Origin of the sequence: Paenibacillus uliginis N3/975 (assembly GCF_900177425.1) — a bacterium.
Taxonomy (GTDB): Bacteria; Bacillota; Bacilli; order Paenibacillales; family Paenibacillaceae; genus Paenibacillus_AQ; species Paenibacillus_AQ uliginis.
Window position 1 is genome coordinate 1,059,147 of sequence record NZ_LT840184.1, and the last position, 115,343, is coordinate 1,174,489.

The 115,343-nt window shown below is 46.5% G+C and carries 106 protein-coding genes, 2 tRNA genes, 3 pseudogenes and 1 riboswitch (2 of these 112 cut by a window edge); of the genes and pseudogenes, 84 read left to right on the forward strand and 27 right to left on the reverse strand.

Annotation, left to right across the window (positions count from 1 at the left end):
* The 6 genes from B9N86_RS04975 to B9N86_RS05000 form a co-directional block, all read left to right on the forward strand.
* A protein-coding gene (locus tag B9N86_RS04975; RefSeq protein ID WP_244562952.1) for a TadE/TadG family type IV pilus assembly protein crosses the window boundary here: on the forward strand, nucleotides 1-3 show its final stretch. The gene continues 981 nt to the left of window position 1, outside the view; 3 of the gene's 984 nt are visible here — the last part of the coding sequence; the start codon falls outside the window, past its left edge; its stop codon occupies nucleotides 1-3.
* 35 nt (nucleotides 4-38) lie between these two features.
* On the forward strand, nucleotides 39-551 hold the full coding sequence (locus B9N86_RS04980; RefSeq protein WP_208920098.1) for an A24 family peptidase: 513 nt from the start codon (nucleotides 39-41) through the stop codon (nucleotides 549-551).
* Between the two features lie 12 nt (nucleotides 552-563).
* The gene (locus tag B9N86_RS04985; RefSeq protein WP_208918033.1) at nucleotides 564-2,483 is read left to right on the forward strand and encodes a DUF6382 and FHA domain-containing protein; all 1,920 of its coding nucleotides are present in this window, start codon (nucleotides 564-566) and stop codon (nucleotides 2,481-2,483) included.
* 54 nt (nucleotides 2,484-2,537) lie between these two features.
* The gene (locus tag B9N86_RS04990) at nucleotides 2,538-2,765 is read left to right on the forward strand and encodes a hypothetical protein (RefSeq protein WP_208918034.1); all 228 of its coding nucleotides are present in this window, start codon (nucleotides 2,538-2,540) and stop codon (nucleotides 2,763-2,765) included.
* A 337-nt stretch (nucleotides 2,766-3,102) separates the two neighbouring features.
* Nucleotides 3,103-3,279: a hypothetical protein gene (locus B9N86_RS04995; protein ID WP_208918035.1), complete on the forward strand. Its 177-nt coding sequence runs from the start codon at nucleotides 3,103-3,105 to the stop codon at nucleotides 3,277-3,279.
* A gap of 1 nt (nucleotide 3,280) precedes the next feature.
* Nucleotides 3,281-3,979 carry a type II toxin-antitoxin system VapC family toxin gene (locus B9N86_RS05000; RefSeq protein ID WP_208918036.1) on the forward strand — a complete coding sequence of 233 codons (699 nt, stop codon included), beginning with the start codon at nucleotides 3,281-3,283 and terminating at the stop codon, nucleotides 3,977-3,979.
* A 568-nt stretch (nucleotides 3,980-4,547) separates the two neighbouring features.
* Here the strand turns inward: B9N86_RS05000 and B9N86_RS05005 are convergent.
* Nucleotides 4,548-5,021: a DUF2621 domain-containing protein gene (locus tag B9N86_RS05005; protein ID WP_208918037.1), complete on the reverse strand. Its 474-nt coding sequence runs from the start codon at nucleotides 5,019-5,021 to the stop codon at nucleotides 4,548-4,550.
* Between the two features lie 248 nt (nucleotides 5,022-5,269).
* Between B9N86_RS05005 and mscL the strand changes: the two genes are divergently transcribed.
* The 13 genes from mscL to tkt all read left to right on the forward strand — a co-directional run bounded on the left by mscL (nucleotide 5,270) and on the right by tkt (nucleotide 25,425).
* Nucleotides 5,270-5,767, forward strand: a complete 498-nt coding sequence (gene mscL, locus B9N86_RS05010; protein ID WP_425298573.1) for a large-conductance mechanosensitive channel protein MscL — start codon at nucleotides 5,270-5,272, stop codon at nucleotides 5,765-5,767.
* A gap of 237 nt (nucleotides 5,768-6,004) precedes the next feature.
* Nucleotides 6,005-7,126: a deoxyribonuclease IV gene (locus tag B9N86_RS05015; RefSeq protein ID WP_208918038.1), complete on the forward strand. Its 1,122-nt coding sequence runs from the start codon at nucleotides 6,005-6,007 to the stop codon at nucleotides 7,124-7,126.
* A 41-nt stretch (nucleotides 7,127-7,167) separates the two neighbouring features.
* Complete coding sequence (gene purU / locus B9N86_RS05020; protein WP_208918039.1) at nucleotides 7,168-8,064, forward strand: formyltetrahydrofolate deformylase; 897 nt, start codon at nucleotides 7,168-7,170, stop codon at nucleotides 8,062-8,064.
* Nucleotides 8,065-8,314: 250 nt separating this feature from the next.
* On the forward strand, nucleotides 8,315-10,711 hold the full coding sequence (locus B9N86_RS05025; protein WP_208918040.1) for a DUF7408 domain-containing protein: 2,397 nt from the start codon (nucleotides 8,315-8,317) through the stop codon (nucleotides 10,709-10,711).
* Nucleotides 10,708-11,637 (forward strand): ABC transporter ATP-binding protein, encoded by a 930-nt coding sequence (locus B9N86_RS05030; RefSeq protein ID WP_208918041.1) that lies wholly within the window; start codon nucleotides 10,708-10,710, stop codon nucleotides 11,635-11,637. The genes B9N86_RS05025 and B9N86_RS05030 overlap by 4 nt, the downstream gene beginning before the upstream one ends.
* Nucleotides 11,634-12,578, forward strand: coding sequence for an ABC transporter permease (locus tag B9N86_RS05035; RefSeq protein WP_208918042.1), 945 nt, complete (start codon nucleotides 11,634-11,636; stop codon nucleotides 12,576-12,578). The genes B9N86_RS05030 and B9N86_RS05035 overlap by 4 nt, the downstream gene beginning before the upstream one ends.
* Before the next feature lie 28 nt (nucleotides 12,579-12,606).
* Nucleotides 12,607-14,292 (forward strand): phage tail tape measure protein, encoded by a 1,686-nt coding sequence (locus tag B9N86_RS05040; RefSeq protein WP_208918043.1) that lies wholly within the window; start codon nucleotides 12,607-12,609, stop codon nucleotides 14,290-14,292.
* Between the two features lie 35 nt (nucleotides 14,293-14,327).
* Complete coding sequence (locus B9N86_RS05045; protein WP_208918044.1) at nucleotides 14,328-15,317, forward strand: AAA family ATPase; 990 nt, start codon at nucleotides 14,328-14,330, stop codon at nucleotides 15,315-15,317.
* A complete protein-coding gene (locus B9N86_RS05050; protein WP_208918045.1) occupies nucleotides 15,314-16,279 on the forward strand; it encodes a DUF58 domain-containing protein in 966 nt (321 codons plus the stop codon). Before B9N86_RS05045 ends, B9N86_RS05050 begins: the two co-directional genes overlap by 4 nt.
* Nucleotides 16,280-16,358: 79 nt before the next feature.
* Nucleotides 16,359-18,368, forward strand: a complete 2,010-nt coding sequence (locus B9N86_RS05055; RefSeq protein ID WP_208918046.1) for a vWA domain-containing protein — start codon at nucleotides 16,359-16,361, stop codon at nucleotides 18,366-18,368.
* Nucleotides 18,352-21,375, forward strand: coding sequence for a VWA domain-containing protein (locus tag B9N86_RS05060; RefSeq protein ID WP_208918047.1), 3,024 nt, complete (start codon nucleotides 18,352-18,354; stop codon nucleotides 21,373-21,375). Before B9N86_RS05055 ends, B9N86_RS05060 begins: the two co-directional genes overlap by 17 nt.
* Nucleotides 21,376-21,612: 237 nt before the next feature.
* Nucleotides 21,613-22,659, forward strand: coding sequence for a 2,3-butanediol dehydrogenase (locus B9N86_RS05065; protein ID WP_208918048.1), 1,047 nt, complete (start codon nucleotides 21,613-21,615; stop codon nucleotides 22,657-22,659).
* 750 nt (nucleotides 22,660-23,409) lie between these two features.
* Nucleotides 23,410-25,425 (forward strand): transketolase, encoded by a 2,016-nt coding sequence (gene tkt, locus B9N86_RS05070; RefSeq protein ID WP_208918049.1) that lies wholly within the window; start codon nucleotides 23,410-23,412, stop codon nucleotides 25,423-25,425.
* Nucleotides 25,426-25,513: 88 nt separating this feature from the next.
* Here the strand turns inward: tkt and B9N86_RS05075 are convergent, their stop codons facing one another.
* Together B9N86_RS05075 and B9N86_RS05080 are read right to left on the reverse strand one after the other, a co-directional pair.
* On the reverse strand, nucleotides 25,514-26,344 hold the full coding sequence (locus tag B9N86_RS05075) for a copper amine oxidase N-terminal domain-containing protein (protein ID WP_244562953.1): 831 nt from the start codon (nucleotides 26,342-26,344) through the stop codon (nucleotides 25,514-25,516).
* A 275-nt stretch (nucleotides 26,345-26,619) separates the two neighbouring features.
* Entirely contained in the window at nucleotides 26,620-27,519 is a 900-nt protein-coding gene (locus B9N86_RS05080; RefSeq protein WP_208918050.1) for an NAD(P)-dependent oxidoreductase, read from the reverse strand.
* A 217-nt stretch (nucleotides 27,520-27,736) separates the two neighbouring features.
* Between B9N86_RS05080 and B9N86_RS05085 the strand changes: the two genes are divergently transcribed.
* The 7 genes from B9N86_RS05085 to B9N86_RS05115 all read left to right on the forward strand — a co-directional run bounded on the left by B9N86_RS05085 (nucleotide 27,737) and on the right by B9N86_RS05115 (nucleotide 34,484).
* Entirely contained in the window at nucleotides 27,737-29,092 is a 1,356-nt protein-coding gene (locus B9N86_RS05085) for a glucose-6-phosphate isomerase (protein WP_208918051.1), read from the forward strand.
* Between the two features lie 100 nt (nucleotides 29,093-29,192).
* Complete coding sequence (locus B9N86_RS05090; RefSeq protein ID WP_208918052.1) at nucleotides 29,193-29,825, forward strand: YigZ family protein; 633 nt, start codon at nucleotides 29,193-29,195, stop codon at nucleotides 29,823-29,825.
* Nucleotides 29,826-29,830: 5 nt separating this feature from the next.
* On the forward strand, nucleotides 29,831-30,424 hold the full coding sequence (locus tag B9N86_RS05095) for a TetR/AcrR family transcriptional regulator (RefSeq protein WP_208918053.1): 594 nt from the start codon (nucleotides 29,831-29,833) through the stop codon (nucleotides 30,422-30,424).
* A gap of 297 nt (nucleotides 30,425-30,721) precedes the next feature.
* On the forward strand, nucleotides 30,722-31,537 hold the full coding sequence (gene cysT / locus B9N86_RS05100) for a sulfate ABC transporter permease subunit CysT (RefSeq protein ID WP_208918054.1): 816 nt from the start codon (nucleotides 30,722-30,724) through the stop codon (nucleotides 31,535-31,537).
* The gene (locus tag B9N86_RS05105) at nucleotides 31,534-32,331 is read left to right on the forward strand and encodes a sulfate ABC transporter permease subunit (RefSeq protein WP_208918055.1); all 798 of its coding nucleotides are present in this window, start codon (nucleotides 31,534-31,536) and stop codon (nucleotides 32,329-32,331) included. Before cysT ends, B9N86_RS05105 begins: the two co-directional genes overlap by 4 nt.
* A 1-nt stretch (nucleotide 32,332) precedes the next feature.
* Nucleotides 32,333-33,397 (forward strand): sulfate/molybdate ABC transporter ATP-binding protein, encoded by a 1,065-nt coding sequence (locus B9N86_RS05110; protein ID WP_208918056.1) that lies wholly within the window; start codon nucleotides 32,333-32,335, stop codon nucleotides 33,395-33,397.
* 22 nt (nucleotides 33,398-33,419) lie between these two features.
* The gene (locus B9N86_RS05115) at nucleotides 33,420-34,484 is read left to right on the forward strand and encodes a sulfate ABC transporter substrate-binding protein (RefSeq protein WP_208918057.1); all 1,065 of its coding nucleotides are present in this window, start codon (nucleotides 33,420-33,422) and stop codon (nucleotides 34,482-34,484) included.
* A 121-nt stretch (nucleotides 34,485-34,605) separates the two neighbouring features.
* Here B9N86_RS05115 and B9N86_RS05120 read toward each other — a convergent pair whose 3' ends face one another.
* The gene (locus tag B9N86_RS05120; RefSeq protein WP_208918058.1) at nucleotides 34,606-35,193 is read right to left on the reverse strand and encodes a GNAT family N-acetyltransferase; all 588 of its coding nucleotides are present in this window, start codon (nucleotides 35,191-35,193) and stop codon (nucleotides 34,606-34,608) included.
* A gap of 208 nt (nucleotides 35,194-35,401) precedes the next feature.
* Between B9N86_RS05120 and B9N86_RS05125 the strand changes: the two genes are divergently transcribed.
* From B9N86_RS05125 to B9N86_RS05140, 4 genes are all read left to right on the forward strand, one after another.
* Nucleotides 35,402-36,658, forward strand: a complete 1,257-nt coding sequence (locus tag B9N86_RS05125; RefSeq protein WP_208918059.1) for a serpin family protein — start codon at nucleotides 35,402-35,404, stop codon at nucleotides 36,656-36,658.
* A 100-nt stretch (nucleotides 36,659-36,758) separates the two neighbouring features.
* A complete protein-coding gene (locus B9N86_RS05130; protein WP_208920101.1) occupies nucleotides 36,759-37,790 on the forward strand; it encodes a TIR domain-containing protein in 1,032 nt (343 codons plus the stop codon).
* The gene (locus B9N86_RS05135) at nucleotides 37,787-38,017 is read left to right on the forward strand and encodes a hypothetical protein (RefSeq protein WP_208918060.1); all 231 of its coding nucleotides are present in this window, start codon (nucleotides 37,787-37,789) and stop codon (nucleotides 38,015-38,017) included. The genes B9N86_RS05130 and B9N86_RS05135 overlap by 4 nt, the downstream gene beginning before the upstream one ends.
* A 135-nt stretch (nucleotides 38,018-38,152) precedes the next feature.
* Nucleotides 38,153-38,926, forward strand: a complete 774-nt coding sequence (locus B9N86_RS05140; RefSeq protein ID WP_208918061.1) for an MBL fold metallo-hydrolase — start codon at nucleotides 38,153-38,155, stop codon at nucleotides 38,924-38,926.
* A gap of 89 nt (nucleotides 38,927-39,015) precedes the next feature.
* On the opposite strand, the gene B9N86_RS05145 is transcribed toward B9N86_RS05140, so the two are convergent.
* The gene (locus B9N86_RS05145; RefSeq protein ID WP_208918062.1) at nucleotides 39,016-39,822 is read right to left on the reverse strand and encodes a Cof-type HAD-IIB family hydrolase; all 807 of its coding nucleotides are present in this window, start codon (nucleotides 39,820-39,822) and stop codon (nucleotides 39,016-39,018) included.
* A 224-nt stretch (nucleotides 39,823-40,046) separates the two neighbouring features.
* Here B9N86_RS05145 and B9N86_RS05150 point away from each other — a divergent pair, with 224 nt between their 5' ends.
* The 3 genes from B9N86_RS05150 (at nucleotide 40,047) to B9N86_RS05160 (ending at nucleotide 42,538) form a co-directional block, all read left to right on the forward strand.
* A complete protein-coding gene (locus B9N86_RS05150) occupies nucleotides 40,047-40,760 on the forward strand; it encodes a metal-dependent hydrolase (RefSeq protein ID WP_208918063.1) in 714 nt (237 codons plus the stop codon).
* Nucleotides 40,761-40,955: 195 nt separating this feature from the next.
* A complete protein-coding gene (locus B9N86_RS05155; protein WP_208918064.1) occupies nucleotides 40,956-41,663 on the forward strand; it encodes a helix-turn-helix domain-containing protein in 708 nt (235 codons plus the stop codon).
* Between the two features lie 14 nt (nucleotides 41,664-41,677).
* On the forward strand, nucleotides 41,678-42,538 hold the full coding sequence (locus tag B9N86_RS05160; RefSeq protein WP_210190641.1) for an IS3 family transposase: 861 nt from the start codon (nucleotides 41,678-41,680) through the stop codon (nucleotides 42,536-42,538).
* Between the two features lie 172 nt (nucleotides 42,539-42,710).
* On the opposite strand, the gene lplA is transcribed toward B9N86_RS05160, so the two are convergent.
* On the reverse strand, nucleotides 42,711-43,712 hold the full coding sequence (lplA, locus tag B9N86_RS05165; RefSeq protein WP_208918066.1) for a lipoate--protein ligase: 1,002 nt from the start codon (nucleotides 43,710-43,712) through the stop codon (nucleotides 42,711-42,713).
* A 265-nt stretch (nucleotides 43,713-43,977) separates the two neighbouring features.
* Nucleotides 43,978-44,188, forward strand: a riboswitch (cobalamin riboswitch).
* 237 nt (nucleotides 44,189-44,425) lie between these two features.
* On the opposite strand from lplA, the gene B9N86_RS05170 reads away from it, so the two are divergent.
* The 5 genes from B9N86_RS05170 to B9N86_RS05190 all read left to right on the forward strand — a co-directional run bounded on the left by B9N86_RS05170 (nucleotide 44,426) and on the right by B9N86_RS05190 (nucleotide 49,839).
* The gene (locus B9N86_RS05170; protein WP_208918067.1) at nucleotides 44,426-45,430 is read left to right on the forward strand and encodes an ABC transporter substrate-binding protein; all 1,005 of its coding nucleotides are present in this window, start codon (nucleotides 44,426-44,428) and stop codon (nucleotides 45,428-45,430) included.
* Nucleotides 45,427-46,473 carry a FecCD family ABC transporter permease gene (locus tag B9N86_RS05175; RefSeq protein ID WP_208918068.1) on the forward strand — a complete coding sequence of 349 codons (1,047 nt, stop codon included), beginning with the start codon at nucleotides 45,427-45,429 and terminating at the stop codon, nucleotides 46,471-46,473. The genes B9N86_RS05170 and B9N86_RS05175 overlap by 4 nt, the downstream gene beginning before the upstream one ends.
* Nucleotides 46,470-47,252, forward strand: coding sequence for an ABC transporter ATP-binding protein (locus B9N86_RS05180; protein ID WP_208918069.1), 783 nt, complete (start codon nucleotides 46,470-46,472; stop codon nucleotides 47,250-47,252). Before B9N86_RS05175 ends, B9N86_RS05180 begins: the two co-directional genes overlap by 4 nt.
* A 247-nt stretch (nucleotides 47,253-47,499) precedes the next feature.
* Entirely contained in the window at nucleotides 47,500-48,894 is a 1,395-nt protein-coding gene (locus B9N86_RS05185; protein ID WP_208918070.1) for an L-cystine transporter, read from the forward strand.
* 192 nt (nucleotides 48,895-49,086) lie between these two features.
* Entirely contained in the window at nucleotides 49,087-49,839 is a 753-nt protein-coding gene (locus B9N86_RS05190; RefSeq protein ID WP_208918071.1) for a DUF4184 family protein, read from the forward strand.
* A 135-nt stretch (nucleotides 49,840-49,974) separates the two neighbouring features.
* Here B9N86_RS05190 and B9N86_RS05195 read toward each other — a convergent pair whose 3' ends face one another.
* Nucleotides 49,975-51,063: a M24 family metallopeptidase gene (locus B9N86_RS05195; RefSeq protein ID WP_208918072.1), complete on the reverse strand. Its 1,089-nt coding sequence runs from the start codon at nucleotides 51,061-51,063 to the stop codon at nucleotides 49,975-49,977.
* 194 nt (nucleotides 51,064-51,257) lie between these two features.
* Nucleotides 51,258-52,021 (reverse strand): annotated as a pseudogene (locus B9N86_RS05205) (IS5 family transposase).
* Between the two features lie 161 nt (nucleotides 52,022-52,182).
* On the opposite strand from B9N86_RS05205, the gene B9N86_RS05210 reads away from it, so the two are divergent.
* Nucleotides 52,183-52,686, forward strand: coding sequence for a GNAT family N-acetyltransferase (locus B9N86_RS05210; protein ID WP_208918073.1), 504 nt, complete (start codon nucleotides 52,183-52,185; stop codon nucleotides 52,684-52,686).
* A gap of 108 nt (nucleotides 52,687-52,794) precedes the next feature.
* Here B9N86_RS05210 and pdxR read toward each other — a convergent pair whose 3' ends face one another.
* Nucleotides 52,795-54,231: a MocR-like pyridoxine biosynthesis transcription factor PdxR gene (gene pdxR, locus B9N86_RS05215; protein WP_342193613.1), complete on the reverse strand. Its 1,437-nt coding sequence runs from the start codon at nucleotides 54,229-54,231 to the stop codon at nucleotides 52,795-52,797.
* Between the two features lie 113 nt (nucleotides 54,232-54,344).
* Here pdxR and B9N86_RS05220 point away from each other — a divergent pair, with 113 nt between their 5' ends.
* On the forward strand, nucleotides 54,345-54,920 hold the full coding sequence (locus B9N86_RS05220; RefSeq protein WP_208918074.1) for a GNAT family N-acetyltransferase: 576 nt from the start codon (nucleotides 54,345-54,347) through the stop codon (nucleotides 54,918-54,920).
* Between the two features lie 374 nt (nucleotides 54,921-55,294).
* Nucleotides 55,295-56,020, forward strand: coding sequence for a DUF421 domain-containing protein (locus tag B9N86_RS05225; RefSeq protein ID WP_208918075.1), 726 nt, complete (start codon nucleotides 55,295-55,297; stop codon nucleotides 56,018-56,020).
* 81 nt (nucleotides 56,021-56,101) lie between these two features.
* Here the strand turns inward: B9N86_RS05225 and B9N86_RS05230 are convergent, their stop codons facing one another.
* Complete coding sequence (locus B9N86_RS05230; RefSeq protein WP_208918076.1) at nucleotides 56,102-57,760, reverse strand: GMC family oxidoreductase; 1,659 nt, start codon at nucleotides 57,758-57,760, stop codon at nucleotides 56,102-56,104.
* Nucleotides 57,761-57,950: 190 nt separating this feature from the next.
* Between B9N86_RS05230 and B9N86_RS05235 the strand changes: the two genes are divergently transcribed.
* From B9N86_RS05235 to B9N86_RS30915, 5 genes are all read left to right on the forward strand, one after another.
* Nucleotides 57,951-58,874, forward strand: a complete 924-nt coding sequence (locus B9N86_RS05235) for an AEC family transporter (RefSeq protein WP_208918077.1) — start codon at nucleotides 57,951-57,953, stop codon at nucleotides 58,872-58,874.
* 95 nt (nucleotides 58,875-58,969) lie between these two features.
* On the forward strand, nucleotides 58,970-59,431 hold the full coding sequence (locus B9N86_RS05240) for an Rrf2 family transcriptional regulator (protein WP_208918078.1): 462 nt from the start codon (nucleotides 58,970-58,972) through the stop codon (nucleotides 59,429-59,431).
* Between the two features lie 220 nt (nucleotides 59,432-59,651).
* Nucleotides 59,652-60,524, forward strand: coding sequence for a VOC family protein (locus tag B9N86_RS05245; RefSeq protein WP_208918079.1), 873 nt, complete (start codon nucleotides 59,652-59,654; stop codon nucleotides 60,522-60,524).
* A gap of 220 nt (nucleotides 60,525-60,744) precedes the next feature.
* A complete protein-coding gene (locus B9N86_RS05250) occupies nucleotides 60,745-61,023 on the forward strand; it encodes a hypothetical protein (protein ID WP_208918080.1) in 279 nt (92 codons plus the stop codon).
* Nucleotides 61,024-61,501: 478 nt separating this feature from the next.
* The gene (locus B9N86_RS30915; RefSeq protein ID WP_208918081.1) at nucleotides 61,502-61,801 is read left to right on the forward strand and encodes a TIGR04104 family putative zinc finger protein; all 300 of its coding nucleotides are present in this window, start codon (nucleotides 61,502-61,504) and stop codon (nucleotides 61,799-61,801) included.
* An 11-nt stretch (nucleotides 61,802-61,812) separates the two neighbouring features.
* Here the strand turns inward: B9N86_RS30915 and B9N86_RS05260 are convergent, their stop codons facing one another.
* Nucleotides 61,813-62,313 carry a hypothetical protein gene (locus B9N86_RS05260; protein ID WP_342193622.1) on the reverse strand — a complete coding sequence of 167 codons (501 nt, stop codon included), beginning with the start codon at nucleotides 62,311-62,313 and terminating at the stop codon, nucleotides 61,813-61,815.
* A 214-nt stretch (nucleotides 62,314-62,527) separates the two neighbouring features.
* Between B9N86_RS05260 and B9N86_RS05265 the strand changes: the two genes are divergently transcribed.
* On the forward strand, nucleotides 62,528-63,133 hold the full coding sequence (locus B9N86_RS05265) for an ArsR/SmtB family transcription factor (protein WP_244562954.1): 606 nt from the start codon (nucleotides 62,528-62,530) through the stop codon (nucleotides 63,131-63,133).
* A gap of 20 nt (nucleotides 63,134-63,153) precedes the next feature.
* Nucleotides 63,154-63,951, forward strand: a complete 798-nt coding sequence (locus tag B9N86_RS05270; protein ID WP_208918083.1) for an MBL fold metallo-hydrolase — start codon at nucleotides 63,154-63,156, stop codon at nucleotides 63,949-63,951.
* 16 nt (nucleotides 63,952-63,967) lie between these two features.
* Here B9N86_RS05270 and B9N86_RS30565 read toward each other — a convergent pair whose 3' ends face one another.
* Nucleotides 63,968-64,090: a hypothetical protein gene (locus B9N86_RS30565; RefSeq protein WP_280174968.1), complete on the reverse strand. Its 123-nt coding sequence runs from the start codon at nucleotides 64,088-64,090 to the stop codon at nucleotides 63,968-63,970.
* A gap of 82 nt (nucleotides 64,091-64,172) precedes the next feature.
* Here B9N86_RS30565 and B9N86_RS30130 point away from each other — a divergent pair.
* Nucleotides 64,173-64,292 (forward strand): annotated as a pseudogene (locus B9N86_RS30130) (LuxR C-terminal-related transcriptional regulator); the annotation flags it as partial.
* Between the two features lie 41 nt (nucleotides 64,293-64,333).
* Here the strand turns inward: B9N86_RS30130 and speD are convergent.
* From speD to B9N86_RS05300, 6 genes are all read right to left on the reverse strand, one after another.
* The gene (gene speD, locus B9N86_RS05275; RefSeq protein WP_208918084.1) at nucleotides 64,334-65,146 is read right to left on the reverse strand and encodes an adenosylmethionine decarboxylase; all 813 of its coding nucleotides are present in this window, start codon (nucleotides 65,144-65,146) and stop codon (nucleotides 64,334-64,336) included.
* 219 nt (nucleotides 65,147-65,365) lie between these two features.
* Complete coding sequence (locus tag B9N86_RS05280) at nucleotides 65,366-66,826, reverse strand: serine hydrolase domain-containing protein (protein ID WP_208918085.1); 1,461 nt, start codon at nucleotides 66,824-66,826, stop codon at nucleotides 65,366-65,368.
* 285 nt (nucleotides 66,827-67,111) lie between these two features.
* Nucleotides 67,112-67,516 carry a VOC family protein gene (locus tag B9N86_RS05285; RefSeq protein ID WP_208920105.1) on the reverse strand — a complete coding sequence of 135 codons (405 nt, stop codon included), beginning with the start codon at nucleotides 67,514-67,516 and terminating at the stop codon, nucleotides 67,112-67,114.
* A 4-nt stretch (nucleotides 67,517-67,520) separates the two neighbouring features.
* Nucleotides 67,521-67,889 carry a VOC family protein gene (locus B9N86_RS05290; RefSeq protein WP_208918086.1) on the reverse strand — a complete coding sequence of 123 codons (369 nt, stop codon included), beginning with the start codon at nucleotides 67,887-67,889 and terminating at the stop codon, nucleotides 67,521-67,523.
* Nucleotides 67,890-68,033: 144 nt separating this feature from the next.
* On the reverse strand, nucleotides 68,034-68,816 hold the full coding sequence (locus B9N86_RS05295) for a helix-turn-helix domain-containing protein (RefSeq protein ID WP_208918087.1): 783 nt from the start codon (nucleotides 68,814-68,816) through the stop codon (nucleotides 68,034-68,036).
* Entirely contained in the window at nucleotides 68,813-69,886 is a 1,074-nt protein-coding gene (locus B9N86_RS05300) for an RluA family pseudouridine synthase (protein WP_208918088.1), read from the reverse strand. The genes B9N86_RS05295 and B9N86_RS05300 overlap by 4 nt, the downstream gene beginning before the upstream one ends.
* Nucleotides 69,887-70,066: 180 nt before the next feature.
* On the opposite strand from B9N86_RS05300, the gene recQ reads away from it, so the two are divergent.
* From recQ to B9N86_RS05355, 11 genes are all read left to right on the forward strand, one after another.
* On the forward strand, nucleotides 70,067-71,950 hold the full coding sequence (gene recQ / locus B9N86_RS05305; protein ID WP_208918089.1) for a DNA helicase RecQ: 1,884 nt from the start codon (nucleotides 70,067-70,069) through the stop codon (nucleotides 71,948-71,950).
* Nucleotides 71,951-72,035: 85 nt separating this feature from the next.
* Nucleotides 72,036-73,808, forward strand: a complete 1,773-nt coding sequence (locus tag B9N86_RS05310; RefSeq protein ID WP_208918090.1) for a B12-binding domain-containing radical SAM protein — start codon at nucleotides 72,036-72,038, stop codon at nucleotides 73,806-73,808.
* Between the two features lie 45 nt (nucleotides 73,809-73,853).
* Nucleotides 73,854-74,018, forward strand: coding sequence for a hypothetical protein (locus B9N86_RS05315; protein WP_208918091.1), 165 nt, complete (start codon nucleotides 73,854-73,856; stop codon nucleotides 74,016-74,018).
* 542 nt (nucleotides 74,019-74,560) lie between these two features.
* Nucleotides 74,561-76,030, forward strand: coding sequence for a chitinase (locus B9N86_RS05320; protein WP_208918092.1), 1,470 nt, complete (start codon nucleotides 74,561-74,563; stop codon nucleotides 76,028-76,030).
* A 426-nt stretch (nucleotides 76,031-76,456) separates the two neighbouring features.
* Nucleotides 76,457-76,627 carry a hypothetical protein gene (locus B9N86_RS05325; RefSeq protein WP_208918093.1) on the forward strand — a complete coding sequence of 57 codons (171 nt, stop codon included), beginning with the start codon at nucleotides 76,457-76,459 and terminating at the stop codon, nucleotides 76,625-76,627.
* A 155-nt stretch (nucleotides 76,628-76,782) separates the two neighbouring features.
* Complete coding sequence (locus B9N86_RS05330; RefSeq protein ID WP_280174969.1) at nucleotides 76,783-77,448, forward strand: response regulator; 666 nt, start codon at nucleotides 76,783-76,785, stop codon at nucleotides 77,446-77,448.
* Nucleotides 77,449-78,585: a sensor histidine kinase gene (locus B9N86_RS05335; RefSeq protein WP_244562955.1), complete on the forward strand. Its 1,137-nt coding sequence runs from the start codon at nucleotides 77,449-77,451 to the stop codon at nucleotides 78,583-78,585.
* Between the two features lie 113 nt (nucleotides 78,586-78,698).
* Nucleotides 78,699-79,055, forward strand: a complete 357-nt coding sequence (locus B9N86_RS05340) for a DoxX family protein (RefSeq protein WP_208918094.1) — start codon at nucleotides 78,699-78,701, stop codon at nucleotides 79,053-79,055.
* 1 nt (nucleotide 79,056) lies between these two features.
* Nucleotides 79,057-79,992 carry an ABC transporter ATP-binding protein gene (locus tag B9N86_RS05345; protein ID WP_208918095.1) on the forward strand — a complete coding sequence of 312 codons (936 nt, stop codon included), beginning with the start codon at nucleotides 79,057-79,059 and terminating at the stop codon, nucleotides 79,990-79,992.
* Nucleotides 79,993-80,022: 30 nt separating this feature from the next.
* Complete coding sequence (locus tag B9N86_RS05350) at nucleotides 80,023-81,144, forward strand: ABC transporter permease (protein ID WP_208918096.1); 1,122 nt, start codon at nucleotides 80,023-80,025, stop codon at nucleotides 81,142-81,144.
* Between the two features lie 5 nt (nucleotides 81,145-81,149).
* Complete coding sequence (locus tag B9N86_RS05355; protein ID WP_244563119.1) at nucleotides 81,150-82,286, forward strand: ABC transporter permease; 1,137 nt, start codon at nucleotides 81,150-81,152, stop codon at nucleotides 82,284-82,286.
* Nucleotides 82,287-82,446: 160 nt separating this feature from the next.
* On the opposite strand, the gene B9N86_RS05360 is transcribed toward B9N86_RS05355, so the two are convergent.
* From B9N86_RS05360 to mnmL, 6 genes are all read right to left on the reverse strand, one after another.
* Nucleotides 82,447-84,186 (reverse strand): SulP family inorganic anion transporter, encoded by a 1,740-nt coding sequence (locus tag B9N86_RS05360; RefSeq protein WP_208918098.1) that lies wholly within the window; start codon nucleotides 84,184-84,186, stop codon nucleotides 82,447-82,449.
* Between the two features lie 138 nt (nucleotides 84,187-84,324).
* A complete protein-coding gene (locus B9N86_RS05365) occupies nucleotides 84,325-84,651 on the reverse strand; it encodes an ArsR/SmtB family transcription factor (protein ID WP_208918099.1) in 327 nt (108 codons plus the stop codon).
* Nucleotides 84,652-84,921: 270 nt separating this feature from the next.
* Entirely contained in the window at nucleotides 84,922-85,887 is a 966-nt protein-coding gene (locus B9N86_RS05370; RefSeq protein WP_208918100.1) for an alpha/beta hydrolase, read from the reverse strand.
* A 58-nt stretch (nucleotides 85,888-85,945) separates the two neighbouring features.
* On the reverse strand, nucleotides 85,946-86,914 hold the full coding sequence (locus tag B9N86_RS05375) for a type I phosphomannose isomerase catalytic subunit (RefSeq protein ID WP_208918101.1): 969 nt from the start codon (nucleotides 86,912-86,914) through the stop codon (nucleotides 85,946-85,948).
* A gap of 98 nt (nucleotides 86,915-87,012) precedes the next feature.
* Nucleotides 87,013-87,603: a tRNA 5-(aminomethyl)-2-thiouridylate-methyltransferase MnmM gene (gene mnmM / locus B9N86_RS05380; RefSeq protein ID WP_208918102.1), complete on the reverse strand. Its 591-nt coding sequence runs from the start codon at nucleotides 87,601-87,603 to the stop codon at nucleotides 87,013-87,015.
* Nucleotides 87,603-88,556 carry a tRNA modification radical SAM protein MnmL/YtqA gene (gene mnmL, locus B9N86_RS05385; RefSeq protein ID WP_208918103.1) on the reverse strand — a complete coding sequence of 318 codons (954 nt, stop codon included), beginning with the start codon at nucleotides 88,554-88,556 and terminating at the stop codon, nucleotides 87,603-87,605. Before mnmL ends, mnmM begins: the two co-directional genes overlap by 1 nt.
* A gap of 259 nt (nucleotides 88,557-88,815) precedes the next feature.
* On the opposite strand from mnmL, the gene B9N86_RS05390 reads away from it, so the two are divergent.
* Together B9N86_RS05390 and trmB are read left to right on the forward strand one after the other, a co-directional pair.
* Entirely contained in the window at nucleotides 88,816-88,998 is a 183-nt protein-coding gene (locus B9N86_RS05390) for a hypothetical protein (RefSeq protein ID WP_208918104.1), read from the forward strand.
* Nucleotides 88,999-89,278: 280 nt separating this feature from the next.
* Entirely contained in the window at nucleotides 89,279-89,992 is a 714-nt protein-coding gene (gene trmB / locus B9N86_RS05395; protein WP_208918105.1) for a tRNA (guanosine(46)-N7)-methyltransferase TrmB, read from the forward strand.
* Nucleotides 89,993-90,097: 105 nt separating this feature from the next.
* Here trmB and B9N86_RS05400 read toward each other — a convergent pair whose 3' ends face one another.
* Nucleotides 90,098-91,225 carry an MGDG synthase family glycosyltransferase gene (locus B9N86_RS05400; RefSeq protein WP_208918106.1) on the reverse strand — a complete coding sequence of 376 codons (1,128 nt, stop codon included), beginning with the start codon at nucleotides 91,223-91,225 and terminating at the stop codon, nucleotides 90,098-90,100.
* A 778-nt stretch (nucleotides 91,226-92,003) separates the two neighbouring features.
* On the opposite strand from B9N86_RS05400, the gene B9N86_RS05405 reads away from it, so the two are divergent.
* From B9N86_RS05405 to B9N86_RS05425, 5 genes are all read left to right on the forward strand, one after another.
* The gene (locus tag B9N86_RS05405; RefSeq protein WP_208918107.1) at nucleotides 92,004-93,242 is read left to right on the forward strand and encodes a glycosyltransferase family 2 protein; all 1,239 of its coding nucleotides are present in this window, start codon (nucleotides 92,004-92,006) and stop codon (nucleotides 93,240-93,242) included.
* A 287-nt stretch (nucleotides 93,243-93,529) separates the two neighbouring features.
* Nucleotides 93,530-94,024 (forward strand): translation initiation factor IF-3, encoded by a 495-nt coding sequence (gene infC, locus B9N86_RS05410; RefSeq protein ID WP_208918108.1) that lies wholly within the window; start codon nucleotides 93,530-93,532, stop codon nucleotides 94,022-94,024.
* Between the two features lie 27 nt (nucleotides 94,025-94,051).
* The gene (gene rpmI, locus B9N86_RS05415; RefSeq protein WP_046678638.1) at nucleotides 94,052-94,252 is read left to right on the forward strand and encodes a 50S ribosomal protein L35; all 201 of its coding nucleotides are present in this window, start codon (nucleotides 94,052-94,054) and stop codon (nucleotides 94,250-94,252) included.
* Between the two features lie 30 nt (nucleotides 94,253-94,282).
* Nucleotides 94,283-94,642 carry a 50S ribosomal protein L20 gene (rplT, locus tag B9N86_RS05420; RefSeq protein WP_208918109.1) on the forward strand — a complete coding sequence of 120 codons (360 nt, stop codon included), beginning with the start codon at nucleotides 94,283-94,285 and terminating at the stop codon, nucleotides 94,640-94,642.
* A gap of 247 nt (nucleotides 94,643-94,889) precedes the next feature.
* A complete protein-coding gene (locus tag B9N86_RS05425) occupies nucleotides 94,890-95,198 on the forward strand; it encodes a hypothetical protein (protein ID WP_208918110.1) in 309 nt (102 codons plus the stop codon).
* Nucleotides 95,199-95,205: 7 nt separating this feature from the next.
* On the opposite strand, the gene B9N86_RS05430 is transcribed toward B9N86_RS05425, so the two are convergent.
* A complete protein-coding gene (locus B9N86_RS05430) occupies nucleotides 95,206-95,649 on the reverse strand; it encodes a GNAT family N-acetyltransferase (protein WP_208918111.1) in 444 nt (147 codons plus the stop codon).
* 597 nt (nucleotides 95,650-96,246) lie between these two features.
* Here B9N86_RS05430 and ilvB point away from each other — a divergent pair.
* From ilvB to B9N86_RS05495, 14 genes are all read left to right on the forward strand, one after another.
* Nucleotides 96,247-97,989, forward strand: coding sequence for a biosynthetic-type acetolactate synthase large subunit (gene ilvB / locus B9N86_RS05435; RefSeq protein WP_208918112.1), 1,743 nt, complete (start codon nucleotides 96,247-96,249; stop codon nucleotides 97,987-97,989).
* 4 nt (nucleotides 97,990-97,993) lie between these two features.
* Nucleotides 97,994-98,479 (forward strand): acetolactate synthase small subunit, encoded by a 486-nt coding sequence (gene ilvN / locus B9N86_RS05440; RefSeq protein ID WP_208920108.1) that lies wholly within the window; start codon nucleotides 97,994-97,996, stop codon nucleotides 98,477-98,479.
* 147 nt (nucleotides 98,480-98,626) lie between these two features.
* Nucleotides 98,627-99,619 carry a ketol-acid reductoisomerase gene (ilvC, locus tag B9N86_RS05445; RefSeq protein WP_208918113.1) on the forward strand — a complete coding sequence of 331 codons (993 nt, stop codon included), beginning with the start codon at nucleotides 98,627-98,629 and terminating at the stop codon, nucleotides 99,617-99,619.
* A 99-nt stretch (nucleotides 99,620-99,718) separates the two neighbouring features.
* A complete protein-coding gene (locus B9N86_RS05450) occupies nucleotides 99,719-101,257 on the forward strand; it encodes a 2-isopropylmalate synthase (RefSeq protein WP_208918114.1) in 1,539 nt (512 codons plus the stop codon).
* Between the two features lie 237 nt (nucleotides 101,258-101,494).
* Complete coding sequence (gene leuB / locus B9N86_RS05455) at nucleotides 101,495-102,577, forward strand: 3-isopropylmalate dehydrogenase (protein WP_208918115.1); 1,083 nt, start codon at nucleotides 101,495-101,497, stop codon at nucleotides 102,575-102,577.
* Nucleotides 102,578-102,755: 178 nt separating this feature from the next.
* The gene (locus B9N86_RS05460; protein WP_208918116.1) at nucleotides 102,756-103,295 is read left to right on the forward strand and encodes a peroxiredoxin; all 540 of its coding nucleotides are present in this window, start codon (nucleotides 102,756-102,758) and stop codon (nucleotides 103,293-103,295) included.
* A gap of 269 nt (nucleotides 103,296-103,564) precedes the next feature.
* Complete coding sequence (locus tag B9N86_RS05465; RefSeq protein ID WP_208920109.1) at nucleotides 103,565-103,972, forward strand: hypothetical protein; 408 nt, start codon at nucleotides 103,565-103,567, stop codon at nucleotides 103,970-103,972.
* Between the two features lie 473 nt (nucleotides 103,973-104,445).
* Complete coding sequence (locus B9N86_RS05470) at nucleotides 104,446-105,534, forward strand: ATP-binding protein (protein ID WP_425298600.1); 1,089 nt, start codon at nucleotides 104,446-104,448, stop codon at nucleotides 105,532-105,534.
* A gap of 152 nt (nucleotides 105,535-105,686) precedes the next feature.
* Nucleotides 105,687-106,358: a M17 family peptidase N-terminal domain-containing protein gene (locus tag B9N86_RS30135; RefSeq protein WP_244562956.1), complete on the forward strand. Its 672-nt coding sequence runs from the start codon at nucleotides 105,687-105,689 to the stop codon at nucleotides 106,356-106,358.
* Nucleotides 106,316-107,200, forward strand: a complete 885-nt coding sequence (locus B9N86_RS30140) for a M17 family metallopeptidase (RefSeq protein WP_244562957.1) — start codon at nucleotides 106,316-106,318, stop codon at nucleotides 107,198-107,200. The genes B9N86_RS30135 and B9N86_RS30140 overlap by 43 nt, the downstream gene beginning before the upstream one ends.
* A gap of 106 nt (nucleotides 107,201-107,306) precedes the next feature.
* On the forward strand, nucleotides 107,307-108,263 hold the full coding sequence (locus B9N86_RS05480) for an aldolase catalytic domain-containing protein (RefSeq protein ID WP_208918118.1): 957 nt from the start codon (nucleotides 107,307-107,309) through the stop codon (nucleotides 108,261-108,263).
* Nucleotides 108,264-108,577: 314 nt separating this feature from the next.
* On the forward strand, nucleotides 108,578-110,674 hold the full coding sequence (locus B9N86_RS05485; RefSeq protein WP_208918119.1) for a putative bifunctional diguanylate cyclase/phosphodiesterase: 2,097 nt from the start codon (nucleotides 108,578-108,580) through the stop codon (nucleotides 110,672-110,674).
* Nucleotides 110,675-110,788: 114 nt separating this feature from the next.
* Nucleotides 110,789-110,862: transfer RNA gene (locus B9N86_RS05490), tRNA-Pro, on the forward strand.
* An 11-nt stretch (nucleotides 110,863-110,873) separates the two neighbouring features.
* Nucleotides 110,874-110,947, forward strand: a tRNA-Gly gene (locus tag B9N86_RS05495).
* A 235-nt stretch (nucleotides 110,948-111,182) separates the two neighbouring features.
* Here the strand turns inward: B9N86_RS05495 and B9N86_RS05500 are convergent.
* Nucleotides 111,183-111,962, reverse strand: coding sequence for a YheC/YheD family protein (locus B9N86_RS05500; protein ID WP_208918120.1), 780 nt, complete (start codon nucleotides 111,960-111,962; stop codon nucleotides 111,183-111,185).
* A 233-nt stretch (nucleotides 111,963-112,195) separates the two neighbouring features.
* On the opposite strand from B9N86_RS05500, the gene B9N86_RS05505 reads away from it, so the two are divergent.
* The 3 genes and pseudogenes from B9N86_RS05505 to B9N86_RS05515 all read left to right on the forward strand — a co-directional run.
* Nucleotides 112,196-113,506 (forward strand): AMP-binding protein, encoded by a 1,311-nt coding sequence (locus B9N86_RS05505; RefSeq protein ID WP_244562958.1) that lies wholly within the window; start codon nucleotides 112,196-112,198, stop codon nucleotides 113,504-113,506.
* Nucleotides 113,503-114,480: a 2,3-diaminopropionate biosynthesis protein SbnA gene (sbnA, locus tag B9N86_RS05510; protein WP_208918121.1), complete on the forward strand. Its 978-nt coding sequence runs from the start codon at nucleotides 113,503-113,505 to the stop codon at nucleotides 114,478-114,480. The genes B9N86_RS05505 and sbnA overlap by 4 nt, the downstream gene beginning before the upstream one ends.
* Before the next feature lie 3 nt (nucleotides 114,481-114,483).
* Nucleotides 114,484-115,343, forward strand: a pseudogene (locus tag B9N86_RS05515) (2,3-diaminopropionate biosynthesis protein SbnB) (it continues 114 nt past the right edge of the window).

The following is a 115,343-nucleotide window of genomic DNA, read 5'->3' on the forward strand; positions in this document are numbered from 1 at the left end:
TAAGAACTGTATACGTGTTAATGAGGGAGACAGGTCTGATGGACTTTGCCTATGCAGTATGTGCGGTCTTTTTGGCTGCAGCATTTTATACCGATATTCGCTCCATGAAAATATCGAACTTGCTTACAATGCCGGCGATGGTGATCGGCTTGGTTTATTACGGAATGACGAGCGGATGGGAAGGAATTCTTTTTTCAGTTAAAGGGTTGGTCGGCGGATTCCTTATTGTGCTGGTTATGTATTTTATCGGAGCAGTGGGCGCGGGAGACGTCAAATTATTTGGAGGCATAGGAGCTTGGTGCGGGCTCGGCTTTACACTCCAGGCAGTGGTTTACTCGGTATTATTCGCCGGATTGATCGGCTTGTTCATTCTGATCTGGCGCAGGGAAACATTCAAAAGACTGAGAAAAATGGCAGGTAACGCTGCAGGTGTATTCATACTTAGAAGTCTTTCACCATGGAGCAATAGTAAAGAGGAACACTTGAGATTTCCTTTTATGATCGCTGTTCTGCCCGGTGTAATCTGTACTTATATTTATTATCACCTGTAGGAGGGATGGAGTTTGTACGGCCTGATACGAGATTTTGTTCAAAATGGGGGAACCTTTATGATTCTGGATCGGCCGGAGGGTTTGATGTCGGGCCATCTCAGCCAGGTTCAGCTGGGGATGATCCGCTCCTCCCGGATACCCCATTTTTTACCGCTCCATACGAAGGAAGTGGATTTTCGCATTACGTTGGAATACAACATTACAGGCAAGAAAATGCTGTCCCAGGCACTGAAAAGTGAAAAGCTGTCTCTTACGGAGTTTTATGGTCTGCTGCTGCAAATCGTCACAACTTTGAATGATAGCTTCATGTATATGCTTCGGCCAGAGCAGTATATTTTGGATGAAAGCTATATGTTCATCGAAGGCCCTCTTCATCTGGGAAAGCTGCATCTAACTTATGTACCACTCGATAAGGTCGAAGCTGTGCCTGAACAAATAAGGACGTCAGTCAAGGATCTGATTACCCGTCTAATGTCCGCCGTCTCTGAGCTGAGAGGCGGCGGTGTACAGGCTATGATGCATTACTGCAATGATGAGGGCTTTAGTCTGGGCGGGCTCAAACGGCTGCTCATTGATTTGTTAGCGGGTGAGGAGGACGATGGTCACCGGGAGCAAGGAGCAGCAGGTCAGTTGAACGGCGGCTATCAGACAGGTTCTGTTTCTATGGTCTCAAAAGCTGGCGAAGCCAAGATGAACCCTGTAGGCAGGAGTGACGATAGAGCCCAAGAAACTCGCTCAAGTACATCAAGTACTCCGGCAGGACATGGGGCAATGGAATCTGTAAATCGGTTGAGCCACCGTGTGATTGGCATAGGAAATAATAATGCAAAAGCGGATTCAAGCCCTTCCTTACAGAGAGGGCTTGCGGAAGCAGGCGGTGTACAACTTAACGCTGGGTTTGGCGTACACAGCAGGCGAGGAGGGATTGCCAATAGCGCCGAGTCATTGGAAGGAAAGTCTTTAAAGCCGCTGTTTCCTTCAAGAAGCCAGCCGGAATGGGATATGCCGCCGGATTCGGAATTAGAGGAAGGGAGAGAAAATTCCTCGTTAAGAACCTATTGGCTGTTGGGAGGGCTTCTTGCAGCGGCCGTCGTATGGAGATTCCTTTATTTGAACAACCCGAGCGGAGTAATGCTGGCAGCTTCAATTGTATGTACAGTAGCACTCGGCGCATTATCACTGATGGGCTGGAAGGGGAAGATTGGGAAATCGGCTGATCGGTCAGAGGATTATTCAGATTCTTTGCCTATGTTTGATTCGGTTGAGCTAGAACATAGAAAGCCGCGAAATCCTAAATTATTCGGGTTTCAAGCGGACAAATTAACCGGATGGTTTGCAGGCAGGGGCAAAGATGAAACACATGAAGAGGAGTCTGCCTCCAATGAGGATTGGCGATGGGCGAAACCTTCAACTTCAACCCGTGAGAGACAACAATCTCCAAGAGAGCATACCATAAGTCGACATATCCAGGAGGACGAAGAGGAGATACCGTCTGTTGGAGATTATTACAATCAATTGCCAAGCCGGACCGAAGTATTATCTTCAACTGGAGACGGAGGAACCGTACTTCTTCAACCTAAGACGGATACAGTAAAGGATGGAGCCAATAGAGCTGCTTCCGTTCCGAGTGCTTTCTTGGAAGTGATTGGGGTGAACAATGACGGAGTGCCGGAACGGGTGGAACTGAATCAATCGCATTTTATTATAGGACGGTCGGCTGAGGTATCCCAGTACGTAGCCCAGGTCGTTGGCACCTCACGTGCACATGTGGAACTGTCCCGTGGACCGAAGGGGTATATTATCAAAGATCTGGGATCCAAAAACGGAACCATTTTGAAAGGCGAACCCATGGTTCCTTATAAGGAATATCCGCTGCAGGAAGGTGACACCTTCCTGATCGCAGGCGGAAGGTATACGTTTCGCGCCTCATGATCTGTGGGCATGGTATCCAATCGTTAGATCTCTGGATCAATTGAATTCCCATTGATGATGGAGAGAATCGAGAAAAGAACTTCAGGCTACAAGCGCTGTCAAGAAGTATTGTTCACCTCACAGCAAATCAAAGTAGCTATGTTAGATTGTGCGATTGCTGCGGGGATGCCAGTTTCCTATGTCCTAATAGATAGCTGGTTTACCCGTGCACCACTCTTTCAAAAAGTAGTGAATCGCGGTCTGCTTTATTTGCTTTGTATTGAAGTTGGTACTATTGATTAGGCTTTCGCTTACAACAATTGGTCGATTTGATTATAGAAAGGGAAAAATATGCTCGTATTCAATCTGTCAACACCAACAATGGATTTCCGGTTTGCTTAGCTACATTAAGGCCTATCTACCAATTTCAATATGCAAAAGTTGAGCGAGTAACAAAAATGTACTTTTACCAACTAGTAGTTATTGTGTTATTAACTATTTTTATATTTTAGTGTTATGTGGCAAGTGTTATGTGATACAATACGGGGAAGGAAAATATAACCAACGGTTAGGCTTTCTAAGTATAAAGTAATTTTCACTGGACATAACTTTTACCAAGTATAACTTGGAGGTGATCGTCTTGAGTGAAAATAAGGAGGAGAAAGCGATGTCCCCAACTACACTTGCTAAAATAGCCGAAAAGAAAAAACAACTTACACCTGAGAGAAAAAGTCAAATGATTAAAGCGGGTGGATCAATAAAAACAAGAAATTATATTGATGCTCAAGAAATTTGTAGAGAAGTAAGAGGTAAATAAGATGCCTTTGTCCGATATAGATTTTGGGAAAAGCACTGTACCTTTAACTGGTACGGATGCTTTTTTTCTTGATACGAATATCTTAGTAGCATATATGTATGAGAAACATGAGAAGCATGTTCCCTGTTTTATGCTCCTTTCCTATTTAGTTAAAAATGAAGTTGTACTATGTACATCAGAAATTGTTATTGCAGAATTAATAAATTCTTTAGCAAGGGTCTTATACATTGACAATAAGGTAACTGAACATCTTCATGCCAATCCCACTGAAACTCGAAGCGTTAAACGACTCGAAAACCAATATAAGAGCACTTGGGGGAATGTAATAAAACAGCAACCAGAAGTTCTTATGAAATATAGTGAATTGGCTATCATTAAAGCTGAACCACTAATTAAGCAAATGTTGTTAATTGAATGTAATGATTCAATCATTGAAGAAGTTTTAATCACGATGACTAAAATCCCGTTAGCTTCTGCGGATGCAATGATTCTAAATGTAGCAACTAACTTTGGATGTCAATTTATTTTTTCTATCGATGGCGATTTGGGGATTTGCAGTAATATTGATATTATATCAAGTACTACCACAAATAACGATTACGATATTAATGAGATGATGTCTTTGTTCGATGTAAAAGATTATTTGATTATTGAATTAGGCCTTGATGATTTTAATGTCAAATTCCCTTGTGTAATATAATGGGCTTTTTGAGAAGTCACTTCTTATGAAGTGGCTTTTTTATTTGTTCTTTCCCTATATTATCCCTTAAGGAAAATCTTTGTGAAACGACAAGGACTATTTATCCTATATAATCGATATGAGTTTTAGGAAACAGAATCAAAATTCAAACGAATACTGTCTCGGCCTGATGGGATGAAATTGACGGTTTAATTCGGTCAGGATGCAACTTATAATTCAAGTTTATAACTCGCTGATCCCACAATTATAAGAATTGACCGTCTTCTTTTTAAAACCTTCTGTACATTTGATACACTGTCTCTTTTTAGTCTTTCTGATCGCCGGCGGAAGATATACGTTTCGTGCTTCCTGATATGGAGGCCGGGTATATCGAGTCATTTGATCTCTGGATCAACGGTTGCCCAGATGCCTTTTGTGTCATGAACATGGATAACAGTATTTATACAATCATCGTAGAGATAAACACCCCTTGCCAAGAATCCAGCGGACAATCCCGCTAGAAGGCAAGGGGCTATTTTTATTACACGAAGAAGCTAGATTTATTATGTAGAGTCCGAATGATGTGTTATTACTTATTGAGCAGATGTTCGTAAGGCGTATAATCGATGCCTTTTTTATGAAGAAAGGTCATCAGGAACTGATAATCGCGTTTAGGAGTTGCTATGATATAACCCTTGATGCAGTGATCTCGGGTTACCTCGCTGGATCCGGTTTCCACTGCAATCTTACCGATTTCGGCTGCGATCGAGTGTTTGGCGATGTCCCGGAATGGACCGGGTACCGGCATAACAAGCTCACCCAGAAACTGCTTGGAGTCTTCTGTCCAGAGCGGTCGGCTCTTCTCCACCCAATAATTCTGCCAGTCCAGCTTGGACTTACCGTCAGCCTTAGGCAGTACCTTTAGAAACTTGCGGAACATGAAAAATCCGCCGATGCACATCAGCCCAAGCATGACCCATCCCCAAAAAGCAATGGAGTTCATGAACCATGACGGTGGCGCACTGGATGTCAAAGTCCTAAGGACGACCACAGTGTTCAGCATCTTTATATCACCTCAATGATTTTTATCACAGGATACGTTCATGAGAATTATAACGCAATTCCAGATTTATTTCGAGAGTGCAGCAAATATAAAACCTATGAAATATACTATGGATATTTGAAAGTTTATGAATATTTCCAAGCTTTTTCACCAGAAATGACTTGTAGCTGTATATTTAGTACGGATATAATGTGTAAGAAATAATTATAGGACTCTCTAATATGGGTATGTAGAATGAATGAGTCCATATGAGGAGGATTTTATTGAAAGGTTTTATTAAAGAGTTTAAGGAATTTGCGATGCGAGGTAACGTCATCGATCTGGCCATCGGGGTTGTTATTGGCGGAGCATTTGGAAAGATTGTCACTTCCATCGTGAACGATATCATCATGCCTCCGATTGGGGTATTACTTGGTGGCGTTAACTTTAAAGATCTCATCATTAAGATAAAGCCGGATATGCGGATGCCGGACGGAAGTGAGATCACCACTTTAGCAGACGCTAATGCGGTAGGCGCTCCTGTCCTTGCCATTGGACAATTCATTAACACAATGATTGATTTTCTGATCATTGCTTTCTGTATCTTCCTGCTTGTTAAGGGGATCAACTGGATGAAAAGAGAGAAAAAAGAGCCTGAACCAGAAAAGACTACCAAGGAATGTCCTTACTGTCTCTCTGAAATTCCGAAAGCTGCTACCCGCTGTTCTCAATGTACATCGGTTTTGCCTGAGCCCGAAGCGGTATAACCCTAAACGTCAGACCGTTGTGGATATTAAAGAGGGAACTGGGCTGACTTGCGTTTAGCGGGTAAAGACCATGTTACTGTTAAAGATACTAAGACCCTATCAGCACACATCGGTAGGGTCTTTGTCATATTATTTCTCTCTTTTCTCTAAAATGACCCTCCGCTTTCCATCCCGCTAGATTTATTTCGATATACACGCTAAAATAAGTGATAATTGTGTGAAAAAGGGGGATGCCACATGCTGAAAATCGGTTCCCATGTGTCCTTTTCAGGACAGGGGCTGCTGAGTGCAGCGACGGAAGCCAAATCCTATGGCTCCAGTTCGTTTATGATATATACCGGCGCACCGCAAAATACGCGCCGCAAGCCAATTGACACGATGTTTTTGGAAGAAGGCAAAGTCATGATGCAAGAGTGTGGGATCGACGAAATTGTCGTTCATGCACCATATATTATTAACTTGGGATCGTACAAGCCCAATACCTATGAGCTTGCGGTAAGCTTTCTTCAGGAGGAGATCCGCCGTACCCATGCTGTAGGTGTGAAGAATATCGTGCTGCATCCGGGTGCATATACAGATAAGGATGCGGTGTACGGAATCGACCGGATTGCGGAAGGACTGAATGAGGTTCTTGGTGGTACGGACGAAACGGATGTCAAAATTGCTCTGGAGACAATGGCAGGCAAAGGCACAGAAATGGGCCGCAGCTTTGAGGAAATTGCCCAGATCATCGACAAGGTAAAATACAACGATCGTCTCGCAATCTGCCTGGATACCTGTCACATTCACGATGCGGGCTATGATATTGTTAGTGATCTCGATGGCGTACTGGACGAGTTTGACAAGCTGATCGGGTTGGATCGTCTTTCCGTTGTTCATATTAACGACAGTAAAAATCCTCGCGGTGCGGCGAAAGACCGTCACACCCCGCTTGGAACAGGCTGGATCGGATTTGAAACGATCAATAACATCGTTCATAATGACCGCCTGCAGGGCCGTCCGTTCATTTTGGAGACGCCTTGGATCGGTAAGGATGCAAAAACCCAGCGGCCTATGTACGAGATCGAAATTGCACTGCTGCGTGATGAGGTGGAGGCGCGTTTTGGTTCCGAGTTTATAGCTCAGGTTGAAGAACTGGGACAGTTTTTTGCAAAAGAGGAAATTGAAGGGCGGTCATTCGTGCTGGACACATGGGCTGTATTGAAGAATGATGCCAAAGCGAAAAAGGCAGATCCTCGCGAGCCTATGGAGCGCCTTTACGACATGGTCGTAGCTGCAGGCCTGCTGCAGGATTGCACTGAAGAACAAATCAACCAGCGTATTATCGCCTGGCTGGCCGGCAAAGGGCAGAAGGCTTAGACGCAAGAATAAGCAGTTAATGAGGGGGAGTTAGTACGCGTATGGATATTCACACGAAAAAAAACCTGCCTTCCGCGGCAGATCAACATCTAAATCGGGCTCGTATGCTCATTTCCTGTCCAGATGGACCAGGGATTGTAGCAGCGGTATCGCAATTTCTGCATCAGCATGGTGCAAATATCGTTCAATCGGATCAGTATACGATGAATCCGGCAGGCGGTATGTTTTTCATGCGGGTCGAATTCGATTTGCCTGAGCTTGCTAGCAAACTTCCTGAGCTGCAGAAGTCTTTCCGCGATATAGCCGATAAATTCCAGATGGAATGGAACATACATCATGTCGCTCGTAAGAAGCGGCTTGCTATTTTCGTATCGAAGGAGGATCACTGCCTGGTAGAATTGCTCTGGCAGTGGCAGGCTGGAGATCTGGATGCAGATATCGCCCTTGTGGTCAGCAACCATCTCGATATGAAGGAATATGTCGAATCTTTTGGTATTCCGTACCATCATATTCCGGTCACGGCTGATACGAAACCGGAAGCCGAACAGCGTCAGCTTGAGGTGATCGGCGATGACATCGATGTCATCATATTGGCCCGTTATATGCAGATCATATCGCCAACCTTCATCAAGCATTATCGGAACCGGATTATCAATATCCATCATTCCTTCCTCCCGGCGTTTGTCGGAGGTAAGCCTTATGCCCAGGCTTATAATCGCGGTGTGAAGATCATCGGCGCTACAGCGCATTACGTGACAGAGGAGCTGGACGGCGGACCAATCATTGAGCAGGACGTGCAGCGGGTCAGCCATCGTGATGACGTTAATGAGCTGAAACGCATTGGACGCACCATTGAACGGGTTGTTCTTACAAGAGCAGTCAAATGGCATATCGAGGACCGTATTCTTGTCCATAACAACAAAACCGTAGTTTTTTAAAAATATAAGTATTTCTCGCAGAAACGGCCGTCGTTTTTAAGGACGGCAAAGCCGTTTCATATGTGATGTTCATATGTGTTTACTGGAGCAGCCGAGTTTTGCTGCAATTAGGATTATACATCCCGCTCCACTTTTGGAGTGGGGTTTTTTTTGTCAAAAAAGGTCTTCTCGGCAAACTTTTAATTCCTAATGCTCGTCATTAATAGGAGATTGTTAAAGAAACGGTAAACAAGCCAAAGGGAAAAACGTTATGTTTAGATGGCTATCATTTGAGGGAGAGGGGAATCATCATTTGTCGTTTTATAAAAAGCTAACGGGGATTATGGTGTTATCTATGGTGCTGCTATTTACAGCAGTACTTCCGTATCCGTTCCAGGGTGGTACGGCTTATGCCGATGGTCCGGAAATCGGAATTAAGACAGAGCTGGGTTACAAAGGAAATATCAAGCAGGATAAGTGGAACCCGCTGAAGCTGATACTCACAAGCGACCGCGACATTTCAGGAGATATCGTGTTGCGGGTAAACAACACGAACGGAATGGGGCAGGAGGCAGCTTATGTACAGCATGTGGAGCTGCCCAAGGATACGCCAAAAGAAATTACCATAGGCATTCCCGGATTTTCCTACAGTAAAGACAATAACGAAATTACGTTCTATGAAGGCTCGTACAAGAATGGAAAACCGATATCTTTTTCCACAGGGAAGAACTATATACAGAAGTCAGCAATGATGGGTGGCTTGGTCGGGGTTCTGTCCGATGATCAGGACACGATGAATTTCCTCAGTGCTTTGAACGGTAAGGGAAGCAGTTTAATCGTTATCCCTTTGAAAGAAGAGGACATTTCGAATGATTCCATGCTTTTGAACGGGCTGGATGTGTTGGTTATTAACAATTTTGCATCCGATACCCTCTCCCAGCAGAAACAGGAATCGATTACGAATTGGGTTAAGTCCGGTGGAACGTTAGTATTATCTGGCGGAGCAGGATACGCCAAGACAGCAGCTCCATTTGAAAATATTGCTCCGGTTAAGCTGAACGGGACCACAACTGTAGAGTCATTGCCTGAGCTACAAAAGCTTGGAGGAAAGCCGCTGAAGCTGGAAGAAGAATTCACTATTTCTACGGCTGAACCAGTGAAAGGCGCTGTTGTTGACAGCCAGACTTCAGGAGTTCCGCTCTTCGCTTCACGTAATGTGGAACAGGGGAAAGTGTGGTATGCGGCTTATGATGTAGCAATGGAGCCCGTTAGTTCCTGGGGGGGGCACAGCGATGTCTGGGCTTCGATTTTACGTAGTGATCTCCCGCTGTCTAACAACGTGTATTACGGATCCATGATCGATAATTTGAGCTATGTATTGGATTATTTTCCATCACTGAAAATGCCTTCATTTCAAGTGCTGATGTGGCTGCTCATTATTTATGCGCTGATTGTGGCGCCGATTCTCTATTACATTTTGAAAAAGACTGATAAACGCGAATGGGCCTGGTTCCTGATCCCTCTTATTGCAATTATCGCCAGCGGTACCGTATATATGATCGGTTCATCCGATAAGACCGAAGAAATGGCACATACGATAAATATTATGGAACTGGACGGAAAGGGAAGTGCGGTTAAATCAACAGCTTCTGCTTTCTTCACACCAAGAAGCGGTGATTATGAGCTTGAATTTCCTAAGAACACTTATTTGAAGACCCAAAACTCCAACGGTGCTTTTGGCAGGGGAGCGGCAGAGAATAAAAGCTATATCCGTGTTGGAGAGGAACAAACCAAGCTGGAGCTAAAAAATATGCCGCAGTGGTCACTAGCTAAAATGTGGGCTGAGAATACGGTAAATGAAGAGACGGGTCAATTAAAAGTGGATCTGAAGCTGGATGACAAGGGGCAGTTGGCAGGTAAAGTGATCAATGAAACGACGAATGACCTTAAAGAAGTTGTACTCGTCATCGGTGGTAAGGCTCACAAGATGGGGGATATTGCCCGCAAGAGCTCGGCAGATGTTCCGGTCTCTGGAAAATCGGTTGTGAAGGTTATGGCTGGGGATTTGAGCAATATTCTGTATCCTTTTAGCTCAAATGATCAGTATAGTCGCCAGCGGGAAATATTATCCACCTACAGCTACAGAAGGAGTAACACGGTCAAAGATGCTTTTATATTCGGCTGGAGCGATGACACCATGACGAATTATAAGCTAAAGGGCAAGGAAGTGCAGAGTGACCAGCTGAATTTCTGGACACAACCTGTGAGTATCGATTGGAACCAGAATGGTACGGTAAACATTCCATACGGTTTCCTGGTTCCTCAGGTAACGCAGTCGAACGCTCCGACGTTCTATGTGAGTCCGCACGGAGTGGAGATTGCACAGGGAACGATGATTGCCGAGTTTCCACTGATGTCAGAGACGGATGCAAAATATTCCGAGTTCTCTATTAAAGGGACCAAGCTGAGCGGAGGAATGACCATGGAAATATGGAATGCTGCCGACAATGCATGGGAACCGATACCTGATAATAACAATGTCTTTACAGTGAAGGGCAATACTGAAAAATATATTGTGGATAAGCGGATCCGGTTCTCCGTTACCGCTAAGGATCAGGTCATGTTCCAGATGCCGGAACTGTCGCTGAAGGGGGAAGTTATAGAATGATCGAAATCAGAGATTTAAGCAAGCATTACGGAACCTTTGAAGCGCTGAAAGGCATCAGCCTTGATATCGATAAAGGAACCGTGTTTGGATTTGTAGGACCGAATGGCGCTGGGAAATCCACAACGATGTCTATATTGGCAACACTTGCGCTTCCGAGCTCAGGTACAGCTAAGGTGGGCGGATATGAAGTGACGGAGTACCCGAAAGAAGTACGAAAACGGATCGGCTATATGCCGGACTTCTTCGGTGTCTACGATCAGCTGAAGGCGACAGAGTATCTCCATTTCTATGGAGCAAGTTACGGTATCCCTCGGCAGGAGCGGGAAAAGTTGATTCCCCAGCTGCTGGAGCTGGTGAATTTAAGCGATAAAGCGGATGCGTATGTCGACAGCCTTTCTCGGGGAATGAAGCAGCGTCTCTGTCTTGCACGGTCCCTGGTCCATGACCCGGATGTGCTAATTCTGGATGAACCGGCCTCTGGTCTTGACCCGAGAGCACGTATTGAAATGCGTGAAATCTTGAAGGAATTGAAGCTGATGGGCAAAACGATTATCATCTCATCACACATCCTGCCGGAGCTCGCAGAGATGGTGGATGAGATCGGGGTTATCGAACACGGCGAGATGATTGCCCAAGGAAAAGTATCCGATATCCAAAACCGGCTGCGGGTTAAAAAGGTCATTCATATTCGTACTCTGGAGCATGAGGAACAGCTTGCCCAGAAACTGCGAGACGAGCCGTTTGTCACGTCCGTCTTGACGGATAATACAGGCGTTCACGTCCATTTCAGCGGTGATGATATCCAGCAGAGTGCTCTGCTGCGTCAGGTTATCTCTTGGGATGTGCCCGTTGTATCCTTCCAGGAAGCGCAAAGCAATCTTGAAGATGTGTTCCTGGAAATAACCAAAGGGGGGCCAAGAGCATGAATTGGAGCAGAAAATGGATCAATCCTGTAATGGATAAGGAATTCCGATTGCGTATGCGGTCGCCCCGCTCCATGCTGTCAGTCCTGTTTTATGTACTGGCACTCGGTGCTGTGGCAATGGGTTTTATTTATATCTTTTTGTATTTGGGCCAGAATGGCTCCCAGCGTTTCGATCCCACGAGAAGCCAAATGATGTTTTATGTGCTTAGCTTTGCCCAGTTGATACTGATTGCATTTATGGCGCCGGCACTGACTGCGGGAGTCATCAGCAGTGAACGTGAAAAACAGACGCTCAGCATGCTGCTTACAACTCAGCAGAGCTCGTCAACCATCGTTCTCAGCAAGCTGGTATCGTCTCTCAGTTTCATGACACTGATCGTGCTTGCTACGCTTCCGATTTATAGTATTGTGTTTCTTTATGGAGGTATTTCGCCTAAACAGCTCATATCGGTTTTTTTATTCTATCTATTTGTTATGCTGCTGCTCGGATCGCTAGGGGTATTGTTCTCTACCTTGTTTAAACGGACGATCATAGCAATTATCGTAACGTATGGAGTGGGATTGGTCATTTTCCTGGTTACGGGTCTATTGTATATATTCTTTGTAGGAATTGAAGTGCGGAATATGTATTCGACAGGCACGCCCGTAACTCAAAGTTATTCCTGGATAGGCTATTTGCTGGGTCTGAATCCGGCGGGCGCGATGATCAGTCTGTTCGAGCCTTCATTCTCCAAGGAAATGTTCATGGTGCAGGGAGGGACGTTAAACAGCAAGGCTCCGATTGAGCTGTGGCAAGAGTTCGTTATCGTTTATTCGGTCGTCATTGTCGTCTCGTTATGGATAGCCATCCGCCGAATCCGTCCTGTGCGCAGAGGGAAGCTGTTCGGCAAGCCGAAGGCATCGAAGCCTAGGGAGGTCATGTCGGAGGATTCAGGCGTTTAAGCCGTAAAAGACCGGAGGGTAGTACTAGATGGAAAATATTATGCGCTTCATTGAAACGGCCCGTCGCAGACTGCAGCGGTTCCGCATGGTCGCCTTTATGCTGTATGGGCTCGCTGTCGGTTTCACAGCTGCTGTGCTGCTGCTAATTATAGGAAGGTTTGTGCCTATCCCGTGGCTTGATATCGCAGCCGCATCCCTTCCAGTAGCTAGTGCTGCAGCTGGGCTACTGTGGGGACTGCTTCGCCGTGTACCGGTTAAAGACGCCGCTTCCGTTATGGATAGTGTTCCCGAAGGGGCAGAGCGTAGCGATATGATGGTTACCGCTCTTTCCTTCAAGGAGGATAAATCACCTGCTGCACAATTTCAGCGGGCACAAGCGGAAAGTTACGGTGGTCGTTTCATAGCAGCGCTTAAACAGCGGCTGCCTGCACCTAAGCGCAAAAAGCAGCTGCTGATATGTTTGGCCGGCCTCGCTGCCGTACTGATTATGGTATTCATTCCTAATCCGATGGATAAGAAGGTCGAAGCTGCCAAGGAGCAGCGGAGCTGGGTTAAGGAACAGGTAAAACAAACGGAGAAGCTGGCTGAGGAGCTGAAGAAAGATCTCCTTAAGCCGGAGGATAAGCAGAAACTTCAGGAACAGATCGATGCATTGAAGAAGCAACTGGAGAATGAGAAGAATCCAGAGAAGGCTTTGGAAAAGTTGGAAGAGGTTATGAAGCAGCTGGAGAAAACGGTAAAGAAACAAGAAGAACAGGCAAAAGCCATCTCTGAGCTTGCGAAGCAGATGAAGAATAATAAGTCGTTATCGAATGCAGGGAAAAGTCTTCAGGAAGGCAATTCCGAGCAACTGAAGCAGGAAATGAAGAAGCTGACGGAGCAGGTTAAGAAGATGTCTGAGGATGAAAAGAAAAAACTTTCCGACGCATTAAAGAAAATGGCCGATGAAGTAGCGAAAAACATAGACGCAGATAAATTGAAGGAAGCTCTTCAAAAAGCAGCGGATTCTTTAAAGAATGGCAAGCTGACGAAAGAGCAGGAAGAAGCGCTTCAAAAACTTGCCGAGGAGCTAGCTAAAGCGGCGGAAGCCAAAAATATGGCGGACGGAGCCTCAAAGGCAGCATCTGATCTGGCGGCGGCATTAGCTTCGCAAGGTTTGAACCTTGCTGAACAAATGGCCGCTGCAGGCATGTCTGTGTCGGACACATGGAGTGCGGGAGGAAGTGCGGAAGCGCTGGCTCAGGCCGGGCTTGGCGAAGGATCGGATGATGGGGAAGACAGTGATGGAGAAGATTCTTCCGGAGAAGGGGAAGGCCAAGGCGGTCAAGGTGCAGGTAAAGGGAAAGGCTCGGGACAAGGAGCCGGAGGTCAGGGAGATGGTAGCGGCCAGGGGGCCGGATCAGGAATTGGTTCTGGATCGGGTCAAGGTGCTGGTGCTGGATTAGGCTCTGGAGGCCGTGAGTTGGTAACGACCCCACGTGAATATGAGGGCAGCGGAAACGTGAAAAATGATTCCGGTGCACTTAACGGTAAGGGGGGCGAAATTCAGAAGGGCGGTGTTTCACCAACCGTACCGGGAACCTCCCGGCCCTATGAAGAGGTATATAAGGATTATGCCGCTGAAGCCCGGAAATCCCTCGGTCGGAATCAGTTGCCGGAACAGATGCAGGGACTGGTGGAGGATTACTTCACTCAGATCAATCCCAATCCGTAACTTCATTAATTCATATAAGAGAGGTAGGACGGTTCATGTCTGAAATCACAGTTAAACCGCAGGAATGGGTAGAGAAAATATCAAAGCTGAGAGAGCAGATCGGTGAAGTGATTGTCGGCCAACAGGAAGTTGTTGAACAGATGCTCTGGTGTATTTTTGCCGGAGGTCATGCTTTGCTGGAAGGTATCCCTGGACTGGGTAAAACGATGCTCGTGCGGACGGTGTCTGAGGCGCTCGATCTGTCATTCTCGCGTATTCAATTTACACCGGACCTGATGCCGAGCGATATTACAGGGACGAATATTCTCTCTTTCGGCCAACAGGGAAGCACAGGGATGTCATTCCAAAAAGGACCTTTATTCGCAAGCATCGTGCTTGCTGACGAGATTAACCGTGCCACACCAAAGACACAGAGTGCGCTTCTTGAGGCGATGCAGGAAAAGACGGTTACCGTAGGAAGTGAGACGCATCGGCTGCCTAAGCCATTCTTCGTATTGGCAACCCAGAACCCTCTTGAGAACGAGGGAACTTATCCGCTACCGGAAGCACAGCTCGACCGGTTCTTGTTAAAAATTGAAGTTTCCTATCCAAGTGCAGATGAGTTGAAGGAAATCGTCAAACGAACAACGTCTTCGCACGAGACAGAAGTTCAGAAACAGATGTCCGCCGAAGAGCTTCTGGAAATTCAGCACGGCGCCAAAGAGGTGCTGGTGGCTGAGGAAATTCTCGATTATGCAGTCAGACTGTTAATGATGACTCATCCGGAAGAAACATCCGCACCTGAGGAGGTGCGTAAATATGTCCGCTTCGGATCTGGTCCGCGGGGAGTTCAATCCATTATATCCGTTGGCAAGGTACGTGCACTGCTCAGCGGAAGAATGCATCTATCTACAGGCGATATTCGCGCTGCCGCGCTGCCTGCGCTTCGCCATCGGTTGTTTTTAAATTTTGAAGGGCAAGCGATGGGCGTTACAACAGACAGTGTTATTCAAGCCGTGCTGGATAAATTGGAGGGATCAGCGTGAGCGGGGCCGGACATCTGCTTCCGCCCGAGTGGCTGACTCGCCTAGAGCGGCTCAGCCTGGGGGCAAGAACCAGAGTGGCCGGCACGCTGCAAGGAAAGCGGCGTTCCCGCCGTCTCGGTTCATCGCTTGAGTTCGCAGATTATCGTCTTTATGCACCCGGTGATGATGTGCGCAGGTTTGATTGGGGTGTCTATTCCAGAACAGGCAAAGCATTTGTACGACAATTCATGGATGAGCAGGAGCTGATGGTCAGCATCTATGTGGATTGTTCTGCATCCATGAACGCAAGAACTTCAACATCTTTATTGGATTCTTCTACATCCTCAGGTACGCCTGTATCCGGGGGAATGGATTCAGAGGGAGCCAAATGGATGTTGGCTAGGCAATTAGCGGCGAGTATTGGTTATATGGCACTCTCGTCTTATGACAGACTGCAGGTAGCCTGTTACAGCCGTACCCTGGATTCACGTCTGCCAATTCTTCGTGGAAAGGGTGCAGCACACCGATTGTTTGCGCACTTGCAGCAGGCTCCTACCGGTGGTGACGGAAGTTTGGCAGCGGCACTGTCGGTACCAGGAGCACTGCCAAGGCTGCCAGGCATGACTTGGATCTTCTCGGACTTCTGGCTGGAAGGCGGAGAAGAGGAACTGTCAAGATCGTTGTCACTATTGTCAGGAGCCGGTCAGGAAACCGTACTTGTGCATGTGCTGTCGAGAGAGGAACTAGAGCCGCGTCTCTCCGGGGATTTACGTCTGGTGGATAGCGAAAGCTTGACCGGTAAAGAGGTGGCTGTGACCGGCCGTGTGCTGGATGCTTACCGGGAGGAATTGGAGAACTATCGCCAAATGCTAGCCAGGGTATGCGCGGAGCGCGGTATGACCTATGTGCTCATTCCAGCGGATATGCCATTGCAGGAAGCGGTGTTCGGTATTCTTGCTGGTGCGGGACTGGTTAAAGGGTAGGTGCCTGCGAGCTTGTTGTTCACATTTGTAGGGGTTCGCAGGCTTTACCGGGAGCAGTGGGTTTAAGGAGGAGGACTTTTTGGGGATTCAATCATGGCTCAGTCTATGGTTCGGGCTTGCTTTGCCGGCTATCGTACTGATGTATATGTTCAAGCGGAAATATGTAGATACGACAGTGCCGAGCCATCTGTTGTGGGACCGGGTACTCCGCAACCTGGAGGCAAACCGGCCTTGGCAGAAGCTGCAAAACCGGCTTTTGTTGTGGCTTCAGCTGCTGGCAGCGGCTCTACTCATCTTCGCACTGATGCAGCCCTTCTTGCGGGTGTCCGGAAGCGGCAGCCAGCATATCGTTATCGTCGCGGATACCTCGGGCAGCATGAGCGCGAAGGTAAAGCCTCTGGGCGGTGTAACGAATCAGAAAGAGGAGCAGAACGGCTCTTCTAGAATGGATTTGCTTAAGGATCGGATGAAGGAATACGTGAAAGATCAAGGTAAGAGCAAAGATATTACCCTGTTGACCGTAGGGGCAAGGCCGGTCACCCTTTTGTCCCGTGAAGGGGATAAGGATAAATTTCTGAAGGCCGTAGATGAAATGCAGCCTTATTATGGACAGGCTTCCTATCGGGAGACACTTTCGCTGGCTTCGGCGCTGACCCGAGAAGAAAGTGACGTCGAAGTCGTCGTGTTCACGGATGGACAGTGGAAGGAAGATACGACTCAAACGGTGTTCAATGTTCCGGTCTCGGTTGAGAAAATTACCGGGGGAACTCCTCTTAATTTCGCAATAGAACAGTTCGGTATTTCAAACAAAGATACAGCAGGGGTGTCCAATACAGCTGTAGCTGTTATCAGCAGCAATTCGGCACAGCCGATGCCGGTGGAAGTGGGCTTGTACGGCGATGACAAGCTCCTGACAAGCAGGGAGATTGAAGTACAATCAGGGGCTAAGGCAACCATATCTTTTGCGGATGTTCCTTTTGCCGAGGTGTATCGTCTGGAGCTGGCGGGAGAAGACGGCTATACCGCTGATAATGAGACGTATGCATTTGGGATGAAGCATGGAACCTCAAGGGTGCTGCTCCTTACACCAGGCAATTTGTTTCTGGAAAAGGCCCTGCAGTTGAGCGGTGCTGAAGTTACCCGGGTTACCGTGAACAATAGCGGTGATTCCGATTCTACGAATAGTAAAGAGAAGGGTGCTGAAGATCAGAGCAATGCGGTACCCGTACCGGAAGGCAATTACAATCTGATCGTGATGGATGGTCCGATGCCGGAAGCTTACCGTCAGGGGGAATGGGCAACGCTAATAGCCAAAACTCCGCTGTGGACAATCGGCACGCAAGGGAAGAAAATGGCGAGTCCCGGAGGCCGGCCGGTAATGGTCAGCCACCCGGTAACGTCCTATGTTTCCTTGTCGGGTGTATACATCGGTACCCTGCTGGATGAAAATCCGGCATGGGGCGAGCCAGTCATCAAGTTTGGGGATACACCGCTCGTTTATGCGGGCAAGGAGGGAGGACATCCACGGCTATCCTTTGGATTTCTGCTGCAGGACAGTGATCTCCCGTTATCATCTGAATTTCCGGTGCTCGTCAATAACGCTCTGAAGTGGATGACATCAGGCAAGGGAAGCGGATTGGGACGGTACATGGCCGGCGCTACGGCCGATATTCCGGTTGCGGCGGATACCGTGAAGGCAGCCTGGGTTCCAAAGGGCGGACTGGCGCTCAAGTCCGGCTTCGAGCCATCTGAGGCTATACGTACCGAGAAGGGATATTCCCCAGCCCAAACCGTGCCTGAAATACCTGGATTATACGAATTTGAACAGGAGAATAAATCAGGGGAGAAGGTGAGCCACTGGTTGGCAGTGACATCTGATCCTTTTGAAGGAGATTGGTCAGCAGATAAAGGTCCTGACGTAAGCCGTACCGCTGCAGGACAGCCAGATGGGGAGAAAGACAGTGAAGCAGCAAGCGCTACAGAAGATGCAGGTGCTTCTGCAGCTCAGCTTATGCCTTGGCTTGCAGCGTTGGCACTTGCCGTGATTGCGGCAGAATGGGGGGTGTACCAGCGTGGGCGTTCAATTTAGTAGTCCGTGGTTTCTTCTGCTGTTGATTCCAGCTGGAGCATTTCTCTACTATGCTTATAAATCGGATTTCCGGCTGGGTGGTTTTCGCAAGAAGCTGGCACTATTTCTACGGGCTTGTGTCATCATATTACTTATTTTTGTGCTATCGGGACTTCACGGATTTACGATCCTACGGGATAAACAGGTTGTATATTTGGCCGACCGGTCTGACAGTATGGGAGACACGGCCAGACTCAGTGAATGGATTGGAAAGTCTATGGATGCCAAAGGGGAGAAAGACGGTACGGCTATTGTTTCTACTGGTCTTGAAGGTGCGGTAGAACGGAAGCTTTCCCTTTCCGGGGAAGCAGGAGCATCCCTTAATGCGGCACTCGAGGGGAAATTCACGGGCCTTGAATCAGGTCTTCAGCTGGCAGGGAATCTGTTTGAAGGTACGGCTGATTCCCGAATTGTTCTTCTCTCCGATGGAGAAGAGAATGTCGGGAGTATGGCGGCAACAGGAAGGCTGCTAAAGGACCGTGGTATAGCAGTGGACGTTCTCCCGGTTCCCCAAAGAGAAATACGGGATGCGGCAGTTGAGGAGTTGCGTGTACCGGATAAGCTGTATCAGGCAGAATCTTTTTATGTTGAAGTTATGATCAAGAGCACGTTCAAGACAGCCGGTGAACTCCGTATCTATGAGGACAATCGGGAAATTGGTCGGGAAGTGGTTGAAGTATCGCCTGGTGAGAATCGCTTTGCTGTGAAGGGATTAGCTAAGTCACCGGGGCTTCACAGGTATAGGGCTGAAATTTTCATGGATGGTGATGAATCCTCTGCTAACAACGCAGGGTTTGACTTCACACGCGTGGACGGACCGCCGAAGGTGTTGATTGTTGAGGGGACACCGGGAACTTCAGGCAACATTACAGCAGCCCTTGAGTCCGGCATGATCGGGACTGAAGTGATTTCGCCCCATATGTTGCCACTGGAAGCAGCCAAATATGCTCTTTATGACAGTATTATATTTAATAACGTGTCCGGCAGCAATGTCGGCGGCAAGCAGATGGACATGATCGAACAGGCGGTTCGAAGCTTCGGTATCGGATTTATGATGGCCGGGGGAGACGACAGCTTCGGTATGGGTGGTTATTTTAAAACCCCGATCGAAAAGGCGCTACCTGTCTCGATGGAACTTGAAGGCAAACGGGAAATCCCATCACTGGGACTTATCCTAGTCATTGACCGTTCTGGCAGTATGGCTGGGAATAAAATAGAACTGGCCAAGGAATCCGCCATGCGCACGGTAGAGCTGATGCGTTCCAAAGATACGGTTGGTGTGGTCGCCTTTGACGATAGTCCATGGTGGGTCGTTCCACCTCAGAAGCTTGGGGATAAGGAGGAAGTGCTGGACGCTATCAGCTCCATTCCGAGTGCGGGAGGAACGAATATTTATCCCGCCGTTTCTTCGGCTCTGGATGAGATGTTGTCCATTAAAACGCAGAGAAGGCATATTATTCTCATGACTGATGGGCAGTCTGCTGTCCAATCCGGTTATGATGAGCTGACCCAAACCATGGTGGACAATAAAATTACATTATCATCGGTCGCGGTCGGGATGGACTCGGACACGAACCTTTTGCAATCGCTCGCGGATGCGGCCAAAGGCCGATATTACTATGTTGAGGATGAAACGACGCTTCCTGCCGTATTCAGCCGTGAGGCGGTGTTGATGGCGAAATCATATATCGTGGATAAACCATTTGTACCTGCCATGCAAAATGCGGGTGATTGGGCCTCCCTGTTCGATCAAGGGGTACCGGGATTGTACGGGTATGTAGCAACGACACCGAAAGCTTCAGCACAGACCGTGCTGACCAGCCCGGAACCGGATCCTGTTCTTGCTAGATGGCAATACGGTTCAGGCAGAACGGTTGCATGGACGAGTGATCTGAGCGGAAAATGGTCCAAGGAGTGGGTGTCCTGGCCTGCGTTTGCTAACACATTAACTGAAATTGTGAAGTGGACTTTCCCGCAATTTGCTTCCTCCCCTTATGAGGTGACAACGACAGCAGCGGGTAATCAAGTCAAGCTGCAGGTCGAGTCAGATAGCGATAACCCGCCAGAGAAGCTCATTGCCAAAGTTGCTGGTGATGAGGCCGGGGAACAGACGGTGGAGCTGATTCAGGAAGCGCCTGGGCGTTATACGGGACAGGTAAACGTTTCGAAGCCTGGTGCATTCCTGATGTCTCTTGAAGATGCCAGTGGAGGCAATTCGGTTCAAGCGGCGCCAGGCACAGGATTTGTTGTTCCTTATTCGCCGGAATACCGGATTGCTTCAGGCAGTGGGGAAGATGGATTGAAGAAGCTGGCCGAGATGACTGGCGGCCGCGTTCTTTCCTGGGATAAGCCGGAGGAGGTATTCGACCGCGAGGCCACATCCCGGAAGGTGCTCCATGACTGGAGCTACTCGCTACTTGTAGCGGCCCTCCTGTTGTGGGTCGCCGACATCGCCGTGCGGCGCCTGGCCCTGCCATGGGCCGCCATCGGCGCACGCCTGGCCGCCCCGTTGCGCAGGCGGCCGGCGCCAGCCGCCGAGACCGGGCGTGACGCCGGTCTCGATCGGCTCGCGGCGCGCAAAGACCGCGCCGCGAGCTTCTACGGCAGCGGCGGCGGCTCCGCCAAGCCGCCTGCTGCCGACGGGCCCGTGCCCGAGCAGCCGCGTAATCGCGGCGCGGGCACCGGGGAAGCCGGGGGCGGAGGAACCGCCCCGGCTCCCGGGGCTGCTCCGGCGGCGGGCCGAAAGGCCCCGCCGGAGGCGCGTGCCCCGCAGCGGCCGAAGGTGCCGCAGCGGGAGAGACCGCCGGCCTCGGCGAAGCCGGCCGGGGGCACGGGCGGGCGCTCTGCAGGCCCGCCGCCTCCACCGCCGCCGCCGAAATCATCCGGCGGCAAGGCTATGGAGGCAGAAGAGCAGAGCGGTTCTGCAATGGACCGCCTGCTCAAGGCGAAAAACCGTAATTCGCGCTAGTATAGATAGACTAACTCCTTTGTTATCTGCAATATAATGTAAGCTTTCCGCTCCCGTCTTTGGGTCATAAACCCGAAAGACGGGAGCTTTTTGTTATTATTTGCTTAGTATCAAGTAAATTCCAGCTACTGAGTTTAATAACAAAAGTATAAAGAATTTCATTTGTTAAAATTTGAAATAGAGAGTAGACTTGTTTAGGCAAGCGTTCCAACAAATACCCATCAGGAGATGATTTTGATGAAAGCTTTGAGATGGCATGCTGTCAAAGATTTGAGATTGGAAAACATTGAGGAACCTAAGCCTTTCAAGGGCGAGGTTAAAATAAAAGTGGAATGGTGCGGTATATGCGGCAGTGATTTGCACGAATATACGGCAGGGCCGATCTTTATCCCTCTGGAAACTCACCCCCTCAGCGGTGATAAAGCCCCTATTGTAATGGGTCACGAGTTTTCCGGACAAGTGGTTGAAGTTGGAGAAGGCGTAACAAGAGCAAGTGTTGGAGATCGGGTCGTTGTCGAGCCGATTTATGCGTGCGGAACATGTCAGGCATGTAAGCAAGGACATTATAATCTGTGTGATAAAATGGGCTTTTATGGACTGGCCGGCGGTGGCGGCGGTTTTTCTGAATACGCAGCTGTACCTGAGGTAATGATTCATAAAATTCCGGAGTCTGTATCCTATGAGCAGGGAGCTCTTGTTGAACCTTCTGCGGTAGCTCTTCATGCGGTACGCTCCAGCAAATTAAAGGTTGGTGACAAAGCGGTTGTATTTGGGACAGGCCCTATCGGTCTGCTCGTTATTGAAGCGCTGAAAGCTTCCGGAGCATCCGAGATTTATGCGGTAGAGCTTTCGGAGGAACGCAAACAGAAGGCTACTGAGCTCGGCGCTATCGTCATTGATCCGAAACAATATGATGCTGTTGAAGAAATTCATAAGCGGACAAACGGCGGTGCCGATGTTTCCTTTGAAGTCACCGGCGTTCCACCGGTACTGGCTCAGGCAATCAAATCAACCAAGCTCGGCGGCGAAACGATGATCGTCAGCATTTTTGAAAAAGAGGCATCCATCCACCCGCAAGATATCGTGCTAAAAGAACGTACCGTAACAGGGATTATCGGATATCGGGATGTTTTCCCGGCTGTGATTAGCCTGATGGCACAAGGTTATTTCCCTGCGGATAAACTGGTGACCAAGCGAATCACATTGGATGAAGTGATCGATGAAGGCTTTGAAGGTTTGCTCAGAGAAAGAAATCAAGTGAAAATTCTCGTCAAAGCTGAATAAAGAAATGACGGACCGGAATTCCATGAAAGAATGGGATTCCGGTTTTTGGTCTTTCTTCTTAGAAGTACATCGATAACGTTTTTCTTATTTTGTTATCATTACTTACATAATATTCATGTAACCGCCTTATTTTAACATGCTTGAAGCTGACTTCTTTCGGTTATAACCTCTCATATAAGGGACATAATGCATGAAGGACTGTCGACTCAATATAAGAGGTTGTTCAAAAAGTCCGCTTTTGATAAGAAAACCTCTAACGAGGCCATTCAAGGATGAGCGACCGCGATTCAAAGGTTGGTTTTGTTGCGATATAGAATTTCATCAGCGTAGCTAGATAACTTATAAATTCTATATCTATCACGAAGTGAATCAGGAAGTGGGCTCGGCATCGAATCTTGAATTCAGCTAAAATGTTTCCTCCGGAAACATCTCAGGTGCTCACGTACCCAAAACAGCTGATGCTTCCGAAGACGTTTTCTACGAAAACGTGCAGCTCCGCTCCTCTGTCCCTAGCTTCATCCAACTCAAGCGTTTTGAAAAAACGCACATCGGAAGCATAAGCTTCGGTGCTGAAAACCGACCTTTTTGAACACGCAATATGAGAAATGAAAATTGTCTTATGGAAATGAAACGGCACAGATGATACAATAAGAGTCAAAATGATATTCTCAACATTCCTAACTGCCTTATATCCCAAGAATCATCACAGGTGGAACGGAATTCAAGCACCGTATTTGAGGAGGACGAATCATGACAACGAATCAAACAATTGACAACTTGTCCATTGCTACAATCCGGACACTGGCTATTGATGCCATTGAAAAAGCTAAATCCGGTCATCCCGGCATGCCGATGGGTTCAGCACCTATGGGTTACCAGCTGTTTGCCAAAACAATGAATCATAACCCGGACCAACCTACATGGATCAACCGCGACCGTTTTGTACTATCCGCTGGTCACGGCTCGATGCTGCTATACAGCTTGCTTCACCTGAGCGGATATGATCTTTCTATTGAAGATCTGAAGCAGTTCCGTCAATGGGGTAGTAAAACACCGGGCCACCCGGAATTTGGTCACACTGCTGGCGTTGATGCAACGACAGGGCCACTGGGTCAAGGTATTGCAATGGCTGTTGGTATGGCTATGGCTGAAGCTCACATGGGCACAGTATATAATAAAGATAACTTTAAGGTCGTTGACCATTTCACGTATGGCATTTGTGGCGACGGCGATTTGATGGAAGGTGTGTCTGCTGAGGCAGCTTCGATGGCAGGTCACCTGAAGCTGGGCAAGCTGATCATGCTTTATGATTCCAATGATATTTCACTTGACGGTGAATTAAATCTTGCATTCTCCGAAAATGTAGCACAGCGCTTTGAAGCATACGGCTGGCAAGTACTCCGCGTAGAAGACGGTAACGATCTGCCTGCGATTGAGAAAGCTATTGCGGAAGGCCAGGCTGACCTGAACCGTCCGACTCTGATCGAAGTGAAGACCGTTATCGGTTACGGAAGTCCGAACAAACAAGGTAAAGGCGGTCACGGCGGTACTCACGGATCTCCACTCGGAACTGAGGAAGCCAAGCTGACTAAAGAATTCTACAAATGGGTTTATGAAGAGGATTTCTATGTTCCAGAAGAGGTTCGTGAGCATTTCGGCCTTGTAAAAGAGCGTGGAATTGCATCCTTTAAAGCATGGGAAGAGCAGTTCGAGAAATACAAAGCAGCTTATCCTGAGCTTGCAGCACAGTTTGAACAAGCTGTATCCGGCGAGCTGGCAGAAGGCTGGGACAAGGATCTGCCGAACTACACGACGGAAGATAAAGCGGTATCTACCCGTATTGCTTCCGGTAAAGCTCTGAATGGCTTGATTGAAGGCGTACCGAATTTATTGGGTGGCTCTGCCGACCTGGAGAGCTCCACAATGACACATCTGAACGGTCTGGCTTCTTTCACAGCTAATAGCTACGAAGGACGTAACGTTTACTATGGAGTTCGTGAATTTGCAATGGCAGCTGCCATGAACGGTGTTGCTCTGCACGGCGGACTCAAAATTTTCGGCGGCACATTCTTCGTATTTACGGATTATTTGCGTCCGGCTGTACGTTTGGCTGCGATTATGAAGCTACCTGTAACTTATGTATTGACACATGACAGTATTGCAGTTGGGGAAGACGGCCCGACTCACGAACCGATCGAGCAGCTTGCATCCCTGCGTATTATTCCAGGTCTGACTGTTATCCGTCCTGCGGATGCGAACGAAACGTCAGCTGCATGGGCTTATGCAGCAGAGAACCAGGATCGCCCTGTAGCCCTCGTATTGACTCGTCAAAACTTGCCAATTCTTGATGCTACGGCTGATAACGCGCGTGAAGGTATCAAGCGTGGTGCTTATGTTGTAGCTGATGCGAAGGAAGGCAAGGCACAGGCGCAGATTATTGCGACAGGTTCCGAAGTTCAACTGGCTGTGAAAGCACAAGAAGCGCTTGCTGAGGAAGGCATTCAGGTCCGTGTGATCAGCATGCCAAGCTGGGATCTCTTTGATCAGCAGGATCAGGCTTACAAAGATTCTGTCCTGCTGCCTGACGTGAAAGCCCGTCTTGCTGTGGAAATGGCTCATCCGTTCGGATGGGAGCGTTATGTCGGCGATAAAGGCGCTATTCTGGGCATCTCCACGTTCGGTGCTTCGGCTCCTGGCGATCGCGTGATTTCAGAATATGGCTTTACAGTAGAAAATGTGGTTAGCCGCGTGAAATCGCTGCTCTAATCACCATAACGTTCAACATCATGATTGGATAGATATCGACACCCGCAAATGTTGCGGGTGTCGATCTATATATACATATTTTGAATAACTATTTGCTGCTGGACTCCTCGGGAATATCGACAATAACGCCTTTGTAGGACGGATCATGATTATCCAGTTCGACTTCACCGCCAGCGAGTGTACCTTTGCTGTTGATCAAACCGTAATAGGTTGCACCGACAGGATAGCGGAAGATAAATTGGGCAATGGTCCAATCCTTAACGTTGGGCTGTGTGCCGATTTCGTTCTTGAAAGTGGCCGTCAGAAAGAATAAGTTGCTGTGCTTCTTGCCTGCGTTACCAAGCTTGGCCTGCCATATTAATTCGGCTGTATTGTTGTGAATTTCATAATAACTGATAAGATCGTTATCCAGAATAAAGTACTTGTCCCATTTACCTTTAGGAAAATAATAGTTCATGCCCTGCATTTCCATATAAGTCCTCTCAAGCTCTGCTTGAGGAAGCTTCGATATGTGCGGAACCGTTATAGCCGCATTCCGTGCGGTGGAAAGATCCTTGCTCTTCAAATCGGCAATCGTCTCGGAACGGGGTTTGGTTACGTATGCGGTCTTCGCAGGACCATTCCAGTATACCTTTGCGCTGAATGCATCAGCTACGGCCCGCAACGGAATCATCATCTTTCCTTTGTGGAGAAACGGTGCGACTATAAGCGTCTGTTTGTTGCCATTGTTTTGCATGGTTTTGCTGCCGGCGGATACAATGACTGTTGTACCTTTACCGGTGATGCTTACCTGCTTCTTCACCTTGTCGTACTGGTAGTCATAGTCTCCGAGCCCTTTAAGGTCGGTTAGAGTGACGAAGGTGTTTCCTTCCCTAACTAACACCTCTCCGTAGGCTTTATCGCTGTTAATGTAAGCCATAGGAGTTGAAACGGAAACCGTGGTTGAGGCAGCTTTCACCTGTTGGGTGCTGAACGAGGGCGTCAAAATTGCTGCTAGGACGGCAGTTGTAGTCAGTATTTTAAATCCTTTGAATTTAATAATGGTAATTCCTCCTTTTACTGTGAATAACGTTATATACCGGGAAAGGTTGCAGCATTGATATATCCGGATATAAAAAAACCTGCCTTCCCGACGTCAATCCTTTGCAATACAAGGAGTGACATCGATGAAAGCAGCTGTAATCCTGTCATGTATTACTGCTCTTTTTGTCCGCCGATGGTCTGACCGATCCAAGCTTCGTAACATTTCACGACAGCTGAAAGATCCTCTTCCCCGTAGCCTTCACTTGCACCTGCCTGGAACAAGCTTTTCGCCAGGTTCAGCATGGGCGAAGGCATGCCGATTCCATCCGTGAGGGAAGAGGCAAGCTTCAAATCTTTGAGCATCAGGGCGAGAGAGAATTGGTTGCTGAAATCACCTTCAATGATCTTACGGCCTTTCAGATCTGCGGCTTTACTTCCTGCCGATCCAAGCTGGACGAGCTCCAGGAAGTTGTCAGCCGGGATACCGGATTTGGCTGCAATGGCAAACCCTTCGGCCAGGGCAAGGTTGTTGATCCCGACCATCGTGTTATGGGCTAGCTTGGCTACAGCACCGCTGCCGTTTGGTCCCATGTGAATGACCTTTTTGCCGAGGGTATCGAACACATCAGCTTGGGCTTCAATCACGGCTGCATCTCCACCGACCATAAATACGAGGGTGCCGTCGATAGCTGCTGGTTTGCTGCCCGTGACAGGTGCGTCAAGGAAGGAAGCGCCTTGAGCTGATACCGTAGCAGCGATTTCCTTAACGAGGTCCGGTGAGATGGTACTGCAGTCGATAACGGTCATGCCTTCAGTTAATGAGGAGAGGATGCCGTTCTCGCCATAAAAAACGTCACGAACGGAGTCATCGTTGCTCACCATCGTAATGACAACGTCTGCTCCTTCCGAGGCTTCTCGCGGGGTTGGGGAAGTAGAAGCCCCTTGTTCTGCGAGCGGGCGGCATTTCTCATCTGTACGGTTGTATACCGTTACTTCATAGTCTCGTTTAAGCAGATTGGAAGCCATGGGAGCGCCCATGGTGCCAAGGCCAACAAATGCGATTTTTTTCATAAATATCACCTTCATATGTAATTTCTTCGAACGCGTTAATCTTAACACGCGACTATGGTATATTCTACACCTCGTTGCTGCGGAGCGGGCAGGTGTTTTATACCATAAGGGCTAAACATGACAGTTCAGAGGCGAAACTTGATCACTCCAGCAAATTAAAGTATTCTATTATAAATGTTGACTCTCTCTACAAGATAAAACAGGAGGCTGTAAACTAATGTCGAAAAAAGTTAAGTTTGACTACAGCAAGGCTCTATCTTTTATTAACCAGCATGAAATCGATTATTTGGCGGAGCCGATTCGCACGGCTCATAATCAGTTACATAACCAAACCGGCGCAGGTTCGGATTACCTTGGATGGATCGACCTGCCGACTCAATATGATAAAGAGGAATTCGCACGGATCCAGAAGGCTGCTGCGAAGATCCAAAGTGATTCTGAAGTTCTGATCGTCATTGGTATCGGCGGTTCTTACCTCGGCGCCCGTGCAGCTATTGAAATGCTGTCCCACTCCTTCTATAACATTCTTCCGAAGGACAAGCGCAAGACTCCGGAAATTTATTTTGCAGGTAACAATATCAGCTCCACTTATGTGAACCACCTGCTTGAGCTGGTTGACGGCAAGGATTTTTCCGTTAACATTATTTCTAAATCCGGTACGACTACAGAGCCGGCTATCGCTTTCCGTATTTTCCGTGCAGCACTTGAGAAGAAGTATGGCAAGGAAGAAGCACGTAAGCGCATCTATGCAACAACCGATAAAGAGAAGGGCGCGCTCAAGAAACTTTCGAATGAAGAAGGTTATGAATCCTTCATCATTCCAGACGATGTTGGCGGACGTTACTCTGTTCTGACCGCTGTAGGCCTTCTGCCGATCGCTACAGCAGGTATCAATATTGAAGAAATGATGCAGGGTGCAGCTGACGCTTCCAAGGAATACAGCAACCCGAACGTGGCAGAGAACGAAGCTTATCAGTATGCAGCTGTCCGCAACGCTCTGTATCGCAAAGGTAAAGGTATCGAAATTCTCGTCAACTATGAGCCTTCCCTGCATTTTGTTTCGGAATGGTGGAAGCAGCTGTTTGGCGAGAGTGAAGGCAAGGACTATAAAGGTATTTATCCGGCGTCTGTGGACTTTTCCACGGATCTGCATTCCATGGGTCAATTTGTGCAGGAAGGCAGCCGAAACATTTTCGAAACCGTCATTCAGGTGGACAACGTATCGAGCCACATTACGATTGAGTCCGATCCAGATGATCTCGATGGCCTCAACTTCCTGACAGGTAAAACAATGGATTTTGTAAACAAAAAAGCGTTCCAAGGCACGATGCTGGCACATACAGACGGCCAGGTTCCTAACTTGATTGTTACAATTCCAGATTTCACTCCCTATTCTTTTGGATATCTGGTATACTTTTTCGAAAAGGCCTGCGGAATCAGCGGTTATCTGTTAGGTGTAAACCCGTTTGACCAGCCGGGCGTGGAAGCGTACAAGAAGAACATGTTCGCTTTGCTTGGCAAGCCGGGTTACGAGAAAGAAAAAGCAGAGCTCGAAGCCAGACTTTCCGAATAACACCATCTAACACATTAGACAGAACAGCTGAAGGAAGCAGTTTTCCGGTTTATTTATGCCGGGAACTGCTTTCTTGGCAATAAGGGGTTGAAATCGGCATATGCTGGAACGTTACAAAACGGTGAGGTCAACGGGTTCGAAAGAAATCGTCATCAAGAAATCCCGGTTTATCGGGCATGTTATGCCAGTGGAGACCGAGGAGTCCGCGGTCGCATTCATTGAGGAAATGAAGAAGAAGCATTGGAATGCAACTCATAACTGCTCCGCTTATATGATTGGGGAACGGGATGAGATCCAGAAGCAGTCAGACGACGGAGAACCAAGCGGAACGGCAGGTAAGCCGATTCTCGAGGTGATCCGAAACCAGGGGCTTAAAAATGTAGCCATTGTTGTGACACGTTATTTTGGCGGTATTATGCTCGGAGCAGGTGGATTAATCAGAGCCTATACCGATGGTGCTGTCGCGGCCATTGAGGCTGGGGATTCCATCACCCGTGTGCTTCACAGGGAAGTATTTGTCGAACTGGATTATACTTGGCTGGGCAAGGTGGAGAACGAACTACGGAGTCGGAACACTCGAATGGGTGAGACGATGTTTGCAGATAAGGTTACACTGACTTGTCTGCCACTGAATCAGGAAAAAGACATTTTTATCGAATGGATGGTGGATTTAACTCAGGGACAGTCCGTGATTACGGAGGGAGAGCGGTTCTATTTTATTGAAGGGGAATAAATGATATGGCAAGAAGAGCGGTAGAACGGGAGTTGTCAAGGGAGCGTATATTGGAAGCGGCCAGGCATTTGTTTATTACTAAAGGATACCGGGCCATCTCGATGCGGAGCATCGGGCAGCACCTGGGTTACAGCCACGGGTCCTTATATTATCACTTTAAGGAAAAGGCGGAGCTTTTCTACGCCATTGTCATGAAAGACTTCAACGATCTTGCCTTATTACTGAATGAAGCAGCCGGAAAAGCACCTAGTGATGGAGTATCTAAGCTGGAACAGCTTTTGCTTGAATTCGTTCGGTTCGGACTGAACAATCCTTATCAATATGAAATCATGTTTATGATCAGGGATGAAGAGCTGCTTGCTTACTGTCGTTCCGAGCAAAGTCGGTGCTTCGATATGTTCTCGGCACTGGTTCGTCAGCATTTGCTTGATAATGTTTATTGTGATGAGGAAAGACGTAACTTGCCCCACACCTTGTTTTTGTCGATACACGGCTTCATTTCGTTTTATATTCAGGACAGGATTAGTTTTGAGGAGATTAAGCCAGCCGCCGTCTCTCATGTAAAAGTACTGTGCCGAAGTTTATACAGCAGAGTGTAACCCCCACTTATATATGTAAGGGGGCGAATTTTTTCAAGCTTGTACTTCACCGAATTACTTCGTTGTAGCGTTGAAACGTCAATTTCCTAATGAATGAAAGACAGGAGTCAGCTTTGAAATCGCTGCCTGTCTTTTTTTGTCTTCATTAGATTATTTTACCCGAATAAGTCCAAAAGATGGATTGACGATCATAATCTCCTTTTGGTAAAGTGTTTATAACATTAATACCAAGTATACTAATAGGAAATATGAGTTTACGAAGTTGACCGGACCGTCCGGAGGCAGGAGGTACGAATCTTGACAGCGCTGATCCGTCATAAAGGTTGGAAGTGGGGATTTAGAAGCACGATTTTGCTCTATTTTGGCGTACTTGTTGTCCTTCCGGTATTAGGAGTGTATGTGCAGTCATTTTCCGCCGGATGGGAGCATTTTGCGGCCAGTCTGCTGGATCCGATCGCCTGGAAAGCTGTTCTACTAACGTTGAAGCTGGGATTCATCTCTGCGCTGATCAACATTGTGGTTGGCACAATGGTTGCATGGGTGCTGACCCGATATCGCTTTCCCGGCAGGACGCTACTGAACAGTCTCGTTGATTTACCGTTCGCTTTGCCGACGGCGGTGGGGGGACTGATGATCCTGCTTCTACTGGGGCCAGGTAGCCTGATTGGGCAGGTTGCGGAAGGTCTTGGTTTTGAAATTGTGTTTCACCAGCCCGCTATTGTGATTGCCATGGTCTTTGTGACTTTTCCATTTGTTATACGTGCAGTTCAGCCACTCCTTGAGGAGCTAGAGCCGTCCCAGGAAGAAGCGGCTTACACGATGGGGGCTTCGAAGGCTCGTACTTTTTTTCGTGTGATTCTTCCATCCATGAGCCCGGGAATTATTAGCGGCGGGATGCTGGCTTTGTCCAGGGCAATCGCGGAATTCGGCGCCGTTGTGCTGGTAGCCGGCAACATTCCGGGACGAACACTCGTGGCGTCTGTCTTCATCTATGGTGAAATAGAAAGTGATAATCCAGCCGGTGCGGCAGCGGTATCTGTATTGCTCCTTACCCTGTCTTTTATCGTTCTATGGATTATGAACCGGGTGCAGCAGAGGAGGGGATGGACGTGAGAAAGTTAACGATTGGACTTACGTATGCGGTGTTCTTCATTCTTCTGATTGCTCCCCTATCCAAAATTGTTACAGGGGCATTCAGCGGCGGGTTGGTCGGATTGGGTAAGGCGCTAGGAAGACCCGAGGCGATCCACGCACTGCTGATGACGGGGTCTATCGTGGTCATTGTGACATTGCTGAATGCTCTGTTCGGCATTATGTTGGCTCTTTATCTCGTTCGGGCGACGTGGCTCAGCGGGAAAATAAAAAGCTTGCTGAACAGCATTGTGGATCTTCCATATGCGGTGTCACCCGTCATCGGCGGTCTGATGATCGTACTTATTTTGGGACCGGACAGTATTATCGGAGGATTTCTTGAAGGAGCCGGCTTTAAGGTCGTGTATGCTTTCCCCGGTATGGTCATTGCGACGCTGTTTGTTACCTTCCCACTGATGGTTCGTGAAGTTATGCCTGTTCTGCAGGAAATAGGTACGGATCAGGAGCAGGCAGCCTCGACGCTTGGTGCATATGGCTGGATGACCTTCCGGAAGGTAACCTGGCCTATGATCCGTTGGGCCGTTGTTTATGGGATGGTACTGACGATTGCCCGCTCACTGGGAGAGTTCGGTGCTGTTCTTGTGGTTTCAGGAAACATCATGAATAGGACGCAAACCGCAACAACCCTCGTATATCAGGATGTTGAGAATTTTAATGTTGCGGCGGCGAGTGGGGTTGCCTTGGTGCTGGCTGCTTTTTCAGCGGGCCTCTTGCTCTTGATGGAATGGGTCAAAAAGAGAAAGGAAGTGCATTGATATGCATGTGCAAGTTCGTGATCTGAACAAACATTTCGGCACCTTTCATGCTGTGAAGGATGTCAGCTTCGATATTGAGAAGGGGCATTTAATCGGACTTCTCGGTCCAAGTGGCGGCGGCAAAACGTCCATACTACGTATGTTGGCAGGACTCGAAACCCCTGATTCCGGTCAAATCTGTTTCCATGGTCAGGTCGTGAACGACATACCGCCCCAAGAACGCGGCATCGGGTTTGTGTTTCAGAACTATGCGCTATTCAAGCATATGACGGTATTTGATAATATCGCATTCGGATTGAAGGTGAAGAAAGCTCCCAAGGCCAAGATAAAAGACCGGGTGATGGAGCTGGTGGAATTGACGGGACTCAGTGGATTTGAACGTCGTTATCCCCACCAACTGTCCGGTGGACAGCGTCAGCGAGTTGCCTTTGCCCGGGCTTTGGCACCAGAGCCGCAGCTGCTTCTGCTCGATGAGCCTTTTGCCGCCATTGATGCAAAGATCCGCCAGGAACTTCGTTCATGGTTGAGGGAATTGATTGAACGGGTAGGCATTACATCAATTTTTGTGACTCATGACCAGGATGAAGCGATTGAGGTTGCTGATGAGATTATGATTATCAATCAGGGTCGGGTAGAACAGAAAGGGACACCGTGGGATATTTACAAGGAGCCGACAACACCATTTGTTGCGACCTTTATCGGCGAATCTACCATAGTTGAGAATGCATCGGATTTGAAAGGATTTGATGCTACCGCGAACGGACCGCAAGCTCAAGCGTTAATCCGTCCTGAATATATCGAGATCGGCGGAGAGCATGACTTTCCTATCCTTTCGGCCACCGAAAAGGGTATCGTCAGACATCTGCATTTTCGCGGAAGTGAATGGCTTGTTGAAGTAGAGGTTAACGGATATAAGCTAATTACTTATCGTTCCTTGGAGAAAGAAACTCTGCAGCCCGGACAAGACGTTCGTGTGCTTGTACATCGTGCTTATTTGTTTAACGACGAGAACAGCTGGATTGAGGAGAACCGGCTCAAGGTTGATCCGATGCCGATCATGATCTGATATATGAGGGAGGAGGGAGAGGATGAGGAAACGGTATCGGTTGGTGAAAGTTTCCCATAGCATTGGGATGGGCATGCTTCTCCTGCTTCTCCCGTTGCTGGCAGGTTGTGCAGACAGTAATGTGAATGAAAAGACGGCATCTGCACAACCCGGTGAACGTTTACTAGTCATTGGCGCTTACAGCGTGGCCCGGGATGCGATGGCTGAAATTGTGCCTGCTTTTCGGGAGAAGTGGCTTGAGCAGACTGGCGAGCGAATTAACTTCCAGGAATCTTACGAGGCGTCCGGTACACAGGCCCGCTCCATTACAGGAGGTTTTGAAGCAGATGTTACTCTGCTGGCGCTAGAAGGGGATGTGGATAAGCTGGTGAAATCCGGTCTTGTGGAAAAGGACTGGAACCAGCAGCCTTATGGCGGTATGGTTACCCGCTCGATTGTAGTCCTCGGGACAAGGGAAGGCAACCCGAAGGGAATACAGGATTTCGATGATCTTGTAAGGCCTGATGTGAAAGTGCTGTACCCGAATCCGAAGACGTCCGGCGGTGCACAGTGGGATATTAATGCGATATATGGTGCGGGCCTAAAACGTTCCGAAGAGCAGGGAGGCAAGGATCCCGCTGCGGCTAAAGCTTTTCTGAAGCAAGTGCACCGCAACGTGGAGTCGCTAGACAAAAGCGGTCGTGCCTCGATGGCGGCGTTTGAATACGGCGTGGGTGATGTGATCGTCACGTATGAAAATGAGCTGCTGGCGCGAATTGCCCAAGGTGTAAAGTATGACATTGTTATTCCGAAATATACGATGCTGATCGAAAACCCCGCCGCTGTCGTTCACCAATACGCAAAAGAGCACGGAACGCTTGATGTAGCAGAGGCCTTTGTGGAATATTTGCATTCACCGGAAGCGCAGCGTGTATTTATGAAATACGGTTTCCGTCCGGTGGAGGAATCGGTGTACCATGAAGGGAAACAACAATTTCCACAGCCTCCCGGACTTTTTAATATTCAGTATCTCGGCGGCTGGGAGCAGGTGCGTGAAACACTTTATTCGAAGAGGGGAATCTGGTACCAGGTGCTGGCTGGGATATGATGATGCGTGTTTGGGTAAATTCCAGTTAATCCTCCTAAAGTTACTAAAGTAATAACGCCCTCTGCCGAGTATGCGCAGAGGGCGTTATTTATTTAGCCGACAACTAATAGGATGATATTTTTCAAATGAGAGCTGAATCCGTCAGGCTAAGTTTGTTGTTACTTTCCCACTCTTCCCGTGTTATCCCCATCCGAATGGAGTCATAATATACACCTTCATAGTATCGGCACTGGCGCATACGGCCTTCTAGCTGCATCCCGACCTTCTCGGCACAGCGCATCATTCTGGGGTTTCCCGACCAAGTCGTAATCCCAACCCGGCCTATGTTCAGAGTCTCGAATAAGTAATCCACCCATAAAGAGAGGGCATCTGTACCGTATCCGCCGCTCCAATAATCAGGAGAATAGATGACGATTCCTGCCTCCAGCCAGCGAGTGCCCTTGCTCTCCCAGTAATAAGTGACCATTCCAATGATCTGGCCATCAGCTTCAATGATTAGGTCGTCCGGAAGGTCATCCGAGGTAAAGTTCGTCCCCCATTGCTGTAAAAATTGTTCATACGTTCTGTGGTCCAGCGGAAAATAAGGAGCATCATACTTTTTCCATTCCGGCTGGTCACATCCGTAAATGAGATCGTACAGCACCGGCATATCTTCCATGGCGCGTGTCCGTAGGGTAACCCGTTTTCCTTGTAACAATACTTTTTTCATCGTGTGAAAAATCCTCCGTATCATATCATTATCCATTTGCTTAAAATGTCAATTGTTCCTATTTCAACAACCATCAGCTGTATTCCTTTATTTCCAAGCCATGCAAATAAATTCAGTCTGGAGACAACTTCCTTGAAAAAAATAACGTTTATAAATATATGAAAATATACAGAACATGTTATGGCAAAAGGGAAGGAGAAAGACTTTTATGACTAGAAAATGGATTCTATGGGGCTTATGCATACTTCTTGTATTGCCAGCTTGCGGGATAAATGAGTCAACCGATAAACAGCATTCACAGAAAGAGGGGCGGCAACTAACGCTTGATCCTAAAGAAAGAGCCGCTGTCCTCGATAAATTGGATAAAAAAATCGTAGAGGCACAAAATGCATTTGGTCTGCGTCTTCACCAGAAGATATCGAAGCAGGGGACCGGAGACAATGTCATCATCTCTCCATACAGCCTATCTGCGGCTCTGGCTTTGGCCTATAACGGAAGTGCTGGTGATACAGCGAAGGAAATGGAGCGGGTTCTAGGCTGGAGTGATATGGGTCTTGCCCAGGTGAATGATGCCAACCGTCAGCTGAAATCGCTTCTGGAACATGGGGGCGGAGCGACACTGAATATTGCTAATTCTGTATGGATTCAGAACCAATTTGTAATAAAGGAATCATACTTGAATGTGGTTAAAGATCGATACGACGCAGAAATCAAGATGACGGATTTAAGTCACGACGATTCCGTTAAGGAAATTAACAGCTGGGTAGATCAGAAAACAAACGGGAAGATTACCGAACTGTATAAGGACCCTCCATTTACCAAAGCTGTCCTAATCAATGCCATTTATTTTAACGGAGGGTGGATGGATGAATTCGATCCCCAGCGCACAAAAGAGGAGAATTTCACATTGGCGGATGGGACCGTTAAGAGGGTTCCTATGATGAAGCAGGAGCGGGGATTCAGTTACAAGGAAAGTGACAAATGGCAGGCTGTGCGCCTTCCATATGGGGACGGACGGATGCATATGCTCGTTGTTGTCCCGAGCAAAGAATCATCACTTGATGAACTACATAAGGAGCTGTGGAGAGACCCATCGATATGGCAGGACGAGTATTCGTTTGAGACGGTGAAGCTGGAGCTTCCCCGTTTTAAGGCTGAGTTGTCAGCAGAGCTAACCGATGTGCTTAAGGCAGCTGGAATCCGGAAAGCTTTCGATCCAAAGACGGCTGATTTTAGCGCCATGGCTGAATCGCCATTATATATCGGAAGAGTACAGCATAAAGTGGTAGTGGATGTAAACGAAAAGGGGACAGAGGCGGCTGCAGTCACATCGATTGATATGCCGACCAGTGCAGCACCGCTGCAAAACCCGATTAAGATGATTGCAGACCGACCGTTTTTTTTCGCGATTGAAGATCGGGACACGGAAACCTGGCTGTTCATGGGGTCCGTCACCAATCCCTAGCATATAATAAATGATCAAATATTTCCCATAAAATAGGTAACTTTGTTATAATGGTCGAATAATAGTAAATTGAACAACAAGGGGAGTATATGATGTGCCTATGTCCATTCCAAAGCCGAATTTATTCATTGGTTCATCCAGAGAAGCCATCAAGTATGCCCGCGCCATTCATGAACAAATCAAGAGGACAGCTCAGGTAACACCGTGGTATGGTGGAACATTCGGGGCCAATGCGTATACGATGGAAGCACTGGAGCGGCAGCTGGAACAAAGTGACTTCGGCGTGTTCGTATTTTCTCCCGACGATGTGGCTCTTATTCGGGGAAAGCATGTTTTCATAACGAGGGACAACACCCTGTTTGAGATGGGGTTGTTCTGGGGAAGGTTAGGAAGGCGACGAGTTTTTTGCATCGTGCCTGATCAGGTGGAACCTGACGATCAATTGATTCAGGATGTCACGATAAAAGAATATCATCTTCTATCCGATCTGCAGGGACTTACGCTCTTGGAATACGAGCTGCGGAGTGATCAGGATTACAAGTCGGCGGTGGATGTCGCCTGTGGACACATCATAAACGCGATTGAAGCAGAGTCATTTTTTAATAACCCGACCGAAGTCATCGAGCAGAAGGAAGCTGAGCTGAAGCGTAAGCAAAGTGTGCTCCATTTTTTCTGGGAGTATAATCGTAATGTGAATGTAACGGATCTCTCTGAGAAATATCACGCACTTAGCGAAGCGGTGCGTAATTCTTTGCTTCCGCCTACGCGAGGAGACTTCCGCGTCACCGGAGCTGCATTTTGGGCGAAATCTGGAAATGATGGAATGGCTCAGCTCGGAGGTAATATAGGAAGAGGACGTTTTTTTTCGTTTAACGCAAATGACAGTAATAGGGGTACCCAGCAGTCGATTTACGTGATAGACGTCTATAACACCGGTAAATGGGCATTTTATCACGAAGAGGAAGTTGCGCAGGTGTATGTGTTCTGCTATCCTTTAGGTGTAAATCATGTTTTATCGGTTCATTTAACAGGACATCAGACGCTATCTGACGAAGAACTTGGAGAAGTCGTTGAGCATAATCGTGAACTGCTTCGAACCATCAGGCATTTAGTTGGAGGGGATTCCGTATGAGCAGGAATGAGAAAAAGAAGATTGCAGGAAATCTTGGGTCCGCCAGCAGTCATTGGGTGGTCCGCGGAAGTATTCCTGTGGAGGGTGCTTTGAAACCGCGCGAGCGTTCTGGGAGACGACAGAAGAAATCAAGCATTTATATCGGTCCTTCCGTAGAAGGTACAGATAAGAAGTATGTTAAAGTTATCAGCGGAGCGGTAGATGACAAGAAGCCCTCATTTGCATAATTCATAATGAAACTGCCGGGTTTCCGGTGTAATCATAGGTTAGATGTAAGCCGTTCGGCATGCTGCCGGCGGCTTTTATTGAGATATAAGAAGGTATCAACTTCATTTCTCATGGACAGGGAGAAGGGGAACAGCATGGATACATTAACTTTTTTAGGCACGGGAGATGCTATGGGGGTACCGCGTGTGTACTGCGATTGCGGGGTATGTACTGAAGCTCGCTCCTTCGGGAACAATCGCCGACTGCGTTCTTCTGTCATGGTAGAGGACGGACAGAATAGGTTTATGATTGACTGTGGTCCGGATTGGCGGAATATGATGGAAACAAACGGAATTCGGCAGGTGAACCATATGCTGATCACCCATGCACATTTCGATCATATCGGAGGACTTCCCGAATGGTCTGATGCCTGTCGGTGGCTTAGGGTCAAAGGAAGCCTATATGCTCCTCGGGAAGTGTTGGAACAGATCCAGCGGCAGTATCCTTGGCTGTCGAATCATATGATAATAACAGAGGTAGATGACGGCATTACACTTTGCGGCTGGGATATTTCATGCTGGAAGGTGAATCATGGAAAGAATGGTTATTCTCATGCGTATCGGTTGGAAAAGAACGGATTCTCCTGGGTGTATAACTCGGATTCGATCAACTTGAACGACAAGGAAAAGAAGCCGCTATACGGTTTGGATCTCCTTGTGCTCGGTACAAGCTTTGTCCATGAGACGGCGGAGTTTTCAACCCGGTCTGTGTATGACATGAAGGAAGCGGCTGAACTGTTGGCAGAGGTAAAGCCCCAGAAGGCTATTTATACTCATATGTCACATGACGTGGATGTCAATCAGCAGATTGATCTTCCTCCAGGGACGGTTCTGGCCGCTGCCGGTAGGAGTCTGAAGCTGTCCCGCTAAGGATTGCTTTATCATTGTAATTTTATAAAAGAGGCTCGAACCTAGGCATTCAAAACCTTGGATACGAGCCTCTTTTGTTCATAAAATATTTATTCCGCGTTCAGCACAAATTTCTCGATTACATGTTTAACGCCATCTTCGTTATTGCTGAGCGTTACATAATCCGCTAATTCCTTGAGCGGCTCAATAGCATTGCCCATGGCAACACCAAGGCCTGCGCATTCCAGCATTTCGTGATCATTCCAGGAGTCGCCAATCGCAATAGTTTGTTCCAAAGCACAGTCAAAATGATTCGCAAGGAACGTCAAAGCATGGCCTTTCGTGCCTTCTTTATGCATGAATTCCAGAAAATACGGTTTGGATTTCGTGATATGCATTTGATCGCCAAGCAGCTCCTGGAATACCGGAATGAGCTCGTCGAGATAAGCAGGATCATCAATGATCAGCATTTTAGGTGTAGGCTGTTCGATCATTTTGATGAAATCAGGCTCAATATAATAAGGCGTGCGGTTCAGTGCACAATAATCGATCAGCTTCTGGTTTTCTTCTCGAGAGTATAGCTTGTCATCAATATAAGTCTGCAGATGCAGATTATGCTCCACGCAGTACTCATACAGCTTTCTGGCCGCGTCAACGGGAACATAGCGTTCATAGAGAACCTCTTCGTCCAGCAAATTCTTGATCAGAGCCCCTTGATAAGTGATGATCGGCACATTTAGTCCAGTTTGGCGAGCAATCGCTTGTGCGGATGCATAGGCACGTCCGGTCGCCAGTGTTACTACAACACCCTTCGCAACAGCTTGCTCTAACGCTTGTTGGACACCTGGGGTAACTTCTTTATCGTCATTGATGAGTGTGTCATCGATGTCGATGGCAATCAATTTGTAATCGGTCATGGTTGTCTCTCTCCTTTTATCTCTGTCTTAACTCTATTGTACCGTTTGTGGCACGGTTTTCAATTGGGCTAGGATCATATTGTCCATAGAGTGGAAAGGGTAGACAAAAAGAGGGTTTTTTTGCTATACTAAAATGCCGAACATATATTCCCGTATGTATGACGGCTGAAAGAAATGAACGGGCTCAAACAAGACAACGAGAGAATGAAAGGAAGTCATTTATTATGATGGGAAGAGCCCATTTGGTTATTAGCACCGGCGTCACCTTGTCGGTCATGGGGCTGGCCGGAATTCCCGTTACACTCCCGGCTGCGGCTGCGGCCGCAGTCAGTTCGCTGCTTCCTGACATCGATGAGCCGAATTCCATTTTGGTCAGAACGGTCATCCCAACAGGATTGCTGCGTGTGCTTCAGTTGGCATTGGTAGTTGGAGCTGTATTTATTTATTACTACGGCCAGGACTATGCTCCGTGGAATCTGGCACTGGCAGGTCTGATTGCCGTCGTATCCTTTCTACCCGGACGTACGCTGCGTCATATCGTGATGTTTATGATTGGTCTGGGACTTCTTCAGTTCGGCCAAGCCTTCAGCCCGTGGAACACGATTGCCGGATGCGTACTGATGATTTCCACACTCGTTTCCCATCGCGGTCTGACGCATACTGCATATGCTGCGGCAGGCTGGGCTATGCTGCTCTATTTCGCAACAAAAGGAACAGCAGGAGGGGAGAGCTTATGGATTGCAGGTGGAATGTCTTATGCCCTTCATTTGGCCGCTGATATGCTGACGAACAGGGGAATACGGCCATTACCCCCGCTGAAATTCAGAGTGAAGTTCAAACTAATGAGCACTGGTAGCAAATGGGGTAACACAGTAGAGAACATGTGCATCGTGCTCACACTCGTCCTTCTCTGGTATGTATTCATCGCATCCAAATAAAACGAACAGGGGTGGTCCCAAAAGGTCCAATGACCTGGGACGCCCCTCATGTCTGTTGTAAGACGCTACGTGTGACGAATCATTCCTACTCAAGAAGTGCACAATCGACTATAAAACCAAGCAGGTCACCCAAGGATGAATTGATATGCTCCCATCATAGTAGACAGTAGAAAAAAACAAAATTCTACTCTACTAATGATGGGAGTTTTTATGATGTCCAAAAGGAATTCAATTTCTTTTGATGTAAAGTTACGTATCGTGGAGCGATGCCTTCAGCATGAGACGACCCCCAGTTATGAAGCCAAGCAGTTGGGGGTAGATAAAAACACGGTTAAAGATTGGATAAGAAAATATAAAGTAGATGGTTATGAAGGATTAAAGAAATCCAGAGGACATAAAGCATACTCAAAGAAACTGAAGCTTGCTGCCATCAGGGATGTTTTATCCGGAAATCATTCTATACGAGAGGCGACAAAGAAGTATCATATTTCGAGTATAAGTGTTTTGATGGGATGGATTTCCAAGTATACTTGTAGGAAAGAAATAAAACCTACTCGTAAAGGAAAGGGACTATCTCGTATGAATAAAGGACGTAAAACCACTTTCGAAGAACGCATTGAAATCGCGCAGTATACGATCGCCAATGATTTGGATTATCAGAAATCCATAGAAAAATATAATGTTTCTTATACCCAGGTCTACTCATGGGTGCAAAAATATAAATCTGGCAGCGAGGAGTCCCTCAAGGACAATCGTGGTCGCAAAAAGCCTGTAGAAGAGCTAGATGACCATGAACGACTCAAACTTCGGATCAAAGAACTGGAAGCACGGAACGAATATTTAGAAATGGAGAACGCCCTCGCAAAAAAGTTGGCAGAGATCAAGCGACGAAATACACGCTAACGTTAGTCCGGCATGTGGACTTGTACCAAGCTATCCAAGAACTGCACGCTGAGAAAGGCTATGCCCTCACGAAGCTGTGTGAGATAGCCGGAATCGCTCGATCTGCCTATTATAAATGGTTAAAGTGGAAGCCATCCCACAGGGAACTTGAAATTCTTTCGCTGGCAAAAGAAGTAAAGCTTCGTTATGACAAGCGGAAGGGAGTGCTTGGCTATCGCCAAATGCGCATCCAATTGAACCGCAAACTTAAAAAAAATTACAACAAAAAGCGTTATTATCGAATTATGCGTGCTCTTGGATTGAAATCGGTGATTCGCAAGAAACGACCGAACTACGTGAGAGCCTCTGAAATCCATGTAGCTGAAAATGTAATGAATCGTGAATTTCAAACAGATGCTCCTAATATGAAGTGGTGCACAGACGTAACAGAATTGAAGTATGGGAATGGTCGTAAAGCCTATCTAAGCGCTATCGTTGATATATACGATAACTCCATCGTTTCATGGGTGCTAAGCCACTCCAACAATAATAAACTCGTCATGGATACGGTGAAGAAAGCTTACGGGAGGAACCCGGGGGTGACTCCACTTCTCCATAGCGACAGAGGCTTCCAATATACCTCACATGAGTACAGTCGACTTCAGGTTAAGTACGGTTTTACTAAAAGTATGTCTCGTGTGAGCCGATGCCTGGATAACCAACCCATTGAACGATTTTGGGGTACATTGAAGGCAGAAAGCTTTTATCTGACGAAACACGAAACCTATGAAGACGTCCTCAAAGACGTGAGAAATTATATCCGCTACTACAACAATTACCGCTATACAGAGCGATTAAATGGCTTGTCTCCCAACGAGTATCGACGAGCTGCTTAACGATGAGAAAAGAAAATAAACCCTCAGCTCTGTTAACTTGAACTGAGGGAAATAATCTAACCATTTTTTGTTTTTTACACTGTCTACTTGACAGGGAGCACTTCAAATCCTCGGGTGACCTGTTTTTATTGAAAGATATCCCTGTTAGAATCGTGACGTCAGTACTGTTCCTCTATTCCTCTAAAAAAATCAGACCGATCAGGTCATCAAACTCTAGATTGCCGAAGTAATGCTTGACGTCAATGGATGAGAGGGCTTCTCTTACTTCATTATCCTCGTAACGTTTGCCACGAAGCGCATTTTCGATATCGGCGACATCGCCTACACCGAAGAAGTCGCCGTAAATTTTAATCTCACCGATATGCCCGTCTTTAATGTTCATACGGATGTCGATAATGCCGACCGGGAATTTTTTCGCGTGTTTCACATTGCTTTCTGGTGATAAGCCATAGTTCCAGTCCCAGTTTTGGTAACGTTCCTTGGAGATTTGATTGATCATTTCCCAGTCTTTTTCTTGAAGAACGTACTGTGGAACTTGATCTGGCTCCATTCCGAAGATCGAACGCAGAAGCTCTGCACGGAACTGTTCAATTGTCATATCTGTACCGAGCAGCTCCTTAATGTTGGCAACCCGGCTGCGCACTGATTTCGTGCTCTTTGATTTGAACTTCTCCGGGTTAGCTTTAAGTGAAGCCTGAACATTGTCTAGATCAAGGCCGAACATTAAAGTCCCGTGGCTGAACATACGTCCTCGTGTGGAGAACTGGGCGTTGCCGGAAATCTTTTTCTCTCCGACTTGAAGGTCATTCCGGCCGCTAAGCTCAGCCGGAACACCCATTTTTTGAAGGAAATCGATAACGGGTTGGGTGAACTTCAGGAAATTATGAAATGACTGGCCGTCGTCTTTTGTAATAAAGCTGAAATTGAGATTGCCGAGGTCATGGTATACAGCACCGCCTCCGGACAATCGCCGAACAACTTGTATATTGTTGTCACGGACAAACTCCTGATTGATCTCTTCAATCGTGTTCTGGTGTTTGCCGATGATAATCGACGGCTGATTAATGTAGAAGAGCAAATAGCTGTCTTCCATAGGTAAGTGCTTCAAAGCGTATTCTTCAATCGCTAGGTTAATGGAAGGATCATGGATTCCCTGATTATCGATAAAGAGCATATGTACGCCTCCGTATAGTTTCTTTTCTGGTATAAAGCTTCAGATCTATTGTAAACCAATGTCCGGCTTCAGGGCAAAGGGTGAGGGGCAATTCACAAGCGCATACGAATAAATACGTGAGATATCCATGATGGTTATACAGGCCAGAAATAAGGTCCACGGCAAGCGGGGAGCGGCTATTCAATTTTTCTCTGTGAAGTTTCAGGTTGTAAGCCGAGAGGATATTTCATATAATCGTCAAAAGAGAAGTAAGCTTGGCAAAAAAGAATATTCAATACTCGCGAGGTCCTGGAGAATAAGCAAAGCATATGTTTTGCTCCCGGGTTAAAAGGGAAGCCGGTGCAAGTCCGGCACGGTCCCGCCACTGTGAATCAGGGATATCCTCTATTACTGCCACTGGCCTATACAGGGCCGGGAAGGCGGAGGTGTCATTTCAACCTGTAAGTCAGGAGACCTGCCCGCGTAAATGATCTGACGGTCCTTCGAGGAAGGGATTACGTTTGGCGGACCTAATGTGGGTGAGGTGCTGTACTATAGCTAAACTCCTATTTATTGGATAAGGTTCATTGTTTCCGAAACGTAGCCCCTGATTCTTCTAAGGAGAAATCAGGGGCTTTTTTGTGGTTGGATGTAAGGATTTCCGTCAAAAATCAGGTTTATTGAGTACCTAAGGCAAGCCAGTGTTCTCAAACTAGAGTTAGGAGAGAAAATCGATGAAAAAAATAATGAAGTCATGGTCCGCCATGTTGGCGGTGCTGATGCTGGTCCTGTCGCTGGCGGCTTGTGGAGGAGAAACAGCTCCGAAGGAGGCGACACCAGCACCTGTACAGGAGGCTGAACAAGGTCAGAAACCGGAAGCACCTGTCGCTGAAAACGCCAAAACGGTGTATCCGTTAACTTTAAAGGATGCTACTGGCGAGGAAATGACATTTGATAAGGCTCCAGCAAAAGTTGTGTCGCTGTCTCCTTCCGAGACGGAAAAACTGTTCGCGCTTGGCCTGGATGAAGAAATTGTCGGCGTATCCGAAGTGGACGACTACCCGGAGGCAGCCAAATCCAAGCCGAAAATGGGCGGTTATGAAATGGATGTTGAGGCCATTGTCGCTTCAGGCGCGGATGTTATATTTACAGCAGCGATGAATGAACAGAACGTACAGAAGCTCCGCGACCTCGGAATCAAGCTGTTCGTGAACGACCCGAAGACGATTGCTGAAGTCATGGACAACATTAAGGTAGTTGGAAAGATTACGGACCGTCAGGCGGAAGCTCAAGGCATCATAGATCAAATGCAGAAGGATCTGGACCTTGTGAAGGAAGCGGTTAAATCCGTAAAAGATGAGGATGAGAAAAAAGTGTATGTTGAGTTCTCACCGGGTTGGACGGTAGGAAAGGGCACATATCTGGATGAGATGCTCAATATCAGCAATTCAGCCAACGTGTCTGGTGACAGCGAAGGCTGGTTTGAAATCAGTGAAGAGAAGATTATTGCAGCGAATCCGGATGTGATTCTGTACTCCAGCAATGTCGTGGAAGAATCCACCAAAAAAACTTTGGATCAAATCATTAAAGACCGCAGCGGCTGGGACCAAATCGAAGCTGTGAAAAACAATAAGCTGATTAAAATTGATGACAATCTGATCAGCCGCCCAGGACCTCGTGTAACTCAAGGATTGGTTGAAGTAGCGAAGGCGGTCTATCCGGAACTGATGACCCCATGAGTAAAAAACTTGCGGGTTATGGAACGGTGGGGCTCCTGCTTTTACTGCTGACGCTGATCGTCAGCCTCGGCATCGGTTCCGTCCATCTGCCCGTTAAGGAAATTGGAGCCATGCTTCTTCACCGGTTGCCCTGGATCGGGGACTCTATTGTTCCCAACTGGGAAGTAGCTTCCGAGCAGATCATCATGAAGGTACGACTTCCCCGTATACTGCTCGGTATGCTGGTTGGGGCATCCCTTGCGGTGGCCGGTGCTGCTTTTCAAGGGGTGCTTAGAAATCCGCTCGCCGATCCGTTTACGCTTGGTGTATCTTCCGGTGCATCACTTGGTGCTGCGTTTCTGATCTTCTACGGATTGCAGTATTCATTTGCAGGTGCCTGGACCTTACCGATCGTTGCATTTATGACCGGGACCATCACACTGTGGATCGTGCTGTTTCTCGCCCGGGATCACGGTAAAATACCGACTCATGCACTGATTTTGTCAGGTGTGGTTATGCAGTCCTTTTTAGGAGCGGTCGTTTCATTCTTGACGGTAATGTCACGAGACACACTAACCGACATTCTATTCTGGACGATGGGAAGCTTAAGCATGCGGGGATGGTCGTATACGGCAGTCCTTTTCCCCTATTTCATTATAGGCTTCATATATTTGTGGAGCCGGGCGCGTACACTGAATCTGTTATCTTTAGGTGAACGTCAGGCGGCCCATATGGGGCTTAACGTCGATCGTCTGAAGACCAGTGTGCTTGTTGTTGCCACCCTTCTAACGGCTGCGGCTGTATCTGTATCCGGTGTGATCGGCTTCGTGGGACTGGTTGTTCCTCATATGATCCGTCTCATTACCGGTTCTGACTACCGGATCATCATTCCATTATCGGCACTGGGTGGAGCAATCTTCATGGTCTGGTCCGATACGGCTGCCAGATCCATACTGTCGCCGACCGAAATTCCGATCGGGGTAGTAACTGCATTTGTTGGAGCTCCGTTCTTCGCTTATTTGCTGTACCGGAACAAAAAGCAGCGCAGGGAGGGAAGCGTATGATTACACTTCAAGACGTAAGCAAGCGCTTTGACCGGGTGAACGCGGTGACCGGTATCGATTGGAACGTAAGTGTTGGGGAATGGTGGGGCATTATTGGTCCGAACGGAAGCGGGAAATCTACGCTGCTGCATCTTCTGTCAGGTGTGGAGTCGCCATCGTCTGGACATTTACAGTTTCGTGGCAGAGAAGTTTCAAGCTATAGCAGGAAGGAACTTGCCCGCTCTGTAGCGGTGCTTCAGCAAGAGGGTCTCGGTCCATCTGACTTTACAGTGCGCGAGGTTCTTGAAATGGGACGTTACCCGTTTCAAGACTGGATGGGACGGGAGAAGAAAGACTCCGGACCGCTTCTGGATCGTATTATCCGAAAGCTGGAGCTGGAAAACTTTCAATCCAGACGACTTGATCAATTAAGTGGGGGACAGCGCCAGCGTGCAGCTCTTGGCAAAGTGATGGCTCAGGAACCTACACTGCTGCTGCTTGATGAACCGACAACGTACTTGGATATCCATCATCAGCTGCAATTTATGAACATGGTAGCAGAGTGGCGTGAAGATACAGGTATAACGGTAATCAGTGTGCTTCATGATCTTAATTTGGCAGCCCAGTTCTGTGACCAGCTTCTGGTGCTTCAGGATGGGAAGATCGCGGGAGAGGGAACCCCGGCTGAAATACTGACCGAAGATTTTATCCGGCAAGTATTCCGGGTGGATCCTGCGGTCGTCAGCCATCCTGAAAATGGCGCTCCCCAGGTTCTTCTGACTGCAAACGTCTCCGATTAAAGCAGTCAGGCAAAGATCCATGCGGAAGTGGTAAGATGAATCTAGTCCGGGAAAAATGGAAATATTCTATATGTAAGCAAAATTTTAAGACGGCTAATAGCCGTCTTTTTTGTATGTATGGAGCATATCTTTTTTATGAAAAAGTAGAGATGTCAGATCGGATTTAACGGGTAATGTTTAAAGTGCGTCCGTATTTGGAAATGAATACGTAGTAGCACTTATCAAACAAAAAGGGAGGCATCAGGCGATGGAAACACTCTGGATCGTTATCAATGTCCTTGTGCTGCTTCTGCTTATCGGAATATTGTACTGGATGCAAAAAAAACACTACTCGTTTACCAAGCGGGTGTTTGCCGGGCTTGGTCTCGGTGTGCTGTTCGGTGCAATATTGCAGTTCATTTATTCGGCTGACTCGGATATCATAGCGAAATCGTCGCAATGGTTTAACCTGGTGGGGTATGGATATGTTCGTCTGCTGCAAATGATGGTTATACCGCTAATTATGGTATCGATCATCTCTGCCATTATGAATTTGAAGGGCGGACGCAATCTCGGCAAAATGAGCGGACTTATCATCGCTGTTCTGATATTAACGACGGGCGTAGCTGCATCGGTAGGTATTGCAACAACGCTTACGTTTGACCTGTCTGCTGAGAATATTCAGGCCGGCGCTGCTGAGCACGAACAGGGGGCGCTGCTGGAAGAAAAACTGGGAGATGTAAAAGAGCAGACTTTGCCGCAGCAAATACTGGAGTTTATTCCGTCAAATCCGTTCGCGGATATGACCGGTGCCAGGAGATCGTCCACGATTGCAGTTGTGATATTCTCTGCTTTTATCGGCATTGCTGTGCTTGGGATTGACCGGAAGCATCCGGAGCAAGCAGAAACGTTTCGCGGTATGGTCCGCGCCCTTTATGCAATTGTGATGCGAATTGTAACCTTGATTCTGAGACTGACACCGTACGGGATATTGGCACTTATGGCCAAGACGATAGCAGGAACGGATCTTCAGGTCATTCTAGACCTTGTCGATTTTGTTCTGGCGTCTTATGTGGCGCTAATCGTCATGTTTATAATCCATCTGATTCTGCTGTCCCTGTTCGGATTTAATCCGTTGATTTATGTCAAAAAGGCGCTGCCAGTCCTGACTTTTGCGTTCACATCACGCTCCAGCGCCGCATCTATTCCACTGATTGTGCAAACCCAGAACAAGAAACTGGGCGTCCAGGAAGGTATTGCGAATCTGTCCGCTTCCTTGGGGGCCACCATGGGACAGAATGGTTGTGCAGGTATTTATCCCGCCATGCTGGCCGTTATGATTGCACCTACCGCAGGTATCAATCCGTTGGACTGGACATTTATACTCACACTTATTGTTGTCGTAATGATCAGCTCCTTCGGTGTTGCCGGAGTAGGCGGCGGAGCGACGTTTGCCTCCTTGATCGTGCTGTCCACGATGAATCTGCCTGTAGCTTTGGCAGGACTTCTGATCTCGGTTGAACCGCTGATTGATATGGGCCGGACGGCGCTTAATGTTAACGGCTCCATAACTGCAGGTCTGGTTACGGGTAAAGTGATGAAGGAAGTTAATACCGACGTGTATAAGGACCGAAATCAAGATATAGATGTGATGCAGACGTAAAGCGAAATAAACCAAGACCGTACTCAGGTGAGTGCGGTCTCTTTTTTAGTGGATCGGGAAGTGGGTTGGAAGAAAATGATAAGAGATTAGATGGGCGTTCTGGTTCATTTTTAATGAGAGCGTATGGTAGACTGGGATTGCTGATTTTTTAATGTTGGCTATATTGAAAAGATTATATAGGAGTCGACATTTATGCCATTAACTTTTGCCCATCCGGCAGCAGTATTGCCTTTCTCCAGAAAAAGTAGGTACATTCATTTTTTCGCAATGATTCTCGGCAGTATGTCTCCTGATTTTGAATACTTTCTGAGAGGACAGCCCATAGGGGAAATTGGACATACATTTAAGGGGTTTCTAATATTCAATCTTCCTTTGGTTGTAGTGGTTTATTTGATTTACCATATCTTTATTCATCAAACCTTAACTAATCATCTACCTCTTTTTTTGCAGGATTCGTACCCGAAGAAAATAGATTTTTCCAGTAACACATTAAAAGTAACTGTCTTTTGTTATTCCGCGTTGCTCGGAATGTTGACACATGTCATTTGGGATTCATTTACACATCGGAACGGATATACGGTCATGAGGTTCCCTGCACTCAATCACTCGTTTAACCTATATGGCTTTGACATACCTCTGTACAAGTTTTTGCAACATGGCAGTACATTATTTGGAATATCGGCAATTATGGTTTATATATATTGCAGAGCGTTATCTCAAAAAAACCAAAATAAAGTTAAGGTTAGTGCAAAACAGAAATTCATTTTTTGGTCTTCATTATTTCTTTTAGCAACATTAATTCTAGTGCTATGGTATCTCATCGACTATGTTTCGATCATGAGTTATGGCAAAGTGGTTGTCAGAATCATAGATTCAACCTTGCTGAGTTTGCTTATTCTTTCTTTGTTATTTAAATACACTGGTTTATTCCGTAAAGATGATTAAGATATATCTGGCATAGACCTTAGTCGACACAAGGGCGGCCGCTTCCCCGTATAGTTCGGGAAAGCGGCCGCTTTTCGTGAATCGTCTTTTTGTATTGTTGCCATGGGAACTGCTTTATCTGCGGTACGCCTACAGTCAGCCGATGACAGTAAGTTGTTTAGGGAAAGAGGTCAGTACCTCAACACCGCTGTCTGTAACATGCACGTCGTCCTCGATCCGGACACCGCCTACACCCGGCACGTAGATGCCTGGTTCGATTGTAAATACAGCTCCGGGCTGCAGTAAATCTTCATTGCGACCGTGAACTGACGGGTATTCATGCACATCCATACCCAGACCATGACCTAACCGATGTAAAAACGCAGGCCCGTAGCCAGCTTCCTCAATAACTGCCCTTGCCGCCCGATCGATTGAACCGTACGTAACACCTGGTTTTACAGCACTTATAGCTGCTTCGTTAGCAGCCAGAACAGTGTTGTAGATACGTTCTTGCTCGGTACCGATATGCCCGACTGCAAAGGTTCGGGTAATGTCTGAAGCATATCCGCCCGCATACACGCCGAGGTCAAACATGAGCAGGTCACCCTGCTCGATTTGTCGCATCCCCGGAACGCCGTGAGGCAAGGCTGTGTTTGTCCCCGTTAGAACCATCGTATCAAAGGAAGGGCCGTCTGCGCCCAGCCTTTTCATCAAGTATTCCAGCTCGGCAACAAGCTCAATTTCACGCATTCCGATCTTGACCTGCTTCAGACCTTGAGTCAGCACCTCTTCAACCAGAACAGCGGCCCGTTTCATCTTCGTGATTTCATCCTTGGACTTCCGCACACGCATCTCACGTAATACCGGACCTGCGTCTTGAAAGGCACGAGCCGGTAAAAAATGCTGCAGCTGCTCGTAACGGGATACAGTGAGTTGATCCTTCTCAAGTGCCATAGTACCGATCGAGCCTTGAATCTGTTTGCTGAGCAGTTCATACGGATTGTCCGTATCTTGATGGGTAACGATGTTGTTTACCGATGAAGCGGCAGCTGCTGCATCACCATCAAGAGCTGGGACCATCAGGAGGGGTTCTTCACCGTGAGTTAGCAACAGCCCAAGAAAACGTTCATGCGGATCACTGGCGAAACCCGTTAAATAATACACATGCTTAGGATCTGTAATTAATAACAGGTCCCAGCCGTTCGTGGTCATGGCGTTAGTTATATGGTGTAATCTGGAATTCATTGCATTCATCCCTTCCCATGTTCATATGATAACCATAATATTTATCTACAAGCGTAGCTTTTTCAGGGGATAAAGTAAAGTGAAGTGCTTCTTTCGATGATATAAATGGGATATATGCTTGTGTCGGGATCCTGTATTTCCGCCGTTCGAAACGGGTAAGAAATACGTTTGTTAACTAGGGCCTGTCTTCAAACCTAAGCCAACCAAACCATAATGGAAGCCAGTGTTAAAAAAGCTCTAAACGTACAGGCTAATTTATCGAACCGGGTAGCTATCCGGCGGTAGTGTTTAATCTTGTTGAAAAAACATTCGATTTCATGACGTTCTTTGTAGAGCCACCAGTCACATTCACGCTGAATCTTACGAGATTTTTTGCTCGGAATCACGGGCTGAGCCTGCTGCTCATGGAGAAAATCGAGAATATCATTGGTGTCATAAGCTCGATCAGCCAACACGTTTGCTCCAGCGAGTTCCATGCATTTCAACATGTCATAACCGGTCACACAATCATGATTTTGGCCGCCGGTGAGTTCAAAACGCAAAGGGTTACCCAGCGCATCTACAATTGCATGGATTTTGGTTGTTAATCCGCCTCTGGAGCGGCCGATTGCCTGAAATTGCTGCCCCCTTTTGCTCCGGCTCCATGTTGATGAACGCGAACAATCGTCGCATCGATCATCACATTTTCGAAGTCGGGTTCAATCGAAATCTGTTCAAGGACTCGCTCCCATACGCCTGACATTTGCTACCGACGAAACCGAGTGTAAACCGATTTCTAGGGACCATAATACTCCGGTAAATCGCGCCAAGGCGCGCCGGTTCTAGCAATCCAGAGCATGGCATTGAGCATGGTCCGGTTATTTTTTGCAGGTCGTCCTCCTTGTTTCTTTCGTTCGGCTGGCAACACGTCTTTGATAAGTTCCCACTGATCGTCATGTATTTCGTATCGTCTCTTCATAACCTGATTTTACCACTTATAATGCTAGTTTTATAGTTTGAAGACAGGCCCTAGTGGATATGCCTGGAATGCACAGTAGATCAAGAAAAAGATGAATGCGTTTCTTGTCATCCTCCGGTAAAATAAACATACATATAATCACACCATTCGGAGGAATAGATATGGCAAAACATCCTTATCAGATCGAGTATGCCGTCAGAGCAGATTTACCGGTCATTGTAGACATTTATAATTCCACCATATCTGGCAGAACGGTCACGGCTGACCTGGAACCCGTCACGGCTGAGAGTCGGATTCGGTGGTTCGAGGACCATAATCCGGAATTCCGGCCATTATGGGTCATGCGAATTCATGATGAAATCGCGGCTTGGATGAGTTTTCAATCCTTTTACGGACGGCCTGCTTATCAGGGAACAGCTGAAATCAGCATTTATGTCGACGAGAAATACCGTGGGACCGGTGCTGGAAGCATTTTGATTGAGAAAGCGCTGGAGGAATGTCCCCGTCTTAAAGTGGATAACTTGGTCGGATTTGTTTTCGGGCACAACGAGCCGAGCCTGAAGCTGCTTAAGAAATTCGGATTTGAGCAATGGGGGCTGCTTCCAAGTGTGGCTGAACTGGATGGGATCAAGCGTGACTTGGTCATTGTAGGGCGTGCCGTGTAAGATTCATCACATAATATAAGTTGAACCAGAAGACGTTCGTATGCTGCGGGCGTTTTTTGTGCTTTGAGAAATATCTGTGCTCATGAAGTATCAGAATTTCCCGTCAGGCTAAAGCCAGCAATTTGCCAACCGCCGAATTCCCTCATCGATATCTTCTTCCTTGATTCCTGCGAATCCAACAATAAACTCACGTTTATGGTTCGGATTTCCGGCATGCTCCGGTTTTTGGTCATATGTATAGGCAATAGAATGTACACGAATACCCTGATCCTCGGCAGCAGCCTGTAGTTCCGCTTCAGGGGAGGGGTGCTGCAAAGAGAGGATTAGATGAAATCCGGCGCCGGTTCCTGAAACAACAGCCCGATCTCCGAAATGCTTGCGGATGGAGGAGATAAGGGTATCATGTTTTTTTCGTAGGATCGTTATCATTTTGCGGAGGTGACGATCAACAAAGCCATCCTGCATGAATCGCTCCAAGGTGCGTTGATGAATCCGGGAGGCCGTGCATTCAACAAACAAATGATGTTTTAAATGGTGGTATTCCTCCAGTAAAATAGATGGAAGAATCATGTATTGTATACCGAGTGAAGGTGACAGGACTTGTGCAAACCCGCCGAGATAAATGACCCGGCTGTCGGAAACAAGACCTTGCAGACAAGGAATAGGCCGGCCGTAATACCGGAATTCTCCGTCATAATCGTCCTCAATAATAAAGCCGCCGCATTCTTTAGCCCACTGAAGCAGATCAAGCCGCTGAGACACGGGCATGATTTTGCCGGTTGGGAATTGATGTGATGGGGATACGGTTACAAATGTTGCTCCACTAGCCCGAAGAGATTGCTGATCCAACCCACCCGCTTGCAGAGAAATCGGATGGATGGAATATCCACTCTGGCGGAACAGTTCGGGGTACTGCGGATAACCGGGATTTTCAACGGCGATATCTTTCCCGTATGGGCGAAGCAGGCGGCACAATAGTTCCAGAAGCGGGTATGGGTCTGATCCAATCACGACCTGTTCCGGTGAACAGGATACACCCCGCATACTGCGTGCATACTTAGCAATCTCATAACGAAGCCCTTCCTCACCTTGAGGATCACCATAGAAGAGAAGGTCTGAGACTTGTTCTTCCTGTAGAACACGGTTGTAAGTTTTTCTCCATTCGGTCAACGGAAAATGTTCATAATCGTTTTTGGACATATGAAAATCGTAGCGGTAGGAGCGGTGTCGAGGCAGCTGCCTCCCTTGAGGGGGAGGTGGTTCGGCCGGTATGGGTACAGGTGTATCCGTCAGCTTTTGCACAAAATAACCGCTGCGTGGTCGGCTGAGGATGAAACCCTCAGCTAGCAACTGTTGATAGGCCATCTCCACCGGAGTTGTACTCATGCCGAGAAAATCGGCTAGTTTGCGTACCGAGGGAAGTCGTGCTTGATCCTGCCAGCGTCCGGTGGATATTTCTTTTTTCATGTATTGGTACAACTGCACGTATAGAGGGGTAGAAGAATCTTCAGCAGACCAGTTCATCTCGGCCAGGTTAATGCTCACATATTTCACTGTTCATCTGTCCTTTTAAATTAATAAAATCTGTACATATGGATATGGTCAATTCTTTGGTATATTATATGGGATTTGATTGGGAATGAAAATAGGAGGTCATTATGGACACAACATTATGGAATCCGCTGCCGGTTCGCTTTTTGGAAGGTGAGCGAGTATATTTGAGGCCGATTGGACAGGACGACGCGGAAGGATACTTTCGTATGCTGTTTAATCCGGAAGTTCGGAGATTGACCGGAACGCAGCATTCTTTCACATTGGAAGGTGTCAGGCGTTATATTGAGGGAAAGTCGGCTGATGACTCTGCAGTACTGCTGTTAATTGCTTTATCGGATACTGATGAAGTGATTGGGGATATCGCCCTTCAGGATATCAATCACGTTAACCGGAATGCCAATGTTCGAATTGCTATCGATTCGGATAACCATAAGGGTAAGGGATATGGACCAGAGTCGATCCGTCTTCTTTTGGAATATGGCTTCGGGGTTCTTAATCTGCATCGGATCGAATTGCAAGTGTTTGCGTATAATGAACGTGCGATCAAGGCTTACGAAAAAGTCGGATTCAGCAGAGAAGGCGTACAGCGGGACGCGTTATACTATAACCACCAGTATCACGATTCGATCATGATGAGTATTTTGGAAGATGAGTTTAAGGCGCTTTATCATAAACAATAGACAGAATAAAAAAACTATGCCCAAGCGCGTGCCGATATTCAATCGGTGCGCGCTTGGGCATATTGTTGCAGTATGCCGGGATTCAAATTGAAAAATAATAATGTCGACGAACTGCCCATAGACAAAGACCCCGTATCGAAAACCAAATTCGGCGATATTACTCATTGGGGCGATCATGGATTTGTTGGCGATATAACATATTGGGCCCTGACTGAATGATTTTATTGAAAACACCGCAAACTACTACTTGTTCAAAGTTGCTAATCACCATGAATTGGCTTAGACAATCGTTTCGCGGCATGAATCGCAATGCAATTCGATTGAATTTTTGTAGCTTATTATAACTCCGGATTTTGGTGGAAGGGCTGAGTGGATTGGATTTTTTCGAAAGTAAAGAATCGTTGACAACCATTGAATGGGTCTTAAGAGGCACTGTTAGCTTTGTTTTCTTACTCCTTGTAACTAAACTAATGGGACAGCGTTCCATTTCTCAATTAAGGTTTCTCGATTTCATTATTGCTCTGACCCTTGGCAATATTATAGCTCACCCGCTTTCAGATGAGGAATTGGGATTAAAAGGATCTATGATAACCACCATTGTTCTTATCGTGTTATATGTTATAGCGACGTGGTTAAGCCTGAAGTGGCCGTTTTTCAAACGATATCTAGATCCATCACCAATCACGCTCATTCAAAATGGACTCATCCAATTTCATAATCTATCTAAAGCAAGAATCTCTATTGATTTTTTATTTTCTGAGCTTAGAAAAGAAAAAGTAGAGGATATACAAAAAGTATCCCTTGCAGTATGGGAGCCGGGTGGAACAATATCTGTTTTCATGGACACCCAATACCAACCGGTTACTCCGGCAGATATGAAATTAGAGACCCAACCGTTTATGATCTCAAGGCCGATCATCATAGATGGAAAAATCGATATGTCGCTTCTTCAAGAAATTGGAAAAGATCTTGTGTGGCTCAATACCAAGATAGCACCAACTAATACGAATATCCGCGATGTGATACTAGCGACTGTTACCGAAAACGAAAATGTGCTTGTCTATTCAAAACCAAAGAAGAGAGGCCTCCCTGGTGATTAAAGCTTAAAATCCAAGAGAGGCTGTTTGATCGGTACATTCTGCTCATGCTTCGGATTGTCTAGGGAAGTACTCAGCTATCTATCACTCCTGAAGATTCTCCGACTCACGTTTCCGACTGAGGAGTTTTCTTTTGCGTAATTGTTGTGCAATTGTAAGTCCGATTAGATATGCTGGCGCTGTTGTATTTCCATCAACGGTAAAAGGTATAATCGAATCATCGGCGACGATTAGATCTTTTACTCCATGCACTTCCCCGCGTTGATTAACCACCCCTCCTTTTGCAAGTGGGGCCATTCGGAGAGATCCTTGTTGGTGATGGTTATGCTCAAAATTCTCTTTAATAAAGCTTTCGAGCTTTTCATCGTCATTGATGATGTCTATCGTTGGTGAAACTAATCGGTACATAGGATCGATGGTTCTTAGCTGCTCTGCTATATTTTTGATATAAACCCTATAGATTTGCTTTACGGCTTCCATGTCGTCGTTGTTCTTTAGAAAGGCCTCATCAGCTAGTACGATTTTAAGGGGATCATTGTTCTGTATCTTTATCGAACCACGGCTCTTAGGTTTTAGGTATATAATGGCGATGGTTAACGAATCATCAGATCCTATCCCAACAAGTTGAACCGCTCGGACATCGGGATCTGCGCCAGGTGTCGGATCAGGTAAGAAGGCGCCGCCTGTATAAAGTGCGTCTGGATCGTTGTCAGGTAGCGGTTTATCTGCGGGGTTTGTAGTAAAAACAGCAAAATTTAATGTGTGGTTCCTGAGTTGCATGCCCACATTTGGATTATTTACAACAACAGGAATTCCTGATGATTTTAGTTGTTTCTTAGGTCCAATTCCAGAGAGCATTAGTATCTGTGCACTGTTAATCCCAGCTGAAACGATCACTTTCTTTTGGGCGTATGCCCGGACACATTTTCCCTCTTTTATAAACTCCACGCCAACAGCACACTTGTTTTCAAAAAGGATACGCAGTGCCGTTGATTTGTAGAATACGCTCAACTTACGGCCATTAAGGCCACGACCACCAGGTGTTATTATATCTGATGAAAGGAAGGCGGTTGATGAGCTTTCACGTTCCCCATTCGGTTTTTGGAACAACTGCCATCGAGTAAAGGGTCCAAGTGTTGTTTCTGGGGTATTATAATCAAGTATTTCAGGGAATCCAGTTGCTTGCTCGATTGCAGAAACCAGCTTGTTTGCCATACTTGTAGGATTTTCGGGCGCTTGCCTAATATCTATTCTGCCATGGAATCCGTGAACATATGGATTGTCTGTCTCCCCGTTATACCTCTCCATTTTTTTGAACCGGCTTATCGCTCGTTCAGGTGACCAGTTGGGTCCTAAAAGTGCTTCCCACTGTTCGAAGACAGCTGACGTTGGTCTAACATATTGCTCACCATTAATCGAGGAGCCACCACCGGAGAGCCGCCCTGTCGTCCACTCAAATACACGTTCATCAAGTCCTTCCTGTGGAACGCCCTCCCCCTGCCAAAAATACTGAGGGAAAAACATCTCCTCAAGCTCAGGAGCAAATGTGGAAATTCTGATCGGCTTATCTCTGTCCTGATTTTCTCCAGCTTCTAATACAAGGACTGACGTTTTCCTGTCATCTGTTAGGGTCTTTGCAATGATGGCACCGGCTGGACCTGTTCCAATAATGATATAATCAAACATTAATTTTTTCTCACTTTTAGGCGGTTTGCTCACAATCAGGTCTCCTTTGTTCAGCATTAATCATCAACCTGTTCTAGAATATTACCGACGTCTGCCTAAAGTGACGGAATTATTAAATATATTAGAGTGGTAATAGGAATAGCGATTACCTATAACGTCTATAGCCATGTGGTCTTGGACGAAATACACCGGTATGCGTTACGATGAAAGTATCAACGAGTCTGAACGTTAAGGAGCATTTTTCCACATGATATCTTCTTTTTTTATGACGTTGTACAGTGTGTTTCTTCCAATCTCCCTTCCTGTCATTGCCGGTGGACTATTAAAACGCTTTAAGGGTCTGGAGACGAAGACATTATCGGCTTTATCCCTTTATGTAATGAGTCCGGCGCTCATATTTGAAACACTAGAGAAGGCAACCGTTACATCGGGTGATGTAGCGGTGACGGTCGCATTTTGTATCATGAATGTCATTATTTTATGGCTGTTAAGCACTTGTGTCAGTAAAATGCTGGGACTGTCCCAGCCGGAACGGTCCGGGCTTGGACTAACGACGATGTTCACCAACAGTGTGAACTATGGTCTGCCATTGGTGCTGCTCGCCTTTGGGCAAGCTGGGCTGGATAAAGCGTCCGTGTACGTTATAGTGCAGATCATTATCATCAATACGCTAGGTGTGTATCTGGCGGCAAGATCCCATTTCTCTGCAGCGAAGGCCGTTAAATCTGTTTTTACGCTTCCATCCGTGTATGCGGCGTTGCTTGCCGTACTGATCCGGATGACGGATGCTGCCCTTCCTGAAGGCTTGGAGACAGGGATAGGAATGCTTTCCGCCGCATACGCTCCACTGGCTCTTGTTATACTTGGGGCTCAGATGATGGGCGTACGTGATGGCAGTGAAATATCGATGGTCTCCCGCCGAGGATTTTGGTCAGGGATGGCGATGCGTATGGTTATTGCTCCGCTTGTTGCTTGGGGTATTCTGGCGGCATTATCGGTGGAGGGAACTTTGTTTGAGGTTATTCTTGTTCTGTCTGCAATGCCGGCAGCTGTAAATGCGGTTATCCTTGCGGAGCAGTATGATGCAGCTCCCCGGCTTGTGTCCATGTGCATTTTGTGGACGACGCTGGCATCATTCATTTTTCTGCCTGTTCTGATTGGTGTCCTATAAATCCAGGCATTCGGCGGTATTGACTTCCTTACTGGATGTAACTATGATAGTTACATTCTTCGATTGGAAAAGTTGTAACGATGGAGGAGAGCATTTTGAATATTAGTACCCGTTTTTCCGTCGCCATTCATATATTGTCTATACTGGAGCTGAACAAGTCTGGGCTAAGCACTTCCGACTACATTGCAGGGAGTGTCAACACGAATCCAGTAGTAATTCGCAGACTTACAGGTATGTTGAACAAGGCTGGACTTGTTGAAGTGCGTCCAGGAGTGGCCGGCGCCAAGCTTAAGGGATCTGCTGCAGAAATATCACTGCTGGATATATACCGGGCTGTTCAAGTGGTACAGGAAAATAATCTGTTTGCAGTTCATGAACAACCGAATGTGAAATGTCCTGTAGGCAAGAATATTCAGGATGCAATCGTGCCCGTGTTCTCACTTGCACAAAATGCGATGGAGAGAGTGCTTCAGGAAGTGACGCTTCAAGATATTGTGCAGAGTATCTCACATAAGGATTCCGGGAAGGATATAGACGCTTGTAACCTAGAAGGTTAAAGGCGTCTATGGTCATTTTCAGAAGTGAAAACCATACACCAGTTCGGACGCCAATTTATTTAGATTGGTTATGCAAGTTGCAGTTGACTTTCTTTTTGTAAGCGACTATAATTATTTGTATACAAGTTGTAACTGTTGTCGTTACATGTCAGACCTCAAATTTGTCGTTAATTATTTGGATAGAATACATGAATGTGATATTAAACAAGGAGTGGTTATTATGTCAGCAGTGCTGCATCCGTCCACAGAGCTTGGACATGTTTCTCTACGTATCCGCAATTTGGCGAGATCCGTTCGTTTTTATACAGAAGTCATCGGTTTGAAAATGCTTCGGCAGCAAGGAAGAGTTGCCGAACTGACGGCAGACGGCAAGCATACATTGCTCATGCTTGAAGAAGTGGAGGGTTTAATTCAACAGCCGGAGCGGACAGCGGCAGGCCTGTATCACTTTGCGATTCTCGTGCCGGATCGGAAAAGCCTAGGGCTTGTTATCCGAAATCTGATTTCCCATAACATCCCGGTTGGTCAGGGGGATCACCTCGTCAGTGAAGCTCTTTACCTCAGCGATCCGGACAATAACGGCATTGAAATTTACGCGGACCGTCCGCGCGACACATGGAAGCGGGATGAGAAAGGCGAAATCATGATGACTACTGATCCGGTAGACGTTGATGGTTTGCTGGCCGTATCAGAAGGATCGGAATGGAACGGACTTCCGGCAGGAACCGTGATCGGTCATGTGCATTTCCATGTATCCAATCTTCAGGAGGCGAAGCGGTTCTACTGCGACGTTCTCGGATTTGAACTGACGGCACACTACGGCAATGCTGCAATGTTCATCTCTGCGGGTGGATATCATCACCATATCGGGTTAAACGTGTGGGCCGGCGTTGGCGTGCCGAATACCCCTCGTCATGCGGCGGGTATGAATTATTTTACGGTTGTTCTTCCGAGCGAAGAAGAGCTTAAAGTCGTTGGCGATAGAATTCATGCGGCAGGATTAACATTGGAAGAGCGGGACGGTGCATTTTATGTAAAAGATCCTTCCGATATTGAAGTTAGGCTCGTGGTGCAGTCGGCTAACAATAAATAAACCTGGTGGATGATGCAATAGATAACAAATTAATCGATATACAGGAAAGGTTGGGGAATGAAATGGGTCAGAGTTGGTCTAAAGGGGAAATTAGATTTAGCGAGAGCCAGATCCGTCAAATCGAGGCTAATGCTAATGTTCTGCAATAACAAAAAACATTTATAAAAAGTAACAAATGTGATATTATGTAAAAAATGGTTATTGTAAAGGAGTGATTATTATGAATATTTCTATTTTAGCTCTAATTTCTATGGGAATAATCTTAGTGTATGCCATTGCAATAACGATTATAGTACAGTTAGTTGGTATGAGATTATTCAAAGACAAATCCAATATGTATTTTCTATACGCTTCTATTATATTGGTGATCCAAACTTATCTTATAATTAAAGACTTATTATCTAAACATACTTTAAGTTCTGCCAATATTTTATTTTTCTTAATGGCGCTTATGTTTATTGTCCGAGGAGTAAGGAGAAAGAAAATAGATATTAAATGATGTTAATTTTTGAAAAAAGCCGCTAAGCGGTTTGTCCTTTGGTTTCATTTGCAGTCTTTCTTCCAGCTGGTTGACCGCAGTCCCAGTTTTTTTCACTTGTGATTTCTGCCGTTTGGCCTGAGAAACCGCTCCTTTTTAGATGGTTGCTCGACACTTCCATTCTACCAAAGGGCGGTTTCTTTGTTTATGTGTTTTTGAATTGGACATGCACGAAACAGCGGGGAGGACGAAGCGATTCCGGAGAAGCATACGCTCTTGTCCCCGAATTTCTTCCGCCAAGGGAATAATTCAAGAAATTCGGGGGCAAGAGCGATTGGAGGAACGATTTGTACGCGTAGCGTCTCATAACAGGCAGAGGGGGCATCCCAGATCAATGGACCTTTTGGGACACCCACTTTTGTAGGTATTTCCATAACCACCCTATAAAATTTACCAATTAAAAGAAGGGTATATGTTAACATTTAGAGGGGGTGATGTTATGCCAATTTGTCAGAAATGCGGCTATTCTTGGAACTGGAAAGAGACCTTCCTCAAAATACTCACATTTAATAACAAGTTAATATGCCCTTCCTGCAAGTCACTTCAATATGTCTCAAAGAAATCGAGACAACGAATAAGACTGATTTCATTTCTATCCATTAGCATGATGGTCCCTATGGTATCCATGGGTATGCGCATCGGCTATATTTTGATGTATGCATTGATTCTATATGTTTTACTGATTGCTTGTATGCCATTTTTTTATATGCTCAGTAACGAAGATGAGCCGATGCTTTAGCCTGTTTACGTTTATAGCTGAGCCAACCCCTCAAGCGTCCGGATCATATGTTCCACCAGATTGGGGATGTCTGACATGTTGTCCTCGTTGATTTTGTGCGGGAATTTGAGTTCAATCGTATTTTTGTAAACGATAGGATCTTCGCCGAAAATACAGCTAAGCGTCTGCACTGGAACGATTTGAGGCTCCCATATGACCTGCATCAGCTCAGAAATACGCCGGCACTGCTCGGGTACAATCTTGACCTCTGTATAGAATCGGAGAGATAGCGCGCAACCTGGCTGTTCTCCGGGTGTTTCCAATAATTCAGCAGCAAGGTCTTTTAAAAAAGCGTCAAGCCGAATTTCGGCTTCTGCTCCAGTTCGTGGAACCAGCTCGAATTTGAGGCTGAAAGCCCGTGACATGACGGCCATATCCATCCGGTCTGTCCGGCCTGTGACGAGAATCCTCTCATCCAGATTATCCAGATCATAGACCACATTTTCCACTGTAACCTTCAAATTTTCAAACATGGTTGGATCGAACATACAGACACTTCCTTCTGACAATGATGAGTAAATACATGAATGTGGATAATATACCATACCCGTTATAGAGAGGAAACAACATCAGCTATATTACTATGCCAACAATGAGGAAAATGGATTGACCTGTTTAAAAGATCATGATAAGATTTTGTCTAACAGTAAAATAAATTTTACCGGTAAATAATTGTGAGGTGATAAAGTGAAAATTACTGGTGTGTATAAAATCAAGACACATGAGCAGTTGAAAGCCATTGCCGACCCGCTTCGAACCAAAATATTGATGAATCTTGTTAAGAATGAGTATACCGGCCAACAGTTGGCAGAAATGTTGGGCATTACCCGTAACAATATATATTTTCACTTGAAAGAGCTGGAGAAGCATAATGTGATCCAAGTGGTCAGGAAAGAAGAGAAGAACGGAATCGTTCAGAAATATTATCGCGCTGTAGCAAGCCGCTTTATTCCGGACGAGCATCTGCTTCCAAGTGAAGATCTTATCGAAACGTCCAGGCAAGTGTTTATGGAAACATTAGAGGTCACACGAGCGAAGATTGTGAATGCGCCGGCGTCATCTTTTGCATTGAATTCTAGTAACGAAATGTTAAGAAAAAATATCGCATCAACGTATTCCTTACGTGGGAACGAAGAGAGCTTTACGGCTTTCATCGAGGACTTCAAAGTTCTGCTTGATAAGCATTTTGTGAAGTCAGCTCCTGAGGGTTCAGGTGAGAACACAGAGGATACAAGCTATTATTTGTCTTTAATCAGCTTTCAAGACGATGACGAAGACATCACAATTCAATAATGAAACGGTGGGGAATACCTATGAACAATGAGATTATTATTGATGATGCATGGTTCACTGTATCCAAAATTGACGATGACACGTTTGCGATAAGCGAGTTCGGCCATTGGGAGAAGGTCCATTCCTTCCTACTGATCGGAAAGGAAAGAGCGGCACTTATTGATACAGGACTCGGCATCGACCAGATGAAACGTATGACCGATCAGCTCACAGACTTACCAATCATCGTTCTAACCACGCATGTGCATGCAGATCATATCGGAAGCCACGACCAGTTCCAGCAGATTTACGTGCATGAAGCCGAAGAGGACTGGCTGGTAAACGGAATTAAGGGACTAGGGATTGATCAGATTCGGAAAGACATATCCAGGGATATTACAAGACCGGTTCCGGAAACGTTTAATCCGATGTCCTACAAGCCATATCAAGGCAAGCCAGCAGGATTGTTGCGTGACGGGGATGTGATCGAGCTTGGGGGACGAAGCCTGACGATTTACCATACGCCGGGTCATTCACCGGGCCATATCGCCTTGTTTGATACCGGCCGAGGCTTTCTGTTTACAGGAGATTTGCTGTACGACGAGACACCGGTATATGCATTTTATCCGACGACGGACCCTGTGGATCTTGTGAATTCGCTGGACAAAATCTCAAACATTTCCGGGGTAAAACAAATATTCGGCAGCCACAACAGTATCGGACTGGATCCGGATTGGCTCACAGTCGCTCAGCATGCGGTAAAGGATTTACGGGAAAAAGATCTCGTCCGCCATGGCACTGGTATACATACATATGAAGGATTACGTATTCAATTCTAATGCGTTTCTGCGAGGTTTATTTGATTTTTCCAACCTCTTCATCAATCTTCCAACCAGCCGCTGCTGAATAACGGAAGGTTACTTCATAAGTTTCGCTATCCTCATCACCGACATGAACTTTGAAACGGAATTGTTTCATTGTTTTTCCGTCAGCCTTGTTACGTTATTATTGATGGTTCATCTTATAGGTTGGTTCAGTTCGGAAGTCAGATGAAAGAGAGAGCCTGCTGTATCTATCGGATGGAACCGTGAGGAATTATGCTTCAACACTGTATGTCAAACTGGGCGTACGGAACAGGGAAGAAGCCGTAAAGAAAGCAAAAGAGGCTGGGCTCATGTGAGTCCAGCCTTACCTGTATGAATAGAACACCCTACCCTTTTGTTAGCTTCGATCTATATTTTTGCCGTAATAGATTTCGTCCATTTCGAGCTTCAGGCGTTCCGTAATTTCCTGCTGCTCTTGCGGAGACAGCTTATCCTTCGTGTAGCCGAACAGATAGTTATCAAGGTCAAACTGCTTTAGCTTGCACTTGGTGTGAAAAATGTTCTCCTGATAGACGTTGACATCAATCATGTCATACAGGTCTTGCACCTCGTCCGGAATATAGTTCTGGATGGAACTGATCTCATGATCGATGAACAGCTTGTGTCCGCTGATGTCCCGGGTAAAACCACGCGTCCGATAGTCAATCGTTATAATATCTGTATCAAAGGAATGGATGAGGTAATTCAGCGCCTTGAGCGGTGAAATCTCCCCACAGGTAGACACATCAATATCGGCACGGAAGGTGCTGATGCCTTCATCTGGATGATACTCGGGATAGGTGTGAACAGTAATATGGCTCTTGTCCAACTGGAGAACGACATTGTCAGGCAGCGGTCCGGGCGATTCATCGTATGATGCGTCTGGAACCTCAACGACAGGTCCCTCGGATACGAGCACGGTTACACTGGCCCCCTGCGGGACATAGTCCTGTTGGGCGATATTCAGCACATGGGCCCCGATAATATCGGACACGTTTTTTAATATTTTGGTGAGACGGTCGGCATTATACTGCTCATTGATATATTCAATGTACGCTTCGCGCTCTTTCTTGGTTTTCGTATAGCATATATCGTACATATTGAAACTGAGTGATTTCGTGAGATTATTGAATCCGTGGAGGGTGATACGCTGTTCCGGTTCTGGTTTCATATGCCATTTCCCCTTATGATCAAATATTGGATAATTCATGATACATCCTATCTTTTCCAACAGTGCACTTTCTTACTCTTGGAATGAAGAATACATATAGGGTCCCGTTATTCGCTGTAATCCAACAAAAGGCTGCCCTGCAGTGGAATTCACTGTAGAAGCAGCCTTTTTATCAAGTGTAGCTGTTATTATATTTACTTCAAAAAGGGCAGATCGTACTCAGACGTCCTTCGTTCCGGCGAGTGCGACGCCTTTAATAACGCTGGATTCCATAGAGTCAAAACCAACGTTCTGGGAGATGGACATTTGTAATCCGTCCTCTTCAAAGGTAAGAGCCATACTCAAACAAAATGGAGTCTCAACCAACTGATGTGTAAGCAGGAGCAGATTATCCTCTTTCCAGGTGGCACTTGCTGCCACAGTCTCCGTAACACCCCTCAACAAGGAGGTTGATCCTACATTCCAACCGTTAGATCCATACACAGTCTGATGCTCTCCGGCAGCGTTCTGAATGGTTACGGTAATACTGCCTGATTCTAAGGTGAAGGATAACGTGTTAAATCCAAGCTTATTCTCTTCTAACTGATAGGTCAAACCTGACCACTCCTGTGCAAGCGGAGATTCGCACTCATAAACAGGTGGTTCGAGTGACAGTGACTTTAGCTTATCCTGAAGAGCGTCTGAAGCCTCACTATCGGAATCGATAGGGGACACAGGCTGTTGAAAGGCAGGGAGCAGGACATCCCACACTACATTTAAAACACCATCCAACTGCATCGCACCGCTTGTAATCGCTATAACGGCATCGTACTGTGGCATGACGATGCAGAACTGGCCGAAAGCACCGTCTCCCCGGTACACGCCGTGGCGGCATCTCCAGAATTGATAACCGTATCCTTGGTTCCAGTCATTGTTCGGATCATCTCCGTTGGATATTTGTTTTGAAGTGGCTTCCTCTACCCAGGAAGCGGGAATGAGCTGTTTATCCTGCCACAGCCCCTTCTGAAGATACAATTGACCGAACTTGGCAATATCCTCGGTTTTAACGGAAAGCCCCCAGCCACCGCAATCAAAGCCGAGAGGGCACTTCTCCCAAGTGGCATTTTCAATGCCAAGCGGCTCCAGAATCCGTGGCTGCAGGAAATCCAGTAAGGATCCGCCTGTCAATTTTTGCAGGATAGCTCCTGCTATGTAAGTAGCACCACTGTTATACGTAAAATGGGTTCCCGGCGCGTGTTCTACCGGTGCATGCAGAAAGACTTTAATCCAGTTCTCACCATGCGTCCGGTTGAGCGAGGCGAGCGGGTCCTGATGATGGCCGGAGCCCATGATCAGGAGATGGCGAATTGACATCGCGGCAAGATGATCGCTGACCGTATCCGGTGTTTCGTCTGGGAAGAAGGAAATGACCTGATCGTCCAAAGAGAGCAGACCTTCATAGGCTGCAAGTCCGATGGCAGTAGAGGTGAAGCTTTTGCTGAGAGAGAACATTGTATGAGGCAAGTCTTTCCGGTAAGGTGCCCACCAGCCTTCCGCGATGACATGGCCGTGGCGCAGAGCCATAAAGCTGTGAAGCTCAATGCCGCGCTCCTGCACAGCGTCCAGAAACCGGGATAATGCGGCCGATGAAATCCCTTGCTGTTCCGGTGTGCTTCTCGGCAAAGAATAAGAATGGGTCATAAGATGATCGCTCCTTTTTAAGTAGGATGATTTCATGCTATCGCAGAAGGAAGCGCTTTACAATACATAAAAACACACGGGGTGTCTCAAAAGGGTCAGTTAACGTGGGAGCTCCTTAGTCTGTATTAAAACACTACGCGTACGAGCCATTCCGGCCACCTAAGTATGAATCCTCGGGCGGTTAGGTTCATCCGAAAAGGCTGTTATGCCATATGCGCTAAACCGAAGCATAAAGAAGACTACCCGATCAATCACTCCTTGGGCAGTCTTCTTTATGCTTAAAATCTAACTGTTCACATTCCTGTTCCCTAATACCGTCCGAATTCGCTCCGTTTTGTCAGCCTCACTGTGATATTCAAACAGCCCCAGGCGGTTACCCCAAGGATCGGCAAACGTTGCCCATCGGACGGTAACCTCTGTCCGGGAATGTATTTCAAAGTGCTCCACCTGCAGCTTTTGCACGATCCGCTCCCGCTCTTCATCTAAATCATTCACACCTAGGCGCAGAGGGCCGCATACAACAGCGGGAGTTCCCTCCGCAACCTGCAGCCAGCAGCCGGGAAGGAGCTCCCACTCGACAAAACCTTCATGCGGAACGCAATCTGGCGCCCGTCTTAGCAGTGTCTCATACCAAGCCTGTCCGTCTTTGATATCCGTTACCCGTACCTGAACCGTCATTTCATATATTATGGAATTAAGTCTCCTTGAATTCCAGTAGTTCAATTACATTGCCAAACGGGTCCTTAATTGCGCTATAAGTGCCGGGAGGGCAAAACTGCGGTGTATCAAAGATAACTTCAATTCCTTTTTCCTGAAAATCAGTGATAGAAGCCTTCAGATCCTGTGTCTGAATCCCTAACACAACTTGAGCTTCGCGGGGATAATCTACCGCAGTAACGTTGTCGACCTTGTTCAGGATGACAGGTACAGCTTCATGTTTCAGACCGACAATACATTCATCGTCGTATACCTTGGATATTTCGAAACCGAGTATCTCGCAATAAAAGGATATGGCCTCTTTCATATCAGTGACATTAATAGAAATGACACAAATATTCTGCATCGTAAAGTTCCTCCTTATTGGTAGCAAAGTATGCCCTTGTCGGATCAGCAGGCGCAAACCATTGGGTTATGCGATCAGCCTCAAGACTACTTATCTAGTGAGAGTATACCTTGAAGAGAGGGCGGAAAATTCTTCTACTTTGCGCTATTTCGTTTTTCGTTTGTTTTTTTCAAATAATAGAAGAGGGAGATTGACAACAATCGGAGGATCAAAGGGGAGAGGTTCCCTAAGCGTAAGTTGCAGGTTCATATCTGTTGTCTCGTCAACCAAAATGGAAGTTTCATATTTTCCCCGAAGAGAGCAGTCCAGCAAAAAATAATCCCTCGGATTCAGGCTCCAGGGGATTCCGGCAGCTAGCAGATAATAAGTTCCATGTGGGATACCGGAGAACTGGCATGTCCTGTTCCGAAGGTTCAGAGCCGTTCCAGCGATCGGTTTCTGATCAGGAACAGGCCGTGGGAACAGACCGACAAAGATTAACCCGCGAAAGGATTCCGGCGCTTTTATGTGACACTCTATGCGGGGGAGCAGGCTTTCCTGCTCTTGAGGTAATGACAGAGGTGTGGATTCATATTGACTTACATAGCTGTGAAGCGATTCAGAGGAGGAACGAAAGCGTTTGGGCGACAGGCCTACAAACTGCTTGAATCTCGTATGAAATGATCCCATGCTGCTAAAACCGATAGAATAAAGTATTTTTACAAGCAAAGAAGGCTCTTTTAACAGATGGGACTTGCCGGACTCGATCCGCAGTGCCGAGAGGTACTGGCGGATCGTGATCCCTGTGACAGATTTGAATACTCTTGTAAAATGGTAAGGGCTGTACCCGACAAAATCGGCAAGCTGCCGTGAAGTGATATCTTCGTTCAACCGGTCTTTCATGTACAATATAGCTTTCTCTACCGCTTCCGTATGGCTCTCGTTCATGGATGACTTTTCCGGAACGGGTTCATGAATGATTTGGGAATGCTGCTCTCAAACCGCATAAGCTGACCGTCTGTTGGGTGGATAAAGGCGAGCACCTTAGCATGAAGACCGAGTCTGCCGAGGATTTTGGCTTTCGAGCCATATTTCTTGTCGCCTACAACGGGATGTCCAATGTCTTCCATATGTACGCGAATTTGATTTTTGCGACCAGTTTCCAGATTGACCTCCAGCAGTGAGAAATTGCGGTTGGACTCAATCGTTTTATAGTGGGTTACCGCATGTTGACCGTCATTCGGATAATGAGAGGAATACATTTTCAGGGTGCTGCTTTCTTTAAGCCATGACGTGATTGTACCCTCGGGCTTTTTGACAGCTCCTTCAACCAGAGCTACATAGGTACGCTCTTTTACGGTGTCCTGCCAGTTGTTCTGTAGGGCTTGCTGTACGTTCTCGCTTTTGGCGAACATCATCACACCAGAAGTGTCACGGTCCAGACGGTGAACGACAAAGATCCGTTCATTTGGATTTTGGCTGCGCACATGGGCTGTCAGCTGACGATAAGCTGTCATCTCATTCTCTTTAGGGGAAGCAACCGACAGGAGGCCGGCATCCTTCTGGATAACAATAACATCATCATCTTCATGTAAAATAGACAGTCCGACAAGCGCCGGCTTATCAGCCGCTTTATCTTTGCTCAGCATGATGGTCTGTCCGGGCTTAAGAGCATAGTTATACGCCGTGACAGCTTGTCCATCCACCATAACTTGTCCGCGTGCGAGAAGTGATTTGATCGAGTTACGGCTCATATTTGATATGCTGCTTAACAAAAAGGAAAGTAATTCCGCAGGTTCTTTGACGGTATACGTTTTCGCTGGAGCCGGTTTGGAGGTATTTTTGGCATTGCTTGTATTAAGAGTATGCTGACGGCCACCGGATTTTCGACCTTGATCCGATGAACTGCGCGGCTTGTTGGCCTGGTAGTCACTACCTCTTTCTGCCGGGGCTCCTGAACGTGTATTCTGTGGTTTATATGACTTCGTTTCCTTGGCGGGACGTCGTTTGTTATCCATGGTCATTCTCCATCCTGAAGTTGATTTCCAGTCAACTATACCATGCACCGGCGGGCAATTCCATGTATCGGCGTTATGTAGAACGGTTCTTGGTTGCCCATTGAACCAAACCCCGGTAAACTTAAAGGATAGAGATCGTTCTGTCGAAAGAGCCAAGAGGTTAGAGTTAGGAGTTTTTATATGTTAAATAGGGAACAGAGTCATCCGGAATCGATGAATATCAATAAAGCTCGGGAATATTTGCAGAAATACTACGGTTATCCCGATTTTCGTGAAGGACAGAAAAAGATCGTAGAGAGCCTCCTTGAGGGCTGTGATACGCTGGGGATTATGCCGACCGGCGGAGGGAAATCGATCTGTTACCAGATCCCGGCGTTGATGCGGCCGGGTATGACACTCGTGATCTCCCCCTTGATCTCGCTGATGAAGGATCAGGTGGATGCTTTGACAACAGCCGGTGTTTCAGCCGCTTATATCAATAGCACATTGAGCGGTAAGGAAGTGAACGAGCGGATCCGGCAAGCGAAGCGAGGAGAACTGAAGCTGCTGTATGTGGCTCCGGAGCGGTTGGAGTTGGATTGGTTCCGGGATGAGATGGCAGAGCTACAGATTTCCTGTGTTGCTGTCGATGAAGCACACTGTGTCTCCCAATGGGGACATGATTTCCGGACGAGCTACTTGTCAGTGGCTCCCTTCGTAAAGGGATTGCCGGTTCGCCCGATCTTGGCGGCCTTTACGGCCACAGCTACACCGGAAGTCATGGAAGATATGCAGCGGCTTCTCCGGTTGGAGGAACCGCAGGTGTTTGTTACGGGACTCGGCCGTGACAATTTGGAAATGTCTGTGCTTCGCGGTGAGAACAAGCGGGAATATGTACTTGATTATGCAGCATCGAATACGCACCAATCCGGCATCATATATGCGGCTACCCGCAAGGAAGTGGATGATTTATGCCAACGGCTGCAGCAGCAGGGCTTGTCCGCAGGACGTTACCATGCGGGGATGAGTGATGCGGAGCGCGCTTCCAGCCAAGAGGCTTTTTTGTACGACGATATCCGTGTTATTGTAGCGACCAATGCGTTTGGCATGGGGATCGATAAATCGAACGTACGCTATGTCATTCATTACAATATGCCGAAGAATATGGAGTCCTACGTTCAGGAAGCAGGTCGTGCAGGCCGTGACGGCGAACCGAGCCAGTGTATTTTGCTGTTTAGCGCGCAGGATATTATGACCCAGAAATTTCTGATTGAACAGAATCCCCAAGATTCCGAGCGCAAGCATAATGAATACCGGAAGTTGCAGCAGATGATTGACTATTGTTATACGACACGCTGCCTTCGCAGTGCTATGCTGGATTATTTCGGAGAGGCTCACGAGGATAAGCCGTGCAGTACGTGCAGCTCTTGTACAGATGATCGGGAACTGATCGATATAACGGTGGATGCCCAGAAGATTTTCTCTTGTATCCACCGGATGCGTGAGCGCTTTGGCGTTTCAATGGTAGCGTCAGTGCTGAAAGGCTCGCGTGCCAAAAAAGTGCTTGAATACGGCTTTGACCGTCTGCCCACCTACGGTGTCATGTCTAGCCGCACGGAGAAGGAAATATCGGAGACGATTAATGTGCTCATTTCTGAAGGCTTACTCGCTCTCTCAGAAGGACAATATCCGGTCGTGAAGCTGCAAAGTGCCGCAGCCGAGGTGCTTAGAGGACAGCGGGAAGTGATGCAGCGGGTTCCGCGGCCTACCAAGACATCCGCTGGGCAGCGCCGGAGCAGCAGTCGTGATTCTTCACCGTCAGCGGTTAATGAGACTGTATTCGAGCAACTGCGCCTCATCCGCCGTGAACTGGCCAGCCGTGAGCATGTGCCGTCCTATATTATTTTTAATGACGCGACCTTACGCGAGATGAGTGTGGTCTGTCCGCAGAGTGAGGATGAAATGCTTAAAGTCAAGGGAGTCGGTGAAGTGAAATTCCGCAAATACGGAAAGCCGTTCCTGGATTTTTTTCTTAATCAGTCGGGAAATTCAGACACAGAGTACGATCATTACCAGTATGAATAAACGGAATTTATGAAATAACGATATAAAAGGATTATCGGCACGATAAATACGGATATTGGAATAAATCAAGCGAAGGTCGTGAATCATGAAAGTCATTTTGTCCACTTTAAACGCCAAATACATCCACACATCCCTTGCTATCCGCTGTCTTAAGGCTTACAGCGAGAAGGACTTTGATATTGAGCTGACAGAGTATACGATCAAGGACCTGGTGATGAACATCGTCTCCGATCTGTTTCAGCGGAAGCCCAACGTTATTGGCTTTTCCTGTTATATATGGAATATCGAAGAGACGATTAAAGTCATTGATATTGTCAAAAAGGTTATGCCTGAGGTTACGATTATTTTGGGAGGACCGGAGGTTTCTTACGATACGACTTACTGGATGGAGCGACTGCATAACGTAGATTTCATCATTATGGGTGAGGGAGAGGAGACGCTGAATCACCTCTTGAAGGAGATCGAAGGCGACCGCAAATATCATTTTGTGTACGGAACCGCTTATCGTAAGAACGGTGAGGTGATCATTAATCCTCCGCGTCCGAAAAACGATCTGAACGATCTGCCGTCACCGCATCGGTTTGCGGAGGATATCCCTCATTTGGGCAAGCGGGTCGTCTACTTTGAGACAAGCCGAGGCTGTCCTTTTAACTGCCAGTTCTGTCTTTCGAGCATTGAGGTGGGCGTCCGTTATATTGATATTGAGCGTACGAAGTCCGATCTTTTATATCTCATTGATCATGGCGCCAAACTGATCAAGTTTGTGGACCGCACATTCAATATTAAAAGAGATTATGCTCTCGAAATGTTTCAATTCTTGATTGAGAATCATCGGGGCTGTGTATTCCAATTTGAAATTACGGCAGATATTATGCGACCCGAGGTGCTTGAATATTTGGCGGAAAATGCGCCTCCGGGCATCTTCCGGTTTGAGATCGGTGTGCAGTCCACGAATGACCCGACGAACCAGCTTGTAAAGCGCCGTCAAAATTTCTCGAAGCTATCTCGTACCGTCAGCATAATTAAGGCGAGTGGAAAGATTGACCAGCATTTGGACTTAATAGCGGGTCTGCCGCTCGAAGATTACGACACATTCCGCATGACGTTTAATGACGTATTCGCACTCGGACCGGAGGAGCTACAGCTCGGGTTCCTGAAAATGCTGCGAGGTACCGGAATGCGAATCGATGCACATAAATACAATTACACGTACATGGATCATGCGCCGTACGAAATTCTGGGCAGTGATGTTTTGCCATTCTCGGACATTGTCAGATTGAAGCGGCTGGAGGATGTGTTGGAAAAATACTGGAATGCACACCGCATGGACCATACGCTGAATTATTTAATGACACAAGAATTCCCGTCGCCTTTCGATTTCTTTCAGCAGTTCGGAGATTACTGGGAGGCCCAAGGCTGGCAAAAAATCGGTCATCAGCTGGAGGATCTGTTCACACGTTTGACAGCATTCCTCGAAAACCGGCAAACCCCGCATATGGAGATCATTACAGGGCTAATGAAATTCGATTATTTCCTGGGACATAAGTATAAACCGCGCAAAATTTGGTGGGATTTCGTTCAGGATAAGAACGAATGGTCTGCCCAATTGAAACAGGCTGTTGATCAACAAGGTGACTTCACGGGCGGCTTTGCCAAGCTTGGATTGGGTGAACGTGAATTGCAAAAGCATGCAATGATCGAGGTGCTTCCGTTTAATCTGGAAGAAGTTATTCATCATGGCGGCTCTGGGACTTCTGCCAACGGGGAAAGCGGACAAACTCCTTCCCGTACGATGCTGGTCGTGCTGTATCAGCAATCAGAGGATGGTCGTCCGTTATATTTTACAAAAGCTGTTTAAAAATCAACTTCATCCGGCAATCTAACGGATGGAGGAGTGATAAACATGATAGATGGCCAGGATCCTAAACACAAAGATGAACCGACCGTTGCAGAGGGTATGGAGGGCAATAACGAAATGTTGCGGGAAGAAGCAACCGAGGAAGAAGTTGAACATGGTGACTTTACCGAGGTTACTCTGCTGAGCATTGACCGAACTCCGGAAGATTAGAACATGTGGCGTAAGGCGCATCCCATGAGCATGGTGCTTAAGAAAAAAGAGTCAGAAATAGGCTGCCCGAGACTTAGTCCTGGGTGGCCTGTTTGTTGTTAAGAGATAAGAAAGTATAAACTTCGGAGTAAATTGCATCCTTATCCCGCAAGAAAAACTACCGCTAAGTGCGGTTTGTCTTCATTTGAGGTACGTTGATGGAGTTTTTCTTATGGTTTATATTATTCGCGTGCAGAACCCGTTTTTGTTGCGTAATATTTTCCCGAATATGCATCTTTCTGATATTGATAGTTTTAAAATTGATACCACAGCTCTATTGAGAGTTTTTTACATATAAAGTAGATTATGCTTAATGATATGGGACATGCAGTTGAATCTATAAACCTATAAATCCAAAAAAAAATCGAATTGAGAGATTTCTTAAATCCATTTGGGTAAGCGCTGTCATAGTTAGGCATTCCTTTAGTTTTGAAAGGAGCTGATGTCGTTTTACGTGGAGATGCAGAAATTTTACTGATCATTTTTATAGGAGGGATTAATTTATGAGAAAAGGTTTATTGGGAATGCTGGGCAAGCCGAGAAGAATTTTGCCGTTATTGGTCGTTGTAGCGTTGATTATGAGCTTGCTGCCGGTGGTAGCTTCTGCAGCCGACCGGGGCCCGTGGGCATCTAATGTATCCTATACCGTAGACGACACGGTCACGTATAGTGGAAATACCTATAAGACTATTCAATCTCACACTTCATTAACAGGATGGGAACCGCCTAACGTACCTGCGATGTGGCAGCTTGTTCAAGGTGGAGGCGAAGGCGGTAGTGATACCATAGCTCCGACAACTCCAGCGAATGTAACTGTAAGTGGAGTCACCTCTAATAGTGTAACGTTATCCTGGCTGGCGTCTACGGATAACGTAGGTGTGACAGGTTATGATGTGTATCAGGGTACATCGCTGGCTATATCAGTAATCGGTACTACAGCTACAATTACCGGACTTTCAGCCAGCACAACATACTCCTTTAAGGTTATTGCCAAAGATGGTGCAGGTAATCTCTCCCCGGCAAGTGAAACGGTGAATGCGACAACCGCAGGAGGGACAGGCGGGGGTGGTGGTCAGCTACCGAAGCATATACTGACAGGATACTGGCAGAACTTTATCAATGGCGCCAGCAACTTGAAAGTGAGAGATATACCAAACCAGTACGATATTATTGTATTGTCGTTTGCTGAAATGGATCCTGCTAATCCAGGCGGTGTCACTTTTAATGTAGATCCTTCATTGTCTACAGCTCTGGGAGGGTATTCGGATGCCGATCTGTTTTCGGATATTCAGGCTAAACGTGCACAAGGGAAGAAGGTCATTTTGTCCATTGGAGGAGAACTGGGCAATATTAATTTAAATAACGCTTCACCTAATGTGACGAATTTTGTGAATAGTATGTATGGTATCATTACTCAATTTGGTCTTGATGGTGTGGATATCGATCTGGAGCAAGGCATGAATGTACCTAATCTAACCAATGCGATTCGTCAGTTACAGCAAAAAGTCGGAAGTGATTTTATTCTGACGATGGCTCCTCAAACGATAGACATGCAGAATTCGACTACATCCTATATACAGCTTTATAACAACCTGAAGGATATTACAACCGTAATTAACGTGCAATATTACAACTCTGGATGTATGCTGGGTCGTGACGGAAAATGTTATACACAGGGTAGCGTGGATTTCTTGACTGCTCTTTCGGATTTGACATTGCAGTGGGTAGCACCTTCCCAATTAGGTATAGGTGTCCCCGCTACACCTTCAGCAGCAGGGGGAGGATATGTCTCTCCAACGGTCGTTAATAATGCGCTGAACTGTCTGGCGACCGGCAACAGCTGTGGAAGCTATAAGCCAGTTGCTAAGTACCCGGATATCCGGGGGGCAATGACATGGTCAATCAACTGGGATGCGACCACTAACTATAGTCTAGCCAACACGGTGAAGCCTTTCTTGATTACACTTCCTTGATCATAAAAGTGAAAGGTGAGTCCCAAATGTAGATGGTCACAATGCGAGCGAACGGCTAGAATTGGTCTAATAAATATTGAATGTACAAAAGAAACCTCCCCTTGATAATTTGGTAGCTCAATGCTTCCATTTACGAAGGGGAGTTTTTTAGTGGTCATGCACGCATCAGCGGAGAGGACGAAATGATTCCGGAAAAGCGAAGCGGTAAAAGCTTTCCAAAGGAAAGCTACTTCGGAAGCATATGCGCCTTTGTCCCCGAATTTCTTCCTTTAAGGAATAATTCAAGAAACTCGGGGGCAAGAGTTATCATGAACGAGACAGACTCCCCGTAATTGCAACATCTTAGGTTAATTTTGGGAATAATGGTGTAGTAGAAGCTAAACCAAAACCAAAATCAGAGCTAAATTGCAAAGGAGAGTCTGTACTATGAAGGATACCATAAAATACGTAGGATTAGACGTGTCGAAGGAAAATATTGCTGTATCTGTAGCTGCCCCAAGTAGAGAAGGTGCTCGGTATTTGGGCACGATTCCTCATAACGAGTATCACATCTTGAAAGTATTGAGAAAGTTTGGAGGAACGGATTCGTACGCGTAGCGTCGCATAACAGACAAACGGGGCGTCCCAGGTCAATCGACTTTTGGGACACCCCGATTTATTTTTTGAACCCAAAACCATGCGATGGAAGAATAATCCATGCTAAAATAAACTCCAGTACCAGACTGTTTAAATAGACAGCCCTGAAATGGAGCGTGACCAACCTGAAGATAAATGTAATTATTGCAGATGACAATTCGTTTATCCGGGAAGGGATGAGAATTATTCTGACATCCTTCCCGGAATTCGATGTTCTGGCAACGGTAGAGGACGGAGCTCAGGCAGTGGTGTTCTGTGAACAGAACGTAGTCGATGTGGCGCTGCTTGATGTACGGATGCCGAATATGAACGGGGTTGAAGCAACGCAGTTGTTGACGAGCCGTACGCAGACGAAGCCGTTGATCCTGACAACGTTTGATGATGATGAATATATCTTGAATGCTATTAAATATGGCGCTAAAGGATATCTGTTGAAAAATAACGATCCTGAGCTGATCCGAAGCGCGATTATAAGCGTACATAAAGGTCATAATGTACTGCAGGATGCAGTGCTGGAAAAGATTAAGTCCAACCTAACCACAGACAATGGCAAGGTTTCGAGCGCGGAGCGTGCGGTAGGATTCGATGCGTCTTCATATACCGAGCGGGAGATGAGTGTTATTGAATTGATCGCCAAAGGATTGTCAAACAAAGAAATTTCCAAGAGGCTGTTTATCTCGGAAGGGACAATCGCTAATTATGTGACCTCGATTCTCGGCAAGTCAGGTCTGGAACATCGAACGCAAATTGCAGTTTACTATCTTTCAGGGGAAATCGATTAAGTGGCTAAGCATATTGGATCCATCATGATGTGGGGGATCGGTTACAAGATCGTTCTTCTGATGTATGTGTTCGCGTCTGCCGTCACATCGAATATTTCTATTTCACCCTGGTTTATTTTATCAATATTGCTGTATCTAAGTTTAAATATCCTTCTGAATATTGTTCAACCTCATAGGGCCAAGCAGTCGCTGGCAGCGATGTCCATTTTTCTCGTGATTGTAAGCTCTCTCTATGTAGATCAGCAGTTGATCCTGTTATTACCGATGAGTTTCTATGAGGTTGTTAACGGTATCCGTATAAGGATACGTACATGGACGTCACTGGTATTAGTTCTGATTCCACTTGCTTTTATCGATAAGGACTTGCAGATCCTTTATGCTTGTCTGTCAATGACCAGTTTCATTTTGTACACAAGCATCAGAACCTCTAGGCACAGAATAGCTGCTTACCAGGACGATATGGAGCGTATGCGTGAAGATATTAAGCGGTTAACCAGAAGCCTGAATGACAATCGTGCATATCTTTTACAGTCTGAATATACCTCCAAGCTGGAGGAGCGTAATCGGATGTCTCAAGAAATTCACGATAAGATTGGGCACGCCATGACGGGTGCACTAATTCAAATGGAAGCGTCGAAGCGGATGCTTCAGGTTCATTCGGATCAAGCCGCAGAGCTACTGAATAATGCAATTCAAATATCTAAAGATGGGATCGAAGATATACGGCATGTATTAAAAGAGACCAAACCTCCACTCGAGCAGCTGGGCATTAACCGGTTGAAGCTACTCATTGATGCATTTTCCGTCACCCACTCGATTCAAACGGTTTTGACGTATAAGGGAAATGTTGATGCCATTACGCCGCTTCAGTGGAAGATTATTATGGAAAACACACAGGAAGCCATGACCAATGCGGTGAAATATTCAGAATGCAGTAAGTTGTCGATCGATATACTGGTCTTGGATACAGTCATTAAGGCTGAAGTAGCGGATAACGGAAATGGAGCGAAACAGGTGGTCAAAGGTCTCGGCATTCTGGGCATGGAGGAAAGAACAGCATCAGTCAGCGGAAGAATTATCGTTGACGGATCGAGAGGATTTTCTGTGACCACATTGCTACCGAAAACCTCTGTATGAGTTTTTAACAGTAAAAACATGAAATTCTCACATGAAAAGGATGAACTTGTGCACTATGACAGGTTCATCCTTTTCATTATGATTAATTTAGATAAAGAGGGAGGGACGTTGCCTTGGCGAATGTATCCATCGTTATGCAAAGTATTTTGATATTTTTATTTTCTATACTAAGTCTCCAGAAAATGTTCGGAGCAAAGCAGCAGATCGACATATTCTGGCGGTTAGACCTGCCACAATGGTTCCGAATAGTAACGGGAGTTGTACAGTGTATCGGTGCAATAGGACTTGTCATCGGATTCTGGATACCTTGGGCCGCAGCTGCAGCAGGGGTTTGGCTATTTATTACCATGGTCGGTGGCATGGCGGCTCATTTCAGGGTCAAAGATCCGATAGATAAGGTTGTGCCGGCTTTCGTGCTGGCGTTGATGGCGGCAGCGATTACAGCTATTAACTTAGCTGAGGGGTGGTAATATGAACGTTCTGGAAATTAGGAATTTAACTAAAGCGTTTGATGATTCTATAGCGGTAGACAATTTATCGATGGCCATACAGGAAGGTGAAATTTTCGGATTTCTTGGAGCGAACGGTGCCGGAAAAAGCACGGTGACCAACATGATCGCATCCTTGCTTCCCGCAACCAAGGGGAGCATTAAGATTATGGGGAAAAGCATTGAAACACAAAGTCATTTTGCGAAGAGAAACATCGGCATCGTTCCCCAAGAGATCGCCATTTATGAAAATATGACAGCTTTTGAAAATGTGCATTTTTTTGCAGGGCTATATGGCTTGCGAGGAGCAGAGCTGAAGGAACGAACGGAAGAAGCTCTTGCCTTTGTTGGACTCGCGGATAAGCACAAGAGCTACCCCAATAATTTCTCAGGCGGCATGAAGCGTAGACTTAACATCGCCTGTGCCATCGGACATAGGCCTAAGCTGCTCATTATGGATGAGCCTACGGTGGGTATTGATCCGCAGTCAAGAAATTATATTTTGAACTCCGTCCGGAAGCTTAACCAGATGGGTTGTACGATTATGTATACGAGCCATTACATGGAGGAGGTCGAGGAAATCTGCACCCGCGTGGCCATTATCGATCATGGGAAGATCATCGCGGAGGGGACGAAGGAGCAGTTGAAATCGATGATGACGAATACAAAAAATATCTGGATCAAGCTGTCGTCCATGGAGTCAGTGCCAATCGAGCGGATCAAAGCGGTGAAAGGTGTTAACACAGTCCAATTGGAAGAACATATTCTGAAAATCAATTCCTCTGCCGAGGTTAACAACCTGAACGATATCATTCATACGCTGGTCGAGAACGGGATTGAAATTCGCGCTCTAGAGTCACATGAGCCTAATTTGGAGACGATTTTTCTTACTTTAACTGGAAGGAATCTGCGGGATTGATCGCTCACCGCATAAGGAAGGGGGGGGCTTGTGAATATATTATTGATTGTCAGAAAAGAGCTGTTATCTTTCCGCGACATCCGTTTGACCATATTCTTACTCATATTGCCGAGCGTGCTTATTCTTCTATTGGGATCTGTGATGAATCATATGTTTAATCCCCGTGTGTCCATCCAAGATATAGATCTGCTCTACAAATATACAGCTTCATCAGATCTCTCAAGGGATAAGTGGAACGAGTTTACTCAAGGGTCGAAACAAAGCGGGATTTACTTCGAGGCTGCGACGGATGAAATGGACTGGAAGGATGAGGTCCAGAGTGGTAAGTATACAGGGTATGTTGAGATTAGTAATAACGGACTGCACTATGCCTTGAACAGTAGACAGAGCTTGGAAGGCAGCATCGTTCAGGACACACTAGCCGCGTTCGCCACGCATACCGGATTGTCTGCTGATATGACTAAGACGAATCTTGACCTGGAGGTCTTATCCGAAACCGGAAATAGCGACTTCATAAAGGAGCGGATCCTGAAGGCCCCGGCACAAACTGATGCGGTTCATTATTTTGCGATAGCTGTGATAACGACGATTATTATGTACACTGCATTAAGCGCGGGTAATCTGATGGAAGAAGAACGAAAGCGCAATACGATGATGCGGCTGATGGTTGCACCGGTATCAAGAACTGAGATCATGATCGGCAAAGTTGGAGGAGCTGCAGTACAGCAGGTTCTATCCATCCTTCTGGCTGTGCTTGTCAGCTCTGTTTTTTTTCGGGTCGATTGGGGAGGTGGGGATTTCGGGCTCGTGTTCCTGATCCTGCTTACTCATATCATCTTCGCTCTCAGTCTTGGAATTGGAATCAGCTATATCCTAAAGGGAGAGGCGTCCAAGACGGTCATTATGGTCATTTTACAGCTAGCGATGTTTTTTGGTGGCTCGTATTATCCTGTTGAGAACATGACCGGATTTATGAAAAACGTTTCTAATTTCTCACCTTTGCAATGGACAAATAAGGCGATAATCCAGATTGTCCATGGGAATGACACGGAGGCTGCTCTGGCTGCGATGGTGATGAACATCGGGTTGTCTGTATGCTTGCTGGGTGCAGCTGTACTGGTGCGTCAAACGATTTGGAGGGCTGCGAAGTGAAGGATATGCTTTGGCTGATGCGGAATATATGGCGCTCAACGATCCGCAGTAAAATTCTCCCGGTATATTTAATGCTACCGCTGCTGGGTGTTTTTTTATCGGCGTTAACATACAGCAGTGCGGAGGATGAGACTGTGCTACGGATTGGTGTTGCAAATCTGGATAAAACTCAGCTGGCCGAGGACGCCGTACAGTATTTGGATGGACTAAGCCATATTCAGGTCCAAATGGTTGATTTGTCTGCTTTAGATGGTGAGGTCGCATCTGGCCGACTTGAGGGGGGAGTGATCTTTGAGCAGGGATTTTCCGAAGGAGTACATTCCGGTAAACCGGGCGGACTGCAGATGGTGTCCGTTGATGGAGAACAGGCAACGAGACATATAAAAGGACTTCTTGCCGGATATGTGAATGATCTCGATGCCATAGCGCGTATCGCAAAAGGTGATGAAACTGTTTTTGCTGAGTTGTACAACCAGGCTCGCAGTAAATCCGTGTCATTATCGGGTGAAATGGTGGATGATATTTCTGCTGATCAGCAAAAGAGCAGGCAGTCGATCGGCTATCTCATCACTCTCATGCTGTTTTTTGCAATGTCTTTAGCCGGAAACATTCTCCGCGAAAAAGAGAACCGGACCTATTTCAGGGTGCTGACTGCACCAATAACATCTAGGTCCTATTATGTTTCGAATATGGTGGTTCATTTGTTCGTCATGGCGGTGCAGGTCATCGTCACATTACTGGTGATGAGGTTTGCTTTTCGGATCGATGGCGGTTTACCGCTCTGGCAGATGTTTGTGCTACTGGTGATTTTTGCTCTGGTGGCAATCAGTATATCGATGGTCATCGTTGCATCTGCTCGGAGTACGGCACTCGCAACAGCTGTACAATCTCTGCTGATCGTTCCTACCAGTCTTATGGCTGGCTGTTTACTTCCAATCGAGACAATGCCGGCCTGGATTCAGAAAACGGCTTCTTTTTTGCCACAGCGGTGGCTGCTCGACACGCTTCATTCGCTGCAGCAGAACGGCATATCGAAAGATGTATATCTGAACATTTCGATTCTGTTAGCGTTCACCGTCACATTTTCATTGCTGGCGGTCTATATGTTTGAAAGGAACGAGGATACGCGGGTATTTGTGTAGATGATTATATGAAGTTATCCAAGTGCCTGTAGAAGCGTTTCAGACATAACAATAAGCGGCTGCGACCCAAATGCGTCACAGCCGCTTATTTTGTGTTGAAATTCAATATAACGATGAGCCTATGGTAGGTGCAAAAAACAGCGAAAATTAGGTAACAGGGTTAAGAAATATGCTTATCATTCAAAATTCCCTTGGTGCTTAACTTCGAACATTCACGGAACGCATACTGGGTGCACCCCAGGCATTTGTTATATTGAATATTTTCCAAAGCGTAATTTAATGCTTCTCCCGTGTGTTCGAAGAAGCGATCCTCACCAATCATGGAATAGCATCCAGTCTTCACAAGCAGTTTCTTGGGCTGCGGACGTATCCCGGAGATGATGACGACGACCCCACGTTCCATTAGGCGATTGATCAGTCTGGAAAAATTGGATTCGCCGGTCGTATCCATAAACGGTACTTTGCCCATGCGAAGCAGAACGACTCGAAGATCGGGGGCTGCCAAAAGCTTCTGTCCGAAGCTCTCAAAAGTGTAGGAAGCGCCGAAGAATAAAGTGCCCTCGACATTATATATGCCAATTTGTGGACAGTCACGATCTTCGGTTACCATATGCGGTTGCACCTTTTCTTTATTGGAGGAGTGGTCCGGCAATACTTTATTTACCGCTAGCATGCTGCTCATTCGTTTGATGAACAAAATAACAGCCAAAGCCAGCCCAGCCTGAACGGCTACCGTTAGTGTAGTAAACACCGTCAGCAGGAAAGTAACAAGCAGGATAAGCGAGTCTGTGGTCCGTGTTCTGAGCATATGAGTAAAAGTTTTATATTCACTCATATTCCAGGCTACAACCATTAAAATCGGGGCCATACTTGCCAGCGGAATATTGGAGGCATAAGGGGCGAACAGGACAACAATCATCAAGACTACGACACCATGAATAATTCCTGAAATTGGAGATACTGCGCCACTTTTAATGTTCGTTGCTGTACGTGCAATGGCGCCCGTAGCTGGAATTCCACCGAACAGAGGGGTCGCCATGTTGGCCACGCCCTGTCCGATTAGTTCTCGGTTGCTGTTATGCCTAGTACCCGTTATTTCATCAGCTACAACAGCCGACAGCAGCGATTCAATACTTCCAAGCATAGCGATAATTAGAGCAGGCTGAAGCATCATAACGACGCGATCCCAGGTTAGTTCCAGGGGTGCAAATTGGGGCAGACCTCCAGGAATGATTCCATAAGCGGACCCTATTGTCGTTACTTTGCCTGGGAACAGCAAGGCAGCAATCAAAGTGGAAACGATGATACCTACGAGCGAGCCTGGAACTTTAGGCAAATACTTAGGAGTTATAATTAGTGTGGTGAGGCAGATAGCTGCGATTAGCACACTGTACAGATTCATTGAGGAAATCCGTAAGACGATCTCTTTCATGTTATAAAAGAAGTATTCATGGCGCTCTACGCCTTGCAGTCCAAGGAAATTAGATATTTGCCCACTGAAAATAATGACGGCAATCCCTGATGTAAATCCAACGGTTACTGGCTTGGGAATGAATCTGATCAGGGAACCCAGACGAAGAAGCCCCATAAGCACGAGGAATATTCCCGCTAGAAATCCGGCGATCAGCAAGTTCTCATAACCATACTGAATGACAATAGCGAGCAAAATCGGAATAAAAGCCCCGGTTGGTCCGCCGATCTGAAATCTTGAGCCGCCGAGCAGGGAGATCAGTATGCCTGCAATAATCGTTGTATACAGCCCGTACTCCGGCTTTACCCCTGAAGCTATGGCAAAAGCCATCCCTAAAGGAATGGCGACAATCCCCACGATACAGCCAGATATCAAATCCTTGCGAAAAGCACTTGCCGAGTAACCACTAAATTGACCCGTCCATTTCATTTGTTCTACCCTTCTTCTCTTATATTTCATTGCCCTGTAACTTCAATAAACCCCGCCGTCAGGCGGGGAAATTACAGTCAACTCAGCTTGTTAAGTTAATAGCTCATTTTAGCTAAATAGTCTGTTTCATCATTCCTATCATTGCTTGCTGATATCCTCTAAGAGTGAAATCGACTCCACCAAATGATTGTTAAAAATTTGCCGGGCTACTCCGAGCAGATCGCTGATCAGCGGATCTCGAAGTGAATAGATCACCGTTGTTCCTTCCTTCACGCTGTTAACCAAATTTTTAGCGCGTAGTACAGCAAGCTGTTGGGATACGGCTGAGCCCTCCGATCCTAGCATTACCTGAAGCTCATTAACATTTCGCTCCCCCTGGCTCAAGATTTCCAGGATACGGATTCTCATTGGATGAGCGAGTGCTTTGAAAAAATCGGCTTTAAACTGTTGAATGTTTCGGTCCATCGCAGTTATCTCCTTGATTTACTATATTCATATATCTGAACTTTTGAATATTTGAGTCGGCAATTATGTTATCATGACAAATTGTTTTTGTATATGATAAATGTACTACTAAGGGGATACTACTTGCTGTTTATCTGTTTATTATATTAAGTTATGGAACTGTGTGTGAAAGTGGGGTAGGATATAGAAAAGCGGCTGCGATCCATATGGATCGCAGCCGCTTTTTGTGGGAATTTCAACATAATGATAATGCCTATAGAAATTGCTGTGTTACAAAACAGGCTCTGCAGTAGGAGCCTCTTTATCAAGGTCAGGTACATGCCGCTCCAACCAATCCAGCACATGTGTAGCGACTTCATCCCGGTTGACTTCATGAAGCATTTCATGGCGACCGCCGGGGTACAGACGGTATTCCAATTGCTCAACTCCGAGTTTCTGGTACAACTCAATGAGGTTGCGTACACCTTTTCCTCGCAGGCCGACCGGATCTTCGTCACCGGAAAAGATATATATCGGTTTGTCTTTCACAAGGTTGCTTAGAAGTGCAGGCTTGTGAATCTGCCGCAGCAGACCGAAAAACTCTTGGAAGAAACGAGCAGAGCACACTTGTCCGCAGTACGGGTCGTTCACATAGAGGTCTACCTCTTCCGGATCACTGGACAACCAGTCGAAAGGAGTTCGGACAGGGCCAAAGCCTTTGTTATAAGGCCCGAACACAATCGCATTGATCAATACACTCCGGTGGGCAGCACCCTTTATTCTGACCTGAGCAGCAGCGAGATTTTCACCGACGCTGAGCAGGGCCCGAGGGCCATTGGAACCAGAGAGGAGAAACCCGTCAAAATGGTGGCTGTGTGTGCACATAATCTTTTGCGTAATGAAAGATCCCATGCTGTGCCCGAGCAAATAATGCGGAAGCTGAGGGTGTCTTTCCTTAATAACGGTAGAAAGGAGGACCAAATCTTCGATCATCCCTTCAAATCCATTCTCGCCGGGATCACCCAAAGTATCAAGATTTTCAGCCGTTCTACCGTGACCACGATGATCGTGGACATAAACGGCATATCCATGCTCCGTAAGTAGGGAAGCCAGCTCCTCATAACGCGCTCCCGTTTCACACATACCGTGAGCGATTTGAAGAACTGCCTTAATATCCGTGTCCGGATCTGGAAGCCATTGATATACAAATATGTTCATCGCCTGGGTGTTCAACATGGTAAACGTCTCGGATTGCATGCTTTTCCGCACCTCCACAAAACGATAATTTATCAGATCTATTTCATATTTAATCCAATTAAGGCAGATAAGAACGAAGAACCGTTGAATTTCCTTCCAGTGTGTAGGATCCGAGGTTTGCAGGCAGCAGGAAGCATTGTCCAGATGTATAAGCTTGGGACCCTCCATCCCATTTAAGGGTGCCTTCTCCGTTACACATAACCAGAATCGTAAAGCTATCTTCGGTCGTAGTGAGGTTCCAAGGACCCTCTACAATGCCTTTTTCAACGATAAAATATGGCGACTTGGCTAATTCTAGCCATTTTCCAGGCACCGCATTGTCTGTGCTCATGGTTGAGGCACCCGATCCTTCATATGCAGTGACATTCAATGAATCCTCAATATGGAGTTCACGAGGCTTGCCATCGAGTCCTGGACGGTTATAATCGAATATCCGGTAAGTTGTGTCGGAATTTTGCTGGATTTCGGCTACGACAACGCCGGCACAGAGGGCATGGACAGTTCCAGCCGGAATGTAAAAAGTATCACCAGCTTTCACAGGTACTTCCTGGAGAGAATCCATAACTGTACCGTCTTCCAGCGCTTTTCTGAGATCCTCGCGGGTAACGCCTTCTTTCAGCCCGTAAATAATTTTGGCGTCCGGTTTAGCATCCAGCACGTACCACATTTCTGTTTTTCCCAATTCGCCTTTTGGCAATCCTTCATAATCATCTGTCGGATGTACTTGAACGGACAGATCATCATTGCAATCCAGCAGCTTAATCAGCAGTGGAAAGCGGCCGTTAACTTCAGAGAAGCCCTTTTTGCCAAACCATTCAGCACCGAATTGTTCGCGAACCTGATCCAAACCGAGTCCAGCCAGCTCCCCTCTGACAACGGAAGTCGTTCCGTTCGGATGGTCTGCGATCATCCAACCTTCGCCGATATGGCCTTCAGGTATGTTAAGACCGAATTGTTCAAGGGCACGCCCGCCCCATACACGTTCTTTAAATTCAGGTTGAAATAACAGCGGATACGGTTTTGTCATGTTGTTTCATCTACCTTTCATAAACCATAAGTATAGGATTAGCTATCAACGCTTGCAGGTACCAAGATAGAACCTCTCAGCGTACTGCTAAGATTCTATCATAACGTTTTTTTTCGCTCCAGCGCAATGAGATAAGGTGCATCGGGACGTTGAATACCGCGATACATAATAGCTTGAGCAGTGCGCGGGGAAAGGGCGGATGCCCAATCCTCCACCGCTGCTGCTTCTTGTCTGCCGCCTTCATGTCCTGGATAAAGGACAACCGTCACAACGCCGCCAGGAGCGAGCATTTCTAGAGAGCTTTCCAGTGCCGAGAGAGTGCTTTCCGGCAGAGTAATGATTTGTTTATCTGACCGATCGGCTGGCAGATATCCAAGGTTGAACATTATAACAGACACCTTGCCGTGATATTCGGCCGGGATGGAGCTCTTCATGAGGGAATGGCTGGCAAGGTGCAAAGATACTTCGGCTAGTTGTTCGGCAGGCTCTTTTGTAAATCTTTGACGGGTTAGGGTCAAGGCCTCCTCTTGAATGTCGAAAGCGAAGACACGGCCACGGGGACCGGTCGTTTTGGCAAGAAACAGTGTGTCTGCTCCGGTACCTGCTGTAGCATCGATTGCGATACCTCCGGGCTGAAGACGCTCAGTAGCCAGTTTATGGGCATAACTCAAAACGGAAAGGAAGCCCATCAGGACTCCCTCCACATTTTACCCTGCCATGTATCACGTTGCTTTAACTCGGCATCAATGGCGTTAAGTACTTCCCATTTCTTCAAGCTCCACAGCGGTCCGATCAACAGATCGCGAGGGGCGTCTCCAGTCAGGCGGTGAACAGTCATTTCCGGCGGCAAAAATTCTAATGTATCAACAATCAGCTTGATGTACTCATCCTGCTCTAGAAAACGCAGAAGCCCAGCTTCATACTGCTTCACCATTGGAGTTTTGCGCATAAGATGAAGCAGGTGGATCTTGATACCCTGAACGTCCATCTTAGAGACAGCTCGTCCGGTGTCGAGCATCATTTCATGGCTTTCCTGGGGTAGACCGTAAATAATGTGGGTGCACACCCGGATGTTATGTTTGCGGAGTTTCTCTACAGCCTCCAAATAGCACTCAGTATCATGAGCACGGTTAATGAGCTCAGAGGTTGAGTTGTGGATCGTTTGCAGCCCCATTTCTACCCACAGATAGGTTCGCTCGTTCAGTTCGGCCAAGTATTCGATGACATCATCAGGAAGACAGTCAGGCCGGGTAGCAATGGATAATCCAACCACGCCGGGCTGCTCCAAAATGACCTCAAAATATTCCCGAAGTTCTTCTACAGGGGCATAGGTATTAGTATAAGCTTGAAAATAGCCAATATACTTCGCATGAGGCCATTTCTGATGCTGCTTGTCCCGAATGGTATTGAATTGGGTCACCAGATCGTCCCGTCTTCGTCCAGCAAAATCCCCTGAACCTCGGGCACTGCAGAAAGTGCAGCCTCCTTTGGCAATCGTGCCGTCTCGGTTCGGGCAAGTAAAGCCGGCGTCAAGCATAACCTTGAACACTTTATCCTGAAACTGGTTGCGCATTTCATAATTCCATGTATGAAATCGTTTATCGCCCCACATGAGCGGAGTAGGTGTAAGAGATGTATTCATGTGCTCTCCTTTTGTAATCTATGGGATGTTTCTCATAGCATGAATCAGATTCTTTGTATATTGTATCAAAAAACAGGTCATGGCGTCATGCACTGCAAACTTTCACCATCACCTCTCTTGATCGTTTTTCATGAAATTGCTATATTTATTTATGTAAGTAACTGTTTCACTGTGACAAACCATGGGTAATCAATAATTATGAAGTGGAATTCATATTCATCTGATGTTTTGGATATACTATTACCGTGAGGTGATTAGAATGAATTCAACGCCTACAAAGACATATACTAACGAACGAATCACTGTGGAGTTTACCCCGGATGAAGCTTTGGCCCTGACAGGAGTAGAATTTAACGCCAATCAGGAAATCAAGGCTTCGGCACAACGTAAAATCCGGGCTGCCTTCGAAAAGACATTTGATTTTGCAGTTGAAGAAAGGTAGACTATTCACAGTTTAACTACCGCGGAACCCCAATTCCAAATATAACGAAAAAGGAACCCTGCTTTTGCCTTGTGCAAAAGAAAGAGGTTCCTTTTTCTAAATATAAGAAAATATAAATTTCATATTGTATACTGGGCTTATATTTCTGGAGAAACGCCGTCGCCCTTTAAAAAGGACGACGAAGGCGTTTCTTTTTTGATTGGCTCTTTACTTTTAGAGGTAACTTCGTCACAATATTTCAGTATAGGTTAACTAAAAGGATAAGTTTCGGAGGTATATCATGCGTCTACGCGGAAGAAAAGGAATCCGGGAAAATCTGGAGCAGCAGGAGGATTTGGTTGTTCTGGATCCCCGGCAATATAAAGGGAAGTGGGCTTCTCTGTTTGGTAATGACAAACCGATTCATGTGGAATTCGGTATGGGCAAAGGGCAGTTTATCAGCCAAATGAGTTACAAGCACCAGGATGTGAATTTTATCGGGGTGGATATGTACGATGAGCTGATTCGACGGGCAAGTGAGAAGGGGCGCAATGTTTGGTCAGCTGAGGACGTAGTTACACCGCCCAATCTGAAGCTCGCTCTGATGAATATTGAGAATGTGGAGGAAGTGTTTGAACCCGGGGAGCTTGAGCGGATTTATTTGAATTTCAGTGATCCATGGCCAAAAACCAAGCACGGTCGCCGGCGGTTAACTCATCCAAGATTTCTTGATAAATACAGAACAATTCTGAATGAGCGCGGCCAGATCCATTTTAAGACAGATTCCGTCAGTTTATTTGAATTCTCCCTAAATGCATTTTCGGATTATGGACTGCAAATGACCAACATTTCGCTTGATCTTCACCGGGAAGGGTTGAATGAAGAATTTGTAATGACGGAGTATGAAACAAAATTTGTCGGACAAGGAATTAAAATTCACCGTTGCGAGGTCATTGTTGGGCAAGAAGCGTTGTCAGAGTACAAGGTTGAACGCTTGAAAAAATACGGGATGTAAGCGGTATTCAGAAGCAACATAAATGAAAGTAGGGTATGACAGCGCTTGCAACCGCTATAATAGAAGATATTATTTCTTCAGCATTGAAAAAAAGGTGCCTCCATATCAGGAGTGCACCTTTTCATTTTCCAGCATGTCGATTATACTCCTCGCACTTTGCAGTGGATGATAGCGTTGAATGTTGTCTAAATTTCGCGAACGCCGCATGAGGATTTCATCGTACTGGTTGAGCAGCATATTCATCCATTTACCGAGTACTTCAAGGGATGAGATTGGCTCTCCCAAACCTTGTGCGATGAAGTAATGGAAGTTCTCTTCTTCCTGCCCAGGTAGCGGATGGTGAAACAGCATCGGAATTCCTTTCGCAAGACCTTCCGTGCAGGTCATTCCACCTGGTTTGGTTACCAGCAGGTCGGAAACCTCCATCAGTTTATCTACTTCACGTGTAAAGCCGAATATTCGTATGTTTGGATGGCGGTAACGTGGGTTGCTTTCCATTTCTATTCGTGCTTTATCATTGTTACCGAAGCAAAAGATGACCTGTATTTCTTCACGCCACCTGGTTAGATATTCATGTACGACTTGGTCATTCATTATGCCCCAGCCGCCTCCCATCACGAGAACTGTAGGCATCGCGGCCAGATTAAACTTCTCCCTGATTTCTTCTTTGCTAGGATGTTCCCAGAAGTCCGGATGAATAGGAATACCGGTGACTTGGATTTTAGCATGGGAGACACCACGGTTTAGCAGCTTACGTTTGACCTCCGGTGTAGAGACGAAATAGCGATCGACTTCCGGGCTGATCCAGGTATCATGGGCATCATAATCTGTTATGACTGTACATAAGGGGATGTTCGTCCCTAAACGCTTTAGCCGTGAAATAACAGCACTGGGAATAAAATGGGTGCATACAATGACGTCGGGCCGTAGCTGCCGAACAACATCTTTGGTGCTTGTATAAAAAATCCGGTGCAGTGCCAAGGTAGTGAACCGGTTAAAGGACTTTTGATGCCGGTACATGTAACCAATCAGCCGCGGCTGGGACGTAAGGGTCTTACGATAGGCCGAAATAATCAACGGAGCCATTTTGGGGTTCAGAAAGCTTCCGAGCTCCATGACTCTTGTCTGAACGTTCGGAGATAACTGACGTAGACTGCTGGAGAGCGCGTGAGCAGCCTGCGTATGGCCAGCGCCGAAGCCCTCTGATAACAGCAATACTCTTTTTTTAACCACTCTTTTTCACCCGTTCCTGCAGCATTATTCAATATCCATAACATATCGACTTTGAGAGGATATTGCAACAGACTAGAGCCGGGTTTGCTGAAGAAAGGGCTATATTCTATAGCTGCAAGATAGCCGCAAGAATCGCCATAATCCGCTAATTTATGGGAAAAATATAATTTTATAAGGTTGGAGGACTTTTGTCCTGTATTCCCGTTTTTTCTATACAGCGAGTGGCCGAATGCGTTTTTCCTGTATCAATGAGTAAGGGAGATTGTTACGGACTTTGACGGAAATAAGGGTCTGTGGTCTTTTGACTTGAATAAAAGTTACCGCTACAATGATTCAAATGAGTGGCAAAAAGTTTAAAGGAAATTGGAGCCCTAAACTAAACTTTTTTCCGTTTCATTACGTCTATAAGTTAGTGGACAAAGTTTTTTTAAGGAGAATGGACAGGCAGAGTAAATAAAAAGTAAGAAAACAGCTGAAAATAAGAACTAATGCCGTTTGAATCGAAGCTTGCTGGCGTGCTGAAAGCAAGCGAAGCTCTTTTTAACAAGATACTTCGAAATTAGAGCTATTCACGCTTTTGACAAATCATCTTAAAGTGTGGAAAATCGATATGACGCGCGAAACGATCCTGTGACACCAGGGTCAAAAAACAGTAGACAAAGATTAGGAACAAAAGACAAAGACAGTAACAAAGGGTCATGAAACACACAAAAGAAATAAGAGAGAGAAAAAAACATCAAAATATTCTCAGGGTATAAAAAGGGGGTTACGGAGAATCATGATAGACGCCATTTTTGTCGCGCTCCAATTGTTTTTGGTCGTGATTGGTGTGTACCAGTTTACATTCTCTTTATTCGGGTTGGTCAAGAAAAAGAAAAAGAAGCATTTTGAACCGACAAAGTCATTTGCAGTGCTCGTAGCGGCCCATAATGAAGAACAGGTTGTTGGAGCTTTGATGGAAAACCTGAAGCAGCTAAACTATCCTAAAGATCTATACGAAGTGTTCGTTATTTGCGATAACTGTACAGACCGGACGGCTGATATTGTCCGTGAACACGGAATGAATGCTTGTGTCCGCACGAACCAGAATCTTCGCGGGAAAGGCTATGCCATCGAATGGATGTTGAAAGAGTTGTGGGCAATGCCTCGTCAGTACGACGCGGTCGTTATGTTTGACGCCGACAATCTGGCGCATCCGGATTTCCTGATTGAAATGAACGACGATCTCTGCTCTGGAGCGAAAGTTATCCAGGGATATATCGATACCAAGAATCCTGAGGACTCTTGGATTACGGCTGCTTACGGTGTGTCCTATTGGTACATTAACCGTCTGTGGCAGATGTCCCGTCACAATCTAAACATGGCGAACTTCCTCGGCGGTACTGGTATGTGCTTTGAGACCAATCTGCTGAAGGAAATGGGCTGGGGAGCAACCAGCTTGGTTGAGGATTTGGAGTTTACAATGCGCAGTGTCATGCGCGGCGTTTATCCAAAGTTTAACTATGACGCCAAAGTTTTTGACGAGAAGCCTTTGACATTCAAGGCTTCGGCAAGACAACGTCTGCGCTGGATGCAGGGACACTTTACGGTTGCGCGCCGTTATTTCTTTCCACTGCTCTGGCGTGCTATTAAAGAACGCAGCATCGTAAAGCTGGATCTCGCACTGTACGGAATCAACGTATATATTGTTCTGCTCACGTTCATTCTGACTGCCGTGATATGGGTTGACAATTCTTTCTTTGATGGTCCCAATATCGCTAACTTGTTTGGTTATCTGCCATTTTGGCTCAGCTTTGCTGCGATTGCCGCGAATATCTTCACTTTCATGATGGCTCTGATCTTGGAGAAGGTGACTTTCAAGAAAGTTTACGCTTATCTTGTACTGTTCCCGATATATCTGCTGTCCTGGTATCCGATCACCGTATATGCTTTCTTCACGCAAAATAACAAGACGTGGAGTCATACAGAGCATACACGCGTGGTACGCCTGGAAGAAGTGCAGAGCAAGCAGGGCTAATTCTTTTGAAAAAAATTGAAACTAATTTGTTGACACAAGTGGAATGAAGTGATACACTATTTTGGTGTTGAACTGAATACTGATTGTAAGCAGAAGCACGCCGCTTCTCACCTGTCCGACTGGGGTCGGCTGGTTTGATCACGAAATCTACGAATGAATAAATTTCATTTTTTGAGATGTGTATCAAATAGGGATGCCGGTGGTTGAATCGGTATCCCTTTATTTTTTGTTTTATGACAGGTATGAATTATTATAATCGGAGGTGGAGGACTATCAGTAAGGAACATATGATCAATGACGAAATTCGGGCGAAGGAAGTACGTTTGGTCGGTGCAGAAGGCGAACAAATCGGTATTAAGTCAACTCGCGAAGCACTGCAAATGGCGATTGATCTCAATCTTGATCTGGTGAACGTGGCCCCGCAGGCGAAGCCGCCTGTATGTCGCATCATGGACTACGGTAAATTCCGTTATGAACAGCAGAAGAAAGAGAAGGAAGCCCGCAAGAACCAGAAGATCGTTGATATCAAGGAAGTATGGTTCCGAGCTAACATTGAGGAGCACGATTACCAAACGAAGCTTCGCAATGTCGTGAAGTTTCTTAAAGAAGGCGACAAGGTGAAATGCTCCGTGCGTTTCCGCGGTCGTGAAATCACACACGCCAGTATTGGTCAGAAGATTTTGGAGCGTGTAAAAGAAGAAGTTGTTGAACTGTGCATCGTGGAGCGCCAGCCTAAGCTGGAAGGCCGCAGCATGATTATGATCTTGGCTCCTAAAGCCTAAGAGATATTATGAGGAGGAAGTTGTACTATGCCTAAAATGAAAACACACAGCAGCCTGAAAGGCCGCTTTAAAATTACTGGTACTGGTAAAGTAAAACGTTACAAAGCTTACAAAAACCACTTGCTTTCCCACAAATCCAAGCGTGCGAAGCGTGTCCTCGGGACTAGCCCGGTTATGGCACCTGGAGATGTTAAACGTTTGAAGCAAGGCTTGGCTAACTTGAAATAGTAAACAACAATTATTGGGAGGTCTTTTAATATGGCACGAGTTAAGGGCGGATTTGTTGTTCGTCGTAGACATAAAAAAGTATTGAAACTTGCTAAAGGTTATTTCGGTTCCAAACACCGTATTTTCAAAACAGCTAACGAACAGGTTATGAAATCCATGGTATACGCATACCGTGATCGTCGTCAAACGAAACGTAACTTCCGCAAACTGTGGATCGTACGTATCAATGCTGCTGCACGCCTGAATGGCTTGTCCTACAGCAAAATGATGCACGGCCTGAAACTGGCTGGTGTGGACATCAACCGCAAAATGCTGGCTGATCTGGCTGTAAACGACCTGACTGCGTTCAATTCTTTGGCAACTGTAGCAAAAGATAAAGTGAACGCTTAAGATATAAGCAAGAAGAAACGCCTTCGGCGTCCTTAATTAAAGGGCGGCGGCGTTTCTTCGAGAAATATAAGCCAAGTAAAAGTGAAGTATAAAACTTATACTTTCTTATATTTTAAAGAAGAACCGTCGATAACTCGGCGGTTCTTTTTTTTGCCATCATACCTATATTGCTTACACAGGGCAATAAAACAAGCATCAAGACCTTGCCGGGAATAAACTGAACTGTATATACCGAAGGAGGGATCTTATGCATAAGTCTGTTAGCAAGGCAGTTGTTAAGCAATATGTGGGCAAGCACATCGTAGCGTATAAGAAGGACGGGGGTGTTGTAACGGGCAAACTGGTCCGGATCTCTGGAAATCGTCTTATTCTAGAACAAACTGGAAAAAAAGTGAAAACAAAAGCCTTTATACCACTCGTACTGTTTGATCTTCTGGCAATCGGAACTTCTCCATTCGGTTTCGGCGGCTTCGGCGGCTTCGGTCCAGGTTTTGGCGGTTTCGGTCCAGGCTTCGGTCCAGGATTTGGTCCAGGATTTGGAAGACCTTTCTGGTAAAATAAAATCACCAAATCTTCTCCATTTCATAGCATTGGCTAGGTGTAATAATGCGGACGATGCTATAGCCAAGCTTTTGGTAAAAAGAGAGCCCTTTCTGGTTTCCTAAGTCCACCATAACTTTGGCCCGTTTGCATCCGCGTGATAATGCGAAACCTTCAGCATGCTTCATCAAGGAGATTCCGAGGCGCTTCCGCTGTGCAGCGGGTGCAACGGCTAGCATGTCAATATACAATAACTCACCATGAAGCATGAAATGGATAAAAGCGATTACGTTCCCTTCCTGATTGGGGGAAGCAACCAGTGTAACTCCCCGGCGGAGTCTTGTCGGTATATCTTTACGAATGGTGTCCAATTCCTTGGAACTCAGGTTGGATAAAGGGACCAGTTGTGATTCAATTAATTGTAAAATGGCCGCATCATCCTGTCCGGGTTTGCGGTAGCGAATCATAAATCCTGCCTCCCCTCGCTGCCGTTAAACAGATCTCGAATTATCATATGTAGCAAGGGCTAAGAGGGTGTTAACGGGAATGATTGGGAGAGGGATGGGCAGGCAAAGAATGAAAAGCTGACGTATGAAGTAAAATAAATGTGTTGACTTCTCGAATCAATGAATCATATAATGTTTCTAAACATTTTAACGAATAATTCAATCGGCAATGATGAGGACGAAGTTTAAAGGGCTCTTTTGCTCAGAGAGTGGACGGAACAGCTGCAACCTCCACCAAAATCCCTTTTATACGAGCTCACCTCGGAGCTGTTTCCCTGAAAAACGCTAGTCTGATACTTCAGCACATTAATAGGACAGTGTCTATTAGGGGAAATCGTCTGGTTCTCGTTACGAACCGCAGATATTGAAGCTGTGGCTTATAGATGGCGGCTTCATACCTGCTGAGGCTTTGCATTGCGAAATGTGAAGCAAACATGGGTGGTACCACGGAAGCTAAACCTTTCGTCCCTCACACGGAGAAATCCGGTGTGGAGGACGGAAGGTTTTTTTGTTGTAAATGCCATAGGAGAGATCCAATATTTGAGAGGAGGATGACTGATGAGCGCGCAAACTCCAGAAGTGCGGTCTACAGAACAATTACGAGAGAAATGGATGAAGCCCGAAGTGATTACCGGATCGGAAATCTTGCTTCGGAGCCTTCTTTTGGAAGGTGTCGAGTGCGTCTTCGGATATCCGGGAGGAGCCGTACTGTATATTTACGACGCCATGTATGGATTTGAGGATTTCAAGCATGTCCTGACCCGTCATGAGCAAGGCGCCATTCATGCGGCTGACGGATATGCCCGGGCAAGCGGCAAAGTCGGTGTTTGTATTGCAACGTCAGGCCCTGGAGCAACAAACCTCGTGACTGGTATTGCTACAGCTTTTATGGATTCGGTCCCAATGGTAGTCATTACCGGTAACGTAGCAACAACCCTGATCGGAACGGACGCCTTCCAGGAAGCCGACATTACTGGCATTACGATGCCGATAACGAAGCACAGTTACCTGGTCCGGGATGTGGAGGATCTGCCGCGGGTCATCCATGAAGCCTTTCATATCGCATCCACAGGACGTAAGGGACCTGTACTGATTGACATTCCGAAGGACGTATCGGCGGCCAAGACACTGTTCAAACCAGGTGAAAGCCTTAACCTGAGAGGATATAATCCTCGAACGGTTCCTAACCGTTTGCAGCTTGATAAACTGTGCCGGGCCATTGAGGATGCGGAATGCCCAATGATCATTGCCGGCGGCGGCGTTATCTACTCGGGAGCACACGAAGCGCTGCATGAATTCGTGAAGCGAACACAAATTCCGATCACAACCACGCTTCTTGGACTCGGTGCTTTCCCAAGCGGACACGAGCTGTGGACGGGAATGCCGGGGATGCACGGGACGTATACTTCCAATCATGCCATTCAGAAATGTGACCTGCTGATCAACATCGGCGCCAGATTTGATGACCGGGTGACGGGTAAACTTGACGGCTTTGCGCCGAATGCGAAAATCGTCCATATCGATATCGACCCTGCTGAAATCGGCAAGAACGTTCCAACCGACATTCCAATTGTCGGGGATTGTAAGACAGTGCTTGAAATGATCAACCCGGATGTACCGGCTGCAATGAAAGCCGACGCTTGGAGAGATCAGATCCGTAAGTGGAAAGCGGAATATCCGTATAAATATACGGATTCGGATGAAGTTCTGAAGCCGCAGTGGGTTATCGAAATGCTGAACGATACGACGGACGGCGAAGCGATTGTAACAACGGACGTAGGTCAGCATCAAATGTGGTCTGCTCAGTATTACAAGTTCAATCAGCCGCGCTCATGGATTACTTCGGGCGGCCTTGGAACGATGGGCTTCGGCTTCCCTTCAGCGATTGGTGCCCAGATGGCGCATCCCGACCGGTTGGTCATTTCGATTAACGGGGATGGCGGCATGCAGATGTGTTCGCAGGAACTTGCGATCTGTGCCATCAACAACATTCCTGTAAAGATAGTCGTGATCAACAATCAAGTACTTGGAATGGTTCGTCAGTGGCAGGAACTGATCTACGACAATCGTTACAGTCACATCGACCTGTCAGGAAGTCCTGACTTCGTGAAACTTGCTGAAGCTTACGGGGTGAAGGGCTTGAGAGCTACAACCAAGGAAGAAGCACGCGCCGCTTGGGCAGAGGCATTGGAAACTCCGGGACCTGTACTCATCGATTTCGTGGTAGAGAAAGGCGAAAACGTATATCCGATGGTAACCCAGGGCTCAACAATTGATCAAATGCTGATGGGGGATGCGTAAGATGATGAGTTTAAAACATACCATAGCTGTACTCGTAAACGATCAGCCTGGCGTCCTCCAGCGGGTTGCCGGATTGTTCGGCCGGAGAGGTTTCAACATTGAGAGCATTACAGTAGGTCAGTCGGAAGAAGCCGGTTTGTCCCGTATGGTCATCGTTACAACAGGTGATGACACGACACTGGAACAAATTGAGAAGCAGCTGTACAAACTGATTGATGTTATCAAAGTTATCGATCTAAGTTCCAAGCCAATGGTAGCCAGAGAGTTGGCGTTGATTAAAGTTAAGGCCGAGCCTGCATCACGGCCGGAAATACTTGGCGTTGTCGATACATTCCGAGCATCGGTTGTTGACATTGGCGCTGTAAACATGATGGTACAGGTTGTTGGTGATACAGAAAAAATCGATGCAATGATCGAACTGCTTAAGCCATACGGAATCCGGGAACTTACCCGGACCGGCGCTACCGCGATGATCCGCGGCAACGCGTAATACTTCAACATTTTTATAACGATTGTAATGAGGCACACACCCGGAACGTGATGAGCGGGTGTTTCAGGAGACCGGAGGGAGTTTCGGGTCTATTGAAATACCCGCTCATTCATGAAGGGTCTTTAAAATCAAAGGAGGACTTATAAAATGCCAGTAACTACTTACTATGAACAAGATGCAGAACTCAACGTACTTAAGGACAAAACGATTGCTGTAATCGGCTACGGAAGCCAAGGTCATGCTCAAGCACAAAATTTGCGTGACAGCGGAATTAACGTTGTTATCGGCCTTCGCGAAGGTAAATCCTTCGATAAAGCCAAAAATGACGGTTTTGAAGTGCTTCCGGTAGGTGAAGCTGTAAGTCGCGCAGATGTAGTTCAAATCCTAATGCCTGACGAAACACAAGCTTCTGTATACAAGAACGATATTGAACCAAACCTGAAAAAAGGCGCGGCTCTTATGTTCTCCCACGGCTTCAATGTACATTTCGGACAAATCGTAGCTCCAAAGGAAAACGATGTCCTGTTGGTAGCTCCTAAATCCCCGGGCCACATGGTGCGCCGTACTTATGTTGAAGGATTTGGTGTACCTGGTCTGATCGCTGTTGAGAAAGACGCAACAGGACAAGCAAAAGAAATCGGTCTTGCTTATGCTAAAGGTATCGGCTGTACTCGTGCAGGCGTTATCGAAACTTCGTTCCGTGAGGAAACCGAAACCGACCTGTTTGGTGAGCAAGCTGTACTGTGCGGCGGCGTTTCCGAGCTGATCAAAGCCGGTTTTGAAACACTGACCGAAGCTGGATATGCTCCTGAAATGGCATACTTCGAGTGTCTGCATGAACTGAAGCTGATCGTTGACATGATCTATGAAGGCGGCCTGGCTTCCATGCGCGATTCCATCAGCAACACGGCTGAGTATGGTGACTATGTAACCGGACCTCGCATTGTGACGGAAGAAACGAAAAAAGCGATGAAAGAAGTATTGTCCGACATTCAACAGGGTAAATTCGCCCGCGACTTTATTTTGGAGAACCAGTCTGGCCGTGCATTCCTAACTGCAACACGCCGCAACGAATCAGAGCATCCGGTGGAAGTTGTCGGTGCCCAGCTGCGTGAAATGATGCATTGGATCAAGAAGTAAGACTTATAATGTACTAAATAACAAACTCCGGCGGTATGGGATGTTCATGTTCCTGCCGCCGGAGGTTTATGTAGAGCAAAACTTCAAGGAGGTGTCAGCATGCGTAAGATTTATGTTTTTGACACAACGCTACGGGATGGAGAGCAATCACCTGGCGTAAACTTAAACACCCGTGAAAAAGTAGAGATCGCCCATCAGCTTGAAAAGTTGGGAATCGACCGCATGGAGGCCGGCTTCCCTGCGGCTTCGCCCGGAGATCTGGCCGCTGTTAACGCTGTAGCGCGTGCTGTGAAAAATGTGACAGTGATCGGTCTGTCCCGTTCACGGGAGCAGGATATCGACGCCGTCCGCGAAGCACTTCAGGGAGCACAGGATCCTTGTATTCACGTGTTCCTTGCAACATCGTCGATTCATCGCAAGTTCAAGCTGCGGATGGAGAAGGAGCAAGTACTGGAAACAGCACAGGCTGCTATCCGTTACGCAAAAAAATATTTCTCCAAGATTGAGTTTTCGCTTGAAGATGCCGGACGCACAGAGCGTGACTTTTTGGCCGAGATGGTTGGTATGGCTGTCCGCGAAGGTGCTAATGTGGTCAACATCCCGGACACGGTCGGTTATTTGAACCCATCGGAATATGGTGCTATTTTTAGATTTCTGAAGGAAAATGTTCCGGATATTGAGAAGGTGCAGCTGAGCGCTCACTGTCATAATGACCTTGGTATGGCGACAGCTAATACGCTCTCGGCTATTATGAATGGAGCGGATCAGATTGAAGGCACGGTGAACGGAATCGGGGAGCGTGCCGGTAACACGGCCATTGAAGAAATCGCCATGGCTCTCGAGACGCGTCAGGAGTTTTTCCAGGCCAAAACCGGACTGCATCTGACGGAGATTGCACGTACGAGCCGCCTTGTCAGCAAGCTAACAGGCATGGTAGTCCCTGGGAATAAAGCAATTGTCGGTGCGAATGCGTTCGCCCATGAATCCGGTATTCACCAGGACGGTATGCTGAAAGAGAAAACAACCTATGAGATTATGACGCCGGAATCTATAGGTCTTAAAGAAAGCAAGCTGGTGCTCGGAAAGCATTCCGGACGCCATGCATTCCGCGAGAAGCTGCTGGATCTCGGCTATGAGTTGAATGAAGAACAAGTTAATGAGGCTTTTTCCAAGTTCAAAGTGCTGGCTGATAAGAAAAAAGAAGTATCCGATGACGATCTGCTCGCATTGCTCGAAGAGAGGTTGACGGATACACCGGAAGTATTCAAGCTGGAAACGATGTTTGTTGCTTACGGAAATGCCTCAACACCTACAGCTCGAGTTACGATTGAGACGGAGAATGGAACGATTGAGGAAGAGGCTGAAGGCAACGGATCAGTCGACGCCATCTATAATGCCATCGATAAAGTGACGGCTGAAGAGGTTACGCTATCGGATTATTCGATCAAGTCGGTATCCCACGGTAAGGATGCGCTCGGTGAGGTACACGTGGTTCTGTCTCAAAATGATGTCGCAGCCCAAGGCCGCGGACTCAGCACGGACATTCTGGAAGCGAGTGCCCGCGCTTATGTGGATGCGGTTAACCAGCTGATTGAGAAACGTAAAACGTTCGGACGTCGTGACCGCGTCACGTTGTAACGTTAAGAACCGCTTCATCTGTCCAATGGTGAACATAAAAAACAGGCTCCCGATTTCAAGCCGGGGAGCCTGTTTTTGCTTTGACGGCTCTTTATAATTCAAGCGCAGTGAATGGCTTATAGGAAAAACTTATAAAGTTCATAGATTCTATATCTTGGTCAAACGAGCGAGATATATGTTACAACAGTAACTAGGATAAACCGGACGTATGTACATATCGATAAGGAGTGACTTACCATGACACAAACGAAAAAAATCGCTGTTATCTCGGGGGACGGAATTGGACCGGAAGTGGTGGCAGAAGCGGAAAAGATTATTAAACGGACGGAAGACGTATTCGGATATTCTTTCACGACTGAGCACGCTTTGTTTGGCGGAATCGCCATTGACCAGAAGGGAACACCACTGCCTGAGGAAACATTGAATGTGTGTAAAAGTGCGGATGCGGTATTGCTTGGCGCGGTTGGCGGACCTCAGTGGGACAACAATCCGAAAGAACTTCGTCCGGAGACCGGATTGCTAGGCATTCGTAAAGAGTTGGGGCTGTTCTCTAATCTCCGACCAGCTGTAATATTTGATTGCCTGAAGGATGCATCTACGCTGAAACCGGAAGTTTTGGAAGGTACGGATCTGATGGTAGTGCGGGAACTTACGGGCGGTATATACTTCGGTGAGAAATTTAGACGTGAGGGAGCGAACGGAGAAGAGGCGGTAGATACTTGCGTTTACAACACGATGGAAGTGGAACGTATTGTACGGCAAGCATTTGAAATTGCACAGAAACGACGTAAGAAGCTTGCTTCGGTCGATAAGGCAAACGTGCTGGAAACATCCCGCCTATGGCGTGAAACAGTAAATCGGATCGCTCCTGAATATCCGGATGTTGAGCTGGAGCATGTGCTTGTTGACAATTGCGCGATGCAGCTGCTTCGTCGGCCGTCCAGCTTCGATGTTATCGTAACGGAGAACATGTTCGGAGATATTTTGAGTGATGAAGCAGCAATGCTTACCGGCTCCATCGGCATGTTGGCATCAGCTTCGATGGGTGAAGGAGATTATGGATTGTATGAGCCGGTTCACGGATCAGCTCCGGATATTGCGGGACAAGGTCTGGCGAATCCGATTGCCACTATCCTGTCCGTTGCACTGATGTACCGTTTGACATTTGGATACGCAGAAGCGGCAGATGCGATTGAGCGCGCTGTGGCAGAGGTACTGGATGCGGGTCACCGCACAGCTGACATAGCAGTCGATAAGAGCAAGGCGTTGAGCACAACTCAAATGGGTGATTTGATTGCTGCAGCCATCCGCAAGCAATAGACGCAAACCGTGATTTTGTTCGAATAATCCCCTTATTTATAATAATTATAAATTAATAACTTCTATAATGTTGACTTTGACAAGTCTCAATGATAACATCATGTTCATAGGAACATCAATCTACATTATATGAGAGAATAACTTATTTTCTTACATATATTTAAGGAGGAAATCAATCATGGCAGAACGTTTGGTTGGTAAAGCAGCACCGGATTTCACAATGGAAATGGTATCCGGAGATGGTAAAGATTTTGGTAAAGTAAGCTTGTCTGATTATCGTGGCAAGTGGCTTGTGTTCTTCTTCTATCCGCTTGATTTCACATTTGTATGCCCTACTGAAATCACAGCTTTGAGTGATGCATACGATCAATTTAAAGCACTGGACACGGATGTGCTGGGTGTCAGCATTGACTCCGTACACAGCCATAAAGCTTGGATCAACGCATCCAAGGATGCTAACGGTCTGGGAACACTTAACTTCCCACTGGCTTCCGACATCACGAAAAATGTTGCTAGAGACTATGGTATCCTGATTGAAGAAGAGGGCATTGCATTGCGTGGTCTGTTCATCATCGATCCAGAAGGCGAATTGAAATATCAAGTTGTTAACCATAACGATGTAGGCCGCAGCGTTGAAGAAACGCTTCGTGTTCTGCAAGCTCTGCAATCCGGTGGACTGTGCGCTATGAACTGGAAACCAGGAGATACCAACCTGTAAGTACAAGCGAATGATCTAATATAGGATTGAGCCCTCATTGCCTGTCAGATTGCAGGCAGTGGGGGCTTTTTTCAACAACAGATTGTTAACGGACGTTTATTTTAGCCAGTAATGGTAGATATATAACGTATATATGTGTAGGCCTTTATACTTGTATCTCAGGACAAATGACCCAATTTTTTACAATAGTATTCAAATTGAAGGAATTAGGGGCAATGAAAGCGAATACAATGTCTAAACAATATTGAAAGCAGGGGAAGGTGAACGATATGAGTTTTTGCTGTGGGGCTAGTATGGTGGGATCAAAAGGTACGTTGAAGCATTATCGAACTCAAGTGCATAATGTTCCCCTGTTGTTTTGTCCGGTTTGCCATCGAGTGGAAGTCCATTATCGGGTGGAGAATGAATATGAAATTTTAGCGGAATACGCACACGGCGATGGTGCAGACCATGTGGACTTTCAGGATTATGTGATGGAAGATGAAGAAACCATTTTTGAGAATGTAGTAAATCGGGAGTCCGAAGATGACCTTGAGGTCGTTCAAAGCCAAATTGATATGTCGCTTGATTTGTTGGCTGTAGCAAAGTGGATGCAGGATGAAAAGTGGCAAAGTGAGTTAAAAAGAAGGCTTGCGGTTATGAGTCAACGTCGTATTCGGCTTCAGCAAAAAGCGTAACCCACATGCTAAGCCCTCCGACAAGAGGGCTTTTTCAAGAGATTAGAAAGTATAAACATCGGAGTAGAGTGCGTCTTTATCTCGCAAGAAAAACAACCGCTAAGTGCGGTCTGTCTTCTTTGAAGTACGTCGATTGATGTTTTTCTCATGATGAGATAGATTGAACTCGTTAGGCAACAGGTGAAATCCCTATCTCGCTAAGATGCTATGCCAACACGGCGTGAGTTGCGAAAAAGTAAACGTTAAAATTGTTTTTGTTGAGATCTGATGTTATTCGACAGTATCTCTGATTGACGTTTCTCTGCAGGCGTGACTATCATGAATAAAACGTGTAAAAACAGGCGCTGTCTTTCTGCAGAGATTGTACCCATATGTCTTTGTCTGCATGAAACTTGTGTTTTGGCGAGTTCATCTTTTTGAGAAAAGGGGGAGCCATCTTGTTGAGTGAAATCCGAGGAACTGAGCTGGAGGAAATGGGATCATTTCATCCGAATCAGCTTGTAAGAACAAAGTATGAGAATATTTTGGAAAATCTCGACAGCGGGATCATCCTTTTTGATAGCGATGGGGTTCTGGCCTTTGTGAATGTACAAATGGCCAAGCTGTTAGGCGTGTCACGAAAATCACTTGCGGGTTGCACTCTAACTGAGCTTTTGCGTCATCCCCAGCTCACCAGATTCAAGAAGAAAAAAATACTGCGGCTCTTTCGGGAAACCATCTTTCATCGCAAAAGATTTCATGAGCTTCTGGACGAATACGGTAAGTCGTGGTTGATCACGATGACATATGGTGATCAAATGGAAGGAGATTTTCTGATCAGCGTTAAGGATGTGTCTGATTTTAAGCAGATTGAACAGACCGCTTATCAGAATGACAAACTGGCCATGCTGGGCAAAATTTCAGCATCCATCGCACATGAAATCCGAAATCCTCTCACTTCTATCCGGGGATTTATCCAGTTGCTCCGGCCGCATTTGATGAGCCTTGGGAAAGATGAATATGCACGTATTATTCTAACGGAAATAGATCGGGCGAACGATATCATATATGAGTTTTTGAACTCTTCCAAGCCATCAGCACCGCAAACCACAGTCATTCCGGTGGCTTCACTGCTGAAGGAAGTTGTTCTATTGACTGAAAGTGAGGCCCTGATGAAGGGCTGTCAGATTAGTTTACATCTGGATGAGCGGGATCCTACTTATATATCGGTGGATGTTAAACAGATCAAGCAGGTCCTTTTAAACCTGATAAAAAATGCTTTAGATGCGATTGATGAGAAGCTGGATGACCCCGGTGTGGGTATGATTGAAATCGGAATGAAGCATCATGACAAACATGTTAGTATTCTTGTATCCGATAACGGTGGCGGGATGGATCAAAATACATTGAATCACCTGTTCAATCCGTTCTTTACAACAAAAGAAGGCGGGACAGGGCTCGGCCTGTCGGTTAGTTACCGTATCATAAAAAATCACGGAGGCTCGATTGCCGTGGAAAGTCATGTCGGTACGGGAACAGAGTTTGAAATAATGCTTCCTAAAATGGAGGGGACAAGCTTTTAACACAATAATGAATTTTACAGGGAATAGTCGTCGTTCTTATGAACGGGCTGTTCCCTTTTATAATGATGCAAGTGGTTGTATACAATATTACATAGTATTTATAAAAACACTTGTTTAAGACATAAATATATCTGTAGAATGGAGGAATTTGAATGTTATGGACTTGGAAAAGTGGGGTCACTTACGATCAAGTAAACAGTGATGCACTCATTGTTCTGGTAACCAAACAGCAGATGAAAGAAGGAGGGGTAGCACCTGAATGGGATCACCTTCTAAAAGAACTGAATGAAAGAGGGTTATTTCAGGGGGCGGCGAATCGGACATATGTGCTGCCGATACATACCGAAGGCGGTTTCCGAACTTTGATCTTGACGGGTAGAACAGAAGGGCCGATGACATCAGAGCAGCTGCGGTTGGCTGCAGCACAGGGAGCTAAAGCGGCTGTGAAAATCGGCGCAAAGAAACTTTCGCTTGAAGTTCCTGCGACGATGATGCAGTTTACTGTGGAACAAGATATAGAAGAAGCGGCTCAAGCTCTGACGGAAGGTTTTTTGCTAGGCGGATATCAAGCGAAACGGTACAAGAGAGAGGAGGACGTTAAGGAAAACATTCAGGAAGTTGTCTTTTTTACGAAAGACAATCATAGCGATGCCGGTACCGAGGAGTCTTGGGAACGTGGATTTGCCCGCGGAGAAGCAGTCGGAGAAGCGACATGTCTGGCCCGCGACCTTACCAACCTGCCGGGAAATATGCTTGTTCCTGACGATTTGGCACAGGCGCTATGGGTGTGGCAAAGCGCCACGGCATGGAGGGCTATGTGCTGAATGAGAAGAAGATCGAGGAAAAAGGTATGGGAGGCCTGCTTGCCATCGGTAAAGGTAGTGTTAATCCCCCAAGAATGATCGTGATCAAATATCAAGGAACTGAGACTTGGGATCATGTCATTGGTCTTGTGGGTAAAGGCATAACGTTTGATACCGGAGGTATATCCCTTAAAAAGGCAGCTGGTATGGAAGAAATGATCAGTGATATGGGCGGAGCAGCAACCGTATTGGGTGTGATGGAGGCTTTGGGCCGGATACGACCTAAAATTAATGTGGTGATGGTGATCCCATCGGCGGAGAACATGCCAAACGGAAATGCGGTGAAGCCTGGAGATGTAATAACGACATTGAGTGGTCGCACAATTGAAATATTGAATACGGATGCGGAAGGCCGCGTGGTTCTGGCAGATGGTGTTACTTATGCGAAGGAACTCGGCGCATCGCGCATTATCGATGTCGCAACTTTGACCGGTGCTGTGCTCACTGCTCTTGGCGATGTCGCAACAGGCGCAGTGACCAACGACGAAACCTTTCTTCAAGCGCTTGTTGCATCATCTAGACGAGCTGGAGAAAAGGTATGGCCTCTTCCCGCGTATCCAGAGTTTTGGGACATGCTGAAGAGTGATGTGGCCGATGTAAGAAACTCAACCGGGCGCTTGGGAGGAACCATTACGGCGGGATTGTTCATAGGTACCTTTGCCGACGGCCTTCCTTGGGTTCATTTTGATATTGCAGGTACTGCATTTTTACCTAAAGAACGGGGTGTTGACCCAAAAGGAGCGACAGGAGCTTTAGTTCGCACCATTACGGATTGGGCTCTCACCCAAGAAACAACTGAATAGCTACTATTGGGTAAAGTCCGCTGTCGCGGACTTTTTTTTTCTTTACTTTTCGTCAGTCGTTCAAGTATGATGAAGAGAAAACTTGGATGAAGGGAGTTTAACTTGGATGAAAAGTAGTAGAACCAAAATCGTAGACTGTACCATCCGCGATGGTGGATTGGTTAATAATTGGGATTTTAGTGTAGAATTCGTGCAAAATTTATATGCCGGCCTGAATGAGGCAGGCGTGGACTATATGGAAATCGGTTATAAAAATTCACCCAAGTTGTTGAAGGGTGCCGATCAATCAGGTCCATGGCGCTTTCTCAACGATGACTTCCTGCGCGAAGTGATCCCGCAAAAAGGCAGAACTAAATTGTCAGCACTTGTCGATATCGGCCGTGTTGATGAGGATGATATTCTCCCGCGTGAAGAGAGTCTGCTGGATCTGATCCGAGTAGCTTGTTATATCAAGGACGTAGACAAAGCATTGGATCTTATCGAAGTATTTCATGACCGGGGATACGAGACTACTATTAACATTATGGCTTTATCGAACGTCATGGAGAACGAACTGCTTGAAGCGTTTGAGCTGATTAAAGACAGCGTAGTTGACGTTGTGTACATCGTTGATTCCTACGGCAGTCTGGATCATAAAGATATTAAATATTTAGTGGATAAATTTAAGACTCATTTGCCAAACAAACGTCTGGGCGTGCATACACATAACAACATGCAGTTGGCGTTCTCGAATACCTTGGTGGCAGCCGAGAACGGTGTTGAGCTGCTCGATGCGTCTGTTTACGGTATGGGGCGTGCTGCCGGCAACTGCCCGACAGAGCTTCTGGTTACTCATTTAAAGGGAACCAAGTACGAACTTCGTCCCGTATTGGACATCATTGAGCGTTTTATGATCCCTCTTCGTGAAAAAGAAGAATGGGGCTACCTCATTCCTTACATGATCACAGGTACGCTTGATGAACATCCTCGTTCTGCGATGGCTTTACGAGCTTCGGCTGACAAAGACAAGACTGTCGACTTTTATGACAAGCTGACAACACCGGAAGTTACGTTTAAAAAATAACATTTCCATGCCATATCAAGTTGAAATGAAATGACATGACATGACTAGAAGCACTTTTCCTTGAGGGGAGAGTGCTTTTTTATTTGAATTTATTCACATATTTTTTGCACAAAACCGATAAAAACAAGGGAATAAAAACAATATTAATTAAATTTTTAGTTGATAAAAATTGAATAAAACGACAAATTGTCGAACGATGTCATGCATAATGTCGCTTTACGAGGAAGTGATGCAGGAAATTGAAGATCTACGTGGAATCCATAATTTAGTAAATCTATTGAAATGACACAAAATTGACGGGGGTACAGCTAAACATGCTGAACAATGTAGAAGAGAGAAAGACCGTAGGAACGGGCATAGCCGTTGTTGTAGCAGTCCTCCTGCTCCTGTTTTTTCAAAATCCGGTTTACCGGTTTCAAGACTGGAGCGAATACGCTCCTTTATATTTGGCTGCTGGTGTAGCGAATGTGGCTATTTGTTTTTCGATTTTTACACAGGGATGGATTTACTTTTCCAACCAGCTTTCGCGTCAGCGGCTTTATACAGGCATGCTGTTTTTGTTCGTGCTTATCTTTGATCTGATTCATACATTGGGTGCTATCGGGTTTCCTTTGTTCCACTGGACTCTATCCATGAACGAATCACTGTGGCTGCTGTTATTATCGAAATATGCCGTGGCTCTCGGAATTCTGTTTACGTTCAGCTTTCGGGACCGGGCTGTAGGTACATTGTACAAGCGAATTATTCTTATGATCAGTATTTTAGGCAGTTGTGCAGCAGTGACTTTATTTTTCATGTGGCAATCACGGCCGGTTTTGATCAATGAGCAAGGCATGACTATGGTTAAGAAAGCAGCGGATACAGGCATCTTGGCCCTCTTACTGTTAGCAGTCGGGATGATTATATATAAGGGACATGCTGAAAAACCTCCCTCTCTTCTAATTATCATCCGGGGACTTATCTTTTTTATCCTGGGTCAGATTTTATTTATGAAATCTTCCTATATCACCGATGTGGACCATCTCTTGGGGCTCGCCTGCGGTTGTATTGGCAGCTTCCTGATTCTCCGCGGTGGTTACCGCCTTTCGATTCAGGATCCTCTGGATGAGCAGCGGAAGGCAGAGGCGCAGATCAGCTACCTTGCTTATCATGATGATCTGACAGGTCTTCCTAATTTACGGAAGCTGCTTTTGCGTTTGGAAACCTTTATCGAAAAAGGTCACGGGATAGAAGGGTTGACGGTGGCTGTTCTGAATATTAACCGCTTTAAGACCATTAACGATTCATTGGGCCGTGATGCTGGCGATTGTATTTTACAAATGGCATCCAAACGTATTGTACATGAAGCGAAAATCTGGGAAGAGGTTTATAGTATGGGAGGAGATGAATTTGCCATTATCTTAACGGATGGTGGCACCTCAGAACAGATGGTTGATCGGATTGAAAGCTTCCTTAATCTGTTTAATGAACCATTACAGTATGAGTTAGGTGACTATCATTTATCACTTTCGGCAGGCTTCGCTATTTATCCAGAAGACGGGACTGCGGCGGACCAGCTGGTTCAGAATGCAGATACGGCTGTCCATGATACTAAAGGAGAGCACCGTATACGGCGCTATGCTCCCTTTATGCAGCTGAAGGCTCAGGAACGGCTCATCATGGAAACTGAATTACGGCGCGGATTGGAGCGAGGAGAGTTTTTCCTTGAATACCAGCCACTAGTATGGTTGCAAACCAGTCAGGTTGTAGGGATGGAGGCTTTGGTCCGCTGGAACCACCCTGTACGGGGAATTGTATACCCTGGTGAATTCATTACGATTGCCGAGGACAGCGGACTCATTGTACCGCTCGGTGAGTGGGTTCTAAGACAGGCTTGTCAGCAAAACAAGCAGTGGCAAATGGCGGGATATAGGCCGCTTTGTGTTTCAATCAATCTTTCTTTGGGACAGTTTATTCAACCTAACCTTCCGGAACGGATTGCCGCTATTTTAAAAGAGATACAGCTGGAACCCCAATATGTGGACCTTGAAATTACAGAGTCGATGACGCTCGATAAGGAGGCAGCTCTGGATCAGCTTCACCGATTGAAGAAATTAGGTATTAAGATCAGTATCGATGACTTCGGGACAGGGTATAGCTCCTTGCATTATCTGAAAAATTTGCCTATTGACCGACTTAAAATTGATAGATCCTTTGTTAACGAAATATTGCGGGACAACAAGAATGCAGCTATTGTTTCTACCATTGCCACAATGGCTCATCACTTGAAGTTGAAGGTTACCGCTGAAGGTGTCGAGACGGAGGATCAGCTTAGCTTCCTTAGGAATCAGCAATGCCATGAAGGTCAGGGCTATTATTTCAGCCGCCCGATTGGGGCACGGGATTTTGAGAGATCGTTTTTGATTCAATGAAGACGCAGGGGAGTTTTAGTCTCCCCTGATCCACTCATTGTATGAAAATACCAGTTGCAATTGTTTAACACACATGGTATATTTATTTTTGTCTTCAAGACAGCATATTGTTGACGGGATGTAGCTCAGCTTGGTAGAGCACCTGGTTTGGGACCAGGGGGTCGCATGTTCAAATCGTGTCATCCCGATTGTCATATATGCGGGTGTAGTTCAATGGTAGAACTCCAGCCTTCCAAGCTGGTAGCGTGGGTTCGATTCCCATCACCCGCTCCATTATATACATAACCAAGTCTCTGGCACGCTAACTATAGCGGCGGAGGCTTTTTTTGTTGTAGAAAAGCAATATATTTGTTTTTCGTGGTTCATAACACATAAATAGCGGCTGAGTAGGAATCATCGAAGTTTCGATTCCTGTTCAGCCGTTTTGTTAAAATATCAGAAAATGTAGACGAATGAGCTCCGTTTCCTGATCATTTTTAAGAGACTATCTGTGATTAGGCTTTTGAGATTACGGGGCCCTTTTCGCCTTGGTGCATGTCGTTCTGTGATGTCTTCCGTAAGCTTTGCCATACGCCACAATGGTGCGCATGACTTTGGGATTCGGTAGTAGAGAGAACGGAGCTGCGTCGGGATAGGTGTTGACCTCCAAAATCCACGGCTTAAGCCTCCGGTCCAAGCCGATATCTAGCCCGAGCTCGTTTAAATGTGGATACGTCTGGCTTAATCTGGCCGCAGTCACATGGGTGATTCTATTCATACCACGCAGCACAGCTGCAGTCTTTCCCTTGTTCGCGAAGGGGGCAAGTAGTACGGAAGGCTCATAGATCGTACCTCCTTGGCTTCCGTTAGTAACGGCTTTACCTGGGTGAGCAAGGCGTCCGATTGTGCCGGTACATTCCCACTTACGTTTCGGATTGCGCTGAATCATGACGCGAAAATCGAAAGGGCGGCCGTTATACTTGAGCAGATGAACGCCTTTTTGAACCAGATACTGCCGATGGCCAAAGTGTTTGCATATGGAAGAGAACATGGAGCTGAAGCTTGTAAAGGTAAATACTTTCACTCCGCTTTGATAACGATAACCTTGCTTTATTTTCTCTACCCGGATGACTCCCTTTCCCTGAGAGCCTTTATCAGGTTTTACATATATCATACCGTGTTGTTCAAGCATGCGGGATAAAAGCTGCCGGTTCAAACGTTTGGTGAGTGGGATATGCTTAGCTAACTTTGAGTTGTTAAGCATCAGATTTGTTTTGTGCATTTTACTTACTAGAATGCTTTTTAACATGTCTGTATTCTTCCCTTCATTCTAGGCGCTGGTACTTAACAGTCTATGATATGGTGAGGGGAACGGGATGGTATGGTTAGCTGCCTACATAGCGGAAAAATAGCTACAATTATTAAATATAGCCCTAATTACAGGATTAATCCCGTCATAGACGCAAGAACATTGCCAACTCACGCTGCATACAGTGGATTGTAAAGCAGGGCGATTTGCCTAATGAGAGAGGAGGTCTGTTTATGATCTCGTCTGAAGAATTACATCGGATTATTGAACGAATTGGAGTATTCTGTCCCTGGTATGTCCAGTGGCTTGAATCACTACAGAAGGATAAGAAAATTGAATTAGAACAACTGCCACTTATAACCGCTTCTGTTTTGGAAAGGTACTACTACTCCTCTGATAATCCGCTTGCCGGCTCGGATGGTCTTTACGAATACCGCACCTCTGGCACGAGCTCAGGCAGGCGCAAAGCAATTTATTATTCCGAAACCGATGAAGCAGCATATATGAGAATCAAGCTGGATGTGTTCCGTACAATTATGGGCTCGGCCGGTTACCGAACCGCTCTGGCGGATATGGGAACCGGTCATGCGGAAGCTACGGCTGCCCGGGTATTTAGACAATTGGGGATGGAGGTTACGTCAATTCCCTATACCCTGCCTATTGAGCAGCATTTGGCTCGATTGCAGAGCTTTCAGCCAGAAGTGCTCTACACAATGCCATCCATTTTGGATCGTATATTGCTATCGTCCGAGCATCCCGAATCGTATGGAATCCGTCATGTCATTCTCGTAGGAGAGATGGCCCCGGCTGGCTGGATAAGGCGAGCGGCGGAACGTCTGGGCATAGCTGTGGAGCGGATTACGGATACTTACGGATCTATTGAAATGGGGACGTTGGCCTATTACTCACCCCAGTATGGACGTTATTTGCTAACCGAAGGCTTGATTGCTGAAGGAGTCGGGACGGAAGTGCTCGGAGAAGGGGTGGAGCCGTTACCCGAACAGGAACAAGTACTCGTTCTGACATCGACGGTAAGGGAATCTTTCCCTGCGCTTCGTTATGTGACGTATGACGTGGTGCGGGATTTGCGTCCCATCATCGTGGATGGTGTGGAGCGAATGAGCTTTCAAAGCATTGTCAAACGAATCGGACCAGATTTGAAGCACGGCGAAAAAATAAGTATCTACGATATTGAAGATGTCGTTAATCGGCACTTGGGGCGATTGAGCAGCGTTCGTGTTTATATGGATGGAAATGAGCTTAAGGTGGTTGTGTACAGTCTCGACGATCCGAACTGCTCGAACGGACACAGACCAGAAAAGTTAAATGGACAGGAGCATACGAACAAAACAAAGGCGTCTAGACTGCTGTTGGAGGCCGTTCGACAAGAATTGGAGGAACGCATACCGGAGATTGGAGCGATGATCCGTTCAGGAATTCTCGGTCGGATTCAGGTCGTGTACGGTAGCTTTCAAGATGAAGAGCAGCGAAGTAGGGTTAAACACAAAAAAGTTTACTATGACAAAGTTGAGGGATCTGAATGAAGCTTGAGGGAGGAATTGTTGACGCGATTGGCGGTACACCTCTCATTCGATTGTCGCGATTGTTTAGCGGGGAGTCGTTTGAAGTATACGGAAAGCTGGAGGGAATGAATCCCGGGGGAAGTGCCAAGGATCGGCCTGCGCTCTATTTGTTGAAGGAAGCGATCCGTCGTGGTGATATTACAGAGCATAGTGTCATAGTGGAATCCAGCTCAGGGAATTTGGCCATTAGTCTAGCCCAACTATGCCGCTATCTGGGCTTACGCTTTATATGTGTTGTTGATCCCCGGACGACCGAGCAGCACAAGAGCATTATTCGCAGTTTCGGTGGGGAAATCGATCTTGTAACTGAGCCTGACGAGCAGACGGGGGAGTTTTTGCCGGCTCGTATTCGCCGGGTCAGTGAGCTGGTCAAGCAAATTCCGAATGCCTATTGGACGAATCAGTATGGGAATTTGGCCAACAGTCTGTCTCACACCGAGATGACGATGAGGGAAATCTGCGATAAGCTTGGTTCTATCGATTATTTATTTTGCGGTGTCAGCTCCTGTGGTACGATTCGAGGCTGCTCGGATTATATCAGGTCCAGGCGGTTGAGTACAAGAATCGTAGCGGTTGATGCCACAGGAAGCGTTATTTTTGGAGGAACGAAAGGTGCTCGTCAGTTTCCGGGTCTCGGTGCAGGCATCGTTCCGGGGCTTTATCACCAGGGGATTGCAGATGAGGTACAATATGTATCCGATCGGGACTGTGTTGAGGGCTGCCGTCAACTGGTTAGCAGTGAATCCATCTTGGCAGGTGCATCATCCGGTGGTGTCATTTCAGCGATTCTTCGCATGAAAGCGCATATTCCGAAAGGAGCTGTATGTGCAGCGATCCTGCCAGACCGTGGCGAACGGTATATGGATACCATATATAACGATGATTGGGTACAGCGGGAGATTGGCTTCGCCCCCCGTTTGCTACAGGAGGAGTAGTCTATGCTGTACCTGAACGACAGCCACATTCAGGAGTTAGGAATAGATTGGCATGTGTTGACTGGCATCATTCAGGATGTTGTCCGGATTGAGGATGAGGGTGATTGTGTGCATCCGTTAAAGCCATATTTGAGATTCGGAAATCCGGAGAATCGGATCATCGCGATGCCAGCTTATGTGGGAGGGAGCTTCAACCTGGCCGGGATTAAATGGATTGCAAGCTTCCCGAAAAACCACCTCCACGGACTGCCAAGGGCACATAATACGATAATTTTGAACGATACGGCAACCGGCAGCCGCAAGCTTTCCTAAACAGCGGACTGCTGAGCGGACTCCGAACGGCAGCCGTCAGTGGTGTGATGCTAAAAGCCTATGTGGAGGCTCGGCAACCTGCAGGGATTAGGCTCGGGATTATCGGCTGGGGGCCAATTGGCCGACTCCATCTTGATATGTGCGCCGCGATCCTTGGTGAGAAATTGAAGCAGGTTATCTTGTACGATCTGAGAGGAATTGATCCGGCAACCGTTCCCGCCGAACTGCGGAATATTACGATTATAGCGGATGATTGGCGTATCCCATACCGTCATGCCGACATCATCGCTACCTGCACTGTATCGGCTGACCGGTACATCGATGAAGTCCCGAAGGAGGGAGTGCTACTGCTGGGCGTATCCCTTCGTGATTATATACCCGAGTGCGTTGCAGATATCAAAACGATCGTGGTTGACGACTGGAATGAAGTTTGTCGTGAAAATACAGATGTGGAGCAGCTGCATCTCAAGTATGGATTGCAGTCATCGGATGTCTGTACGCTCGCAGAAATCGTATGCCGTGACGCACTCATTCACAGAGGGACGGAAAAT

Bases quoted from the DNA above. Each gene is read 5' to 3' on its own strand.
- B9N86_RS04980 (WP_208920098.1), top strand. From the start codon at position 39: ATGGACTTTGCCTATGCAGTATGTGCGGTCTTTTTGGCTGCAGCATTT.
- B9N86_RS04990 (WP_208918034.1), top strand. From the start codon at position 2,538: ATGATGGAGAGAATCGAGAAAAGAACTTCAGGCTACAAGCGCTGTCAA.
- B9N86_RS05000 (WP_208918036.1), top strand. From the start codon at position 3,281: ATGCCTTTGTCCGATATAGATTTTGGGAAAAGCACTGTACCTTTAACT.
- B9N86_RS05005 (WP_208918037.1), bottom strand. From the start codon at position 5,021: ATGCTGAACACTGTGGTCGTCCTTAGGACTTTGACATCCAGTGCGCCA.
- mscL (WP_425298573.1), top strand. From the start codon at position 5,270: ATGAGGAGGATTTTATTGAAAGGTTTTATTAAAGAGTTTAAGGAATTT.
- B9N86_RS05015 (WP_208918038.1), top strand. From the start codon at position 6,005: ATGCTGAAAATCGGTTCCCATGTGTCCTTTTCAGGACAGGGGCTGCTG.
- purU (WP_208918039.1), top strand. From the start codon at position 7,168: ATGGATATTCACACGAAAAAAAACCTGCCTTCCGCGGCAGATCAACAT.
- B9N86_RS05025 (WP_208918040.1), top strand. From the start codon at position 8,315: ATGTTTAGATGGCTATCATTTGAGGGAGAGGGGAATCATCATTTGTCG.
- B9N86_RS05030 (WP_208918041.1), top strand. From the start codon at position 10,708: ATGATCGAAATCAGAGATTTAAGCAAGCATTACGGAACCTTTGAAGCG.
- B9N86_RS05035 (WP_208918042.1), top strand. From the start codon at position 11,634: ATGAATTGGAGCAGAAAATGGATCAATCCTGTAATGGATAAGGAATTC.
- B9N86_RS05040 (WP_208918043.1), top strand. From the start codon at position 12,607: ATGGAAAATATTATGCGCTTCATTGAAACGGCCCGTCGCAGACTGCAG.
- B9N86_RS05045 (WP_208918044.1), top strand. From the start codon at position 14,328: ATGTCTGAAATCACAGTTAAACCGCAGGAATGGGTAGAGAAAATATCA.
- B9N86_RS05065 (WP_208918048.1), top strand. From the start codon at position 21,613: ATGAAAGCTTTGAGATGGCATGCTGTCAAAGATTTGAGATTGGAAAAC.
- tkt (WP_208918049.1), top strand. From the start codon at position 23,410: ATGACAACGAATCAAACAATTGACAACTTGTCCATTGCTACAATCCGG.
- B9N86_RS05075 (WP_244562953.1), bottom strand. From the start codon at position 26,344: ATGGCTTACATTAACAGCGATAAAGCCTACGGAGAGGTGTTAGTTAGG.
- B9N86_RS05080 (WP_208918050.1), bottom strand. From the start codon at position 27,519: ATGAAAAAAATCGCATTTGTTGGCCTTGGCACCATGGGCGCTCCCATG.
- B9N86_RS05085 (WP_208918051.1), top strand. From the start codon at position 27,737: ATGTCGAAAAAAGTTAAGTTTGACTACAGCAAGGCTCTATCTTTTATT.
- B9N86_RS05090 (WP_208918052.1), top strand. From the start codon at position 29,193: ATGCTGGAACGTTACAAAACGGTGAGGTCAACGGGTTCGAAAGAAATC.
- B9N86_RS05095 (WP_208918053.1), top strand. From the start codon at position 29,831: ATGGCAAGAAGAGCGGTAGAACGGGAGTTGTCAAGGGAGCGTATATTG.
- B9N86_RS05110 (WP_208918056.1), top strand. From the start codon at position 32,333: ATGCATGTGCAAGTTCGTGATCTGAACAAACATTTCGGCACCTTTCAT.
- B9N86_RS05115 (WP_208918057.1), top strand. From the start codon at position 33,420: ATGAGGAAACGGTATCGGTTGGTGAAAGTTTCCCATAGCATTGGGATG.
- B9N86_RS05120 (WP_208918058.1), bottom strand. From the start codon at position 35,193: ATGAAAAAAGTATTGTTACAAGGAAAACGGGTTACCCTACGGACACGC.
- B9N86_RS05125 (WP_208918059.1), top strand. From the start codon at position 35,402: ATGACTAGAAAATGGATTCTATGGGGCTTATGCATACTTCTTGTATTG.
- B9N86_RS05130 (WP_208920101.1), top strand. From the start codon at position 36,759: ATGTCCATTCCAAAGCCGAATTTATTCATTGGTTCATCCAGAGAAGCC.
- B9N86_RS05135 (WP_208918060.1), top strand. From the start codon at position 37,787: ATGAGCAGGAATGAGAAAAAGAAGATTGCAGGAAATCTTGGGTCCGCC.
- B9N86_RS05140 (WP_208918061.1), top strand. From the start codon at position 38,153: ATGGATACATTAACTTTTTTAGGCACGGGAGATGCTATGGGGGTACCG.
- B9N86_RS05145 (WP_208918062.1), bottom strand. From the start codon at position 39,822: ATGACCGATTACAAATTGATTGCCATCGACATCGATGACACACTCATC.
- B9N86_RS05150 (WP_208918063.1), top strand. From the start codon at position 40,047: ATGATGGGAAGAGCCCATTTGGTTATTAGCACCGGCGTCACCTTGTCG.
- B9N86_RS05155 (WP_208918064.1), top strand. From the start codon at position 40,956: ATGATGGGAGTTTTTATGATGTCCAAAAGGAATTCAATTTCTTTTGAT.
- lplA (WP_208918066.1), bottom strand. From the start codon at position 43,712: ATGCTCTTTATCGATAATCAGGGAATCCATGATCCTTCCATTAACCTA.
- B9N86_RS05170 (WP_208918067.1), top strand. From the start codon at position 44,426: ATGAAAAAAATAATGAAGTCATGGTCCGCCATGTTGGCGGTGCTGATG.
- B9N86_RS05175 (WP_208918068.1), top strand. From the start codon at position 45,427: ATGAGTAAAAAACTTGCGGGTTATGGAACGGTGGGGCTCCTGCTTTTA.
- B9N86_RS05180 (WP_208918069.1), top strand. From the start codon at position 46,470: ATGATTACACTTCAAGACGTAAGCAAGCGCTTTGACCGGGTGAACGCG.
- B9N86_RS05185 (WP_208918070.1), top strand. From the start codon at position 47,500: ATGGAAACACTCTGGATCGTTATCAATGTCCTTGTGCTGCTTCTGCTT.
- B9N86_RS05190 (WP_208918071.1), top strand. From the start codon at position 49,087: ATGCCATTAACTTTTGCCCATCCGGCAGCAGTATTGCCTTTCTCCAGA.
- B9N86_RS05195 (WP_208918072.1), bottom strand. From the start codon at position 51,063: ATGAATTCCAGATTACACCATATAACTAACGCCATGACCACGAACGGC.
- B9N86_RS05210 (WP_208918073.1), top strand. From the start codon at position 52,183: ATGGCAAAACATCCTTATCAGATCGAGTATGCCGTCAGAGCAGATTTA.
- B9N86_RS05220 (WP_208918074.1), top strand. From the start codon at position 54,345: ATGGACACAACATTATGGAATCCGCTGCCGGTTCGCTTTTTGGAAGGT.
- B9N86_RS05230 (WP_208918076.1), bottom strand. From the start codon at position 57,760: ATGCTGAACAAAGGAGACCTGATTGTGAGCAAACCGCCTAAAAGTGAG.
- B9N86_RS05235 (WP_208918077.1), top strand. From the start codon at position 57,951: ATGATATCTTCTTTTTTTATGACGTTGTACAGTGTGTTTCTTCCAATC.
- B9N86_RS05245 (WP_208918079.1), top strand. From the start codon at position 59,652: ATGTCAGCAGTGCTGCATCCGTCCACAGAGCTTGGACATGTTTCTCTA.
- B9N86_RS05250 (WP_208918080.1), top strand. From the start codon at position 60,745: ATGAATATTTCTATTTTAGCTCTAATTTCTATGGGAATAATCTTAGTG.
- B9N86_RS30915 (WP_208918081.1), top strand. From the start codon at position 61,502: ATGCCAATTTGTCAGAAATGCGGCTATTCTTGGAACTGGAAAGAGACC.
- B9N86_RS05260 (WP_342193622.1), bottom strand. From the start codon at position 62,313: ATGTTTGAAAATTTGAAGGTTACAGTGGAAAATGTGGTCTATGATCTG.
- B9N86_RS05270 (WP_208918083.1), top strand. From the start codon at position 63,154: ATGAACAATGAGATTATTATTGATGATGCATGGTTCACTGTATCCAAA.
- B9N86_RS30565 (WP_280174968.1), bottom strand. From the start codon at position 64,090: ATGAAACAATTCCGTTTCAAAGTTCATGTCGGTGATGAGGATAGCGAA.
- speD (WP_208918084.1), bottom strand. From the start codon at position 65,146: ATGAAACCAGAACCGGAACAGCGTATCACCCTCCACGGATTCAATAAT.
- B9N86_RS05280 (WP_208918085.1), bottom strand. From the start codon at position 66,826: ATGACCCATTCTTATTCTTTGCCGAGAAGCACACCGGAACAGCAAGGG.
- B9N86_RS05290 (WP_208918086.1), bottom strand. From the start codon at position 67,889: ATGCAGAATATTTGTGTCATTTCTATTAATGTCACTGATATGAAAGAG.
- B9N86_RS05295 (WP_208918087.1), bottom strand. From the start codon at position 68,816: ATGAACGAGAGCCATACGGAAGCGGTAGAGAAAGCTATATTGTACATG.
- B9N86_RS05300 (WP_208918088.1), bottom strand. From the start codon at position 69,886: ATGGATAACAAACGACGTCCCGCCAAGGAAACGAAGTCATATAAACCA.
- recQ (WP_208918089.1), top strand. From the start codon at position 70,067: ATGTTAAATAGGGAACAGAGTCATCCGGAATCGATGAATATCAATAAA.
- B9N86_RS05310 (WP_208918090.1), top strand. From the start codon at position 72,036: ATGAAAGTCATTTTGTCCACTTTAAACGCCAAATACATCCACACATCC.
- B9N86_RS05315 (WP_208918091.1), top strand. From the start codon at position 73,854: ATGATAGATGGCCAGGATCCTAAACACAAAGATGAACCGACCGTTGCA.
- B9N86_RS05320 (WP_208918092.1), top strand. From the start codon at position 74,561: ATGAGAAAAGGTTTATTGGGAATGCTGGGCAAGCCGAGAAGAATTTTG.
- B9N86_RS05325 (WP_208918093.1), top strand. From the start codon at position 76,457: ATGAAGGATACCATAAAATACGTAGGATTAGACGTGTCGAAGGAAAAT.
- B9N86_RS05345 (WP_208918095.1), top strand. From the start codon at position 79,057: ATGAACGTTCTGGAAATTAGGAATTTAACTAAAGCGTTTGATGATTCT.
- B9N86_RS05355 (WP_244563119.1), top strand. From the start codon at position 81,150: ATGCTTTGGCTGATGCGGAATATATGGCGCTCAACGATCCGCAGTAAA.
- B9N86_RS05360 (WP_208918098.1), bottom strand. From the start codon at position 84,186: ATGAAATGGACGGGTCAATTTAGTGGTTACTCGGCAAGTGCTTTTCGC.
- B9N86_RS05365 (WP_208918099.1), bottom strand. From the start codon at position 84,651: ATGGACCGAAACATTCAACAGTTTAAAGCCGATTTTTTCAAAGCACTC.
- B9N86_RS05370 (WP_208918100.1), bottom strand. From the start codon at position 85,887: ATGCAATCCGAGACGTTTACCATGTTGAACACCCAGGCGATGAACATA.
- B9N86_RS05375 (WP_208918101.1), bottom strand. From the start codon at position 86,914: ATGACAAAACCGTATCCGCTGTTATTTCAACCTGAATTTAAAGAACGT.
- mnmM (WP_208918102.1), bottom strand. From the start codon at position 87,603: ATGGGCTTCCTTTCCGTTTTGAGTTATGCCCATAAACTGGCTACTGAG.
- mnmL (WP_208918103.1), bottom strand. From the start codon at position 88,556: ATGAATACATCTCTTACACCTACTCCGCTCATGTGGGGCGATAAACGA.
- B9N86_RS05390 (WP_208918104.1), top strand. From the start codon at position 88,816: ATGAATTCAACGCCTACAAAGACATATACTAACGAACGAATCACTGTG.
- trmB (WP_208918105.1), top strand. From the start codon at position 89,279: ATGCGTCTACGCGGAAGAAAAGGAATCCGGGAAAATCTGGAGCAGCAG.
- B9N86_RS05405 (WP_208918107.1), top strand. From the start codon at position 92,004: ATGATAGACGCCATTTTTGTCGCGCTCCAATTGTTTTTGGTCGTGATT.
- infC (WP_208918108.1), top strand. From the start codon at position 93,530: ATGATCAATGACGAAATTCGGGCGAAGGAAGTACGTTTGGTCGGTGCA.
- rpmI (WP_046678638.1), top strand. From the start codon at position 94,052: ATGCCTAAAATGAAAACACACAGCAGCCTGAAAGGCCGCTTTAAAATT.
- rplT (WP_208918109.1), top strand. From the start codon at position 94,283: ATGGCACGAGTTAAGGGCGGATTTGTTGTTCGTCGTAGACATAAAAAA.
- B9N86_RS05425 (WP_208918110.1), top strand. From the start codon at position 94,890: ATGCATAAGTCTGTTAGCAAGGCAGTTGTTAAGCAATATGTGGGCAAG.
- B9N86_RS05430 (WP_208918111.1), bottom strand. From the start codon at position 95,649: ATGATTCGCTACCGCAAACCCGGACAGGATGATGCGGCCATTTTACAA.
- ilvB (WP_208918112.1), top strand. From the start codon at position 96,247: ATGAGCGCGCAAACTCCAGAAGTGCGGTCTACAGAACAATTACGAGAG.
- ilvN (WP_208920108.1), top strand. From the start codon at position 97,994: ATGAGTTTAAAACATACCATAGCTGTACTCGTAAACGATCAGCCTGGC.
- ilvC (WP_208918113.1), top strand. From the start codon at position 98,627: ATGCCAGTAACTACTTACTATGAACAAGATGCAGAACTCAACGTACTT.
- B9N86_RS05450 (WP_208918114.1), top strand. From the start codon at position 99,719: ATGCGTAAGATTTATGTTTTTGACACAACGCTACGGGATGGAGAGCAA.
- leuB (WP_208918115.1), top strand. From the start codon at position 101,495: ATGACACAAACGAAAAAAATCGCTGTTATCTCGGGGGACGGAATTGGA.
- B9N86_RS05460 (WP_208918116.1), top strand. From the start codon at position 102,756: ATGGCAGAACGTTTGGTTGGTAAAGCAGCACCGGATTTCACAATGGAA.
- B9N86_RS05465 (WP_208920109.1), top strand. From the start codon at position 103,565: ATGAGTTTTTGCTGTGGGGCTAGTATGGTGGGATCAAAAGGTACGTTG.
- B9N86_RS05470 (WP_425298600.1), top strand. From the start codon at position 104,446: ATGGGATCATTTCATCCGAATCAGCTTGTAAGAACAAAGTATGAGAAT.
- B9N86_RS30135 (WP_244562956.1), top strand. From the start codon at position 105,687: ATGTTATGGACTTGGAAAAGTGGGGTCACTTACGATCAAGTAAACAGT.
- B9N86_RS30140 (WP_244562957.1), top strand. From the start codon at position 106,316: ATGGGTGTGGCAAAGCGCCACGGCATGGAGGGCTATGTGCTGAATGAG.
- B9N86_RS05480 (WP_208918118.1), top strand. From the start codon at position 107,307: ATGAAAAGTAGTAGAACCAAAATCGTAGACTGTACCATCCGCGATGGT.
- B9N86_RS05485 (WP_208918119.1), top strand. From the start codon at position 108,578: ATGCTGAACAATGTAGAAGAGAGAAAGACCGTAGGAACGGGCATAGCC.
- B9N86_RS05500 (WP_208918120.1), bottom strand. From the start codon at position 111,962: ATGTTAAAAAGCATTCTAGTAAGTAAAATGCACAAAACAAATCTGATG.
- B9N86_RS05505 (WP_244562958.1), top strand. From the start codon at position 112,196: ATGATCTCGTCTGAAGAATTACATCGGATTATTGAACGAATTGGAGTA.
- sbnA (WP_208918121.1), top strand. From the start codon at position 113,503: ATGAAGCTTGAGGGAGGAATTGTTGACGCGATTGGCGGTACACCTCTC.